Here is a 115,343-nt window from a genome sequence, read left to right as displayed (position 1 = left end):
TTATTATTAAAAATAAAAATCTAACTAATTTACTTTTAGAAACAGTTTTAAATGCTTGAAAAGTATAAATTTCTACAGCTAAAATTATGGCTGTTAAAATTAGTAAAGGAAAAAACCAACGTGGCATAAATAAATTATAAAAATGTTACCAAAGATAACACTTTAAATATCGTTTGAATTTTAACATCCTGTTAAAGTTTTGTACCTTTCTACCTTCTATTTTTATCAAAAATTAGAAATTATTTAAACAAATAAATCATTAAAATGTCAGATCAAAAAAGAGTTTTTTTAGTTGATGCTTTTGCATTAATTTTTAGAGGATATTATGCTTTTATTAAAAACCCAAGAATTAACAGTAAAGGTTTAGACACCTCTGCAATTATGGGCTTTATGAACTCTTTATTAGATGTTATAAAACGTGAAAGACCAGATCATTTAGCCGTTTGTTTTGACAAAGGTGGCAGTGTAGATAGAGTAGAAATGTTTGAAGCCTATAAAGCCAACAGAGATGAAACTCCTGAAGCCATAAAAATAGCTGTTCCTTATATTCAAGAAATCTTAAAAGCCATGCATATTCCAATTATGGTAAAAGAAGGTTTTGAAGCCGATGACGTAATAGGAACACTTGCAAAACAAGCAGAAAAAGAAGGATTTAAAACTTTTATGGTAACACCTGATAAAGATTTTGCACAACTAGTTTCTGAAAACATTTATATGTACAAACCACGTTTTGGTGGTGGTTATGATATTTGGGGAGTGCCTGAAGTACAAGAAAAATTTGGTGTAGAAACTCCAGAACAAGTTATCGATTTTTTAGGAATGATGGGAGATTCTGCTGATAATATTCCTGGCTTGCCCGGCGTTGGAGAAAAAACTGCTAAGAAATTTTTAGCAGCTTACGGGTCTATGGAAAACTTATTAGCAAACACGCATGAGCTAAAAGGAAAAATGAAGGAAAAAGTAGAAGCTGCCAAAGATTTAGGTTTGCTTTCTAAAAAATTAGCAACCATAATGTTAGATGTTCCTGTAACTTTTGATGCTGATGATTTTACTTTAGATAAACCTGATACAGATAAAGTAACTGAGCTTTTTAACGAATTAGAATTTAGAAATTTATTAACCAATTTCTTACGAACTTTTGCTGTAGAAAATGCACCAGCAACAAATTCATCAGAAAATAAAACTGAAGAAAAATCAAAAGCAGTTGCAAAAAAAGCAGCTTCAAATGTTGGAGATCAGTTTGATTTATTTGCGGCTCCAGGTACAGGTAGCGTTTCTGAAGAAGCAATAGCATCTGGTTTTAAATCTATTGAAAACACCAATCATTTTTATCAACATATAAATACACCATTATCAAGAAAAATATTAATTGAAAAGTTATTGCAACAAACCTCTGTTTGCTTTGATACTGAAACTACAGGTTTAAAGGCTTTGGAAGTTGAATTAATAGGTATTGCATTTTCTTATGAAGTTGGTAAAGGTTATTATGTTTCTTTTCCGGCAGATCAAGAAGAAACGGCAACTATTTTAGAAGAGTTTCGTCCGTTTTTTGAATCTGAAGGAATTGAAAAAATTGGTCATAATTTAAAATACGACATCAAGGTTTTATCAAATTACAACATGCCTGTAAAAGGAAAGTTATTTGATACCATGATTGCACATTATTTGATAAATCCTGATATGCGTCATGGAATGGATACTTTGGCAGAAACGTATTTGAATTATCAACCAGTTTCTATTACAGAATTAATTGGTAAAAAAGGAAAAAATCAGCTTTCTATGAGAGTTGTTCCAATTGCAGATCAAACAGAGTATGCGGTGGAAGATGCAGACATTACCCTTCAATTAAAAGAACATTTTACCAAAGAATTAGAGGCTGGAAATGTTACTAAATTGTTTAATAAAGTTGAATTGCCTTTGGTGTCTGTACTAACAGCCATGGAAATTGAAGGTATAAATGTAAACACAACTTTCTTAAAAGAACTCTCTACTGCTTTAACTGATGATATTAATAGGCTTGAAAAAAATATTTACGACCAAGCTGGAGAAGAATTTAATATTGCTTCACCAAAACAATTAGGTATTGTATTGTTCGAAAATATGAAATTGGTTGATAAACCTAAAAAAACAAAAACTGGGCAATATAAAACAGGTGAAGATATCTTATCATATTTAGCAAAAGACCATCAAATTATTAGAGATATTCAAGAATATCGTCAATATAAAAAATTACAAAGTACTTATGTAGATGCTTTGCCAAATGAAATTAACCCTAAAACAGGAAGAATTCATACAGAATATATGCAAGCTGTTGCTGCAACTGGAAGGTTGAGTTCTAACAACCCGAATTTACAAAACATTCCAATAAGAACAGAAAGAGGTCGTGAGGTTCGTAAATCATTTATCCCAAAAAACAAAGATTATGTTTTGTTAGCAGCAGATTATAGCCAAATAGAATTGCGAATTATTGCTGCTTTAAGTGAAGAAGAAAACATGATAAACGCCTTTAAAAATGGTGAAGATATTCATGCTTCTACAGCTGCAAAAGTGTTTAATGTTCCTTTGGATGAAGTTACTCGTGAACAAAGAAACAATGCTAAAACCGTGAATTTTGGTATTGTTTATGGAGTCTCTGCTTTTGGTTTAAGCAACCAAACCAACTTATCTAGAAGCGAAGCCAAAGAATTGATTGATACGTATTATGAAACCTATCCTAAATTAAAGGCATACATGTCTGCTCAAGTAGATTTTGCACGTGAACACGGATATGTAGAAACCGTTTTAAACAGGCGTAGGTATTTAAAAGATATCAATTCTAGAAATGCAATGGTTAGATCTGGAGCAGAAAGAAACGCCGTAAATGCACCAATACAAGGCTCTGCAGCAGATATTATTAAATTAGCAATGATTAATATTCATAATCGTTTTGAAAAAGAAAAATTTAAATCTAAAATGCTATTGCAAGTGCATGATGAATTGGTTTTTGATACACATAAAGACGAATTAGAAATCATTAAACCAATTATAAAACACGAAATGGAAAACGCTTTTAAAATGAATGTTCCTTTAGATGTAGAAATGGATATTGGTTCTAATTGGTTAGAGGCGCATTAAATTTTACAAATGAAAAATCACTTTTATCCTTTTGTATTAATTTTTATAATTTTTTTCCATAGTTCTTGCGGTCAAACTACAACCGTAAGCAGTGATAACGCTTGGGGAATTTTAGAAGGAAAATTAATCGCTAAAAAAAATTCTAAAGACAGCATTGCTAAAAAGTATTGGAATTATCTAAATGAGAAATTACCAGAAAAACTGTTAACAAAATATATTTCTAAATTACAATTGTTTTCTGATGGAACTCAAGAAGAACTAGGTGCAATAACACCCTTAAACACAAACAATACTACTTGGGAAATAGCACTAGATACCACTGATTTTAATTTTAAAAATAACAACCAAAAATATATTTTAGATTATACGCACACAATTATTCATGAATTTGGTCATTTACTAACCTTAAATCCGGAACAAGTTACAATTACAAAAGATGAATATCAAGATGATAAAAAAGGATATTTAACTTCAGAAGGCTATGCCAAAAAGGACAGTTATTTAGGAAAATTTGTACAAAAATTTTGGAAAACCAAGCTTTTAAATAAGTGGGATAAAATAGATACTATAGAAGATGAGAATAAAAAATTAGAGCAATTATATGATTTTTATTTAGACAATAAAAATTGCTTTTTAACAGATTATGCAGCTGAAAGCCCAGAAGAAGATATTGCAGAAGCTTGGACATTTTTTGTGTTAAATAATAAGCCAACACATAATAAAATTAAGCACAAAAAGGTTTTATTCTTTTATAATTTTCCTGAATTAGTAGCTTACAGAAATCAGATACGTAAAAATTTGAAAAGCGATATCTTATTAAATTAACAACTAAAAACAAATAGATTAATTCTTCCTAACCTCCTCATAATAACAGCACGTTTGTTATTGCAGGTTTACGAAGCAATCTCTTTAATCATAAAAAAAATGGAAATAGATTATCTTGAAGACATAAATGGGCATGAACAAAATATTGTAAGAATGTATAATTTTAATAAAGCAGAATCTATAAAATTTAGAGACTTGTTAAAAGAAACCGTTGTTGAAAAGAAACAAAAATTAGATTTATCGCAAGTAGATTTTATTGATACAGAAAACTGTAATTTAATTTTTGGTTTATTTAAATCTGATGAAGGAATTATAACAAAAGACAAAGAAACATTTTTTTGTATTTTAACTCTAGATGGTTTTATAGAAATGTTAAGACTCTTAGAACCTTTTTGTAAAAAAGAAACCAAAGGATATCAATATTTATATGATGTAGACACACCTACAGATTTGTTATTTTCTCCTTCTGCTAGTTGATAAATAATTGTAATTTTACAGCTCAAAACTTATGAGTATCATTTCTAAAGACATACAAAAAGCAATTGCACTTTTAACCAATGAAGAATTGGTTGCAATACCTACTGAAACCGTTTATGGTTTAGCGGGTAATATCTTTAGCGAAAAAGCGATTAAAAGTATTTTTGAAACCAAAAAAAGACCTTTTTTTAATCCTTTAATTGTACATATTTCTTCTGTAGACATTTTAAAAAACATTGTTTCCGAAGTACCCAAAAAAGCACAAATTTTAGCTGATAAATTTTGGCCAGGCTCAATGACTTTGGTTTTAAAAAAGGATAAAAGTATTCCTGATATTATAACTGGCGGAAAAGATACAGTTGCTGTTAGAGTTCCTAATCATGCAGTAACATTAGAATTATTGAGTAAATTACCATTTCCTTTAGCTGCACCAAGTGCAAATCCGTTTAATAATATTAGCCCAACAAAACCAGAACATGTAGAGCGTTATTTTAAGAATGATATTAAAATGGTTTTAGATGGTGGTTCTTGTAAAAACGGAATAGAATCTACAATTATTGGCTTTGAAAATGAAGAGCCTATTATTTATAGACTAGGTGCTTTAGCTGTAGAAGATATAGAAGCAGTGGTAGGTAAAGTACTTGTAAAAAACAAAAAAGAAGAAAACCCAGATGCTCCAGGAATGTTAGCAAAACATTATTCGCCACAAACATTTACGGTTTTAACAACTAATATTCTTGATGAAATTAGTAAGCATCAACATAAAAAAATAGGCGTTTTAGCTTTTAATACTTCTTATAAAAACGAAGGTATTTCAACAGAAATCATCTTATCAAAAATATCTAATTTACAAGAAGCTGCATCAAAATTATATGATGCTTTACATGAATTAGATCATTTAAATTTAGACATAATTATTGTAGAAAAATTGCCTGAAAATGGTTTAGGAAACTCTATTAATGATCGTTTAAAGCGCGCTGCTTTTCATCAATAATTATTTCTTTTCATCTTTTAAAAGTGAGAATAATATCGATCTAAAAATTGATAAAAGGACGCTAAACAATAATGCTATCCAAAAGCCGGAAACGGCAAAACCATCTACCAATTTATCTGCTAATAAGATAATAACTGCATTAATTACAAAAATAAATAAGCCAAAAGTTACTATTGTTGCGGGTAATGTAAAGAAGATTAATAAAGGTCTTACAATCATATTTAAGGCAGCAATAACAATAGCAACTATAATTGCTGAGGTGTAACCAGAAACTTCAACCCCAGTTAAAATATTAGCTAAAACAATTACTGCTAAAGCCGTTAGTAAGATTTTTAAAAATGTTTTCATGTATTGTGTTTACACTATTTAAAGCGAAAAGTGTACCAAATTTAAAAACGGAAGTTTTGGCAGTATCATTATTTCTTATTCAACTCAGCAGCTTTCAATTCTAACTCTGCTTGAAATTCTTCCATAACAGGTTTTACGGTACTTTCTGGTATATCTGCAACTTTAATATACATTAACCCATCAACTGCATTATTAAATTTTGGATCTACATTAAAAGCCACTAAACGTGCATTTTGTTTTACGTATTTTTTTATCAAAACAGGCATTCTTAAAGCACCGGGTTCTATTTCATCAATAATTTTATCAAATTTTTGCATATCTGCTTTTGTAGCATCAAACACAAAATCTTTATCACCGTCTTTTAACTTTACCTTGTATTCTTTTTTTGGTTGAATATATTGCGCAATATATGGGTCATAATAATGAGATTTCATAAACTCAATCATCAACGATTTTGAAAACTCAGAAAATTGATTACTTATAGATACGCCTCCCATTAAATATTTATGCTCAGGATAACGCAAAGTAACATGTACAATTCCTTTCCATAACAAAAATAAAGGCATTGGTTTTTGTTGATATTCTTTAATGATAAAAGCACGTCCCATTTCTATAGTGTGCTCCATCATTTTATGTAATTCTGGCTCAATCCTAAACAAGGTATGAACGTAAAAACCATGGATGCCATATTTTTTAAAAATCTCTTTTCCTAGTCCCATTCTATAGGCTCCAGCTAAACAATTTTCTTTTCTGTCCCATAAAAACATATGATAATAATATGTATCATATTTATCTAAATCAATAGCTTTGTTTGTGCCTTCACCAACACCTCTAAAAGTAATTTCTCTTAACCTACCAATTTCGTGTAATAAATTAGGTATCTGATTTGCATTGGCAAAAAACACTTCATAATTTTTACTTTCTAAAAGACGTCCATCTTTTTCTCTTAAAGCATCTACTTCTTTAATTAATAAATCAACATTTTTTTGAGTTGTAACTTTCTTAGCTGGTTTTTTAGGTATTTTTATATTTTGAGTTGATAAAATCTTATTCGATTTCTCAAAAGGATTTGCCAACATATAAGTTTTCTTTCTAATAAATTTATAAAAAGCAGGTATTTCTGTAAACTCGTTTTGGTCTTTTACAGAGATCGGTTTTCCAATTCTAACTTTTATAACTTTTCTTTTTTGAGAAATTACTTCTGATGGTAATTTTGCGGTTCTAAGTGTGTCGCTAATTTTTGATAAAAAATAAAAAAGACGACTATTTTTAGCATGAAAATAGATAGGTATTATTGGAACATTCGCCTTTTTAATAAGCCTAACGGCTCCTTCTTCCCAAGGTTTATCAACTTTTAGTTTTCCTTCTTTATAGGTTGATACCTCACCCGCAGGAAAAATACCTAAAGGTTTTCCTTCTCTTAAATGAGATAATGCACTTTTAATACCTGCAACGCTAGATTTTGCATCCTTTCTGTTTTCAAAAGGATTTACTGGCATTATATAAGGTTTTAACGGAGCTACTCTATGCAATAAAAAATTGGCAATTATTTTATAATCGGCTCTTTTTTCTATTAATAATTTTAATAATAAAACACCATCTATTCCGCCTAAAGGGTGGTTAGATATGGTAATAAAAGCACCATCTTTTGGAATTCTTTGTAAGTCTTCTTCTGGAATTTCAAACTGAATATTACAATCGTTTAAAACGCTATTTAAAAAAGTTAACTCTTTTTTATTTTTATTTTTATTGTATATTCTATTAATTGCAGAAATACGTAAAACCTTTATTAAAACCCAACCAACAAAAGTTCCTAAAAAACCAAAATTTTGTAAACCAAGTACTTGAGCAATTTCTTTAGATGTTACTAATGCCATGATTAAAAATTAGACGCAACTGCAAAAATACTAAAAATACTTACACTTAATTTTTTAAAAAGGCTTCACTACAATTTGTGAAGTTTCTTTATTAATTTGTGTTAAAAGAGAGGTTCCCTTTTGCTCTATAATAGCATTTGCTTTATCATCAAAATGACGAATTGTATATAAATCTACACCTTGCTGTACATCAATTTTAAATTGATTTTGAAGTTCATTATAAAATGCATCAAACTTATTAAACTTATTATCAATACAAACAGAAAAACTTATAGCAGAATTTTGCATCATGTTTACTTTTAACTGATAATCATGTAATTTTTGAAAAATATAACTCATATTATTTTCAACCATAAATGAAAAATCTAAAGCAGAAATTGAAATTAAAATCTGATTTTTCTTAACAATAAAACACGGAATATAAGGCTCTAAAGTAGATCCTCTTGCAATTTTTGTACCTGTTTCTTTAGGATTAATAAAAGAACGAACCAATAATGGAATTTCCTTTTTTTGCAAAGGTTGTATTGTTTTTGGATGAATTACAGAAGCTCCATAAAAAGCCATTTCAATTGCTTCTTCGTAAGAAATTTGTTGTAATAAAGTAGTATCATCAAAAACTCTTGGATCTGCATTTAATACTCCTTTTACATCTTTCCAAATTGTAACACTTTCAGCATTTAAACAATAAGCAAATATACCCGCTGTATAATCAGACCCTTCTCTACCTAAAGTGGTTGTGTTTTCTGTATCATTTGCTGCTATAAAACCTTGTGTAATATTTATTTTATTAGCATCTACTTTTGCAGTAATAATATCTTCTGTTAATTGCCAGTCAACTTTAGCATCTCTATAATTACTATCTGTTTTTATATAATTTCTAACGTCAAACCATACATTTTCTTGGCCTAGTTTTTCTAAATATGCACTTACTATTTTGGTTGATAAAAGCTCTCCAAAACAAATTATTTGATCATAAACATAATTAAATCTTTGTGATGTATTTCTTGCCAAAAACCAGCCTAACTCACCAAAAAGAATATCAATATCTTGATGAATTTTATCTTCTTTCTCAAAAAGAGAATTCATAATATCTTTATGATACTCTTCAATAAAATTTAATTTTTGAGGTAAATCTTGCTCTTTATTGTAATACGAATTTATTACATCTTCAAAAGCATTCGTCATTTTTCCCATCGCAGAAATAACAACTAAAGTGTTTTTAGCCCCTTCTTGCTTTATAATGTTTGCTACATTTTTTACACTTTCTGCATCTTTTACAGATGCTCCACCAAATTTAAAAATCTTCATTTTTAATTAATTATTTTTAATAAATTTTGATAAATTTTCTTTATTCATTTGTACTACAGACCAGTCATTTAAATAAGTAGCTCCTGTGCTTTTATAAAAATTAATGGCATTTGTGTTCCAATCAATTACCTCCCAAGCAACTCTATTAAAATTATGATCATAAGCGTATTTTAAAACAGCAGTATATAATGCTTTTCCTGCCCCAATTTTTCGCTTACTTTGTGTTACCATTAAATCTTCTAAATGAATTGTTTTTCCTTTCCATGTAGAATATCTTTCGTAAAAAAGTGCAATTCCAATTACTATAGAATTTTCTTCTGCAACAAATAATTTAAATTTTGGTTTGTCAGAAAAACCATCATTTACTAAATCTTCAACAGTAATTTCTACAGCGTCAGGCTCTTTCTCAAAAACAGCCAATTCTGTAATTAAATCTAAAACAGCTTGCGCGTCTTTTTGTTGCCCTTCTCTTATGATAAAACTCATTCTCTAAAAATTTTGTCAAAGATAGTTTATTTGCTATCTATCAAAAATATTTGAATATTTTACACAGTTATTTTCAATTTGTTTGAAAATTCTAAAAGAAAATATGCTTTTTTTATTAAAAAAACAGATAGATAAGGATTGTAAATAGTTAAAAAAATAAGATATTTGTTAAAAAATACAACATTAAGTAACTATGACTCTAAAAAAGCAAACTTTAGGTGAATTTATTATCGAAAATCAAACTTCATTTAAATATAGTTCAGGAGAATTATCGAGCTTATTAAACTCTATAAGACTAGCTGCAAAAGTTGTAAATCACGAAGTAAACAAAGCTGGTTTAGTAGATATTATTGGTGCAGTAGGTGACACAAATATTCAGGGTGAAGATCAACAAAAACTGGATGTGTATGCAAATGACAAATTTATTCAAACCTTAACCCGAAGAAATATTGTTTGTGGAATTGCAAGTGAAGAAGAAGATAGTTTTGTAGCTATTAATAGTATTGATGAAAATAATCAAAATAAATATGTTGTTCTAATTGACCCTTTAGACGGATCATCTAACATTGATGTAAACGTATCTGTAGGTACAATTTTTTCTATTTACAGAAGAGTAACACCAACAGGAACTCCTGTTCAATTAAAAGATTTTTTACAAAAAGGTAGTGAGCAAGTTGCTGCTGGTTATGTGGTTTATGGTACATCTACAATGTTAGTTTACACTACCGGAGATGGTGTAAATGGTTTTACTTTAAACCCTGCTATTGGTACTTTTTATTTATCACATGCTAATATGACTTTTCCAGAAAACGGAAATATTTATTCTGTAAATGAAGGAAATTATCAAGATTTTCCTTTAGGGATAAAAAAATATATAAAATACTGTCAGGAAGAAGAAGGTGAAAGACCTTATACAAGTAGATATATTGGTTCTTTAGTTTCTGATTTTCATAGAAATATGATTAAGGGAGGTATTTATTTATACCCAAAAGGTTCTAGAAATCCGAATGGAAAATTACGTTTATTATATGAGTGTAATCCAATTGCATTTTTGGCAGAACAAGCAAATGGTAAATCATCTGATGGTGTAACAAGAACTATGGATGTTGAACCTACCGAACTACACCAAAGAGTTCCTTTTATTTGCGGAAGCAAAAATATGGTAGAAAAAGTAGAAGAGTTTATGCGTAAGTTTGGCGAATAATTATTTTAATAGTTTTGTTTTATAAAAATAACACAACAGTTATTTTTATAAATGAAAGTAGAAATTTATTATCCTATTTTTTTTGTATATTCCTGAAAATAGTTTTTTACAAAAAAATGTATGGAAATAATAAATTATAAATGTGAGAGTAATGGATTATTACGATTCATATTGCATGCTTTTTTTAGAAAAATTACCAACAAAAGTTATCGTCTCACAAAAAAAGGTAATTACCAAAAATCCAGAAAATTAATGGACAAGTTTGGTTTTTCTAATGTTAAAAACATAACCTACAAAAAAACAACTTTATCCAATTTTAATGCTTTACTTATTACTCCCCAAAAAGAACTAAATCCAAAACGTATTATTTTATTTTTTCATGGAGGTGGTTTTGTCTTAGGTAGTTGTAAAAGTCATAAATCTTTAGTAGCAAATATTGTAAAAACCTCCAAAACAAAAGCTATTCTTTTTGATTATAGATTAGCTCCTGAACATAAGTTTCCTGCGCAAATAGATGATGCAAAAAACACTTATTTTACCTTAATAGAAGAAGGTTATCTTCCTGAAAACATCATAATTATGGGAGATTCTGCCGGTGGAAATATGACGTTAAATTTTTTACTTTATTTAAAAAACAAACAAAAACCTTTTCCAAATAAAGCAGTTTGTTTATTTCCTGTTTGTGATCCAGCTTCAACTAAAGATTCTTTAATAAGAAACAACAAAAAAGATTCTTTTTTAAGTGGAGAGTTTAAAAATCTATTTTCTGATCTTACATTTAAAAATGTAGAAGATCAAAAAAAATACAATTTACTGAACCAAAATTTAGAAAACTTACCTCCTATTTTAGTTCAAATTGGTACTTACGATGTTTTATATGATGAAAACATTGAACTTATTAATGTATTAAAAAAAGCCAAAAATACTGGTAAAGCTGAAATTTGGGATAAAATGACTCATGGTTGGCATGGGTTTAAAGGTATTTTAAAAGAATCTCAAATGGCAATAAACAACATTCATCAATTTATTAATAATTAAAAATAACATACATCTATAGTAATATAAGTTTTACCTAGACTTCTTCTTTGTGAAACCTGTTTTTTATTGCTAAATTTACACTCAATTTTTAGTACAAATAACTTTATAAAAATAAAAATTATGGCTTTTGAATTACCAGAATTAGGATACGCTTATGATGCATTGGAACCAAATATAGATGCAAGAACTATGGAAATACACCATACAAAACATCATAATGGATATACAACAAAATTAAACGCTGCAATTGCAGGAACTGAATTAGAAGGAAAATCTATTGAAGATATTCTTACTAATTTAGATATGAATAATGGAGCTGTTAGAAATAATGGAGGTGGTTTTTATAATCATTCATTATTTTGGTCAGTTTTAAACCCAAATGATAGAGGTTATTTATCTGGTGAATTAAAAGATGCTATTGAAGCTGCTTTTGGTTCTAAAGAGGCTTTTATTGAAGCTTTTTCTAAAGCTGCTGCAACTCAATTTGGTTCTGGTTGGGCTTGGTTATGTGCAGATAAAGATGGTAAAGTTTCTGTTTGTTCTACTCCAAATCAAGACAATCCTTTAATGCCAAATGGTTGTGGAGGAACACCAATTTTAGGTTTAGATGTTTGGGAACACGCCTACTATTTAAACTACCAAAATAGAAGACCAGATTATATTAGCGCTTTCTTTAACGTTGTAAACTGGAATGAAGTTGAAAAAAGATATGCTGCTACAAAATAAGTAGTTCCTTTTTTAAAATTATAAAAAAAAGCATCCATTAAAATGGATGCTTTTCTGTTATTTATAAGTGTAACATAAAATTTAAACTTTATTAATAGGCTCTATTATCATTTCCTTCATAATAATTTATGAAAGCTTGATTTACAACCCTATGTCCTCCTGGTGTTGGGTAATCTCCAGTAAAATACCAATCACCTAAATTATCAGGACAAGCCTTGTGTAAGTTCTCTACAGTTTGATACAATACATGCACTTCAGCATTAATATCATCAGTTTTTAACATCTGCGCAATTTTAACAGAAATTTCTTCATTGGTAAAAGGAGCATAAATTTCTTTTACAAAATTTACAATATCCTCATCTTTATTTGATTGCTGATCTTTAGATTTTTTATAAACCTCTTCAATAATATGAGCTTTATTAGTTTCCTTTAGCAATGCTATAGCAGCCTTAAAAGCAATAAAAGCATCAATTTTTGCCATATCTATTCCATAACAATCAGGATATCTAATTTGTGGCGCAGAAGAAACCACAACTATTTTTTTAGGCTTTAAACGGTCTAAAATTTTAATAATACTTTTCTTTAACGTTGTGCCACGTACTATACTATCATCAATAATTACCAAATTATCTGTAGGTTTTACAACACCATAAGTAATATCGTAAACGTGTTCTACTAAATCATCTCTTGAGCTATCATCAGCAATAAACGTTCTTAATTTTGCATCTTTTATGGCAATTTTTTCAAAACGTGGTCTTTCTGATAAAATTTCTGTTACTTTTTCTGAAGATAAATTTTTACCTCCTTCTAAAATTTTAGCTGTTTTTTGTTGATTTAATAAATCTTCAGCGGCTTCTGTCATTCCATAAAACGACGTTTCTGCAGTATTAGGAATATAAGAAAAAACAGAGTTTGAAATATCAGAATTTATCGATTTTAAAATCTGTGGAAACACCAATTTCCCTAAATCTTTTCTTTCTTTATATATGGATGCATCACTACCTCTAGAAAAATAAATGCGTTCAAAAGAACAAGATTTTTTTTCTTTTGGTTCTAATACTTTTTTAATTGAAGTAACTCCACTTTTTTTAATGATTAACGCATGTCCTCTTTCTAATTCTTTAACTTTATCAATTGTAACATTAAAAACAGTTTGAATAACTGGTCTTTCTGAAGCCACTACAACAACTTCATCATCTTCGTAAAAATAAGTAGGTCTAATTCCGTTTGGATCTCGTAAAACAAAAGCGTCTCCATGACCCACTAAACCTGCCATGGCATAACCACCATCCCAGTTTTTAGCAGATCTTTTTAATACATTTTGTAAATCAAGGTTTTCTTCAATAAAAGGCGATGCATTTCTTTTATTAAATCCTTTTTCTTTGGCTCTTAAATATAAATCAGACACTTCATCTTCTAAAAAATGACCAATTTTTTCCATTACAGTTACAGTATCTGTAAATTCTTTTGGATGCTGTCCTAATTCTACTAACTCTTCTAATAACTGTTTAGAATTAGTCATATTAAAATTACCCGCTACAATTAAGTTTTGGTGTTTCCAGTTACTTTGGCGTAAAAAAGGATGTACACTTTCTATACTATTTTTACCAAATGTACCATAACGCACATGACCTAAAAATAAATTTCCAATATATGGCATGTTTTGTTCTTGCCAAGCAATATCGTCTTTTTTATCAGGGTTTTCTTCTAAAACACCATTTAAACGTCCATTAATTGTAGCAAAAATATCTTGTATTGGCTGTGATTTATTTGATCGAACCCTACTAACATACCTAGTACCAGGCTCAACGTTAAACTTTACACTTGCAAAACCAGCCCCATCTTGACCACGATTATGTTGCTTTTCCATTAATAAATACATTTTGTTAATTCCGTAAAAAGCAGAACCGTATTTATCTTTATAAAACTGCAAAGGTTTTTTTAATCTAACTAATGCAATACCGCATTCGTGTTTAATTGCGTCACTCATTTAATTGTGTGTTTTGTTGTGTTTTATGTATAAAAAAATCCGCGTTTGTAGACGCGGATTTTCATTTATGATAATTCTATATCAAACTGTGTTAATTCTTTAAAAGCTTGCAAGCGTGTTTTCACTTCATCTGTTGTTAACTCTTGCATTCGTTCTGTACCAAACTTTTCTACACAAAAGGAAGCTAAATTTGATCCATATATAATGGCATTTTTCATGTTTTCAAAAGAGATATCTTTTGTTTTTGTTAAATATCCACAAAAACCACCTGCAAATGTGTCTCCTGCTCCTGTTGGATCAAAAACTTCTGCCAAAGGTAATGCTGGTGCATAAAACATTTTACCATCATTAAATAACAATGCTCCATGTTCTCCTTTTTTAATTACTACATATTTAGGCCCCATTGAGTGAATTTTCTTTGCGGCATTTACCAAAGAATATTCTCCTGATAGTTGACGAGCTTCTTCATCATTAATAGTAATTACATCTACTCTTTTTAAAACAGTATGTAAATCTGCCAAAGCAATATCCATCCAAAAATTCATAGTATCTAAAACTACTAATTTTGGTTTTTTTGTCATTTGATCTAAAACTGAAGCTTGTGTTAAAGGGTGTAAATTACCCAACATTACAATATCTGAGTCTTTAAAATCATTAGGAACAACCGGTGCAAAATTCTCTAAAACATTTAATTCAGTAATTAAGGTGTCTCTAGAATTCATATCATTATGATATTTTCCACTCCAGAAAAATGTTTTTCCTTCTTTTACAATTTCAATTCCATCAGTATTAATTCCTTTAGAATTCATCATATTTAAATACGATTCCGGAAAATCTCCACCAACAACAGAAACCACACCTGTTTTTACACCAAATTGACTTGCTGCTAAACCAACAAAAGTTCCTGAACCTCCAAGAATTTTATCCGTTTTACCAAAAGGTGTTTCAATTGCATCAAATGCTACAGTACCAACTGCTAATAATTTGCTCATTTCTTAATTTTAATCAGTAATTTTGCACAATAATTGTACAAAACAATTTGAAAGAGCAAAAATAAGTTTTAAAAATGACTATCAAAGAAATACAAGAAGAAATTATTGATGAGTTTTCTATGTTTGATGATTGGATGGAACGTTATGAATATATTATAGAACTTGGCAAATCTTTACCAATAATTAACGATCAATATAAATTAGATGAAAATTTAATTAAAGGCTGCCAATCAAAAGTTTGGTTATACTCAGAATTAGAAAACGATACTATTAAATTTACCGCAGATAGCGATGCTATTTTAACAAAAGGAATTGTAGCTTTATTATTAAGAGTTTTTTCTGAACAAAAGCCTGAAGATATTTTAGCAGCTAAAACTGATTTTATTGATCTAATTGGACTAAAAGAACACCTTTCTCCAACAAGAGCAAATGGTTTAGTTTCTATGATAAAACAAATAAAAATGTATGCAATTGCCCAACAAGCAAGATTGTAAAATTTTAAGAAATTAAGAAATGACAGATAAAGAATTAGAAGAAATTGGAGATAAAATTATAAATGTTTTAAAAACTATTTATGATCCAGAAATCCCTGTAGATATTTACGAATTAGGTTTAATTTATGATGTTTTTGTTTCTGAAGATAACAATGCAAAAATATTAATGACTTTAACATCTCCAAATTGCCCAGTTGCAGAAAGTTTACCTGTAGAAATTGAAGAAAAAGTAAAATCTTTAAAAGAATTAAATAATTGCGAGGTTGAAATTACTTTTGATCCAACTTGGACTCAAGAAATGATGAGTGATGAAGCTAAATTAGAACTTGGAATGTTATAAAATGGCTAAAGAAATTATAAATAGAGTTGCCAATAGCAAATTAAAAACTTTTGATCTTGAAGAAATTTATCCTGAAGGAAAAAGAATACAATTTGATATTAAAGATTGGTTATTTGAAGAAATCATTTTAAAAGAAAAAGATTTTAGAGAACACGTAAAAAACCACGATTGGTCTCAGTATAAAAAATCATTTGTAGCTATTTATTGCTCAGTAGACGCTATTATTCCTTCATGGGCTTTTATGTTAATAGCATCAGAAATTACACCATTTGCTAATAAAGTTGTTATTGGTAATTTAGAATTGTTAGAAACTGTTATTTATCAAGAATTAATTGGTTTTCTAGATTTTAAAGACTTTGCTGATAAACCTGTAATTATAAAAGGTTGTGCAGAAAAACCAATACCAAATTCTGCTTTTGCTTTTTTAATAGAAAAATTACAACCCATTGCAAAAAGTATTTTGTTTGGAGAAGCCTGTTCCACTGTACCTTTATATAAATCAAAAACATAATTAACATTTCTATAAGTTTTTTTTACAATCTGATTTTGTAAGTTTGGACCTTGTGGGAAGAATAATTTTTATATTAAGTATACTTTTTTCAACAACTTTTTTTGGTCAAAAAAAAGAAGAAAAACCTGAACCTAAATGGAAAATTCATGGCAGGTTTGCTTTTACATTTAATCAATCTTCATTTACTAATTGGGTCTCTGGTGGAGAAAATACTATTGCTGGAAATTTAAATGTTAACTACGATTTTAATTACAAAAAGAAAAGTATTAACTGGGATACAAGATTAATAACAGGTTATGGTTTAAGTCATTTAAGCGATAAAGGGTTTAGAAAAACTGATGACCGTTTTGAAATAAACTCTATTTTAGGTTTAAAATCTAAAGGTTATTGGTTTTTCTCATTTATATCCAACTTTAAAACTCAATATACAACTGGATATAATTATAAAGTAGAACCAAAGGTAGAAGTTTCAACTTTTTTTGCCCCTGCATATTTAAGTTTTGGGCCTGGTATGTTATGGAAAAAATCTGATAATTTAAACCTAAATATTGCTCCTGCTACTGCTAGATATACTTTTGTAAATAATACTTTTTCTGGGCAGTTTGGTGTTGATGAAGGAAAAAACACAGCGTTTAGTTTAGGATTTAATCTAGCCGGGTATTTTAAGTTTAATTTGATGGAAAATATTGAAATGGAAAATGTTTTAACAATTTATACAGATTACCTAGCAAATATTGGAAATTTTGATATTGATTATCAAACAAACATCCGTTTTAAGGTAAATAAACATATTAAAATGCAAATGACTTTTCATACTATTATAGATGATAACTCTTCAAGTAAAGTTCAATTTAGGCAACTTTTTGGTTTAGGTGTTAATTATAGTTTTCATGAAAAAGTGACTTATTAATTATAATATTGTCTAATGAGAAAAGTGTATTTTTGCACCCTTAAAAAGTTTAAAAAATAAAAAAAATGAAAAAAGTATTATTAGTATTGGTATTCGCATTTTTAGGTTTAACCGTAAATGCACAAACTGCTGATGAATTAAAAGCTGATTTAGCTTCAAAAAAAGATTCAATATCTAAATTACAAGCAAAAGCAAACGCAATACAAGGCAAAATAGATGCGCTTCCTGGTTGGAAAAAAGGTGCTTTTGGTACAATTGGTGCTAGCCTTTCTGGTTTTAAAAATTGGTTTTCTAGAACCTACCCTACAGCTGAGGCAGGAAATATAGGTATTACTGTAAACGGATTTGCAAACTTAATTGAAGAAGATTTTTTCTGGAGAAATTCTGCAACAATAAATTTAGGTTGGGTAAAATTAGACCAACAAGGTGTTTCTGGTGATGAAGGTTTTGATGCAGCTACAGATGTTTTTACAATTTCATCTTTATATGGTAAAAGACTAAATAAAAAATGGGCGTTATCTGCTTTAGGAGAATACAGAACAACTATTATAGATAATTTTAATGACCCTGGTTATTTAGATTTTGGTGCTGGTTTAACTTGGACACCAACAAGCAACTTAGTTGTTGTGATGCATCCAGGAAACTACAACTTTGTTTTTAGTAGTGGAGACACTAGCTTTGAATCTTCTTTAGGTGCAAAAATTGTTGCCGATTATACTAATAAATATGGTGGTTTAAGTGTAAAGTCTAATTTATCTATATTTCAAAGTTATAAAGATGGAGATTTATCTAACTGGAGTTGGACTAACTCTTTTGGATATACAATTTGGAAAGGAATTGGTTTAGGTTTTGAATTAGGTTTAAGAGGAAACCAACAAGAAGCTGCTAATTATCAGGGTGTTGATTTAGCTGATGCAGATAACAAATTACAATCTTATTATTTATTTGGTTTAAGTTATGCTTTCTAAATAGTTAATAAATAAAATTTAAAAAGCCTCAAGAAATTCTTGAGGTTTTTTATTTTCCTTATTTTTGTAATCTAAATTTCTATTAATGACATTATTAATAATTTTCGCTACAGTATCTATTTTCTTTTCTTTTTTGTGCTCTATTTTAGAAGCCGTTTTATTAAGTATTACACCAACCTTTATCAATCTTAAAAAAAGTGAAGGTGAAGCTTTTGCAACTGAATTAGAAATCTTAAAAAAAGATGTTGACAAACCATTAATTGCTATTTTAACCATTAATACAATTGCACACACTGTTGGTGCCATTTTAGTAGGTGTACAAGCAAAAGTTGCTTATGCAGAAATTTATGGTGCAGAAGTAAAAACTATTTTCGGATTGCAGATTACTGAAGATTTTATGGTTGGAATTGTTTCTACAATAATGACTATTTTAATATTAGTAGCGTCAGAAATTATTCCTAAAACAATTGGTGCAACCTATTGGAAACAATTAGCTAACTTTACTTCTAAAGCATTAAAAATGATGATTTTTCCATTAAAATGGACCGGTATTTTATGGTTATTACAATTAACAACAAAATTAATTGGCGGTAAGGGTCATGGCTCAGTTTTAAGTAGAGAAGGCTTTTTAGTAATGGCAGACATGGCCGAAAAAGAAGGTGTTTTTCAAGAAAATGAAAGTAAAGTAATAAAAAATTTATTAAGTTTTAAAGAGATAAAAGTAAATGCAGTAATGACACCCAGAACGGTTTTAGAAATTGCAGATGAAAACCAAACTATTGACGCTTTTTATAAAGAACATAAAAACTTACGTTTTTCTAGAATTCCGGTTTTTAAAGAAAATCCTGATGAAATTACGGGTTATTTTCTAAAAGATAATTTATTAGAAGCTATAATAAATGGTAAAGGTGATGAAACATTAGCTTCTATAAAACGTAATATTTTAATTACAAATAGAGATTTATCCATTCCTGATTTATTTGATAAACTAATTAAAGAAAAAGAACATATTGCTTTAGTTGTTGATGAATATGGTTCTGTTAGCGGAATTGTTTCTCAAGAAGATGTAATTGAAACTTTATTAGGTTTAGAAATTATGGACGAATCTGATTCTGTAGCAGATCTGCAACAATTAGCAAGAAAATCTTGGGAAAACAGAGCTAAAAGAATGGGAATTATTGAGGATAAAAAAGAGGGTTAAAATATATAAAAAAACACCCCTTAATTAATTCTTCCTTCTTTTAATTTAAAACCTTCTAGATTAAAATAAACAAGAGAACTATTATATTTATTCCTCCTTATATTCATAATACAAAAAGTCATTATAAGGAAAACGTTGAATATGAATTTTCTTTACTTCTTCATAAGCTTTCTCTTTAAAATCTTCTAAATTATCTTTATTTAATGCAGAAATAAAAATAGATTCTACATCATAATCATTCATCCAGGTTTTTTGCCAATCTTGTAAAGTATAATGTTCTTTACCTTTTTCAGTCACTAAATCGTCTTCATCAATAGTTTCGTGCTTGTAAGCATCAATCTTATTAAAAACCATAACAGTTGGTTTATCTGCACATTTTATATCATCTAAAATAGTGTTTACAGAGGCTATATGATCTTCAAAATTTGGATGAGAAATATCTACTACATGCAGTAACAAATCTGCTTCTCTAACTTCATCTAAAGTAGATTTAAACGATTCTACTAATTGTGTAGGTAATTTTCTAATAAACCCAACAGTATCTGTCATTAAAAAAGGTATGTTTTTAATGACAACTTTTCTAACAGTAGTATCTAAAGTTGCAAAAAGTTTATTTTCAGCAAAAACATCACTCTTACTTATAACGTTCATTAATGTAGATTTACCAACGTTTGTGTAACCTACCAAGGCAACTCTCACCATTTTTCCACGGTTTTTACGCTGAGTTGCCATTTGTTTATCAATGGTTTTTAATTTCTTTTTAAGAACTACAATTTTATCATTAATTATACGTCTATCTGTTTCAATTTCAGTTTCTCCGGGTCCACGCATTCCAATACCACCTTTTTGTTTATCAAGGTGAGTCCAAAGACGAGTTAAACGTGGTAAAAGATATTGGCATTGTGCCAATTCTACCTGAGTTTTAGCAGAATTTGTTTGTGCTCTTTGCGCAAAAATATCAAGTATTAAATTGGTTCTATCTAAAATTTTGCAATCTAAAATTTTCTCAACATTTCTTAATTGACCTGGTGATAATTCATCATCAAAAATAGCAGTACCTATATGATTAGACACAATATAATCTCTAACTTCTTCTAATTTACCTGTTCCTAAAAAAGTTTTAGGATGTGGTTTTTCCATCTTTTGAACAAAACGTTTTACAGCAACTCCACCCGCTGTGGTTGTTAAAAACTCTAATTCATCTAAATATTCTTGAGATTGAGATTCATCTTGCTGCTGAGTTACAACACCAATTAAAACGGCTTTTTCTGAAATGGCTTCTTTTTGATCTATCATACAACGCAAAAGTACAAACAAATCTTGTTTTATAAATAGAAAAAACCTCAATAGAAATTGAGGTTTTAATTAATTCAAATTTTACACGTTTATAATCTTATAGTTTTCTTTTTAATAGATAATTTATTTTTTTGTTATTACAAAACTAGCATACAAGTAATTTAAAAAAGATGTTTTAAAGTTAATAAAACATATATTTTAAGTTATTAAATAGTGGTATTATTTTACTTATTTTTACAATTAAAATAACATTTATGTTTCCATCAATTTCATCTTTAAAACAAAAAGAAAACATTACAACTATTGCTTTTTATAATGTTGAAAATCTGTTTGATACAGTTGATGACCCTACAACTCATGATGATGATTTTACACCAGGTGGAAAAAAAAAATGGACCTATAAACGTTATAAAATAAAAATAAAAAAATTAGGTTCAGTAATTTCTCAATTAGGATTAAATCGTTCTAAAAATTTACCTGCTATTGTTGGCTTAGTGGAAGTTGAAAATGCAAAAGTTGTTTCCGATTTAGCAAACTCTACTTATTTAAGAAAACATCATTATGGTTTTGTACATCATGATTCTCCTGATGAACGCGGAATTGATGTAGCTCTTTTATACAGTAAAATTGCTTTTGAATTCTTAGCTTCAAAAACTTATCCTGTTTTTTTAAAAGATGATGAAGGTGATAGAGATTACACCAGAGATATTTTAAAAGTTAGCGGAAATTTACATGGAGAACTGGTACATATTTTAGTAAACCATTGGTCTTCTAGAAGAGAAGGAGCAGATAAAACCGAGCATAAAAGAATTGCTGCTGCTGAAGTTGTAAGAAATATAATTGCTGAAATTAGAGCTTCTGAAATGGATCCAAAAATTATTATAATGGGCGATTTTAACGATGATCCAAGTAGTAAAAGTGTAAATGATTTTTTGGTAAAAGACGACTTTTTTAATCCACTGAAAAGTTTACATGACCCAGAAAAATCTGGAACTACTACCTATAATAAAAAGTGGAATTTATTTGATCAAATAATTTTTAGCAATAATTTTAAAGAAAAAGCCGAAGGAAAATTATATTTTAAACACGCTGAAGTTTTTAATAAAAAATGGTTAAAAATATTTAAAGGAAAATTAAAAGGAAGCCCTTTTAGAACTTATATTGGGCCTTGGTATCAAGGTGGTTTTTCGGATCATTTTCCTGTTTATGCTTTTTTAAAAAAGAAGTAACAATTACTTTCCTACATCTTTAAAAGCGTTCTTTAATTTTTCATCATTAATAATATATTTCTTGTATTTGCCATCTCTATATCTATAATAAATAAACAAAGGCATAAATAAAAAAGACAAATATAAAATACCTAAACCCATTACAACTTCAGCTTTTTCGTGTTCAGTATTTACAAGATAAGCTCCAATAATCATCCAAATAATAAAGATGACAAACATTATTTTTAACGCTAATTTCATGTTGTAAATTTACAAAAGTTATATTCTTAGAGCATAAAGAAAATCATTCTTTTAATTCTATAGTAAATAGATGGCAAACATTAAAAATCAATTTCATAATTAAATAATTTTACTACATTTGTTTTATGTGACTGTTATGTGACTAAAAGAACAAACAAACACTTAAACAACTGTAATACAGTAGTTTTTAAATTATTATTTATGTGATTATGAGTGAAAATGAATTAAAAATACTGTTAAGTGAACTCCGTTCTTTGGTGAATGAAACGGAATGGGTTGAATTTAAGGTGAGTAACGGGGCAGAAATAGGTGAATATATTTCAGCTTTATCAAATTCAGCTTGTGTACACGATAAAGAATTTGGATATATCGTATTCGGAATTGATGATAAAACCCATAGGATAACAGGAACTACTTTTTCTTCAAATCAAAAAGCAAAAGGAAATGAAGACTTAATACCTTGGCTCGCACGTTTATTAGAACCAAGAATAAATTTCAATTTTCACGAATTTGAAGTTGACGGTCAAAATGTAGTTATCGTAAAAATTAAAGCTACACAAAATACTCCTGTCAAGTTTAAAGGAACTCCATACATTAGAATTGGTTCTTCAAAGAAAAAATTAGATGATTATCCTGAGAAAGAAAGGTCTATTTGGACTAAAAGTCCCAAGGAAAGTTTTGAAAAAGAAGTTGCCGTTTATAATTTAAAACCTGACGAAGTCCTGAAACTAATAGATTATCCTTCATATTTTGAATTAACAAACTCTCCTCTTCCTGAAAACCGAGACGCTATATTTGAAAAACTTCAACAAGAAAGGTTAATTACTAAAGAAGGAAATAATTATAATATCACTAATTTATGTGCAATACTTTTTGCAAGAAAATTAGATGAATTTGAGAATCTTGAAAGAAAAGCTATTAGAGTTATTATTTATCAAGGTAAAAATAAACTACGTACAAAGAAAGAACAACTTGGACAGAAAGGATATGCTTCAGGTTTTAAGGGTTTAGTTAATTATATTAACGACCAGTTACCTTCCAATGAAGAAATAGGGAAAGTTTTCAGAAAAGAAGTTAAAATGTATCCTGAGTTAGCTATACGAGAGTTAGTTGCAAATGCTATCATTCATCAAGATTTTAATGAAAAAGGTACTGCTCCAATGATAGAAATTTTTGAAGATAGAGTAGAAATAACAAATCCAGGAAAACCTTTAATAAGCACAATGAGGTTTATTGACCATAATCCACAATCTCGGAATGAAAAATTAGCACATTTTATGAGAAGAGTGAATATCTGCGAAGAACGAGGTAGCGGTATAGATAAAGTAATTTTTGAATGTGAATACTATCAATTACCCGCACCTAAATTTATAGAAGGAGATAATTATACACGTGTAATTATTTATGCCCATAAGACATTAAGGCAAATGGACAAAGAAGATAAAATTAGAGCTTGTTATCTACATTCTTGTTTGAAATATGTTTCGGGTGAACATATGACCAATCATACATTAAGAGAAAGGTTTGGAATTGAAGAAAAAAATTATTCAATGGCTTCAAGAATAATATCTGAGGCTATAAAATCAGGTCAAATTAAAGATTACGACCCAGAAAATAAATCTAAAAAGCATTCTAAATACATACCTTTTTGGGCATAAAACTTATGTGATGGTTATGTGACTTTGTAACAAAGACCTCAATAAAAATAAGTGTTAAGAGAGTAAGCTTATGTGACAAAACGTTTGCCAACAATGTATAAAAAACATAGGGAATTTGTGCTAAACCGAAAGTTCTGCGCATATTTATTAAGTCCGCTAAATATAAAATATGGTATTTATAGAAGAAAAGATAAAAGCAAAATATTTATATTTAGCTAAGCAATAAACTGAAACAATAGTGCTTATCACCTGCCCTACGTTTCTTATACTAAACGATGTAAACAATTAATATAAAAATCAAACTATGAAGCAAAAAATAGTAATTGCACACAGGGGTGCTTCTGGATATTTGCCAGAGCATACTCTTGCAGCAAAAGCAATGGCGCACGCTATGAATGTTGATTTTATTGAGCAAGATTTGGTATTAAGTAAAGATGATATTCCTATTGTAATTCATGATATTTATTTGGATGATGTAACTGATGTTGCCCAAAAATATCCTTTAAGAAAAAGAAAAGACAACCGATTTTATGTTATCGATTTTACTTTTGATGAATTAAAAACGTTAAATATTACTGAACGTTTTAACCCAAAAACTGGCAAACAAGTTTATAAAAATCGTTTTCCTAAAAATAAAGGAAATTTTAAACTCCATTCTTTACAAGAAGAACTCCAATTGATACAAGGTTTAAACTTTTCAACAGGAAAAAACATTGGTATTTATCCAGAAATTAAAGAACCCAAATTTCATAAAAAAGAAGGAAAAAAATTAACTGAAATTGTTTTAAAAATTCTTGCTAATTATGGTTATAAAACCAAAAAAGACAATTGTATTTTACAATGTTTTGATGCTAAAGAATTAGAACGAATTAGAGTTGATTTAAAATCTGAATTATTTTTGGTTCAGTTAATAGAATTTCCAGAAGAAACAAAACAACTAAACCATTTTGCAACTTATGCAGATGGAATTGGGCCTTGGTACAAACAAATTTTAGGTAAAAAAAGTGCTGATAAATTTACCTTTACATCTTTAGTTACAGATGCTCATCAATTAAACTTAAAAGTACATCCTTACACTTTTAGAGCTGATGCTTTAGATGAGTTTACTACCTTTGAAGAAATGATGCAAACACTTTTAATTGAAGCAAATGTTGATGGTGCTTTTACTGATTTTCCAGATAAGATTGTTTCCTTTTTAAATAAAAAATAATGACAAAAAAAATATATAGAATACAACAACAAAATAACGAACTTTTTGTTTTTGAGCCAGATAAAAAAGAAACCATTTACAGCTCTTATTGGTTTATGGAGTTTGGAAAAACATGTGCAGAAGTTCAAGATTCAAGTAAAGAAAACTGCTGTTTAATTACAAAAAAGTTTGAATTTTGGAAATGGAGAATGGTGTATTATATACAAGAAAAAGGAGTTAAAAAATCTATATTAATATCACAAAACAGAAGAAATACAATTTTTAAGTTAGTAATTGATAATGATATTTATGAAATAAAAATTCACTTTAAAAAGAAAAAATCAATTTATAAAAACAATAAAAAAATTGCTGAATTTGATGAATCTTTTACTGAAAAGGATTTTGAAAGCACAATAAAATTTTTGCTTTTAAAAGATGAAAGTGCTAAAATTCCTTTTATAATCTATACTTCTTTATTAATTGGCGAAAACGAGTTAAAATCGAAAAAAATTATGAAAAGTCAAAAACAGTTAGAAAAAAATGAAGATCCTTGGAGTTAATTTTTAATTTGTAACCTCAATTAATTTATTTCTGTAGGCAGTTAATAATTTAGATTTTGAAATAAAACCAACATATTTTTCGTTGTTTAAAACTGGCAAATTCCAAGCTTCACTTTTTTTAAATTTTTCCATAACTTGCTCTACAGAATCATTATAAAAAATAATTTCTGGCGCACTTTTCATAAAAGTATCTACAGTTACACTTTCGTATAATTCTCTATCAAACATAATAGGCCTAATATCATCTAACAATACAATTCCTAAAAATTGTTGCTCTTTATTAATTACCGGAAAAATATTTCTGGTAGAATTTGAAACTGCTTTTTTAAGCATTTCTCCTAATAGCATATCCGGATAAACTACTTTAAAATTCTTTTCAATAAGTTTATCAATCTTCATCATCATCATTACATTTTTATCTTTGTTGTGCGTAATGAGTTCGCCTTTTTTAGCCAGTTCTACTGTGTAAATTGAATTAGAAATAAAGTATTTTGTAAATGCAAAACTTATGGCGGCTACTAACATTAAAGGTACAAACAAATCGTAACCACCTGTAATTTCTGCAATTAAAAAAATGGCGGTTAAAGGAGCGTGTAAAACTCCAGCCATTAAACCAGTCATGCCAATTAAAGTAAAATTAGATTCAGAAACATTACCTCCTAATTCGTTAATAATTTTTGCAAAAACATTACCTAAGGCGCTTCCCATTACCAAAGTAGGTATAAAAATACCACCAACTCCACCAGCAGCAAAAGTAGTTGTCATGGCAATTGCTTTAAAAATTGTAATTAATAATAAAAATGAAATTACAATCCAAACATTTGAAAAATCCACATCATAAGGCATCCCTTTTAAAGCCTCTAAAGCATTACCTTTTAGCAAGTTATTAATCAAACCATAACCCTCACCATATAAAGGCGGAATAATAAATAACATTAATCCAATTGCAATTCCTCCAAAAATTAATTTATGAATTGGTTTTTTTATCCGCTTAAAAAAATTAGTGATTCTAAAATAAATTTTTGAAAAATAAACAGAGGCAACACCAGTTCCTAAACCCAATAAAATATAATAAAAAATATCTTTTATTTGAAAAGCATCTACCAATTTAAAACCTAATAAGGCATCTTTTTCAAAGAAAAAATAGGAGGTTAAAACTGCAGAAACTGATGCTAATAATAAAGGTATTAATGATGCAAAAGCTAAGTCTAAACTAAAAATTTCTACCGCAAAAATAATTGCTGCAACTGGTGCTTTAAACATAGAAGACATTGCGCCAGCTGTTGCACAACCAATTAGCATCATTCTTGTTTTCGCATTCATATGAAACATTTGCGAAACATATGATCCTAATGCAGCTCCAGTACTTACCGCAGGCCCTTGCAACCCAGCCGAACCTCCAAAACCTACTGTAATTGGTGCTGTAATTAAAGAAGCGTAAATCTTATATTTTTCTATCATTCCGTTACGTTTAGATACCGCATGCAATGTTGTAGAAATTCCGTGACCTATTTCTTTTTTGATGATTTTTTTCTTGATATAATACACCAAAATCAACCCAATAATTGGAAATATAAAATATAATGAATGATGGATATCTGCAATAAACTTCCCTTCTAAAATGTTTTGAAAAAAGAACGTCATATTCTTTAATACAGCTGTTCCTAAACCTGCTAAAAGACCAACTAAAACACTTAAAACATATAAAAACTGACGTTCAGAAATATGCTTGTATCTCCAAACTAAAATCTTTTTAAATATGTTTTTTATGGTTGGCATTTTTTAATTTATGTGAATGTGAATGAAATACAGTATTTTTTTTATCAACAGATTATTTCGTCATTCTTCCTCGTAAAGACGAGTTTTATTACTCCTTTTTAGATAAAAAATCGGTTCCTAGATAACCATTATCCTTATTGTAATACCAAGCTCTATTTTTAGGGAATTTTATATCATTAATGGTTTCTATATCTGAAAGTAAAATATATTCTCCACTATCTTTTGTTTTCTTGAAAAACTGATACACTTCCATTGCATATGTTTTTTGGCCGAAATAAAAGTACCAAGTATCTTTACCAACTTCTTTAGAATAGCTAACTTTTAAGACCAAATATTCTTTTCCTTTAAAGTTCTTTTTTTCTACTTTTTGATGAATAATTGTGCCTTCATCTTTTAATTTCATTGGTAAACCATATAAATACGTGTAATAATTTTTGTACAAATTTGCCCTTTCAGAATTTAAACTATACTTCTCTTTCAATTCTAAAGAAGGATTTTTATGACCAATTAATGAAAAGCTTATTTTATTTTTATCAACTATAAATTCAGTAATAATTGTATCTCTTTTAGCAATAACAGAAAAATATTCTTCTGGTAAATTAATATTGATTTTACTTTTTCTGGGAGTTCTTTTTGGTGTTTCCATAGTTACAAAAAGTTCTCCTTTAAAAGTTTTCCAGTTTCTATTTGGATCATGAAATTCTATTGCTTTTTCTAGCAACTGGTTTCCTGTAAGTTCTTGTGATAAAGAAGTAAAAGATATTAGGATGATTAAAAGTGTGCTTAGGTTTTTCATAAATTAAAAATAACAAAAAATCCCGCAAAAGCGGGATTTAAATTTTATTCTTGAATATTTAGTTTTAAACTCAATTCTGTTAGTTGCTCATCATCAATAAACGCAGGTGCATCAATCATAACATCACGCCCTGAGTTATTTTTTGGGAAAGCAATAAAATCTCTAATGGTTTCTTGTCCGCCTAAAATAGCGACTAATCTGTCTAAACCAAAGGCCAAACCTCCATGAGGTGGTGCTCCATATTCAAACGCATCCATTAAAAAACCAAATTGTGCTTTTGCATCTTCTTCAGAAAAACCTAAATGCTTTAACATAGTTGCTTGCATTTGCTTATCGTGAATACGAATTGAACCTCCACCAATCTCATTTCCGTTTAAAACCAAATCGTACGCATTTGCTTTTACAGCTCCTGGGTCTGTATCTAACAATTCCATTTGCCCAGGTTTTGGCGATGTAAATGGGTGATGCATTGCATGGTAATGCCCTGTTTCTTCATCTAATTCTAATAAAGGAAAATCTATTACCCAAAGTGGAGCAAATACTTTTGGATCTCTCAATCCTAAACGCTCTGCTAATTCCATTCTTAAAGCAGATAATTGTGCTCTTACTTTATTGGTTTCACCAGATAAAACACAAATTAAATCTCCAGGTTTAGCACCTGTAACTTCAGCCCAATTTGCTAAGTCTTCTTGATTATAAAATTTATCAACAGAAGATTTAAACGATCCATCTTCGTTTACACGACAATAAATCATACCTAAAGCGCCAACTTGTGGGCGTTTTACCCATTTAATAATATTGTCTATTTCTTTTCTCGTGTATGAATTTCCTCCAGGAACTGCAAAACCAACCACTAATTCTGCACTGTTAAAAACACCAAAATCTTTATGTTGCGTTACCTCATTTAACTCGCCAAATTCCATTCCAAAACGGATATCTGGTTTGTCATTTCCATACAAACGCATAGCATCATCAAACAACATTCTTGGAAATTTATCTACTTCAACACCGTTTACTTCTTTTAATAAATGACGTGTTAAACCTTCAAAAATATTTAAAATATCTTCTTGTTCTACAAACGCCATTTCACAGTCTATTTGTGTAAATTCTGGTTGTCTGTCTGCACGTAAATCTTCATCTCTAAAACATTTTACAATCTGAAAATATTTATCCATTCCGCCAACCATTAATAGTTGTTTAAATGTTTGCGGAGATTGTGGTAATGCATAAAACTGACCTTCATTCATACGAGAAGGAACCACAAAATCTCTTGCTCCTTCTGGAGTAGATTTTATTAAATAAGGCGTTTCAACTTCAATAAATTCTTGATCAGAAAGATATTTTCTAACTTCCATTGATACTTTATGACGGAAAATTAAACTGTCTTTTACAGGGTTTCTTCTAATATCAAGATATCTGTATTTCATTCTAATATCTTCTCCACCATCTGTTTCATCTTCAATTGTAAAAGGCGGAGTAACAGATGCATTTAAAATCTCTAATTTAGAAACCAATACTTCTACATTTCCTGTTGGCATTTTAGAGTTCTTAGATTCTCTTTCTATAACGGTTCCTGTAACTTGAATTACAAATTCTCTTCCTAAAGATTTTGCTTTTTCCATCATTTCTTTTGGTGTACGCTCTTCATCAAACATTAATTGCGTAATTCCGTATCTATCACGTAAATCTACCCAAATCATAAAACCTTTATCGCGCGATTTTTGTACCCAACCTGCCAAGGTTACTTCTGTATTTACATGAGATGCTCTTAACTCTCCACAAGAATGACTTCTATACATTTTTCTCTTATTTAATAAGGGGCAAAATTAATCAATTTTAAAGAAAAATCGATTGTTTTTATTACAGATTTATTCCCATAAAATCTTTGTAAATTTGTTTTATGAGCGTAATTAATATTCAAGAAAAATTTAAGTTATTTTCAGACCTTTGGTCACCTAAAAAAATAGTAGAATTAAATGGGCAACAAATATTATTAGCAAAATTAAAAGGAGAATTTGTATTTCATAAACATGATAATGAAGATGAACTTTTTATGGTGATAAAAGGAAGTTTAGATATTGAATTACGAGATAAAACCATTACTTTAAACGAAGGCGAGTTTTACATTGTTCCAAAAGGTGTAGAACACAAACCGATAGCAAAAGAAGAAGTACATATTGTTTTGTTTGAACCTCTTTCTATAAAACACACTGGTGATGTTGTTGCTGATATTACTGTAGAAACCTATGAATCTATCTAAATTTTATGAGTTTTTCTATTGAAAAAGCTACATCTGTAGATCTTGAAGAAATTTTATATTTGTTTAAAAATACAATCGAAAAATCTTGTGCAAAAGATTATAATGAAGCTCAAATTTTAGCTTGGACTTCATCAATTAATGATAAAGAAAGATGGAAAACTAAAATTAAAAATCAGTATTTTATTGTTGTTAAACTACAACATAAAATTGTTGGTTTTGGGTCTTTAGAAAATAATTATATTGATTTTTTGTTTGTTCACCACAATTTTTTAAGGCAAGGAATTGCCTCTTTAATTTATGAAACTTTAAAAAATGAAGCTGATAAATTAGAATTTACATCACTTTTAACACATGCAAGTAAAACTGCTGTTCCTTTTTTTGAATCAAAAGGATTTAAAATTTTTAAAGAAAATAAAATCATTAGGAAAGGAGTAGAAATCACTAATTTTGAAATGACTCAAAACAGAAAAAAATGAGCAAATTATATTTAGTACCCACACCAATTGGTAATTTAGAAGACATGACTTTTAGGGCGATTAGAATTCTAAAAGAAGTAGATTTTATTTTAGCAGAAGACACTCGTACAAGCGGAAAACTCTTAAAACATTTTGAGATTGCTACCCAAATGCACAGTCATCATATGCATAATGAGCATAAATCTGTAAAAGGTGTTGTACAAAGAATACAAAACGGAGAAACCTGTGCTTTAATTTCTGATGCCGGTACTCCTGCCATTTCTGATCCTGGTTTTTTACTAACAAGAGCTTGTGTAGAAAATAATATAGAAGTGGATTGTTTGCCAGGTGCAACAGCATTTGTACCAGCTTTGGTAAATTCTGGTTTACCCAATGATAAATTTGTTTTTGAAGGTTTTTTACCCGTAAAAAAAGGGAGACAAACTCGTTTAAAAATTTTAGCTGAAGAAACTAGAACCATGATTCTTTATGAATCGCCACATAAATTAGTAAAAACGTTAGGTCAATTTGTTGAATATTTTGGAGCTGACAGACAAGTTTCTGTTTCTAGAGAACTCACAAAAATGTTTGAAGAAACTATTAGAGGAACTGCTACAGAAGTATTAGCACATTATACAGCAAAGCCACCAAAAGGTGAAATTGTTGTGATTGTTGAGGGAAAAAAGTAATTATTTGATAAATTTATCTTTTGATTTTTCTTCATAATTACCAATTGCATTAATCTTTAGTTTATCAATATCTTTTAAGATTGTAATTCGTTTATTCTTCCCCGCTTCTTTTATATTAGTTCTTATTATCCATCCTAATTGGGTAATTATTCCTAAAAAAGCTATTATGTAATGATTTGGTTCCATAATTTTTAATTCTATTTTGCTAAAATATTTTCTTTCATATTAATTTTAAGACTTGAATAATTTTATAACTAATATTCTTAAAACAAAGGTTCTAAATATATTCTAATTAAAATAGGACAGAAAAAACCACATGCATTTTCCTAAATTTTAAAATGAATTTTTATTATCTTTACTTTATTGTTTTACAAATATACAATCCTTATTTAGAATCATTCTAAATAATAAAAATTAGTTATCAACAAGTTGTTGATTATCAAATTTCTAATAAAATTGACTTCATGACCATACAACAATTCAAAACAAAACTAAAATCAAAACCAACAGCAATTACTTTTTCAGAAACAATGCAAGTAATTGAAAGCAATTACAACTTTACACCAACAGCATTTACTAATGGTAAAGTTAAAAATAAGGCTGGCGAAAACAATGGCTCATGCAAATTGTTTGCATTTGCAAAACAGCAACAATTAACAAAAGAAGAAACATTGTTTTGTTTTGCAGAACATTATAAAAATGTTTTAGAAGATGCAAAGGGTACTTCTCATCAAAATATTAGAAACTTTATGAAAACTGGTTTTGAAGGTTTGTCTTTTAAAGGAGAAGCTCTAACATTAAAGAATTAGTTAAAAAATAGATTTTAATAAAAACCTCATTTCTAAAAATGAGGTTTTTTGATGTTTTTAAACAAATTAATACTTAGAGCCATCATGTTTACCTACTTCAAAACCATGCTTACCTAAATATTGATTTCCACTATCAATAGCTCCTTCTTCCATAGTTGTTCCCATAGAATCGTTCCATCTATTTAAATATCCAAAGAGAGAAATAACACCTAACATTTCTACAATTTCTCCTTCATCCCAGTATTTATATAATTCTTCTTTAATTTTTGCATCCACAGCATTTGGTACCATTGAGGCTGCCAAAGAAAAATCTAAAGCTGCACGTTCTGCATCAGAAAAAGCTGCATGAGTTTTATATTCCCATATATTATCTAATTGCTCTTGTTCTGCTCCATAACGTTCAGCAGCTCTAATTGCGTGTGCTTGGCAATATCTACAACCAGTTGCATTGCTAGAAACCCAAGCAATCATTCTTTTTAAGGCAGATGTAACTCGACCTTCATTTGCCATTACAGCTTTATTTAAGTTAATAAAAGCCTTAGATATTGCTGGTCTTCTTTGCATTGTTAAAACAGAATTTGGACAAAACCCCAAAGTTTCATTAAAAAATTCTGCTAATTTTTTTGTTTCTAAATCGTGTTCTGCTGATAGTGGAGTAACTAATGCCATATTTTTTATATTTACTATAAATATATCTATTTTATTACTTTATCCTATCTTACAAACAAAAAAAATGAAAATTAAATTACATTCTTTTAATTTAGAGTTAAAATGGTAGCTTCCTTTTAAAAAATGATATTGCAAGAGGTGTAACTATAAATAATGGTATAATTTCTTCTTCTGATAAAAATGGATAAAAGCTACACTTTTATAAACTATAGATCTATAGATGTTAACTGCTTACTTATTTGTATTTTCTTCCTTTTTGTATTGATGCCCAATTATAAGACTTCAATCTCTATAATAATTAAAAAAATGCAATTTGAGGCTAACAAGACTATTCAATATTATTTTGATTAATGTGCCTTTTTATCTTTATAAAAGACATCTCTCTATAAAGTAGAAAATACTACAAATTATTTATTTTTTTGTTTATAAATCATTTTTATGTTAAAAAAAGTTAAATTTTAATATTTTTTTACTTAATTTTAACACTTAATTAACCCTATATAAGTATTCCTCTCAAAAATTTAATTTTTAATAAAATGAAAAAAACTAACATTTTTAATTACGTATTTATTTTATCTTTAATCTTTACTTCTTGTAATAAAGATATAAATGATGATTTTGAAGCAATAAATGAATCTCTAAATAAAGATCTTTTAGAAGCAACATTAAAAGCAGAACAAACAATGATTGAAGGAGATATTGTTGAAAAAAGTTTCCTTGGAAGTAAAATAAAAGTAACTTCTCTTGGTGATGGAACCTATGCTTTAGGTGATATGATTTTTGAAGAAGAAAATTTCGACACAGAAGACAATCAAAAAGGAGTTGTTAAAAATGGTGTTAACTTTTGGCCTAATAGAACCATATTATATAGACATTCATCTTCAATGTCAGCTTCTGCTGTTTCTAAAATAGAAAAGGCTGCACAATACATTAATAACAATACTAATCTTAATGTTCGTAAATGGACCACAAGTGATCCAGAAGGTTATGTTTGGATTTCTTCAATTGAATCAAGAGGCTGTAGTGCACAAGTTGGTTATCTTGCTAAACGTTATCCTGGACAAAAAATGAATATAGCGTCTGGTTGTAATGTAGGTACAACTATTCATGAATTTTTACACGTTGCTGGAGTAATGCATGAGCAAACACACTGGAATAGAGACAATTATGTAAACGTATACTATAGCCGTATAACAGACAGTTATGAACACAACTGGAATAAAATAACTTCTGGATGGGATATGAGTCTTGCAATAGATTTTAATTCTATCATGATGTATGGTTCTTATTACTTTCAAACCGCTTATGCGAGAAGTAATGGTTTACCTACAATGACGAAAAAAGATGGTAGTATAATAGTTCCTAACCGTTCTTATATGTCAACAAATGACAAAAGGTTAGTTAATCATATGTATAGATAATATTTAAAACATTACTTTCAGTGGAGTAAAAAACCCTAATATGAAAAATTGAGAGATACTACTATGGTTAATAAATCTAGTTTTACTTCACTGAAAGTTTTTATAAAAATTACATCTAATTAAATTCTTCTAACTCCACATACATTGCAAAACCTTTGTTAAAAAAGAAGGCTTTTGATTTAAAATGAAATACAAGTTGTCATAACACTTCTTTTCCTAGTCATATTTTTTTATCAATGTTTAAGGTTTTTTTAAAAATCTATAAGTCGTACTTAGATTGGAAAAAAAGTGACAGTAATATTTACAATACCTATTTGTTGTTTTCTATATTTACTTACCTTAAAAAATAGCAAAGCATTTAAAACATAATCACAATAAAATATGGTGATTTTTCGTCGTTAAAAAAAAATATAGATTTATACATTTTAACTACTTACTTATTTGTGTTTTCTTACTTTTGTATTTAGCTTAATTTAAAGCTTCAATATTTTAAAAAACAAAAAAATGGTTAAAAATATAGTAACTACAGTTTGGAAAGAAAACATGCAATTTGAGTCTGACAATCCTAGCGGTCATAACTTATTTATGGATGCAGGTGAAGAAAGTGGTGGTAAAGGCGAAGGTTACAGGCCTAAAGCACTAATGTTATCTTCATTAGCAGGTTGTTCTGGTTTAGATGTTGTTTCTCTTTTAAAGAAAATGCGTGTAAATGTTGATGATTTTAAAATTGAAATTACTGCAGAATTAACAGATGAGCACCCTAAATTTTATAACACTGTAAAAGTTGATTATCATTTTACTGGAAGTAATTTAAATCTAGAAAAAATAGAAAAAGCAGTTAATTTATCGGTAACAAAATACTGTGGTGTGATGGAAATGTTTAGAAAATTTGCAACTGTAAAAACAGAAATAATATTGCATGAAGTATAGAAAGTAAATTGTTATGAGATGGACTGAAAAACCACAACTTGAACAAGAAAAAGTAAACAATCTTGCTAAAAATTTACAAGTAGATAAAACCATTGCAAAAATTCTTTGTCAAAGAGATATTGAAACTTTTGAGGATGCAAAAAAATTTTTTAGGCCAAACTTAGAAGACATTCATGATCCTTTTTTAATGAAGGATATGAATATTGCCGTTGAAAGAATTGAAACTGCAATTTCAAATAACGAAAATATTCTAATTTATGGTGATTATGATGTGGATGGAACTACAGCTGTTTCTCTAGTTTCTTCTTATTTAAAAACAATTACTTCAAATATTGCAACCTATATTCCAGATAGGTATGCAGAAGGTTATGGTGTTTCATATACAGGAATTGATTTTGCAGAAGACAATAATTTTTCTTTAATTATTGCTTTAGATTGTGGTATAAAAGCTATTGAAAAAGTTGCTTATGCAAAAGAAAAAAATATTGATTTTATTATTTGTGATCATCATAAACCTGGAAAAGAAATACCCAAAGCTGTTGCTGTTTTAAATGCAAAACAAGAAGATTGCAACTATCCTTTTGATGAACTTTGTGGTTGTGGAGTTGGCTTTAAATTGATTCAAGCTTTAGGTGTTTCTAGAAATCAAACTATCAATGATTTTATTCCATATTTAGATTTGGTAGCTACTGCAATTGCTGCAGATATTGTACCTATGAATGGAGAAAATAGAACTTTAGCCTATTTTGGTTTGCAAGTCATCAACCAAAAACCTAGAAACGGAATTAAAGCAATTATTCATCAAGTTAAAAAAACGGAACTCACAATTACTGATGTTGTTTTTATAATTGCACCTAGAATTAATGCTGCAGGTAGACTAAAACATGGTAGTTATGCTGTTGAATTATTAACAGAAATGGACTTTGATTCTGCAGTTGAATTTGCAGCTGCCATTGAAATTTTTAACGCAGACAGAAAAGAGTTAGATAAGAAAATTACCAACGAAGCGTTAATTCAAATTATTGATAATAATGAAGAAAACAACTTTACTTCTGTTGTTTTTAAAGAAGATTGGCATAAAGGAGTTATTGGTATTGTAGCTTCTAGATTGATTGAGAAATACTACAGACCTACTTTAGTTTTTACAAAAAGTGGTGATAAATTAGCCGCTTCGGCACGCTCTGTAAAAGGTTTTGATGTGTATAATGCATTAGAAGCTTGCAGCGAATTTATAGAACAATTTGGAGGTCATAAATATGCAGCTGGTTTAACATTACTACCTGAAAACTACGAAAATTTTAAAAATAAATTTGAAGAAGTTGTAGAAGAAACGATTGATAAAAAACTACTAATTCCAGAAATTGCTATTGATGCAGAAATTAATTTATCTGAAATAACACCAAAATTTTTTAGAATTATTCAGCAAATGGCGCCTTTTGGGCCTCATAATATGAAGCCCGTTTTTAAATCTACTTGTGTCAGAGATAATGGCTATGGAAAACAAGTAGGTGCAGATAAAACACATCTAAAACTCAATGTTTTTCAAGGTGATAATAAACATACTTTTGGCGCTATTGGTTTTAATTTAGGTGATAAAATGGAGTTTGTACAAGATGATTTTGATATTGTGTATGCCTTAGATGAAAATGAGTGGAATGGATATAGATCTATTCAGCTACTTCTTAAAGACTTAAAATAGGATATAACAAAGTAAGTGTTTTAATGATGGGGATTTTATGTAAATATTAATACAAAATGAATGTAAAATAAATGAAAATTAGAGAAGTACACAGAAATGATTTTACCATTTCAACTGACAAAAATAAATTAGATATTTTAAGCATTCACAAATTTCTTACAACCGAAACTGATTGGGCTAAGGAAATCCCAATCAATACTTTGAAAACTTCAATTGAAAATTCTCTGAATTTTGGGCTCTATCACGAAAACAAACAAATTGGTTTTGCTCGAATAATTTCAGATCACTCAACTATTGTATATTTAGGAGATGTATATATTTTAAAGAAATATAGAGGAAAGGGGTTAAGTAAATGGCTTATAAATGAAATAATGGAACACCCCAATCTTCAAGGGTTAAGACGTTGGATTTTATTAACTGACACAGCTGAATGGCTTTACAAAAAATTCGGATTTACTAAATTACCTAACCCTGAATTTTATATGGAAAAACATAATCCGAATGTATATAATGGATAGCATCAACAATATGCTAAACACGCAAAACATTATTGTATCATTAAGAAAAAAATGAACTATTGATATTTTAAATTTAACTCTCAATAGAAAGTAAAACCATTCTTAATTCCATAAAAGTAAAACTTTTATCTACTTTTTCTTTAAGTTCAGTTAAGTTTTTAAATTCGGTTTCTTCAATAGCTTTAATAATTTTTTTATATTTTTTTATATCTATCAATTCTAAAATATCTACATCACCAGAAGGTATAAAACTTGCTAAATGACTTTCTATAGTACCTGTTGTTAAACTACGTTCTTTAGCAATTTCTTTTATTGACAAGCCAGATTTAAACAACTCAAAAGAAATTTGTTTGGTTGGTTTTTTATTTTCCTTTTTTTGTTCGTTAAACTTATTAATTCCGTTTTCTTTACAATAAGTTTCAATTACTTCTAAAATTTCTTCACCATATTTAGAAACCCTAGTTTTTCCCATTCCTTTTACGTTTAACAAATCTTTCTCTGATCTTGGCAAAGCATCACACAAGGCATATAAAGTTTCTTGAGTAAAAATTTGAAATGCGGGTATATTTTCAGCAATTCTTATTTCATCTCTTAATTCACGGAGTTTTAATGCTAATAAAGGATCTTTTCTGGTAGACAGTTTCTTCTTCTTTTTAGGCTCCATTTTTTGCAAAACTGCATTTGCTCTAACTTTTAAATATGCTTGAACTTTAAAACCTTCTGTCATATTTTTTAAAGCAAAAACTTTTTCAGTTAACTTTTCTTGCAAGTTATCAAACTGTTTAGAAAAGTCTTTTTTCACAGCTTTATTATCTGAAGAAAATTCAATTTTTGATAAAGGTTGTACTATGTTTTTAATGGTTTCTGATAAAAAATAATCTACTCCTTTTGTAAATCGTTCTTGAATTTTCGAACTATTTTCTGGTAGAATGTTATCTTCAGAAAGTACTTTTAATTGATTTTTAAATCCGTTGGAAACTTTCATTAAAGCTACAATTCCATCATCTTTTATGGTTTGTAAATGATCAATTACAGTACCTTTTATACTTGATCTATTTTTATAAAAAATATCAATTAGCCTTGAAATTGGATATAAAAATGACTGATAATCTAACAATTCTGAAATTAAATTGAGTTGAAACTCTTTTTCAGACTCGTTTAAAATACTTTCATCAGGATGGTTTTCTTCTACACTTTCATTAAAAACACTTACTGTTTTATCATTAATTATTGCATTGCTAGAAATTGGCGTTTTTAAAACTAATCCTTCTAAAGAAGTACACCTACTTAAAGCCACATAAGTTTGCCCATGTGCAAAAGAAGCTTCAGCATCAATTACCGCTTTTTCAAAAGTTAAACCTTGACTTTTATGAATGGTAATTGCCCATGCCAATCGTAATGGAATTTGAGAAAAAGAACCAATAACGTCTTCTTTAATTTCTTTAGTTTCTTCGTTGATGGAGTAATTTACATTGTCCCACATTTCTCTTTCTGTAACAATCTCATCAATTTCATTAGCACATTGTACGGTTACATTTTTGCTAGAAATATCTGTTACAATTCCTATTTTACCATTAAAATATCTTTTTTCTGGTGATGAATCATTTTTGATAAACATTACTTGTGCACCAATTTTTAATTCTAACTTTTCATCATTAGGAAAAGCATTTTCATTGAATTTACCAGAAACTTCAGCTTTAAAAAAATAGCTTTTGTTTTTAAGTTTATTCAACTCAGAATCGTTTATTAAATTAGCTCGTTTATTATGTGTTGTTAAAGTAATATAACCTTCTTCTTTACTTGGAGAAAAATTAGGATTGTAACGTTTATTTAAAATTTTAGCAGATTTTTCTGACAAATTATCGTTTCTGATTTCATTTAAAATAGTAATAAAATCTTCATTTTTTTGACGATAAATATGTTTTAATTCTATAGAAACCACATTGGCCTCTTGAAAAGCTTTTGAACTAAAAAAATAGACCGTATTGTAATGCTGCTGTAATAAACTCCACTCATTTGGTCTTACAACTGGTGCTAATTGTTGTAAATCTCCAATCATTAAAACTTGTGCGCCACCAAATACTTTATTTCTATTTTTATAACGACGCATTACTTGATCTATACCATCTAATAAATCGGCACGCACCATAGAAATTTCATCAATAATTACTAAATCTAACGATTTTATAATATCGATTTTAGTTTTAGAAAACTTACGTTGCTGATTTGTATTTGCAATTTGATTGGGTAAAATTGGCCCAAAAGGCATTTGAAAAAACGAATGAATAGTTACGCCTTTTGCATTAATTGCTGCAACACCTGTTGGTGCAACAATAACCATTCTTTTTAAAGATTCGTTTTTAATTTGATGTAAAAAAGTTGTTTTTCCTGTACCTGCTTTTCCAGTAATAAACAGATTTCTATCTGTTTTTTCTATAAAATTTAGCGCAAGTTCTAACTCAGGATTTATAGCCATTTTAACTTTTTGATGCAAGGTAAATAATTAAAAATTATCAATAAAAATTACTCTTCTTTTCTTTTTCCAAGTTGCGACATTAAAATAGCTCCAGTAATAAACATCCAAATAGAATATGCACCTATTGGAATACCCATTTCTACATTATTTAAAATAGTTGTTGCAATTACAAAAGCTAAGGTTCCATTTTGAATACCACTTTCAATAGTTATTGAAATGGCATTTTTAAAGTTTAATTTAAACAACTTAGCTGTAAAAAAACCAACTGTCATTGTTAGAATATTTAAGGTTAAAGTAACAAAACCTACTTCTTTCATTCCTGTATCAATCATCTTATAATTTGCTGCTAGTACTGCTATAAATACTAAAATAAAAATAATTGAAGAAGCTACTCTCATTGGTTTTTCCATTCGTTTAGCAAAATTTCTTTTGTATTTTCGAATTAACATTCCTATAGAAATGGGAATTACAGTAATAACCATTATTTGTAAAATTGTATCTACAATTGGTAATTTTATTACTACATCCGTTTCAGAACCAAAATAAGATAAAGCATAAGACAGTATTAATGGAATTGTTAGAATACTAATAATACTTGCAATAGCAGTGAGTGTAACAGATAAAGCTATGTTACCTTTACAAACTTGAACTATTAAATTACTTGTTGGTCCTCCTGGACAAGTTGCTAAAATCATTAAACCAACTGCCATTGTTGGGTTCAGATTAAATACAATTGCTAACAAAAAACCAATAATTGGTAACAAAATAAGTTGATTTACTAAACCTATAAAAGCTGCTTTTGGGTATTTTATTATTCTTTTAAAATCATTTGGAATTAGTGTCATACCCATTCCTAACATAATAATAGCGAGTGATAATGGTAAAAATATTTTACTTATAATTTCTGCTGCTGTCATAATTACTTCTAGTTTTTATAAATTATGCAGAACGTAAAATTTTTTCCATTTTTCTGCCTTTTGCCAATTCATCAATCAGTTTTTCCATTTGTCTACATTGTTTATACACTTCAAATTCGTCTTCTATTTCTTCAATTCGGTAACCACAAACAACTCCTTTAATCATGTGTGCATTCGGATGTATTTTTGCTTTCTCAAAAAAAGTTCTAAATGTTACTTTCTCTTTGATAAGTAATTGTATTTTTTTTTCGTTAAAACCTGTAAACCATTCTAATACTTGATGGTACTCTTCTTTTGTTCTACCATTTTTTTCTAATCTATTCCAATAAAGTGGATAAATAGATGCAAAAATCATATTTGCCACTTTTTCATTTTTTTCAGTCGTAACTTTCATTTTTTTGATTTTAAGTTAAAATAATTACTTACTCTTTACCATAATCGTGTACAAAAGTAATTTTAGAACTACTTGCCATTAAGTTAGGGTTTGTACCTTCAATTCCCTCTGGTATAGATTGGTTACGTAATTTGTAATACTTTACCCAACTAGACATTGGTTTACCTGATTTGTCATTAAATGTCATTGGATGTGTAAGAAAAGGAATTACATCTTTTGCTAAGTTTTGTGAAGAGAACATTTTATATACTAATTCTGAGCAATAATAAGAGCTATCATCCCATAAAAAAATCTCATCATAAGGTGTATTAATTCTTTCCACTCCATATGCAATTGCCTTAGAAATATAAGGCTTATAAACGCTATCTAATCTTGCAACTGTAGTTTGTGATTTATCATACTTATTTTTATTTCGATTTTAAAATTCTTTTATAGATGTTTTACTAATTCCTTTTTTAGGAATTGCTTCTATAACAAACCATTTATTATTTTCTTTCATTGCCATACCAACATGTGAGTAGTTTTTAGAAACGGCAGTAGCTGTTACACCTTTAATAGCATTATCAATTTCATCAGTGCCAGTATTTTGAAATAATAAATCTCCTTCTTTTAGTTTAAAGATTTTATTTTTTTGCCTATTACTACAACTAAATAATATACAAATTAGTGTAAAAATTATAAAAAATTGATTTAAGGTTTTATTCATTATTGTAATTGTTTTTTAAAGTTTACAAAATACAATTTTTTTGTTAAAAACTTATTAATGTAACTAACTACACATATAATAAGTTATTGAAAATGAGCAATTAAAATAACTTCATAAAAAATCCCAAACTTTTTAGTTTGGGATTTTTTATATCTAAAAAGTAAATATATACTTACATTTCTAATGCTTTTGCAGGATTATTATCCATTAATAATTCTATTGGATTTTCTAATGCTTCTTTAACTGCAACTAAGAAACCTACAGATTCTCTACCATCAACAATTCTATGATCGTAAGATAAGGCAACATACATTATTGGCTGAATTACAACCTCACCATTTACTGCCATTGGTCTGTTTACAATATTGTGCATTCCTAAAATTCCACTTTGTGGTGGGTTAATAATTGGTGTAGATAACATAGAACCAAATACACCACCATTTGTGATTGTAAATGTACCTCCAGTCATTTCATCTACTGTTATTTGCCCATCTCTAGCTCTTAATGCCAAACGTTTTACTTCAGATTCTACACCTCTAAAAGATAGATTTTCTGCATTTCTAATTACAGGCACCATTAATCCTTTAGGTCCAGAAACTGCTATAGAAATATCTTGAAAATCGTGCTTTATTTGAAAATCTCCATCAATCATAGAGTTTACATCTGGATATAATTTTAAAGCTCTTACAACCGCTAAAGTAAAGAAAGACATAAATCCTAAACCAACGCCATGTTTTGCTTTAAAATCTTCTTTAAATTGAGAACGTAAATCAAAAATAGGTTGCATGTTTACTTCATTAAAAGTAGTAAGCATTGCTGTTTCGCTTTTTACTGCTACTAAACGTTGAGCAACTTTTCTACGTAACATAGACATTTTTTTGCGCTCTGTTCCTCTAGACCCATTTACTGGTTGAGTTCCCATAGAAGGCACCGCTTTTACAGCGTCTTCTTTAGTAATTCTACCATCTTTTCCAGTTCCTTTTACAGTAGAAGCGCTAAGACCTTTTTCTGCCAATACTTTTTTAGCTGCTGGTGAAGCTGTACCTGTAGCATAAGTTTCTGCCTTTGGTGTTGCTGCAACTTCAACTTTCTTTTCTTCTTTAGGTGTTGCTGTTTTTGCCGGAGCATCTCCAGCTGGTTTTGCAGCACTTGTATCTATTAAACAAACAACTGCTCCTACTTCTACAGCATCACCTTCTTCTGCTTTTAAAGTAATAATTCCACTCTCTTCAGCTGGCAATTCTAAAGTAGCTTTGTCAGAATCTACTTCAGCAATTGGTTGGTCTTTTTCTACATAATCTCCATCTTCAACTAACCAAGTTGCAATTTCTACTTCTGTAATCGATTCTCCTGGAGATGGAACTTTCATTTCTAAAACACTCATGGTTTCTTATTTTACTTTGGCTGAAATCATTTCAGCATTTAATTATTTTTACTTTTTATTATTTGGGCGTTTTAACAGGCTTTCCACTATATCTTTTAATTTTTTGTCATTGCTAAGTTTACTTCTTTCTAAACTTAGGCAATCTCTTAATTATAACAGATTGCTTCGTTCCTCGCAATGACGCCTATTTATATAGACAATTAAAAGGATGTCGTTTCAATCCTTAACGCGCTTACTCATTGTTAAAAACACTATCAATAACAGCTCTGTGACGTTTTTTGAAACGTGTACTAGAACCTGCCGCTGGTACTGCATAATATTTACGAGAACGAACACTTAATTTCGCTAATTCAAAACGTTGTAACATAAAACTCCAAGCACCCATATTTTTAGGTTCTTCTTGTGCCCAAATATATTCTTCAATATTTGGATATCTATCAATTATTTTTTGAATTTTCTCTTCATGTAAAGGAAACAATTGCTCTATTCTAATTAAAGCAATGTCTTCTCTTTCTAGTTTTTCTCTTTCTTCTAATAAATCGTAATAGAATTTACCCATACAGAAAACCATTTTTTTCACATTTGTAGGGTTTAAAGTATCGTCTATAACTTCTTGGAATTCGCCATTTGCTAAATCTTGAATTGAATTGACCGCTTTTGGATGACGTAACAAACTCTTAGGTGTAAATACAATTAATGGTTTTCTATAATTACGTTTCATTTGTCTACGTAACAAATGGTAGAAATTTGCAGGAGTTGTACAGTTGGCAACTGTCATATTATCTTCTGCACATAATTGTAAATAACGCTCTATTCTTGCTGATGAATGCTCAGAACCTTGTCCTTCATAACCATGAGGTAGTAAAACAACAATTCCGTTTTGAACTTTCCATTTATCTTCTGCTGCGGAAATGTATTGGTCAAACATTATTTGAGCTCCGTTAGAAAAATCTCCAAACTGAGCTTCCCAAATAGTTAATGTATTTGGGTTTGCCATAGCATATCCATAGTCAAAACCTAACACACCATATTCAGACAGTAACGAATTATAAATCGTCATTTGTCCTTTATTATTTGAATTTGTGTTTAAAAGATTGATTCTTTCTTCTGTTAATTCATCACGTAAAATAGCATGCCTGTGAGAAAAAGTACCTCTCTCTACATCTTGCCCAGAGATTCTAATATTATAGCCTTCTTCCATTAAAGAACCATAAGCAAGGTTTTCTGCCATACCCCAATCTAATTGATTGGTTTCAAAAACCATTTTAGCTCTTCCTTTTAAAATACGTTCAGCTTTACGAACAAACTTTACATTTTCTGGAACAGTAGAAACTACTTTTGCAATACCTTTTAATTTTTCTATATCGTATTTTGTATCTTCAGAAAGTAACATGGTGTCTAATTGCTGACGCTCAAATCCTTTCCAAGTAGACTCCATAAATTCTTTTACCTTAGATGTTTTTACCTTCTTAGCCTCTTCAAATTCTTTTTCAAGCATTTGTTTAAACTCTGTGGTAATTTCTGTTAAATAAGAATCATCTATAGCACCTTCTGTAAGCAATCTTGATGCATAAATATCTTTTGGATTTTTATGTTTTGCTATTGCTTTGTATAATTTTGGTTGTGTAAAACGAGGCTCATCACCCTCATTATGTCCATATTTTCTATATCCTAATAAATCAATAAAAATATCAGATTTAAAACGCATTCTAAATTCTAAGGCCATTTCCATTGCATGGCATACCGCTTCTGTATCATCTGCATTTACATGTAATACTGGTGACAGTGTAACTTTACCAACATCAGTACAATATGTACTTGAACGAGCATCTAAATAATTGGTAGTAAAACCAATTTGGTTATTTACTACAATATGAATAGTTCCTCCAGTTTTATAGCCATTTAATTTTGCCATTTGAACAATTTCATAGGCAATACCTTGACCTGCAACTGCAGCATCTCCATGTATTACAATTGGTAATATTTTACTAGAGTCTCCATTGTATTTTCTATCAATTTTAGCTCTTGTAATTCCTTCAGCAACAGCAGCTACTGTTTCTAAATGAGATGGATTTGGAACCAAATTCATTTTGATCTCATTTCCATTTCTATAGGTTTTACTTAATGTTAAACCTAAGTGATATTTTACATCACCATCTATATTTTCATCTTCAAAATCCTTGCCTTCAAATTCGCTAAACAAATCTCTAACAGGCTTTTTAAATATATTTACTAATGTATTTAAACGTCCTCTATGTGCCATTCCTAAGACACACTCTTTAACGCCATATTTTTCTGCAGCATCTCTTAAAGCTACACTAATACCTGGTATTAAAGCCTCACCTCCTTCTAATGAAAAACGTTTTTGACCTACATACTTTGTTTGTAAAAAACTCTCAAAAGTTACTGCCTGATTTAATTTACCTAAAATATATTTTTTGGCATCTGTAGTATATTTTGGATGATTATCGTTTTCATTTAAACGATTTTGCCACCATTTTAATTTTTCAGGGTTACGCATATACATATACTCAACCCCAATAGAATCACAATAAATACGCTGTAAATTTTCTATTATTTTAGAAAGTTTAGTTTTACCAAGGCCTAAAATTTCTCCTGCAGAAAATTCTTTATCTAAATCTTCTTTAGATAAACCAAAGTTTTCAATTTTTAAAGAAGGTTCATATTGTCTTCTTTGTCTTACAGGGTTTGTTTTTGTAAATAAATGACCACGTGTTCTATAGCCATTAATTAAATCTACTACAAAAAATTCTTTACGAACTTCTTGTGGTATTTCTGTTGAAATTTCTTCTTCTTTAAAAGAATAGTTTTCATTTGCAAGATCATATCCTTGAAAAAAGCTTCTCCAACTCGGTTCAACAGAATCTGGATTAACTAAATATTGATCATATAAATCTGCTATAAAGCCTGTATGCGCTGCGTTTAAGAACGAAAATTTGTCCATATATTATTTTATGCTTTTGAAATAAGCGAATTTTAAATACAAAAATACAACATTTAAGAAAATAGTTTATTGATTTTAGATTCAATATTTTGTATTTTTTCATCAGGAAAAAAACTTTTTTAATAAAAATTTAATTTTTTTACGAAAAGTATTTGGCAATGTTTTAAAAAGATATATATTTGCACTCGCTAATCACAAATTGTGAAGCAAACTCCTCCTTAGCTCAGTTGGTTAGAGCATCTGACTGTTAATCAGAGGGTCCTTGGTTCGAGTCCAAGAGGGGGAGCAAAATAAGTGAAAGCTTAAAAAGTTCATTTACAAAAAGACTGCGAAAGTAGCTCAGGGGTAGAGCATCACCTTGCCAAGGTGGGGGTCGCGGGTTCAAATCCCGTCTTTCGCTCTATTCATTTAAAAAATTCCAATGCTGAAGTGGTGGAATTGGTAGACACGCTGGACTTAAAATCCAGTGGTCAGTAATGGCCGTGCGGGTTCAAGTCCCGCCTTCAGTACTAAAACCGTAACATTAATTTGTTACGGTTTTTTTGTTTTATTACTAATTTAAAAAAATGGAGAAACGATAAATATAAAAGTTGACACATATTTTTCTCCTAATATTTTAAAAAAAAATATTAAGTAAAAATCTGTTATTTAATACAGGAATTAAAAATATTTGCTTTTTATTTTGATTATTTACTCTAAAAATTATGTTAACGAGTTTACTTTTTTAGATAACAATAATTAAATTTATAATAAATTCAACTTTTTCATTAACTCGTTCTTTTTTGATCTACTAACAGGAATTACACTTTTTCTAATCAAAACACTATATTCTTCTATATCTATAATTTGAGAAAAATTAATAATATATGAACGATGAATTTTTATAAACATATTTGAAGGTAGTTTATCTTCAATTTTTTTTAATGTTGAGTGTACTAAATAGTTTTTTGTATCTGTTTTTATACTAATATAATCTCCTTTTGCTTCCACTAAGTAAATACTTGGTATGTCAACTTTTACTAATCTTCTATCAACATTTACATATAAAAAGTCAGACTTTATTTTATCTTCAGCACCTATTTCTACCGGATTTGAGAATGTAAATAATTTTTCAAGAGAAGAGTTAAACCTTTTTTCTGTAACAGGTTTCACAAGATAATCTACAACACTTTTAAATTCAAATGCTTCTAATGCATGATTTGTATCCGAAGTTGTTAATACAATTTTTGGTGGATTTTTTAAAGTTTTTATAAAATCAAAACCCGAAAAAGTTGGCATATGAATATCTAAAAAAACAAGATCAATTGTTTTATTATTTAAATACTTTATTGCATCTATAGCTGAAGAAAACTCTTCAATTACATTAATTAATTCAGATTTTAAACACAGCTTTTTTATAATTAATCTTGCTGTTGCATCATCATCAATTACTATACAATCCATACGATTTTTATAAATTATTTAATCGTATAAATATACATGAATTTTGTTTAAAATTTCTAAAAAATTTTGATGTAATTTATAATCGTTTTTTTTTAAACTTAACTCTAATTCTGCTGCTAATTCAAAATCTTTTGTTAAGCCTAATAAACTTATTTTATGCTTTAATTTATGAACATCATTTGAAGTTTCTAAGTAATTTTGCTTCAAAAAATTTTCTTTATATAATTTAACTTCTTCAAAAAATTCAGCTTTCATAATTTCTAAAATACTGTTTTGAAAATCTAAATCATCACCTGCAATTTCTTTTATTACACTTAAATTTGGTTGCTCCATTAAACTATTTTAAGGTTTGTAACAATGTCAAAAATGGGCAAAATTTATATTTCATTTTTTTTTTTTTGATAAAATGTATAAAATAAACCTTAGATGGTCTTATTTAATAGATAAAGTTTAATTCTTACTAAATATTAATCTGTCTATCAATCTGTTGGTCTAAAGAAATAAAAGTTTCGGTTCTTGACACTCCTTTTATACCCTGAATATCTTTGTTTAAAAGCTGCATTAAATCTTCATTATTTTTACAAAGTATTTTTATAAAAATTGCATAATCTCCTGTAGTATAATGACTTTCTGTTACTTCTGGTATTTCTTTTAATCTCTTAATTGCTGAAGAATATAAACTTGCAGAATCTAAAAATATACCTACAAAAGCTGTAGTTGAATATCCAAGTGATTTTGGATTGATAGTCATTTTATAACCATCAATTAATTTAGATTTTTCTAATTTTCTTAATCTTTGATGTATAGCCGCTCCAGATATACCTACTTCTCTAGCAATACTTAACACTGGAGTTCTAGCATCTTTAACCAGTCTCTTAATAATTATTTTATCAATTCCGTCAATTTTCATAATATAAAATATTTACTAAAATAAAATAAAAATAGAGAATACATAACGTATTCTCTATTTTATTATTAAAATAATAACTTTTTATATTAAATTGATTGGATTTCAAAATCTTCCATAAATTTAGTTGTGTAATTACCTGCAACATAATCTGGATGATCCATCAATTGTCTATGGAAAGGAATAGTAGTTTTTATTCCTTCAATTACAAACTCATCTAAAGCGCGTTTCATTTTATTAATTGCTTCTTCTCTAGTTTGAGCAGTAACAATTAATTTAGCAATCATAGAATCATAATTTGGTGGAATCATATAACCTGCATAGACATGTGTATCCATTCTAACTCCATGACCACCAGGGGCATGAAAAGTAGTTACTTTACCAGGTGCTGGTCTAAAATTATTAAACGGATCTTCAGCGTTTATTCTACATTCAATAGAGTGTAACTGCGGATAATAGTTTTTTCCAGAAATTGGTACACCAGCAGCAACTAATATTTGCTCTCTAATTAGGTCATAATTCACAACCTCTTCAGTAATTGGGTGTTCTACTTGAATACGAGTATTCATTTCCATAAAGTAGAAATTTCTATGTTTATCAACCAAAAACTCTACAGTTCCTGCACCTTCATACTTAATATATTCAGCAGCTTTTACAGCAGCATTTCCCATTGCTTCCCTCAATTCATCGGTCATGAATGGAGAAGGTGTTTCTTCTGTTAATTTTTGATGACGTCTTTGTACAGAACAATCTCTTTCTGATAAATGACATGCTTTCCCAAAAGAGTCTCCAACAACTTGAATTTCTATATGTCTTGGCTCTTCAATAAGCTTTTCCATATACATATCATCATTACCAAAGGCAGCTTTACTTTCGTGCCTTGCAGAATCCCAAGCATCTTTTAAATCTTCAGGTTTCCAAACTGCACGCATTCCTTTACCTCCACCACCTGCCGATGCTTTTAACATAACAGGATAACCTGTTTCTACAGCTAGTTTTTCACATTCTTCAAAATTTTCAATAACACCTTCTGAACCTGGCACACAAGGTACACCAGCTGCTATCATGGTAGATTTTGCATTTGCTTTATCTCCCATTTGATCAATCATTTTACCAGTTGCCCCAATAAACTTAATATTATGCTCTTCACATAAATTAGAAAATTTAGCGTTTTCAGATAAAAAACCATAACCTGGGTGAATTGCATCAGCATTTGTAATTTCTGCTGCAGATATAATATTAGACATCTTTAAGTAAGACTCAGCACTAGATGGTGGGCCAATACAAACTGCTTCATCAGCAAATCTAACATGTAAACTTTCTGCATCTGCTGTAGAGTAAACAGCTACTGTTTTTATACCCATTTCTTTACATGTTCTTATAACACGCAAAGCTATTTCGCCTCTATTTGCAATTAATATTTTTTTAAACATCTTTTTTAAAATTAGATAATTAGACAATTGGATTATTGGACTGTTAGATTATTAGATATTTACTATCTAATAATCTAGAAACCTAATAATCTAAAATTTAAGATGGATCTACTAAAAATAATGGTTGATCAAATTCTACTGGAGAAGAATCATCAACTAAAACTTTAACGATTTTACCTGAAACTTCAGATTCTATTTCGTTAAATAATTTCATTGCTTCAATAACACAAACCGTATCACCAACACTTATATCAGAACCTACTTCAACAAAATTTGGTTTGTCTGGAGATGGTTTTCTGTAAAAAGTTCCAATAATTGGAGATTTTACAGTAATGTATTTAGCATCATCATTTGCTACTTCTTTTACTGGAGCAGCAGTTTCTGCACTTTGTTGTACAATTTGAGGTGTAGCAACATGTGGTATATTTGCTACAGGAGCAGCTTGTACAATAGTAGTTTCTGTTTTACCAGAACCAGTTTTAATTGTAATTTTTACATCTTTTATTTCTAACTTAACCTCGCTAGCGCCCGATTTTGCTACAAATTTTATAAGATTTTGAATCTCTTTAATATCCATATTACTTATTGTTTAGTTGTTCTATTTATGAATTATATGCCCATTTAAGATAAATAGCTCCCCAAGTGAAACCACCTCCAAATGCTGCAAAAATTAAATTATCTCCTTTCTTTAATTGTTCTTCGTAATCTGCCAATAAAAGTGGTAAAGTAGCTGAAGTTGTATTACCATATTTGTGAATATTCATCATCACTTTATCAGAGGAAACACCAACTCTTTTTGCTGTTGCTTCTATGATTCTTTTATTTGCTTGATGTGGCACTAACCACTGAATATCTTTTTCTGTAAGCTTATTTCTTGTTAGCATTTTTTCTGATACATCTGCCATGTTAGAAACTGCATATTTAAATACAGTTTTACCTTCTTGATATACAAAATGCTTTTTTTCTTTTATTGTTTGCTCTGTTGGAGGCATTATAGATCCACCAGCTTCAATTCTTAAAAAATCTCTTCCTACACCATCACTTCTTAAATACTCATCTTGTAAACCCAAACTTTCAGTATTTGGCTCAAACAAAGATGCGCCTGCTCCATCACCAAAAATAATACAAGTTGCTCTATCCGTGTAATCTATAATAGAAGACATTTTATCTGCACCAATAAGTAAAACTTTTTTATACCTGCCAGATTCTATATAACTAGCCGCGGTAGACATACCGTATAAAAAGCTAGAACATGCTGCTTGTAAATCATAAGCAAATGCATTTACTGCTCCAATTTCTGTTGCTACGTATGTTGCGGTAGATGCTACAAGTAAATCTGGTGTTGCAGTTGCAACAATAACCAAATCTATTTCTGTTGGATTAGTGTTTGATTTTTGTAATAAATTCTCTGCGGCTTTAATTGCCATATAAGAAGTACCTAAACCGTCGCCTTTTAAAATTCTTCTTTCTTTGATACCTGTTCTTGATGTAATCCACTCATCATTTGTATCTACATAACCTTCTAACTCTTTATTTGTTAGAACATATTCAGGAACATATTTCCCTACTGCTGTAATTGCTGCAGTGATTTTAGTCATAGTTGTTGTTGATTATCCAAGTAATTATGAATTTCAAAAGTAGTGAAAATTAATTCACTTTTTTAAGTAAAAATCATCTAAAGAACTGCTTTTTATTTAAAAAACGTAAAAAACCCTCAAAATTGAGGGTTTTCGTGTGTTTTTAAAAGGATGTTTCTAAGCTTCTGCTGCTGCAGATTCTAAAACAATTTGACCTCTATAATATAGTTTTCCTTCATGCCAGTGAGCTCTGTGGTATAAGTGAGCCTCACCAGTTGTAGGATCTGTAGCTATTTGTTGATCAGCTGCTTTGTAATGTGTTCTCCTTTTATCTCTTCTTGTTTTAGAAATTTTTCTTTTAGGATGTGCCATTTTATGTCTTTTTTTCTGTTATTAAATTCTTTAATTTATCCCATCTTGGGTCTGTATTTTCTACAGTTTTTACTTTCTTTATTTGTAATTCTTTTAACTTCTCTATTACGGCAGATTCCATTGTGCCATCTAATACCTTTGGATGCACTCTTTTGTTAGGAACTGCTAAAACAATCATTTCATAAATAAATTGAGCTACATTAATTTCATATGCTTCATGAGGTAATATTAATAACTCCTCATTATCATCATTATATTCTGGACCAAATTTTACTACTAATGGTAATTCTGATATTATTTCTTGATTGTATAACTCATTTGTTATATCACAAGGAACTTCTACAGTACCATTTGCACTAAAAGTTAGCTCAAATAATGTGCTTTTTTTTAAGAAATGTAGCGAAACTTCTATTGATGAATTATTAAAATCATCAAAATTAAAAGTTTCAAAGAACTTATTGTCAATTGTATAATTATATAAATGATTACCCAATTTTAATCCTACAAACGGTATGTTGAATTCTTTCAAGCCTTTCATTATCAAACATCAATTAAGCGTGCAAAGATACAAAAAAATGTATTTCTGCAATATTTTTATCAAAAAAAGAATATCCTTTTTATTTATCTAACTTTTAAAGGGTTTTTTATTAGTTCTGTATACTCACTTCTAGCTTTAAAAACTTGAATTGCAGTAAATAAAGCTTCACTAAAAGAAGATGAGTTTGCTAAATTTTTTCCTGCAATATCATAACCAGTTCCATGATCTGGTGATGTTCTTATACCATTTAAACCCGCAGTAAAATTAACTCCTTTACCAAAAGATAATGCTTTAAAAGGCGCCAAACCTTGATCGTGATACGTTGCCAAAACACCATCAAATTGCTTATAAGTTTCTGATCCAAAAAACCCATCAGCAGCATAAGGTCCAAAAACTAATTTTCCAGTTTTTTTAATTTCTGCAATTGTTGGCTTAATTATTTCGTCATCTTCTTTACCAATAACTCCTTTATCTCCACAATGCGGATTCAATGCTAAAACTGCAATTTTAGGTTTATTAATTCCAAAATCTGAAATTAAAGAATTATACATGGTTTCTACCTTACCTTTAATCAATTCTGGAGTAATAGACTCTGCAACTTTAGAAATTGGAATATGACCTGTAATTAAACCTATTCTTAATTTATCAGTCATTAAAATCATTAAACTTTTTCCTTCCAATTCTGCTTCTAAATACTCTGTATGACCAGGAAAATTAAAAGTATCAGATTGAATATTTTCTTTATTAATTGGTGCAGTTAACAATACATCAATCTTTTTTTCTTTTAAATGTTCTACTGCAGAAGCTAAAGATTTTGCAGCATATTCGCCAGAAATTTTAGTTGCTTTACCAAGCTCTAAAGCAACTTCTTCTTTCCAAATATTTAAAACATTTATTTTAGAATGATTTACTTGATTCATAGAGGTAATGCCATGAACAGGAATTTCTATTCCTAAAGCTTTTTTGTGATAAGAAATTACTTTTGTAGACCCAAACAATACAGGCGTACAAAAATCTAACATTCTTTTGTCTTTAAATGTTTTCAAAATTACTTCAATACCAATTCCATTTAAATCTCCAATTGAAATTCCAACGATTATTTTATCAGATTTATCCATATAACTCCTGTAATATTGTATTTTTGATACATACAAAAGTAACCAAATTTTAGGGATATGTTTACAGGAATTATAGAAACACTTGGCAAAGTTGCAAATGTTGTAAAAGAACAAGAAAACCTTCACTTAACCATTAAAAGTGATATTACTAATGAGCTAAAAATAGACCAAAGCGTTGCTCATAACGGTGTTTGCCTAACAGTTGTTGCTATTAATAATGATGAATATACTGTAACTGCAATAAAAGAAACGTTAAATAAAACCAATATTGGAAGCCTTAAAAATGGTGATATTGTAAATTTAGAACGTGCCATGAAATTGGGTGATAGATTAGATGGACATATTGTACAAGGGCATGTTGATGAAACTGGAATTTGTAAAAACATAAAAGATGAAAACGGAAGTACAATATATACTTTTAGTTATAATTCTGATAAAAATAACATCACTATAGAAAAAGGTTCTATTACAGTAAATGGAGTTAGTTTAACGGTTGTGAATTCTAAAAAAGACCAATTTAGTGTTGCTATTATACCATACACAAAAGAGCATACTACTTTTAAAACGCTACAAATTGATGACAAAATAAACTTAGAATTTGATGTAATTGGAAAGTATGTGGCACGATTAACAAACTTGTAAATTGTTACTACAAAGTTGAAACAACTGAAATAATTTGTTTTGTATTTTTGTTTTAATCATGAGATTACTTTACTGCGTTCGCAATGACAAACAACATGTCATTACGGGGAAGAATAACGACGTAATCTGTTGATTGGTAAAGATAAGATTACCTCACTGCGTTCGAAATGACAAATAGATTGCTTCGTGAAAACTCGCAATGACAGAAATGAAAAACTTAAACCGTCCCTTCTTTCTTGTGTAAAAAGCGAGTCAATTTCATAGAAAGATCTAATAGAATAATTTTAGCATTCCCATTTCTTTCAATATGATATATGGCTTCATTTAACTCTTTTTCTATTTCTAAGATATTTCCTGCATGAACAAAAGGTGCAAATTTTGATAAATTAAAACCTGTTTTAGATTCCATAAAAACCAACTGATCAGATTTATAGTTCATTAAAAGTGCTTGTCTAAAAAATTGTAAACAGTATTCTAAAAAACGTTTTTGAGTTTCGCGCCCACTTTTTGCAATGGTATCTGACCAAGAAATTAATTGTTGCACAACAGCTGCATTTCCTTTAGCTCTAAAAGCCGTTCTAATCCATGCAACAAACCATTCTTCAAAAATCAAATCACTACTATCGTTTTCTAATAGATGAATTGCTTTATTAAAATTACCTTCTGCTTCATGTGCAATTTTAGAAGCATCATTTTCTGAAACTTGATAGTTAACCACTAAAGAGTTTGCAATATCTTGCTCGCTCAAAGCAGGAAAATGTAACGCTTGGCAACGTGATTTTATGGTGTTTATAATCTGTTCTTCGTTTTCTGTAATCAATAAAAAAACTGTTTTTTCTGGCGGCTCTTCAATCAATTTTAAAAGTTTATTGGCAGCAGCAATGTTCATTTTTTCTGCCATCCAAATAATCATCACCTTAAAGCCACCTTCATAACTTTTAAGACGTAATTTTTTTACAACAGCATCAGCTTCATCTACACCAATTAAACCTTGTTTTTTTTCTACACCAATATGTTGTAACCAATTAAATAAGCTGCCATAAGGTTGCGTTTCTACAAAACTTCTCCAATCTTCTAAAAACAAATCGCTTACTGCATGTTTTTTTACAGAATCGTTTGTGGTAACTGGAAAAGCAAAATGTAAATCTGGATGTTGTAATTTGTTACATTTTATATGACAAGCATCTGAATTATCAGAAAAATTACATAATAAAAATTGAGCATACGCAATTGCCATTGGCAACGTACCACAGCCTTCTTTACCTACAAATAATTGTGCATGCGGTATTCTGCCATTTTCAGCAGATTTTATTAAATGTTTTTTTATATGTTCTTGACCTATAATTTGGTTGAAAAGCATACACAAATATAAGAGATTAATTGACGAAAACGATATATTAATTTTTTAGATTTCAACTTAATTAAACCTAATTAATTCGGTATTTTTGTTAAAAATTAAACTCTATGAAAAACTTTATTTTTTACTTGTTTCTTTTAACTTCTACATCTTTTTTTTCTCAAGTAGATAACATAGATGTAAAAATAGAAAAGGGCAAAGTATTTAAGGATAAAGGTAATTGGTTTATAAACAGTGTTATAGAAGCAAAAGATAAAAGTATTTTTACTGTAAGAGGCCAATATTACGGCCTTATTATTAAAAAACTTAAATACCAATTTAATAAGTTTGATAGCAAGTATAATAAAACACTTACTTATGAATATAAGCCTGAAAAAAACACAACTCTTGCAGCAGTATCTGTTGATGATAAAAATTATTATTTTGTAGAATATAAGAAAGATAAAAAGAATAAAAAAGTAATTGCTTATTTAAACACTTCTTCTATAGACGAATTTAAATTTACTAAAAAAGAAATTTTCTCTTTAGATATAATAAAATTTCAAGGATATTTTTCGACACTTTTTTCTAGTGGAAAAATGGATATAAACTTAAATGGAAATTTAAATATATCTCCTAATCGAGAATTTTTTGTATTTAATATCGATTCTTTTGACAAAGAAAATGAACAACATACTATTATTGTTTTAGATAAAAAACTAAATGAACTTTGGCGTAAAGATTTTAAATTAGACATTGCAGATAATAAGTATGAATTAGAAAATATAGAAATTTCTGATAAAGGAGAGATTTTTGTATTAGGAAAAGCATTTCCGAAGAACAAAAAAAAGAAAAAGAAAAATCAAAGAAATTATATCTATCATTTATCAAAAATTACACAAAACTCATATAAAAATATAGGATTATCTGTAGATAATCATTTTGTTGGATCTTTAAATTTAACTTTTTCTAATAATAGAAAAATTGGTTGTTTAGGTTTTTATTCTGACAAAAAAGAAAACAGATATAAAGGTGTATGTTCTTTCTTTATTAACCCAGATAATTTAGAGTTAGAAAGTAAAAATTTTTCCCCTTTTACAGATTCTTTTTTACAGGATAAATATGGTAAAGTGAAACAAAAAGAATTACGGAATATTGTTTTAAGAGACATCCATTATTCTGAAGATAATAAAATAACTTTTACAGCAGAAGAATATTTTATGAGAGTTCATACCACTTATATGAATGGAATAGCTGTAACAACGTACTCTTATCATTTTAATGATATTATAGTTGTTAATACTGACGAAAAAGGAAAATTAAATTGGGCAAGGAATATTAATAAATCCCAAAAATCTGGAGATTATCATGACCCTCTTTTATCATTTTCTTCAATAATAAATAAAGAAGGTGAAGTTTATTTGTTTTTAAATGCAAGTAAAAATATGGGGAAATTATCTGGAGATAGAGTTAAATTTAGGCAAGGGTTTTTATTTGGTTTAACAAAAACAAACTCTAACATGTATGTAATAAAGTTTAACACAAAAGGAGACTTTAATTTTAAAAGTATCCAAGAAAATAAAAAAGCAAAAACGATTATAAATAGTAGATTTATGAAAGTTTTAAATGATAATAGTGTAGTTTTTTATGGAAACTATAAAAAAGCAAAACAATTTATAAAAGTTACCTTCTAAAAATAAACAAAATGAAAACATTACAAGATTTTAATTTCAAAAATAAAAAAGCAATTATCCGTGTAGATTTTAACGTGCCTTTAAATGACAAGTTTGAAGTAACGGATGCTACTAGAATTCAAGCTGCTAAATCAACAATTATAAAAGTTTTAGAAGATGGAGGAAGTTGTGTTTTAATGAGTCATTTAGGTCGTCCAAAAGGAAAACAAGAAGAATTTTCTTTACGTCATATTGTAAGTGAAGTTATTAATATTATTGGTTGCAATGTAAAATTTGTTGATGATTGTGTTGGTGAAAAAGCAGAAGAAGCTGTAACCAATTTAGAAGCTGGAGAAATTTTATTATTAGAAAATCTTCGTTTTTATGATGAAGAAAAAAATGGCGATGTTACTTTTGCTGAACAACTTTCTAAATTAGGAGATGTTTATGTAAATGATGCTTTTGGTACAGCACATAGAGCGCATGCATCAACCACAATTATTGCACAATTTTTTAATGATAACAAGTGTTTTGGAAACTTATTGGGTAGAGAAATTGAAAGTATTGATAAAGTTTTAAATAATTCTGAAAAACCAGTTTTAGCAATTTTAGGTGGCGCAAAAGTATCATCAAAAATTACTGTTATTGAAAATATTCTAGACAAAGTAGACCATTTAATTATTGGTGGTGGAATGAGTTTTACCTTTATAAAAGCTCAAGGCGGAAAAATTGGAAGCTCAATTTGTGAAGATGATAAAATGGAGTTAGCTTTAGATATTTTAAAGCAAGCTAAAGAAAAAGGTGTAGAAGTTCACATACCTGTTGATGTAGTTGCTGCTGATAATTTTAGCAACGATGCAAATACTCAAATTTGTGATATTGATGTAATTCCTGATGGTTGGGAAGGAGTTGATGCAGGACCAAAATCTAGAGAAAATTTTGACGTTATTGTAAATAAATGTAAAACTATTTTATGGAATGGACCTTTAGGTGTTTTTGAAATGGAATCTTTTGCTGCTGGTACAATTGCTTTAGGACACTCAATAGATAAAGCAACTAAAAACGGAGCTTTTTCTTTAGTTGGTGGTGGAGACTCTGTTGCTGCCGTTAAACAATTTGGTTTTGCTGATAAAGTAAGCTATGTTTCTACTGGTGGTGGTGCAATGCTAGAAATGTTAGAAGGAAAAGATTTACCAGGTATAGAAGCGATTTTAAAATAAAATACAAACTTTTTTATAAATAAATACAAAGAGCGTGTAATATTAATATTACACGCTCTTTGTATTATCAGAAAATTAGCTTTAATTTCGTTTATATTCAAACTTAATAACTGTTTTTTAACATCAAAATGAAATACACAACATTACCAAATACCGATTTAAAAGTTTCTAAAATTTGTTTAGGAACCATGACTTGGGGAAATCAAAACACAGAAACTGAAGGACATGAACAAATGGATTACGCTTTAGATAAAGGTGTAAACTTTTTTGATGTAGCAGAATTATATCCTGTGCCTGCAAACGCAGAAACTTATGGAGATACAGAACGAATTATTGGAAATTGGTTTAAAAAAACAGGTAATAGAGATAAAGTTGTTTTAGCTTCAAAAATTGCTGGTGCTGGAGATTATACTGCGCACATTAGAAAAGGTGGTTTAACCAAAGTTAATATTTTTGACGCAATTGATAAAAGTCTACAACGATTACAAACAGACTATATTGATTTGTATCAATTACATTGGCCAAACAGAGGTGTTAATGTTTTTGGTTTAAGAGATTATCCATATAAAACAACTTCGCAAGCAGCTGAAAATCATCAAGAAATTTTAGAAGCTTTGCAAGAATTAATCAAACAAGGAAAAATTAAACACTTTGGTTTATCTAATGAAACCCCTTGGGGAACCATGAAATATTTACAAGCTTCAGAGCAACATAACTTACCTAGACCTTTAACGGTTCAGAATTCATATTCATTAATCCATAGAGGTTATGAAGTAGGAATGAGTGAGGTTTCTATGAGAGAAAATATTGGTTTATTAGCTTACTCACCTTTGGCTCAAGGAATTTTAACAGGAAAATATTTAGATGGAAATTTACCTGAAGGCGCAAGAGGAACTTTGTTTCCTAGATTTGTTGCTAGATATAAAAATGAAGGATCAGAAGTGGCAGTTGCCAACTATTTAAAAATTGCACAAAAACACAATTTAACATTGACAGAGTTATCATTGGCATATATAAATCAGTTGCCTTTTGTAACTAGTAATATTATTGGAGCTACAAAAATAAGTCAGTTAAAAGAAAACATTAACTCTATAAATATTGTTTTATCTGATGAAATTTTGAAAGAAATTGAAGCTGTTCATGCAAAAATTCCTAATCCTGCTCCATAGTTTTTATGAGTTTTTTAGTGTTAAGTTTATTATACAAAAAATCCGAAGTAAAATAATTACTTCGGATTTTTTTTAATTGATTGATTTCAATTTAAACCTTTACTACTCTATTATCCTTCAACTCATATTCCTCACCACTTTCTTTGCAAGTAGCAAAACCATCATCATTAAATTCTAATCTTTGCCCATATTCGCTAACCCAACCAATTTGTTTTGACGGATTTCCAACAACCAAAGCATACGGTAAAATCTCTTTTGTAACTACAGCTCCAGCACCAATAAAAGCATATTTACCAATATTATTACCACAAACAATTGTTGCATTTGCACCAATACTTGCGCCTTTTTTAACAATGGTTTTTAAATATTCATTTTTTCTATTAACAGCACTTCTGGGGTTTATTACATTTGTAAAAACCATTGATGGACCTAAAAAAACGTCATCTTCACAAATAACACCAGTATAAATAGATACGTTGTTTTGCACTTTTACATTTTTGCCTAAAACTACCTCTGGAGAAATGACTACATTCTGACCCAAATTACAATTTTCTCCAATTGTACAATTGGACATAATATGGCTAAAATGCCAAATTTTAACCCCTCTTTCTATAACGCAATTATCATCTATAACAGCAGTTTCATGTGCAAAATAATCCATATATAAATTAATATCCTTGTTTGTTATTTTCTTGTTTTGTACAAATTTCTTTTGCTGATGATGTACCAATTCTATCAACTCCTAAAGAAATCATTTTAAAGCTGTTTCGTAATCTCTTACTCCACCTGCAGCTTTTATTTGTAATGGTTTTGCGTTTTCTGAAATTAACTTTATTGTTTCAAAAGTAGCTCCATTAGCTTTGTTATTTATTGTTTTAAAAAAACCTGTTGACGATTTTACAAATACGTTTTTAATTTCTTTTTTATCAAAATTTTTGAGCACAACTTCTTTTATCAATTGTGAAATTACAATAATTTCTTCTGACGTTAAAGCAGCCACTTCTATAATCCATTTTACAACTTTATTGTTTTCTAAACAAAGTTTTGTTCCTTCTAAAACTTCTTGTTTTATTAAGTCAATTTTTCCTTCTTTAAAAGCTTTGTAATTAATAACAAAATCTAATTCATCTACTCGCAAAGTAATTGCCTTTTTAGCTTCTAAAAGTTTATTTTTTATAGATGAATCTCCCTCAGGAAAATCGATAACTGTACCAATTAAAACTTCTGAATTAGATTTAGATAGCTCTTTTTTTGCTAATGAAATGTATTTTGCACGAATCATAACTAATTTATAATTGTATAAAATTGCTTCATTAATTAAATCAACTACTTTTTGCTGATTTTCTTCTTCAGGAATATCGGCTTGAGTAGCTGTTTTTAAATAAGTGGCATCTAAAAATTGATTAATTTTCATATTCTCAAAAATACAAATAATAAAAAACCCAACTTAAAAAGTTGGGTTTAAAATTTAATCTACATTAAAAGAAATAGGTAAATTATATTTGACTTTTACAAATTTATTATTTTGTCTTCCTGGTTTAAATTTCGGAAGTTTTTTAATTAATTTTTGTGTTTCACTTTTAAGTTTAACATGCGGAGCTCTAATTTTAATATCTGTAACATTACCTTTATCATCTATAATAAACTGAGTTCGAATTTTATATTTTCCAGAACTCAGACCTACTTCACTTGCTAAATCAATATCAAAATTACGTTGTACAAATTTTTTCATCTGTTTATCAAAGCAAATTTTATTTTCTTCTTTTGATAAACCTTCACAGCCCTTAAAAACTGGAGCTTCTTGTATAAAATCAAAAGGAACATCTTCAATAATTACTGGAGGTTCATAAACTTCTACAATATCATCCATATCCACTTCAACAATATTTTCTGTAGGTTCATCAATAATTAAAGTTTCAATAACATCATTTTTACCTTTTTCAATTGGTTCATCTAACAAAAGAGGTGAAGCTTTTGGAGGGTCAATTTTAGGAAGTTCTTTGGGTTTTCTTGTGAAAAAGACCTCTGTTTCAGGATCTACAAATACGTATTCGTGTTCAAAATCATTTGAAGCTACAACATGTTTTTCCTCTGTTTGATGTTCTAAAGTTAAGTACACTACAAAAAGGACTAATACAAGACCTAATTGTGTAAAAATGTTAGAAAATTTTTCTAATTGTTTTCTTGGTAATTTTTTTTTGTTACTCATAATCAAAGTTTTAAAATGTTAAAACTTTGTTAAACCAAATAACATGCCAAAAAATAAAGTCAAATAATTAAACCTAATATTGACTTTTAAACTTCAATTATTTTAAGTGTTTTTCAGCAACTTTTTCTAACTCATCATACCAATCTTCACCAAACTTTCTAACTAAAGCTTGTTTTACAAATTTATAAACTGGCACTTGTAATTCTTTTCCTAAAGTACAGGCGTCATCACAAATTTCCCATTTATGGTAGTTTACAGCGGAAAACTCACTATAATCTTTTACTCTTATTGGATATAAATGACAAGAAACTGGTTTTTTCCAGTCAATTTCCCCTTGATTATAAGCTTCTTCAATTGCACATAGCGCAGTGTTCTTTTCATCAAAAATAACATACGCACAATCTGCTCCATTTATCAATGGGGTTTCTAACTCACCCCATTCACTAGTAACCCAAGTGCCTTCTTTTTCAATAACATCAATTCCTTCTTTTCTTAAAAAAGGTTTTACTTTTGGGTAAATTTTTTCTAACATCTTGGCTTCCTCTTTTTCAAGTGGAGCACCAGCCTCTCCATCTACACAGCAGGCTCCTTTACAAGCAGATAAATTGCAAACAAAGTCTTTTTCTATAATATCTTCAGAAACAATTGTTTTTCCTAGTTGAAACATTTTACAAAAATATGATTATTTTTTTTCTATTTTTTTACATTTTCATAAAATTAGTTACTTAGTTTTGTTAAAAAATTAAACTTAATTAACTATGAACTTTCAATTTACAGAAATTCTTACTGCTTTTATGGTTTTATTTGCAGTGATAGATATAATTGGTAATATTCCAATTATCATTGACTTAAGAAAAAAAGCTGGTCATATTCAATCAGAAAAAGCCTCATTAATAGCTTTATTTATTATGATCCTATTTCTTTTTCTTGGGCAAAGTTTACTTACATTAATTGGTATTGATGTAAATTCTTTTGCAGTTGCTGGTGCTTTTATTTTATTTTTTATCGCTTTAGAAATGATTTTAGGCATTACTTTATATAAAGATGATGGAGGTTCTGCAACAATTACCGCTACTGTTTTTCCTTTAGCTTTTCCTTTAATTGCTGGTCCTGGTAGTTTAACAACCTTACTTTCTTTACGTGCAGAATTTGCAATAGAAAACATTATTGTTGCTGTACTATTAAATATATTGGTTTTATATATTGTTTTAAAAACATCATCTAAAATTGAACGACTTATAGGTCCAACTGGAATTCAAATTATCCGTAAAGTTTTTGGAGTTATTTTACTTGCAATTGCAATAAAATTATTTACTCAAAACATAAAAGAGCTTTTTATTTAAAATGAATTTTGATGTATTAATTATTGGCGGCGGTGTTGCAGGTATGCAATGTGCTTTAGTTTTAGGTTCTGCATACCAAAAACCTTTTGCTAAAGACAAAAAAATTGGTGTTATAATCCATCAAAGAAGTTCTCATTTACAAAACGCTTTATTTAATAATGTGTTAGGATTGCCTCCAAAAACTCTAGGGAGCAATATTTTAATTGATGGTAAAAAACAATTATCTACATTATATAATAATATTCTTTTGATTGAAAATGAGAAAGCTATCACTATAGATGAAATTTCTGGTGGATTTAATATTTCAACCAATAAAAACATCTATTCTTCTAAAATTGTAGTATTGGCATTAAATTATTCAAAACCTTTTACAATAGATGGTTTAAATGATTTTGTGATTCCACATCAAAAAGCAAATCCAGAAAAAGATAGAATTCAATTAAAAAACAAAGATCACTATATTAAAAACGGATTGTTTTGTTGTGGTACAATTGCTGGTCATAGAAGTCAATTTTCAATTGCTGCTGGTAGTGGAGCTGCTGTTGCTACAGATATTCTTACACTTTGGAATAAAGGTAATCCCACCAAGGTTCACGATAAAATATAAGAAAATCACCTATTGAAAAAGGTAATTTCGTTGTATATATTTGTTGTAAATATTTATTAAATTAAAAACTTAATTATATTATATTTCCCCCAAGAATATTTTAAAAAAAGCTAAACTAAAATAATAGTTTAGCTTTTTAATATTTATTAAAGACTTAACCCTTTTCTATTGCTTCATTTATTTTAAATCAAGTATCCAAAGTTGTTAATCCTTTTTTAATGGCATATTTTGTTAGTTCTGGTATGGTAAATAATTCCGTTTTTTTCATGATATTATTTCTATGAACATCAATAGTTTTAGGGCTTAAAAATAATACTTCTCCAATTTCTTTAGAAGTTTTGCCTTCAGAAATTAATTGTAATACCTCTTTTTCTCTTGAACTTAAGGGTGCTTTTTCTAAAGATTCACCTTTTTTAAGTTGTATTAAAAAATCTTGATTTAAGTCTTTAGAAAGATATTTTTTATTTTCCATTACTGTTGAAATTGCAGTAATTAATTCATCAGAATCTCCATCTTTTAATAAATATCCAAAAGCACCAGCTTTAAACATACCTTGAATAAATTGTTTTCCTGAATGCATGGAAAGACCAATTATTTTTATTTCTGGATGAGCTTTATAAATTTGTTTTGCAGCCTCAACTCCATTTAAACCTGGCATTGCAACATCCATAATAATTACATTTGGCAGTAACTTTGAAGCAATTTTAATAGCTTCTCGTCCGTCTGAAGCTTCACCAATTATATGCATATTTAATCTTTGCTCTATAATATTTCTTAAACCTTTTCTAACTAATTGATGATCATCTACTAGTACTATTTTAATTTCTTTATTATTACTCATTTATATAATGGGGATAAATATGTTAACTGAAGTTCCAATATTTATTTTTGATTTTATTGTAAATTTTCCTTGTATATTTCTAACACGTTCTTTTACTGCAAACAATCCAAAACCTGAGCCAGAATGGCCTTTATAATTTTTTAATTTGGTTGTATTAAACCCTACACCATCATCAGTTAGTACTATATTAACACCTAATTTATTTTTAGTAATATCTAACTTTATTAGCGTTGCATTAGCGTATTTTAAAATATTTTTAACCAACTCTTGTATACTTCTATACACTAAGATTGATGTTATATCACTTAACTTAATAACACTCACATTGGTATTTACCCTACATTTAATTTTATGAGTAGCTTCTACATCTTCTAACAGCCAATTTAATGCATCAATAATACCTAACTGATATAATACTGGTGGAGAAAGTTCGTAAGTTATTCTACGACTTTTTTCTAATACTTCAGAAATGTGTTTTTCTACAAAGAGTAAATCTTTATTTATGGTATCTAACTCTGGCTTTTTTTTCAGTTCATTAATTTTCATTTTAGAAATAACTAATGATTGACTTAAATGATCATGAATATTAGATGCAATTTCTTTTTTTTGCTTTTCTTCTATTAAAGTCATTTCGGTAGTCATTTTTTGAAGTGAACTTTGATATTCTTGAATTTCTTTTTGCGCCAACTTCCATTGAGTAATATCTCTTGATGAAGTAACGTAAAAGTTAATTTTATTGTCTTTATATACTGGCGATGACAAAAACTCTAGCCAAACATAACTCCCATTTTTATGACGAACTCTTAAAGTGTATTTTTTAAGTTTTTTACTATCAAACTCTTTTGCATACATTTTATCTTTAAAACTACTAATATCATCAGGATGAACTATATTAAATACTTTTTTCCCTATAAAATCATCTTGTTTATAGCCAAGAATTGTTTTTATAGAAGGGCTTATATATTTAAAAGTACTATCTACTTCTTGTAGGCAAATTAAATCATTAGAGTTATCGGTTATTAAACGATACATCTCTTCTACTTTTTCAATTTTACTCCTAATTTTTTTTTGTTCCGTTAAATCTTGATTGATTCCTTTTAAACTAATAACCTTACCATTTTTTCCAAATATAGGTTTACAAATAGATTTTATATTTTTTACTTCATTATTAGGCAAACAAATTCTAAATTCAATATCAAAAGGAATTCCATTATCGTAAATTAATTGGATAGTATTATAAAATAGTTTTTGATCATCTTTGTGAATTCTATTTAACACCTCTTCTCTTTTTGGCATTGGTTTTTCTATGTCAAAACCCCAAATTCTATAGGTTTCTTCAGACCATTCTAATTTATTAGTTGTTAAATCAAATAACCAACTACCTACGTGAGCAATCTCTTGAGATTCTTTTAATCGATTTAAAGACTTTCTTTTTTCTAATTCAGCATCTTTTATTTTTTGAATACTTTGAATACTTATTGGAACTGTTTTTTGTTCTAATTTTGTAGCAGGTATTGGTATTGAAATTATTGCTGAAAACTCATCTCCTTTTAAGGTTTTATAGTTTATTTCAGATGTAAATGATTTTTCTTTATTCCATATAGATGCAATAAGTTTTATAAATACTTTATCTGCACCTTCACCAAAAGTTTCCGTTACATTATTTAAATACTCTTCATTATTTTTTGCTTTAAATAATTTTAGAGTGGCATTATTTACTTTATTTACTTTTAAATTTTCTAGTACCTTAAATAATATTTCTGGTCTTTGTTCTACATATAATAATATATCTGATATTTTAATTTTTCTAAGTTCATCAATTTGATCAAAAATTAAACTTAAATCTACATTGCATATAGAAATTGAGGCATTATCAAATAACCTAATATAATTATCTTTAATTCTTAAATTTTCTTCCTCAATTCTTTTTCTATCGGTAATATCTTTAGTTACACCAAAAACATTTTCTTTAGAGCTCATTTCAAGCGCTATAATATATAGATGTCTAATTTCTCCTGATGGTCTTTTTATTCTAAAATCAAATGGAAAAAACACTTTACCTTCTGATAAAGAATTTACAGCATTGTTTATTTTATACAAATCTTGGGGCAATGCAAGTTTTTGTACGTTTTCATGAGAAGGATTAAAAAAATCTTTATTTACACCGTAAATATTATACATTTCATCAGACCACTCTGCGGTATCTGTTAACATATTCCACTGCCAACTACCAATATGACTTAACTTTTGAGCTTGATTTAAAGTATTATTTAATTTAAATAATTTTTGATTTTTTTGATTTAAATTAATTTCATTTAATTTTAGAGCAGTAATATCTTGTAAAACCCCTCTTCTACCAATAATTTCATTTTTATCATTATAAGTAGGTTCTCCGATATTACGAACCCAACGTTTTTCTTTTTTTAAGTTGGTTAACTCTAATTCAATATCATAAGACTCTCCTTTTTTGGCAAAAATTTCTAAAGATTCTAAAAGTATTTTTTTTGATTTTTGACTAAATACATTTAAAATATCTTCAATACTTGGCACACCAAATTTTGGATCAGATCCAAAAATTTGATAAATAGCATCCGACCAAAAAAGTGTATCTGTTAATATATCAAATTTCCAATATCCAATTTTAGCCATTCTACCAGCTTCTTTTAAAGAATATTCATTTTCTTTAACTAGTTCTAATGTAGTTTGAATTTTTTTCTTTGAAAGCTCTAACTCTTTTACTTGTAGCTCTTTTTCAATATTTTGCTCTATAATTACTTGTTCTGCAATTTTACGTTTATGAATATCTTTACATACTTTAACAAGTTCTATTACATCGCCTTTATCATTTTTTAGAGGATATATGTATTCAGAAAACCATCTTTTTTCTCCCAACCAATCTAAATACACTTCAATAGTTTCGCTATTTCCTGTTTGCTTTACTCTTTTAAAAGCATCAAAAAGTGTATTAGAAATCTCTTTAGTAAATAAATCACTAGGCATTTTACCTACAATACCTTTAGCTGTTATTGGATAGCAATTAGGTTCATTATAATAGATGTATTTGCCATTTGGCTTATGTATTGTAATCATATCTTCAGATGCTTTTAAAAGCATTTTGAAGCGATTTTCACTTTGTTTTAATCTAGAAATCTCTTGTTCTAAATCTTGGTAGGTCAATTTCTTATTTGACATTATTAGGGAATGGGGATATTTACTTTAGAGTTTTAAATCTAATCTTAAAAAAATATAGCCTAAGGTAAGAATATTTTTTCGTTTTACTTTTTTAAAAAAAGTAATTTTAAAAAATAAAAAAATCCAACCTAAAGCTGGATTTTTAAAATATTTTATATCAAAAAAATTACTTATTCTACGGTAACAGATTTTGCTAAATTTCTTGGTTGATCTACATTTTTTTCTAACATTACTGCAATATGATATGACAATAATTGAAAAGGAATAGTAGTTAATAACGGCGTTAATGCCTCTTCTGTTTCTGGTATTTCAATTACATGATCTGCAATTTCTTTAACTTGAGTATCACCTTCAGTTACAATAGCAATAATTTTACCAGATCTAGATTTTATTTCTTGAATATTACTTACTACTTTTTCATAATGACCTTTGTTTGTTGCAATTACAAAAATTGGCATATTTTCATCAATTAAAGCTATTGGTCCATGTTTCATCTCTGCTGCAGGATATCCTTCCGCGTGTATGTAAGAAATCTCTTTTAATTTTAAAGCACCTTCCAAAGCTACTGGAAAATTAAAACCTCTACCTAAATACAAACAGTTTTTAGAGTCTTTGTAAACGGAAGCTATTTCTTTTACTTGATCGTCTACTTCTAACAACTTTTCTACCTGTCTAGGTATCTTTTGCATCTTTTGTAGATAATTCTTAAACTCATGACTAGACAATGATTTATTAGCTTTACCTAATTTTAATGCAATTAAAGTTAAAACAGTAATTTGTGTTGTAAATGCTTTTGTTGATGCAACTCCAATTTCTGGGCCAGCATGTGTATAAGCCCCAGAATGAGTTTCTCTAGCAATTGATGATCCAACCACATTACAAACTCCATATACAAATGCACCTTTAGACTTTGCTAACTTTATTGCAGCTAGAGTGTCAGCAGTTTCACCAGATTGAGAGATTGCAATTACAATATCTTTATTTGTAATAATAGGGTTTCTATATCTAAATTCTGATGCATATTCAACTTCAACAGGAATTCTAGCCATGTCTTCAATTAAATATTCAGCAACTAACCCAGCATGCCAAGATGTTCCACAAGCAACAATTATTATCTTATCTGCACTTAAAAACTTTTCAATATTCTCTTCAATACTAGACATTTTAATAATACTCTGATCAACTAACATTCTACCTCTAAAAGTATCTGTTATTGCTTTAGGTTGCTCATGTATTTCTTTAATCATAAAATGATCATAACCACCTTTTTCAATCTGATCTAAACTCATTTTAAGTTTTTGAACAGTAGGTTCTACTAAAGAATCATCATTAATTTTATGAACTTTTACTTTTTTACCAATTTTAATAATTGCCATTTCTTCGTCTTCTAAATAAATAGCATCTTTTGTATACTCTACAAAAGGTGATGCATCAGAAGCAACAAAAAACTCTTTGCTATCTTTTCCTATTCCAATTGCAATAGGACTTCCTAAACGCGCAACTATAATTTCATTAGGTTTTGATTTATCAAAAACAGAAATCGCATAAGCTCCAACAACACTATTTAAGGCTAGTTGCACAGCTTTACCTAACTTACATCCTTCTACCTTTTTTACTTCCTCAATTAAATTTATTAAAACTTCTGTATCCGTATCACTTTTAAACGTGTATCCTCTTTTTATTAACTCTTTTTTAATAGTATCATAGTTTTCTATAATACCATTATGAACAATTACTAGTTCTCCCGATTCTGAAAAATGTGGATGCGAATTTACATCATTAGGTACACCATGTGTTGCCCAACGTGTATGTCCCATTCCAATTGTTCCTATTTTTCTTTGTTCATCTTCATCAGTAATCAATTCTAAATCTGAAACTTTTCCTTTAGTTTTAGAAAGCTGCATCTTTTTCCCATCATAAATCATGATTCCTGCACTATCATAACCACGATATTCTAAACGTTTAAGTCCGTTTATTACTATAGGATAGGCCTCTCTGAAGCCTATATAAGCTGAAATTCCACACATAGTTTTTCTTTTGGGGGTTTTTAAAGGTTAGTTTACTTTTTCTCTGAATATGAAATCTTTAGAGTTGCTTTTTTATCTCCATCTGAAGAAGATTCATTAAATAAAGTTACAGCTCTTGGATTCCAGTTATAATTTTGAATTATTGTATCTGTTAATGTTGTTGGTGAATCTGTCAAATTAAAAGCTTTTATTTTTAAAGTTGGAGAATAATCTGAATCACCATTTAAAATAGAAGCAATATAATCAGTAATATTAAACGTATATTTTTCTTTATTACCATCGTCATCTAAAACTAATCCTCCATTAATTCCGTTAGTATTAGTTGCCGTAATTGCATCTAATACTTGACTAGAAACTGGTGTTGATTGGCTGTCATCATATTTATACAAATATAAATTATATGGCGCAGCACTAGTTTCTTTATCTTGATTGATATAAAAAGTTAGTGTTGCATCATTTATCAACCAGTTATTTAATCTTAACTCTTCTATTTGATCTGCAATTCCATTTGCATCATTATCTGAACCGAATAGATTAATCTCTGCTTCACTTCCGGCCGTTCCTTGAATAATAATTTCATCATTTGTAGGATATACTTTGTCTTCCATATTAAAAGTATTTACTCTATATCCTCTTAATAAAAAACTATCGTTTTTTTGAATTGTATCAATTACAGTAGCTCCATCATCTTTTAAAACTGTATTGGTATAGTAAACTTCTATAGAAGGGTTTAAATTTGTTATTGAATTACTAAAATTAAAAGACACTAGAGATCCTTCATTACCTGTAGCTTCAATAATTATACCTCTAAAATAATCATTAAAAGCTTGTTGAGATTCAAATTCTGTTGATTCATATTTGTCTAAAAATAATTCTTTAAATTTAGCTTTATCTAAAGCAATTCTTGCAAATGGAAGAGGTACAGTACTTGTACCAGAAGTTACTTTAATAGTATCTTGAGTATAAACTGTATTATCATGTAAAAATCTATCAATTATTAAAATTGTATCATTTTTATTTGGAATAAATTGATAATCTATTTGTTCATTTAAAGCAGTTCCAGTTTTTTCAAAAACATCATTTGAAAAAAATGTATTTACTTTTGTTGGATCTAAAGGATTATAAAAATTAATATAAGTATCTGATCTATATACATTCAAGTTAAATGCTTTTGTTTGATCACCAATAATTGAATCTAATTGATAATCTGGACCGTAAGAATTGATACTATCAAGAGTTGATTGATAAGGTAATTTAAGATACACTGCATCAACTGTAGTAACTACGGTTGTATCTGAATCATAAGTATCATCTACAAGTTTTAAATCATCAGAGATGGTTATCTGAGAAACAATTGAAGCTTCAATTTTTTCATAATCGTCACTTGCAAAAACTCCTAATAAATATTGGCCAGGTTCAACGGTAATATTATCAGATATTACCTTTTCAACAGGGCTATTTTTTGCAGTTACTTCGGCAAAAAAAGTACTTGTATCAAATTTAGTATTACTAATAACTTTTGATCCTATATCTGTAAAATCTTTTTCACAAGATATTATTGCACTAAATAAGCATATTAATACACAGGCATATATACTTCTTCTAATATTTTTCTTCACTATAAAAATAATTAATTAGCTGCTATTAAATCAGCATAAAAATTCAAATAATATTCTTTCAGATTCTCTGGTTCATATTCTAAAACTGGCATTTCTTGTGCTTCAATAAAAGTATTTAATTCGTCAGAAATAGTTTCACTACCTTTAATTATAGCATCAGAATTTTCAATGGCACTTTTTAAAATATTATTATGATTTGGTGTGTTTATAGTAGAAATTTTATCACTTTTCTTTAAATCAAACTTTACTTTACTGGCTAAATCTTCATTTAATGAACCTTCAAAACCACTATTATACAAAGAAGTAACTATTTTACTTTCCGTAAATAAAGGCTCTTCTTTATAAAACTCTCTTAAATATAATGGTAATAAAGATGCCAACCATCCATGAACATGAATAATATCTGGCGCCCAATTTAATTTTTTAACTGTTTCAACTACACCTTTTGCAAAGAAAATTGCTCTTTCATCATTATCAGAAAATAACTCATCATCTTCATCTGTAAAAACAGCTTTTCTTTTAAAATACTCTTCATTATCAATAAAATAAACTTGCATTCTTTCTTTTGGAATAGAAGCAACTTTTATGATAAGTGGCATATCAACATCATTAACAACTAGGTTCATTCCAGATAAACGAATTACTTCATGTAACTGATGTCTTCTTTCGTTAATAACCCCAAACCTTGGCATAAAAATACGGGTTTGAACTCCTTTTGAATGCGCATTTTTTGCTGCATTAAAAGCCGTTGAAGAAAGTTCTGTTTCTGGTAAATACGGAACTACTTCAGACGATACAAATAAAATTCTTTTGTCCTTCATTAAATCAAACTCTTTTAAAAAGAAGAGCAAAAGTACAAATTATTATGCTAATATCTGTTAAAATGCTAAGTTTGCAAACAATTTACACATATTTACTATGGATATTTTTAGCAAAAAAAAACTTTTAAAATACTATTTATCCTCTTGTAAAAAGGATAATAAAACTATTGGCTTTGTGCCTACAATGGGCGCTTTGCATCAAGGACATTTGTCTTTAATTAAAAAAGCGCAACAAAAAAATGATATTGTAGTGGTTAGTATTTTTGTTAATCCTACCCAATTTAATAATGTAGAAGACTTAGAAAAATACCCAAAAACATTAGAAAACGACATCAAATTGTTAAAAAGTATAAACTGCAATGTGCTTTTTACACCCACAGTAAATGAAATTTATGCTGATAAAGTAATTTCAGAAAAATTTAATTTTGATGGATTAGAACATCAAATGGAAGGGAAATTTAGAGAGGGTCATTTTGATGGTGTTGGTACAATTGTAAAAGCATTATTTAACATTGTAAAACCAGATATTGCTTATTTTGGTCAAAAAGATTTTCAGCAATTACAGATTATTAAAAAAATGGTTGAAAAACATCAACTAAAATTAAAAATAAAAGGCTGTCCTATTTTTAGAGAAAATGATGGTTTAGCAATGAGTTCTAGAAATGCGCGTTTAACTAAAGAGCACAGAAAAGCTGCACCTTTAATTTATAAAACACTAAAAAAAGCAAAGAAAAAATTTAGGAAAAAGAAGCCTGAAAAAGTTTTAAAATGGGTGCAAAATCAGTTTAAAAAACATGATTTGCTGGAATTAGAATATTTTACAATTGCTGATGAAAAATCATTAGAAACTATAAAAAGTAAAGAATCTGATAAAAAATACCGTGCCTTTATTGCAGTTTTCGCAGGAAAAATTAGATTAATAGACAATATTAAATTAAAATAACCCTAAACAAAAAAAACGTATTTTTACAACATGTTAGTACAAGTAGTAAAATCAAAAATCCATCGTGTAAAAGTTACAGGTGCAGATTTAAATTATATTGGAAGCATTACCATTGATGAAGATTTAATGGATGCGGCAGGTATTATTGAAGGCGAACGCGTTCAAATTGTAAACAACAATAATGGTCATCGTTTAGAAACCTATGCTATACCTGGCCCACGTGGTAGTGGAGAAATCACCTTAAATGGTGCAGCTTCTAGATTAGTAGCAGTTGGCGACGTTTTAATATTAATTGTTTATGCTTTTATGGAGTTAGAGCAAGCAAAAGTGTTTAAACCATCATTGGTTTTCCCAAACGAAAAAGACAACACGCTTACATAATTTTGAATTTTAAAAAAATTATAAAAATTATAATACCTCTCATTTTGGGAGGTTTTTTAGTTTGGTATTCTTTAACAATTGTTTCACCAGAAGAATTAGCAGAATATTTTAAAAATGCTAATTATTGGTGGATTGCTTTGGGTTTATTTTTCGGAGTTTTAAGCCACCTATCGCGTGCATATCGATGGAAATATTTACTAGAACCTTTAGGCTACAAACCAAAATTTACAAATTCAGCTTTAGCTGTTTTAATTGCCTATTTGGTAAACCTGTTTTTACCAAGAGCCGGAGAAGTTTCCAGAGCTGCTTTGATGGCTAATTATGAAAAAATCCCCTTTGAAAAAGGATTTGGAACCATAGTTGCAGAACGTATTGCAGACTTAATAATGATGTTAATTATAATTAGTATCACTCTTTTTATTCAGTTCGATTTTATTTGGGAATTACTAACCAAAGACTTTAATCCCGTTAAAACTATTAGCTCTTTATTGTTTGCAATTTTAGGATTAACAGCTATTATTTTATTTATAAAAAAGAGCAAAACCAAGTTTGCTTTAAAAGTAAAATCATTTGTTTTAGGTTTAAAAGAAGGAGTAACAAGTATCTTTAAAATGAAACATAAATGGTCTTTTATTTTCCATACTGTTTTTATTTGGGCAATGTACGTGGCTATGTTTTGGGCAACAATACCTGCAGTTGATGGTTTAGAAGTTCCTATTGGTGGAATTTTAATTGGATTTATTGCTGGCGGATTTTCTATTGCCGCAACTAATGGTGGTTTTGGCTTATATCCTGTTGCTGTTGCTAGTGCATTAGCACTTTTTGGAATTGATAAAGTTACCGGAAACGCTTTTGGTTGGATTATGTGGACAGCACAAACCGCCATGATTATCATCTTTGGAGGCTTATCATTCTTATTATTACCCATCTATAATAAAAATAAGTAATTTTTGGGCGTTCCCTAAAAGGTCGCGCTTTCATTACTCGCTTTTTTTGAAAAAACAAAAAAGAGCTCAAACACGCCATTCAATCGCTAACGCAATTACTTGCCAACTTTTAGATTAATTTATTTTTTAGATTATTAAAAAGTTTCATTCATAAACTTTGTAACTTTGATACTTTCTAATTTTGCAACTAAAATCAAATGGCCAAAACCAAAACAACTTTTTTCTGTCAAAACTGTGGAACTCAACATGCAAAATGGGTTGGTCAATGTAGTGCTTGTAAAGAATGGAATACCATTGTAGAAGAAGTAATTCAGAAAGAAGAAAAACGCGTTTGGAAACAATCTACCACAGCAAAAAATACTATAAATAAACCACTAAAAATTGCAGATATTCAGTTAAACCCTGAAGAAAGAATTATTACCAATAATAATGAACTAGATACTGTTTTAGGTGGTGGTTTGGTAAAAGGTTCTATAACACTTTTAGGAGGAGAACCTGGTATAGGAAAATCGACTTTATTATTACAAATTGCGCTAAACATCAACCAAAAAGTTTTGTATGTTTCTGGAGAAGAAAGTCAATCTCAAATAAAAATGAGAGCAGAAAGATTAGCAACAAACAACCCTAATTGCTTAATTCTTACAGAAACCAATACACAACAAATATTTAAAAATATTGAAGAAACTGAACCAGAAGTTCTGGTTATAGATTCTATACAAACATTACACACAAATTCTATTGAAGCCTCGCCTGGTAGCATTTCTCAAATTAGAGAAACTGCTGCAGAGCTCATAAAATTTGCCAAAGAAACTGCAACTCCAGTTTTATTAATTGGTCATATTAACAAAGAAGGAAACATTGCTGGACCAAAAATTTTAGAACATATGGTAGATGTTGTTTTGCAATTTGAAGGCGATAGAAATCATGTATATAGAATTTTACGATCACAAAAAAACAGATTTGGTTCAACTTCAGAATTAGGAATTTATGAAATGCTTTCTAACGGATTAAGAGAAATCTCAAATCCATCAGAAATACTAATTTCAAAAAAAGATGCCGATTTAAGTGGAACCGCAATTGCATCAACCTTAGAAGGTATTCGTCCTTTAATGATAGAAATTCAAGCACTAGTTTCTACTGCAGTTTACGGAACACCACAACGTTCTACAACTGGGTATAATCTTAAAAGGCTTAATATGATTTTAGCGGTTTTAGAAAAAAGAGCTGGTTTTAAATTGGGTGCAAAAGATGTATTTTTAAATATTACTGGAGGTATAAATGTAGATGACCCAGCAATTGATTTAGCAGTGGTTGCCGCCATTTTATCATCTAATCAAGATATTGCAATTAATCCTAACGTGTGTTTTGCTGCAGAAGTTGGTTTAGCAGGAGAAATAAGACCGGTTTCTAAAATTGATCAAAGAATTGTAGAAGCAGAAAAATTAGGCTATAAAACCTTTGTTACATCAAAATATAATAAAATTTCTTCTAAAAATCATGGCATTAAATTGATTTTAGTTGGTAATATCGAAGAAGCTTTTGCTACTTTGTTTGCATAAAAAAACCGAACATTTCTGCTCGGTTTTATCAATTTTATTAAAATTCTGAAACTTTATCAGAATAAAATTATTTTTTATTTACAACTTTTATATACTTATCTAAAGCCATAGTCATAGAAGGTGTTTCTGGTGTTGGTGCCTCAATATCGCACTTTAATCCAGCTTCTGTTACAGCTCTAACAGTAGATTTACCAAAAGCAGCAATTCTAGTATTATTTTGTTTAAAGTTAGGAAAGTTTTTTAATAAAGATTCAATTCCTGATGGACTAAAAAATACTAAAACATCATAAAACACATTTTCTAAATCAGACAAATCACTTACAACAGTTCTATATAAATCTGCACGTGTCCATTTTATACCTAAAGCATCTAATTCGTTAGGAATTAATGGTTTTAACTTATCAGAAGATGGTAGTAAAAAGTTTTCTGTTTTATGCTTTTTAATCAATTTTGTTAATTCAGGAAAAGTTCTATTACCAACATAAATTTTACGTTTTCTGTACACAACATATTTTTGTAAATAATAAGCAACAGCTTCTGATTGACAAAAATACCTCATAGAATCGGGCACTTTAAAACGCATTTCTTCTGCAATTCTAAAAAAATGATCTACAGCATTTCTACTTGTTAAAATAATTGCTGTAAAGTTTTTTAATTCGATTTTGTTTGCTCTAACTTCTTTTACAGGAATTCCTTCAACATGAATAAATGATCTAAAATCAATCTTTACTTTTTGTTTATCGGACAAATCAAAATATGGAGAAGTTTCTGTCTTAGGTGCAGGTTGAGAAACTAAAATTGTTTTCACTTTCATACGCTTTAGAATAAATTTAAAACAACAATTTAAACAATAAAAATAGCGGCGCTATTTCGAAGGCGCAAATGTACAAAATAAAATAAAACAACTGATTAAAAATCAGGTTTTTATTATAAGTTAAATGTAATACAAAACGAATAGCAAATAAGAACCCTGCAAAATAGAACAAAAATGTACTGCTAATATTAGAATATTGACTTAAAATAATACCAAAAAACAAGAAAAATGAAACAGAAATTAAATAACAAGATTTTGAAATTAAAAAAAATCGAACTTGATTTTTAATTAAAAAAAGCACAGATAATAGATATTCTAGTATCCATTTTAAAGAAAAATAAATAAATAGTGTATAAAAAATATTTAAAAAATTAGCAAAACCATGTTCTGCCAAAAACATCCTTGTTTTAAAATAATATGCTGTAAATGATATTGTTATAATTGAAAATAAAAAAAGTAAAATGTAAAATGAATTAAAGAATCCATTATTTTCTTCAGTTTCTATTTCTACAAAACCTTTGTTAAATAAAGAAAAAACATATCCTTTAAGTTTGGTTTGGCTTAATCCTTTTACAACAAATATGCACAAAAACAATAACATCAAAATTATTGTAATCCAATTATTAGAATTTATTATTTTTTCTACTGCTTGCAAGTAATTTTCATTTAATAATGATTAACACAAAATTAGTAATTAATTAATGTATATTTGCTTTCTTACTGCTGAAAATTAATTTATGTCAGACACTTTAGTAATAATTCCTACTTATAACGAAAAAGAGAATATTGAGGCTATTATAAGAGCTACTTTCAATCAAAAAAAGGAATTCCATATTTTAATTGTTGATGATAATTCTCCTGATGGAACTGCTAACATTGTTAAAACACTTATTGCTGAATTTAAAAATCAACTTTTTTTAGAGATTAGAAAAGAAAAAAACGGGCTAGGAACCGCTTATATTCATGGTTTTAAATGGTCAATTGCAAAAAAGTATGACTATATCATAGAAATGGATGCTGATTTTTCTCACAATCCTAAAGATTTAGTTCGTTTGTACAAGGCTTGTCATCAAGATGGAGCACATTTTTCTATTGGTTCCAGGTATGTAAAAAATCAAGTTAATGTTGTTAATTGGGACATTAAAAGACTTTTATTATCCTATTTCGCCTCAAAATATGTTCGTTTTATAACAAGAATGCCAATTTTTGATACAACAGCTGGTTTTGTTTGTTGGAAAAGAGAAGTTTTGGAAACCATTAATTTGGATAAAATCAAATTTGTTGGTTATGCTTTTCAGATAGAAATGAAATTTAAAGCGTGGAAACACAAATTTAATGTAAAAGAAGTCTCGGTTATTTTTACGGACCGAAGTTTAGGAGCTTCTAAAATGAGTGGGAATATTGTTTCTGAAGCACTTTTTGGTGTGATAAAAATGAAGTTAAAAGGATTACCTAAATAGTTACTTATGAATCATTTATATTTCAGAACTGCTACAATTGAAGATTTAAAAATCTTATTAGAATTTGAGCAAGGTGTTATAGAAGCTGAAAAACCTTTAGATCCTTTTTTAGCTAGTGGAGAGTTATTTTATTACAACATACCAGAATTAATTTCTGCAAAGCATATACATTTAATTGTTGCTGTAGTTAATAAAGAGTTAGTAGGTTCTGGTTATCTAAGAATAGAAAACTCCAGGCAATATCATAAAAACCCAAAACACGGTTATATTGGTTTTATGTATGTAAAACCAGCTTTTAGAGGTCAAAAAATTAGTTCAAAAATTTTAGAAAACTTAAAAACCTGGGCTAAAGAGCAAGAATTAAAAGAGCTAAGGTTAGATGTGTATAACAATAATATTGGCGCATTAAAAGCTTATGAAAATTTTGGTTTTGGTAAAAGTTTAGTAAATATGAGAATGGATATTTAATACAATTATGACGAAAAGTATTTTAATAAAAAACGCAAAAATAGTAAATGAAAACACTACTTTTTTAGGTGATGTTCTCATTGAAAACGAAATAATAAAAGAAATTTCTTCTGAAATAAATGCTTCTGAAAATACAGAAGTTATTAATGCTGAAGGTAAATATTTAATTCCTGGTTTTATAGATGACCAAGTACATTTTAGAGAACCCGGTTTAACACACAAAGCAAATATTGCCACAGAAAGTAAAGCTGCAATTGCTGGCGGAATTACTACTTTTATAGAAATGCCTAACACCGTACCGCAAGCAACAACCCAAGAGTTGTTAGAAAATAAGTTTGAAATAGCGTCAAAAGATTCTTATGCAAACTATTCTTTTATGTTTGGTGGGACCAATGATAATTTAGAAGAATTATTAAAGACAGATCCTAAAAAAGTTGCAGGTATAAAGCTTTTTCTAGGCTCATCTACTGGAAATATGTTGGTTGATAATAAAAGCGTGTTAGAGAAAATTTTTTCATCAACAAAAATGATTATTTCTGTGCATTGTGAAGATGAAGAAACTATCAGAAAAAATACGCAAGAATACAAAGATAAATTTGGTGACGATATTCCTGTAAAATATCATCCAATTATTAGAAGCGAAGAAGCTTGTTATTTATCATCATCAAAAGCAATTGAATTAGCAAAGAAAACGGGTGCAAGATTACACGTTTTTCATTTGTCAACAGCTAAAGAAACTGAGCTTTTTAGAAACGATATTCCGTTAAAAGAAAAACAAATTACTGCTGAGGTTTGCATACATCATTTATGGTTTAATGATAAAGATTATGAAGAAAAAGGAACTCATATTAAATGGAACCCTGCGGTAAAAACCGAAAAAGACAGATTGGGTTTATGGGAAGCTTTATTAGATGACAGAATTGATGTTTTGGCTACAGATCATGCGCCACATACTTTAGAAGAAAAAGACAATGTTTATACAAAAGCACCAAGTGGTGGTCCATTGGTACAACACGCAGTTACTGCAATTTTAGAAAAAGTAAAAGAAGGTGTTATTTCTATTGAAAAAGCAGTTGAAAAAATGAGTCATAATCCTGCAATATTATTTCAAATTGAAAAACGCGGATTTATAAAAGAAGGATTTTATGCAGATTTAGTTTTAATTGATACCAACAAACCACAAACGGTTGCTAAAGAAAATATTTTATACAAATGCGGATGGTCTCCTTTTGAAGGAACTACCTTTTCATCAACCATAACACATACTTTTGTGAATGGAAATTTAATGTATAATAATGGTATTTTTAATGATAAAATTAAAGGAAAGAGAATTACTTTTAATAGATAAAATGAAAAAATTAATTTCCATATTTGTTCTTATTTTTTTAGGTTCTTGTACAAGTAATACAATTTTTGAAAAACCAAAAAACTTGATTCCTAAAGACAGTATGAGTCTTTTAATTCAAGAAATGATGATTGCTTCTTCATCAAAATTTATGAAAAATAAAAACAATCAAAAAAAACTAGAATACATGTCTTTAGTGTACGATCGTTTTAAAATTGATAGTGTTCGTTTTCAAAGCAGTAATTTGTATTATTTATCTAAGATTGATTTGTATCAAGAAATTTTTGAAGACGCTAAGATTTCTTTAGAAACTAAAAAAGAAAAATATTCTACGTTAAAAAAAGAGTTAGATTCTTTAAAAAAAGATTCACTTAGTAAAATTAAAAAAGGGAAAATTATAAATAAAGATAGTAGTTTCAAGAAAAAAAATTTTACAGATAATTTATTAAAAAGAGAACTTAATAATTAGTGTAATTTTTACACACATTTTCAATTGTTTTCTTAACTCTTTCAAACTCAAAATTTAATGTTTTCTTTATTTTTTCTGATGAATAATTAGAAATTGAATGCGCAGATCTTGCAGAATATTTACTTAACAAAGGTTCTTTACCAGTAATTATTGAAATTAGCCAAGAAATTTTCCAAAATAAAGACGTTTGCCAAGGTTTTATTTTTTTTGATGGTCTTTTTTTATTAAAAGCATCTGCCATTAAAAAAAAGATTTCTTTAAAAGATTTATTTTCAGAAACAAGAATAAAACGTTCGTTTTTAACATCAGAATTCATCAATAAAATCATTGGATTTACAACATCTTGTACAGAAACAAAACCCGTAATACCTTCTGTATAATAGTTAAATTCATTATAAGCCTTACTGAATAGTTTACCAGAACCTGTATTAAAAAAACAGCTTCCTAAAATTACTCCAGGGTTTACAATAATTACCTTAATACCTTCTTGACTTGCTCGCCAAACTTCCATTTCCGCACCAAATTTAGTAATAGAATATCCGCTATTATCAGATTCTTTATTCCATTCATTTTCTTCAGTAATTAGAGCATTATTTAAAGAACCTCCAACAGAAGCAATAGAACTTACAAAACACAATTTATTAACTTTTGCATCAATACAAAGATTTACAATTATTGCTGTACCATGAATATTAATTTTACGCATTTCTCTATAATCTTTATGATTAAAAGAAATAAATGCAGCACAATGATAAACTTGTTTTACATCAACAAAAACAGGAATCATAGAAGGAACATCGGTAATATCAGCTTTAATCCACTCTATTTTAGAGAAAAGTTTTTCATCATTCGTATAAAAAGAAAATACTTTTTTTACATTTTCTAAAGACGTTTTTGTTCTATAAATAGCTCTAATTTTATCATTTTGTAAACTTAAATGATACAATAAATGCGAACCAACTAAACCTGTGCCTCCAGTAACTAAAATCATACAACGAATTTAGCATATTTTGGTTGATAAACTTATATTTGCCAACTGATAAATTGAAGATAATGAAGAATTTTATTGAAGAATTACAATGGAGAGGAATGTTGCACGATAGCATGCCAGGAACAGAAGAACATTTGTTAGAAGAAATGAGAAGTGCGTATGTTGGTTTTGATCCAACGGCAGATTCTTTGCATATTGGAAACTTAGTGCCAATTATGTTACTAGCTCATTATCAAAGATGTGGGCATAGACCCATTGCTTTGGTTGGTGGTGCAACTGGTATGATTGGTGACCCTTCAGGTAAATCTGCTGAACGTAATTTATTAGATGAAAGTACTTTAAGACACAATCAAGAATGTGTAAAAGCACAATTGGGGGATTTTTTAGATTTTACTTCTAATGCAGAAAATGCTGCAATTTTAGTTAATAATTACGATTGGATGAAAGATATTTCATTCTTAGAATTTATTAGAGATATCGGTAAACATATTACTGTAAATTATATGATGGCTAAAGATTCTGTGAAAAACAGAATTAGTTCTGAATCTAAAGATGGTATGTCTTTTACAGAGTTTACATACCAAATGGTACAAGGATATGATTTTTTACATTTGTTTAGAGAAAACGCTACTACAATTCAAATGGGAGGTTCTGATCAATGGGGAAATATTACAACCGGAACTGAATTAATTAGAAGAATTGGTGGTGGTAAAGGATATGCAATTACGTGTCCTTTAATTACAAAATCTGATGGTTCTAAATTTGGAAAATCTGAAGGTGGAAACGTTTGGTTAGATGCTAAAAGAACATCTGCTTATAAATTTTACCAATATTGGTTAAATACTTCTGATGAAGATGCAGAAAAATATATTAAAATATTTACGTTTTTAGACCAAGAAACAATCAATAAATTAATTGAAGAACATAAAGAAGCACCACACGTTCGTGTTTTACAAAAACGTTTAGGAGAAGAAGTTACGGTTTTAGTACACGGAAAAGAGGAATATGAAAAAGCAATTGCAGCTTCTAATATTTTATTCGGAAAATCTACTGCTTCGGATTTAAAATCTTTAGATGAACAAACTTTTTTAGACGTGTTTGATGGGGTGCCCCAAGCCACAATTACACCTGCAGATTTTTCTGAAGGGTTGGATATGATTGGAGCTTTATCTGCTAAAACTAATTTTTTAAACTCTAATGGCGATGCTAGAAGAGCTTTAAAAGAAAATGCAATTTCTGTTAATAAAGAAAAAGTTAAAGACGATTACAGTATAACTTCAAATGATTTAATTGCTAATAAATATGTGCTTTTACAACGTGGTAAAAAAACTTATTATTTATTGGTTATTGAATAAAATTTGAAAACTTTCTAATTTAAAAAAGAGCTGTGTGATGCAGCTCTTTTTTGTTTTACTTCAAAAATAAATCAATTATAAGGTTAATTTTATTTATTATTTTTAGTCCAATTTTGATCTGCCTTTTCTTTTAATTTTTCAGCACCTTCCTTATTCCAAAGCTCTAACGTATTTGTACCCCAAGAATTATAAAATAAGTATAACTTGTTGTCTCTAATTTCAAAAGTTTCAGGATTTATTTTTACTTTTTTTCCTGTTTTACCAATTGCATAAGCACAAAAACCCCCATATTGTGGAATATATTTATGTGGATTTTTTTTAAAAATGGCTAAATTTTCCTTTGATAAAAACTTAAATTTCACATTATCAAAAGTAGTTGAAAACTCCTTTTTTCCTTTTTCAGCTTTGTTCTTAAAATACGCAACTACATCGTAACCTTCTGCAATATATCCTTTTTTGGTATTATAATTTGTTTTTTGTGAAAAAATAGAAGTAGATATGACTAAAAAAAGTATTGAAAAAAAGAATTTCATAAGTATAAGTTTTTCATTATGTCGTTAAAAAACCCTTTAAATTACAAAAAACTATAGCACCATTAAATTACAGCCTCTAATATCAGAATTATCAAAACGTCCAATAATCTCAAAAGTATTATTTTGGTGTACTTTTCCTAAATCTTGTGTGGCTATAAATGAACAAGAATTGTAGTTTGCCAAATCAATTACATTAATTCCGCCAGCTTTTTCATTGGGTAAAATAGTTAAAGCATCTTCAGTATCTCTAGTTAAAATTTTCATCCAAGGCGGCGTTTCAAAAATTCCATTTCCTTTAGAATATGCTTGACTTAATAATTCTGTCATTCCATATTCAGAATGAATTTTATTAACTCCAAAACCGTTTTCTAACAATAGATGCAACTCATTTCTTATCAATTCTTTTCTTCTACCTTTCATGCCACCAGTTTCCATAATTATGGTGTTTTTTAGATTGAATTGATGTTTTTCAATCAAATCTAACAAAGCAAAAGAAACTCCAATTAATAATATTTTTTGCCCCTTTCTATCCAAATTGATAAGTTTTTTAGCCAATTCATCTAAATTATTTAAGTAAAACCCACTTTCAGAATTGTTAGATTTACTAATTAAATCATTAACCATAAAAGTTAATGAAGAACCTTTACGTTCTAAATAATTGGGTAATAAAGCTAGCACAACATAGTCTTTGATATTTCCATAAAAATTGGAAAATCCTTTTAAATAACTTTCTTTATAAAGGTTAATATCGGTTACAAAATGTTTACTTTTTATACTTCCTGTGGTGCCAGAACTTGTAAAAATTTCTGCTGCTTTTTGGGTTGATGAAACAACTTCTCTCAATTTAAAAAACTGAATTGGTAAAAACGGAATTTGTTCTATTTTAGTAACATCAGAAGGATGTTTATTAATTAAATCGCAAAAAGAACGATATACTTTATTGTTTTTAAACTGATGTTTAAAAACTGCCAAAGAAGTTTCTAAGAAATCTTCATCATTTTTAATATTAAAAATATTTTTTTGCATATCCTTTTGCAAAAATAGCTAATAAAATAAAAGTATTTGGAAACTTAATGATTTCATTATTGTTGTTTAGAATATTATTAAACTTCTAATAAATTTCCTTCTTTATATATTAGTTTTCTAATTACAAGGTTTTTACAACTATTAAATTTATCATTTTAACGAAAAAATTATGATAAATTTAATTTTGGTATTAAATTTGTTACATTATTATTTTAAATTAAAAAAAAATGTATTAACTATTAAAAATGTGAAGAATGAATGTTCAAATCTCGACTTACAGAACAATAAGTGGAACAAAAGAAATTGTTGAAGTTCCAAGAAAAAAAACAACTCAATGGGTTATTTATCAAGACAATAAGCCTAAATTTTATGTAGACTTTTTTGACTTAAAAAATGAATCTAATTCTATGATGAATAGTTTAGTTTTATGTGGTAAAAAACCAATTAAAGAAGTTTTAGAATTGATAAACAAGAGAAATAATATTTCTTTATCGATTCCAAAAATATCTAAACTTGGTTTAAAAAAGAAAATTAAATCAGAAATTAAAGATTTAAATTTACAACCATTACCAGAACAATGGTTAGATTATTCTTTATAAATTTTTAAAACTAACTTCCCCTTTTCATTCATTGAGGCCCTATACATACCTTCGGTATTAAACTCAAAACTCATATTTCCCTTTTTATCAATTGCCACTACACCTCCAGTACCTCCAAGTTTCGTTAACTTATTTTTAATTACATCTTTTGTAGCATCTTTTAATGATTTATTTTGATATTCCATCTGTGCAGAAATATCATAAGCAACTTGACTCCTTATAAAATATTCTCCCCAACCAGTAGAAGAAACCCCACAAGTTTTATTATTAGCATAAGTTCCTGAACCAATAATAGGAGCATCACCAATTCTACCCCAACGTTTATTTGTCATTCCTCCAGTAGAAGTTCCAGCAGCAAGATTTCCATGCTTATCTAATGCAACACAACCTACAGTTCCAAATTTTGCGTTTTTAATATCTGCATCATAAAAAGCTGCTTTTTTATCATCATGATCTAATTCAATTTTTTCTCTTTCTTTTATTCTTTGTAATGATTTAAAACGCCTTTCAGTATAAAAATAACTAGGATCCACTATTTCTAATCCTTTTTCTTTTGCAAAAATTGATGCCCCTTTACCTGAAAGCATCACATGATCTGAATCAGTCATTACTTTTATAGCTAATTCTATTGGGCTTTTTACATTTGTTACCCCAGCAATTGCACCAGCATTTAATGTTTCTCCATCCATAAAAGAAGCATCTAATTCATTGGTTTCTTCATGGGTAAAAACAGCTCCTTTTCCTGCATTAAACAATGGAGATTCTTCCATCACCTGTATTGTTTTCATAACTGCTTCTTGGCTGGTTCCACCTTTTTTAAGAATTAAATACCCAACTTTTATAGCTTCTTCTAACTTATTTTTATACTCCAATTCTTTTTCATCAGACATGTTTTTTTTTAAAATTGTACCAGCACCTCCATGAATTATAATAGCAAAATCATTTACTTTTTTATCATTATTTGTTGTTATAACTGTATTATGCTTTTTTTCTGATGTTGGATTACACCCTAAAAAAAATAAAACTGAAGTAAAAAAGAAAAAATTTTTCATTATTTTATGTTTAAATTTAAACAATAATCATTGTTTTTGTTAAATATATATATGTCTGAAATTATTCGTAATTTCGGACTTCAATTTAAACAATTAAATTAGACTGCAAAATGACAGATTTTGGAATTAAAGAAACATTACAAAAACTAGGTTTAAAAGATATAAACGAAGGATCTTCAACTGGTTCTAATAATTTTTCTAATGGAAAAATTATAGAATCGTATTCTCCTGTTGATGGTAAATTAATAGGAAAAGTAAAATCGACTACGAAAGAAGATTATGAAAAAGTAATGGAATCTGCCTCTAAAGCTTTCTTAACCTTTAGAGATATTCCTGCCCCACAAAGAGGAGAAATTGTACGTCAATTTGGAAATAAATTAAGAGATTTAAAAGAACCTTTAGGAAAGTTAGTTTCTTATGAAATGGGAAAATCGTTACAAGAAGGTTATGGAGAAGTACAAGAAATGATTGATATTTGCGATTTTGCTGTTGGGTTGTCAAGACAATTAAATGGGCAAACAATACCATCTGAAAGGCCAGGTCATGTAATGAGAGAACAATGGCATCCCATTGGTGTTGTTGGTATTATTTCTGCATTTAATTTTCCAGTAGCAGTTTGGGCTTGGAACACTGCTTTAGCTTGGATTTGTGGTGATGTTTGCGTTTGGAAAGCTAGTGAAAAAGCACCTTTATGTGCTGTAGCTTGTCAAAATATTATTGCTGAAATTTTAAAAAACAACAACTTACCAGAAGGAGTTTCTTGTATTATAAATGGAGATTATAAAGTTGGTGAAATGATGACTGCTGATGCAAGAATTCCGTTAGTTTCTGCAACTGGATCTACAAGAATGGGTAGAATTGTAGGTGCAACTGTTGCACAACGTTTTGGAAAATCTTTATTAGAATTAGGAGGTAATAATGCAATAATTATTACACCAACGGCAGATTTAAAAGTAGTTGTACCAGGTGCTGTTTTTGGTGCTGTTGGAACTTGCGGACAAAGATGTACTTCAACAAGAAGATTAATTATACACGAATCTGTGTATAATAAAGTACGTGATGCCATTGTTGGAGCCTATAAACAGTTAACAATTGGAAATCCTTTAGATGAGAAAAATCATATTGGACCATTAATTGACCATGATGCTGTAAACACCTATTTAACTGCCATAGAAAAAGCAAAATCCGAAGGAGGTAATGTATTAGTTGAAGGTGGTGTTTTAAAAGGTAAAGGATATGAATCTGGTTGTTATGTTAAGCCAGCAATTATTGAAGCTGAAAATCATTTTGAAATTGTACAACATGAAACTTTTGCACCAATTTTATATTTAATGAAATATACTGGAGAAGTAGAAAATGCTATCCAAAAACAAAATGGTGTTGCACAAGGATTGTCTTCTGCAATTATGACAAATGAGATGAAAGAAGCTGAAAAATTCTTATCATATGCAGGTTCAGATTGCGGAATTGCCAATGTAAATATTGGTACTTCTGGTGCCGAAATTGGTGGTGCTTTTGGTGGTGAAAAAGAAACTGGAGGTGGAAGAGAATCTGGTTCTGATGCATGGAAAGTTTATATGCGAAGACAAACAAATACTATAAACTACTCTGATGAATTGCCTTTAGCACAAGGTATTAAATTTGATTTATAATTTAAAATATTTAATTTAGCCCACTCAAATGAGTGGGCTTTTTGTTTAAAAAGAATAATGCTTATTTTTATATAAATTAAACAAAATATTTATGAAAAAAATTATTTACTTATATATTGTTTTGATCTTCGTTTCATGCAAATCAGAAAAAAACTACAATGTTGGGCAGATTAAAACTTCTAAAGGTGAAATTTTAATTTGGTTATATGATGAAACACCAAAACACAAAGAAAGTTTTACTCAATTAGCTAATGATGGTTATTGGGATAATTATACATTTAATCGTGTAATACCAGATTTTGTTGCGCAAGGAGGATGCCCAGATACCCCTGAAGGTTTTAATGATCCAGAGTATTTATTAGAACCAGAATTTAATGAAAATTTAAGTCATGTTTACGGAGCTGTAGGCGCTGGGCGTGATGATAACCCAAAAATGCTTTCTGCAAGATGTCAATTTTATATTGTCCAAAATAAAAATGGCTTAAGCAGGTTAGATAACAAATACACCATTTTTGGCAAAGTTATCAAGGGAATGGATGTTGTAAATAACATAACAAATATAGAACGAGATTCTACAAACAAACCCCTAAAAAATATCCAATTAGATATAAACATAATTAAAATGAAAGCATCAGAATTAAAAAAAATTAACTTTACTAACTTCTGATAAAAGTCATAAAACAAACATAATATTGGTATTAATAATCTTAAAAACAACCAAAATTAAAAATACCTAAATAGACTAAAAATTGAATAAACATTTAAAAATCAGCTTAATAATATTTCTTATTATATTCGTTTTAGGTTTCATATCTATATGGAAGTTTTTAGGAAAACCTTACTATAAAATTAGTCTTTTAGGAACAGAATTTATTGAAAATGCTTCCGAATTAACTTATGTAAATGAAAAACTCTTTTTGGTTAAAAAATATAAATATTCTAAAGATGTATTACTTTTAGGATTTGGAGGCGGTAACTCTTCAACTATTGATTATTACTCTTACGGTGTTGCAGATAAGGATAAAAATATTCTGATTGATCCTAAATATCAATTTATTTCATCAAAAGTGAACTCTAAAAAAGAACCAATAATTTATGGACTTCCACATATTGAAAAAGGAAATGAAATAGAAATATTTTATAGATTTAAAAATAATTCGGTTGAACTAATTAGTAAAAAAGATAGCTGGTAACATTTTGTCTAATTCATTGTTAATGATGGTATACTTATAAAATTTTTATGCTCGTATTTTTTTGATAAATTAGATGAGGAAATATTTACCATATTAACGAAAAATAAACCTTATTTTTACTGATAACCATTTTATTATGGTTGTATATTATAGTTAGCTTTAATGCATTAGCAAGTTTTCGGAAACTGAATTCTGAACACAAAAAAAGAAAGTTAAAAAGACGAAAAAGAAAAATGGCAGAATGTATCACTTGTGGAGAATACACGAAATTTAATGGCGGACTTTGTTTTTCCTGTTATAAAAAAGAAGGAAAATCTAAAGATAAATTAACTTCAGAAAAAGAAACTGAAAAAAAAAAATAAAAACGAAAAAGACGGAATCTAAACTGAAAGAAAACCCTTGGATTTCAAGTATTCAGTCACGGAATGGAGAATTCGATTCCTGGAATAAAAGATTTATTAAAACGAATGTAAAATTCTGAAATAGGTTGACTAAAATTTTAATCACTTTTAGTTAAACTATGGAGAATTAAAAATTTAAAATAACAAAACATTTATGCTTGGAAAAATTCATTTTTATTTTGGAATTATAGCCGTTATAATTTTTCTTCTAACTGGACAATATATGCATCACAATTTTGGCCACCTAAAGGATATGGAATTAATGAATAGAGCATTGTTTAGAGCAGGTCACTTATATATTTTATTGTTTGGTTTAATAAATATTTCACTTGGAACACACTTTAAAATTTCTGAAATAATTTTTATAAAAAGAGTTCAACAATTTGGCTCTACAATTATTTTTATGGCTACTTTTTTAGTTATCTATGGTTTTTTTACAGAATTACCTACTGAACAAATTGAAAGACCTTTAACAAGAAATAGTTTATATCTAATTTTATTTGGAGTATCGGTTCACGGTCTGATTTCTTTAATAAAAAAAAATAAAATTTAGTCCATAATTTATTGTTAGTTATAGCATATCTAAAAAACTATATACAATAGCGTTGTATATATTTAAACAAATGAAAGATGAAAAATTTTACCATATTAGTGAAAAAAAATCTTACTTTTACCAATAAACATTGGTTATTTTTTAAAATTATAGCTGTTTTTATGAAACACTTGATCGATATAGTAAACACTCTATCTTAATATTATTCATAATCAAAAGGTTAAAAAATAAAAAAATTATGCTACAAAATCATATAGGTGAGCTACAAATAAAGCCTAAAAAAAGAAACCTTGGCGATATGCAAGACCTTCCTTTAAAAGGGAGATTGGCAATCACGTTTTCCATTTACGGATCTGTAATTTTTATTATTCTAGCTTGTACCATTAATCAATTACCGCTATCAGAAAACACCTTGTTAATTGTTGATATTATCTCTGGATTACTGGTTTTATTTTGTATTTACACTTTTGTATCTAAATCTAGATACTACAAATACGAGCATATTCATCAACAAAAAAATTATTACAAATGGGGTAATGTAAAACCTACTACACAAAAACAGTTAGAAGCATTACAACTCATTGCCTTTTCAAGATATAAATACAAAGGTTGGACAGACACTTTAGAATCTAGACCTGTAGAAGTTAGAGTTAAACACATACCTGATTTTAGAAAAAAACTAGATTGGTTTAAAATACGAACCCAAGAAGAAGAAATTTTAGATTGGATTGACTCTTGGGGATTAACTTCTAGAAAAAAATACGAAGAACATTATAATAACCTTATCAATGGAAGTCATACCCCAGAATTTCTTCTTAACTATAATAAATATCCCAATTGGAAAGAACGTTTAATAGAACTAACCGAATTACCAGAAGACTATTTTAATGCATGTTTTGAAAATGATGGTTCAAAACCTAAAAAATTAATTTGGGCATGGGATTTATGGAGAGCCATTATGTTGAGTACGGCCGCCTTTGAATGTGGCTTTATCGCAGAGGATGAAGCTTGGGAAAGAATTTATCGCGTTTCAGACATTTGTCATTATTTATTTGATGACCTTGATGATTTTCACAATAACATGCGATTAGGACATGCATATTGGTGCAATAATCAAAAGCAAGCATTTGAAAGAAAAAATGATGTAAACGCTTTTGTGAACGCAAAAATTGGAGAAAGAAGATTGGTTAATGATGTTGCTTGGACCAAAATAGACAAAGCCGAATTAACCGAAAACATGAAAGATGATTTTGCTTCTCATATTGATGAAATTGAAAATAAACCAACTAAAATAGGATTCAATTAAAAAATTTCTTCAGAATTTTTAAGCTCTTATTTTACTTAAAAAAATAATACAATTTTTTGTGTATTTTTAACTTAACAAGTTTAATTCTTTTAATAAATTTTGTCTAGCTTTTTCTTCAAATAAACATTGATATTTTTCCGTAAAAAAAAGATTTTTTCGATTCAAAAAATGCTTTAAAACTTTCTTTCTTCCTGGTTTATATAAAAAATCTGGATACATACTATATTCTTTTCTAATCTGCTGAATATAGTTTTTATAAACTGACCAATTTTGACCCAAAATTGATAAATCAAAATCTAAAAGAAATCCATTATCATTCCCTTCTTCAAGAATAATTTTATGAGATTTTGTTGATATTATTAATTGATAAACCTTATCAATATTTAAAATTCCTTTTGTGATTTTTTTTAAAGTCGATTTTGCAAAATCAGCACTTTTTTCTTCATTTTTTTTAGAAGTAGCTTTATAAATAATATCATGAAACCAAATAGCAAACAAAATTTCATCATAATCTACTAACTGATTCTTATTTTCAACTGCTTTTAACAACATTGATTCAATATGACTCAAATTATGATAATATCTTTTCTTTTCTGAATAATTCTTTTTGATTTTATTCCAATAAAAATTTAATAATTGATGGTCTTGGCAATGTTTTTTGCCAAGTTCAATCCAGTTTTTATATAATTTATCAGATTTCAAATTAAATTAACTTCTATTCAAAATAGTAGGAGTCGCTTGCGCTGTTGGATACACCACTAAATCTTCAATATTTACATGATAAGGCCTTGTAACAACAAAGTGAATAATATCAGCAATATCATTAGCTTGCAAAGCTTTATAACCTGTATAAACCGATTTTGCTTTTTCTTTATCGCCTTTAAAACGCACATCTGAGAATTCTGTTTCTACGGCACCTGGATGAATTCCAGAAACACGAATATTGTGTTTATTCAAATCAATTCTCATAGCCTTATTTAAGGCGTCTACAGCGTGTTTAGAGGCGCAATATACATTTCCATTAGCATATACATCTTTTGCGGCTATAGAGCCTATATTTACTATAAAACCATTGTTTCTTAGAGTCATTTGAGGAATGATAGCTTTTGAAACATATAACAACCCTTTTACATTAATATCTAACATGGCATCCCAATCATCTATACTACCTTCTTGAATGGTTGATAAACCGTGGGCATTACCTGCATTATTTATTAAAATATCTATTTCTTTAAAGTTTTCTGGTAACGATTTTATTGCTGTAAAAACTTCTTCTCTTTTAGAAACATCAAATTGTAAAGTTGTAACTTCTGTTAGTTTAGATAGTTCATCTTTAAGTTGTTTTAAACGTTCTAATCTTCTACCACAAAGAATTAATCTAATTTTATTTTTAGCAAAAAGTTGTGCTGTTGCTTTTCCTATTCCTGAAGTTGCTCCTGTTATAAATGCAGTTTTATTCATCAATTTTAATATTGTTTTTATTACTTTAAAATTATGAAAACTTGAGGTTTAATTTACTTTTTATATGTGTTTTTTTTACAAAAATGTAAACAAGAAAAATCCACCCTCCTCAGGGTGGATTCTCTTTCAATTAGCTATTTAAAAATAGCCAACCAAAAATCAACTAACCAAACTTTATTTTTAATTTCTTTTACTCTTTATTTTTCTTTTTACTTTAGTACGTTTTCGATTATTATTCCTTACTACAGGTTCTGTACTTTTAACTTTATTACCTTTTAAATACTGTATAAAACCTCTTCCAGTAAAATCGTATGTGGTTTCTGTTTCTATATGGTAAAGACGAATATTACTATCATTAATAACGCTCAATTCAAACTCCTCTATATCTCCGCCATCATAATTAAGTGTTAAAATTTTAAGATCATCATAACCTGTTACATCATACACTTCATATCCACCTACATAACTCCAATCTAATAAATCAATATCTGTGCCAAGATTATCTTGAGAGCTGTAAAAAGTTGTTAAATTTTCTGGTGTAAATGCTAAATAATTTTCATCATCAAAAGTGTTTAGAGTTCCTCCAAAAGTGTCTGTTTTTTCCCAAGCTATGTATTCTTGTAAAAAATACTCTATGTTTTCATAAAACAATTTATCATAATCAAAATTGTTTGTATTGTAACCTATAAGGTAATAATCTACATTTTCTATGTAATTATAAATTCTTATTTCATTGTTAGAAATTATGGTTACTTCAAAATCGTTTACGCCATCAATATCATGAATAGTTTCTAATACTCCGTTATATGTATTGTAATTTCCAACATCAATACCCAAACCATTACCTGTTATTCCAATATCTGTAATATTGTTATTGGCATATAAAATTCCATTTCTAAATGATAAAGTAAATGCTCTAGAAACAAACGGTACATCTCCACTACCAGTTGTTCTATGGTAATCTACATACCATAAATCATATTCAGAAACTACTTCTTCTAAAGTTGGTTGATAATCATTAAAAACTGTTGTACAAGAACTAAATAACGTTGCTGTAATAATAATTGTTATAAGTAATTTTAATGATTTCATAAGCTTTGTATTTATGGTTATACTTATGAATATTCAAATTGTGTGCCAAAAAAAAATTCACTCTAAAAAGAATGAATTAATTGTTTTTTAATTTCTTGGTCGTGCAGAAGGAAAAAATACAGGCTTTCCTTTTTTTAGGTTTTCTATTTTGAAGTATTTTACTTTATTGTCTATTTTATAACTAATTACGGCTTCATTTTCTTTTAATTCAAAAGGAAGTTTATTAATTTCAGGTATCTTATTATGAAGTTCTTTTTTAGAATCAACATCTAAAATCAAATCGTTCTTTTTTACTGAAGTATTAAAATGACCAACAATTACTTTACTATCTTTTCCAGGTTTTACTTCTAATTTTGAAATTCTTTTTGAATAATAAAGACTATCAAACTCAATTTCTTTATCTGAAGTATATCTGATTACTACATTCATACCACTACTTCCAGGTTGTCCTCCAACCCAATTTGTGTACACAGCAGATTCAACATTAAATGGCGGGTTTTCTACTAACTTTGTACTACCGCATTGAGAAAATCCAAATAGCATGGTTAAGATTGATAAAAATTTCATGATTTTCATTTTTATTGGTTTTTTATGAGTCAAATTCAAATGTTATGCCAATATATAAAAAAGAAAAGCGATTTAAGAAATTCTTAAATCGCTTTTTAATTTCAAAATAAAATATCTAATCAAATTAACTTTTGTGTGTATGACTATGCCCATTTTTATGTGTATGAGTATCTTCATGACTATGAGAGGCTTTCTCTACATTCATTTTTACTTTATAATCAAACTTCTTTGTACTTAAAGCATGATGATCTGCTAATGCATAATGTTCTAATAATGTTTTAGGACCATCTTGATTAATCATAAGAGCAAAAATACCATAATCGCCACCATTATCTGTTGCTGGATTATTTGGAATACGTGTTATTGAATGAACATGATTATAGTCTGCAATTGTACTAGCATTAGCACCAGTAGAACCTTCAGTATTAAACTCTGCCCATAAATACGGGTTGTAAATTCTATAATAAAACTCTGATGTTGCTGTAGGTGTACTTCCTGAGTCATTTATCCAAACAAAGTAAGTATCATCAATATTTGCAGAAATATCTGCCCACCAAACATCAGCAAATGTACCTGTTAAGTTATAAACGTATTCTTTCATAACTGTAATTAAGTTTGCTTGTGCTGTTGTAGACATATCAGAATATTTTAAACCAGTTTCAAAACCAGAATAATCGTAATCTCCTTTATATGGATCTTCATCTCCATTCATATCTGCAGGACCAACTTCTAAAGAGTGAGTTGTAGATTCTGTTACAGCTGCAGCAATTTCTGTAGTACTTAAACTATTATAAAGTGTTAATGCTAAATCTCTTTCATCTTTAAAAATATCAAAATCGATACCGTTATAAGTGTCAGCCGCAGGTTCTCCTCCTAAAAATGCTGGTACTATAGAAATATTATCTCCATGCACTAAGAAATTTACAACACAGTGGTGCCCATCCAATTGAAAACCCCAAGAACCACTAGTTTCAGGATCTCCAAACATATCAATAGAATAGAAACCTGGATCCCATACAGTACTCATAATTTCACTTAACCATCCTTCAGATAATTCTGTAATTTCATATACTTTTTGGTAACCGTCTGCACTTAAAAATAATTGTAAAATATCTTTAAATGCTTCTAATTGCGTATCACTTAAATCATCATAAGTAATTCCATCTCTGTTACCATTATTTGCTGGTGTATTATGCCATAAATAAAAACGCTCGTCATCTAAACAAACAGAACCTTCTTCTAATAAAGTTGATGATAAAGAAGATCTAAAAGCAACCATTGCTGTACGCATTGCTTCAATTTCTGTATTTGTTGATTGATCTACTTCACCGGTTGTTTCACATGCTGCAGAACTTCCGCTACCATCATCTGTATCGTCTGTATCGCTACTGTTAGATACATAACCATCTGGTTGTTCACAAGCTGAAAGAGTAACGCTTGCATTTCCTAATCCATCTCCATCGGCATCTTCATACCATGTAGATTCAGTACAAGAATCATCTTCTACTGCATCATCACTCCCACACGATAATAATAATGAAACCATAAAAAATATGGTTAATAATTGTATGCTTTTAAACATCTTTTTCATTATATATAAATTTTAAATTAAACTATTTGTTAATGTAAATCTATACTTAACTCCAATTATTTAAAAATAATAGAGGTCAAAGTGACGTTTAATAAGGTGAATGAATTTAAATGTTAAGGTTTTTAACTATTTCTTGTTTATATGTAGCACTAATTGGAATAACAAAATCTTCTATTTTAAGTGTATCTTTAAAAATACTTTTTATCTTTTTTAACTGAACAATAAAAGATCGATGCGTTCTTTTAAATTCTGTTGGTGGAAGTTTTGTTAAAATATTTTTCATAGTATAACGTGCAACAATTTTTGTACCATTGGATAAATTAATACCTATATAATCGTCTAGAGCTTCAATAAAAAGTATTTCTTTAAAAAGAATATTATGTAATTTATAATCTGCTTTTATAGCTAAATGTGTTTTCTCTTCTTTTAAAAAATTTGTTTCTATTTCTTTTTTTACTTTATTTACTGAAACTAAAAAACGTTCTAAAGAAAAAGGTTTTAATAAATAATCTGATGCATTAACATTAAATCCTTCTACTGCATAATGGCTATATGCCGTTGTAAAAATAACTTTGATTTCTTTTTTTAATGATTTATAGATATCAATTCCATTAACTTCGGATATTTGAATATCCAAAAAAATTAAATCAACATTATTTTTGTTTAGATATTTTATTGCTTTTGTATGCGATGTAAATGTATTGGTTAAGTTTATAAAATCTATTGCTGAACAGTGCGTTTTAATAATTTCTAACGCCAAAGGTTCATCATCTATTGCAATAGCTTTTATCATGAAAGATCTATATCTAATTTAACTTCAAAGGTGTCTTTTGTTTCATTAATTTTTAAAAGATGCTTATTTTTATATGAAATTTGAAGTCTCTTTTTTGTGTTTTTTACACCTTCTTCTGTGATAAATTTAAGTGTTTCTTTATTAAAAACAATATCATTTTTAACAAATAATGTTAACATAAAGTTTTTAATCGTTATATCAATTACAATTGAAGATACTTTTTCTTGACTAACGCCGTATTTAAAAGCATTTTCAATAAAATTAATTAATATTATTGGTGAAATATATTTTCCTGCTGTATTTCCTTTGATATTCGTTTTTAAATCTATTTGTTTGCCAATTCGTAATTTTTGCAATTCGATAAAATCTTTTATATAATTCAACTCTTTTTCTAACGATACTTTTTCTGTATCACTTTCAGAAACAATATAGCGCATCATATCAGACAATTTTAATACTGCATCAGATGCTTTATTAGATTTTGTTAATGTTAATGCATAAATGTTATTAAGAGTGTTAAATAAAAAGTGTGGATTTATTTTTGCTTTTAGATACGAAACTTCTGCTTTTAATTTTTCTTGTTGAATTTCTTTTACTCTACTTTCTAACTTTACAAATAAAGAACCTAACCAAATTAATAAAAACTGAAAAACGAGACCATTACTAAAGTTTAAAAAATTTAAAATAGTTCTGCTATTAGGCTCTTTATTTCTTGGATATTCTAAAAAATCTGGTGGTGTTAATACATCATCAAAAGAAAACAAAAATAACGGCAAGCAAATTACTAATAATAAGCTTGTACCTATAGAAATTACATAAAGCAACCATTCTTTCTTATCATAAAAAACTGGAATTAATATATAAAAATGAATGAAAAAGAAAAAAGTTAATAAAAGGTAACTAGTAAAATTTCTTAAAAAAGGTTTGACCGTAAAAAGCTCTAAACCTTTATTAAAATCTGGAGAAGTAAATATAGGAATACTTAAAATAAATAGTGCAATTAATACATTACTTAACGTAGTTCTGTTTTTCAATATATTGCTATTAGAAATTAATAATTTTATTCAATTTAAAAAAAACTCCTGTTTAATAAAAATAAATAAGGTTAATTAAAATATATCTGAGGTTAATATTACTTTTTGAAGATATAAAAAAAGAGCTTATCAAAATTGATAAGCTCTTTTCTTTGTTATATAGATTACTATTTCTAAAAAAATAGCAATATTTTTAATTATTTAAGGCTTCTGCTCCACCAACAATTTCTAAAATTTCATTTGTAATTGCTGCTTGACGTGCTTTATTATACGTTAACAATAAATCGTCTCGTAAATCTTTTGCATTGTCTGTTGCTTTATGCATTGCTGTCATACGTGCACCATGCTCAGAAGCAAAACTATCTCTAATTGCTTTATATAATTGTGTTTTTAAAGATTTTGGTATTAAAGCTTCAACTATTTCTTCTTTAGATGGCTCAAAAATATAATCAGAGTTTACTGCATTTGCATCTCCGCCTTCAATTGGTTTTATTGGTAAAAATTGTTCAACTTGAGGTAATTGTGTAGCTGCATTTTTAAATTGATTGTACACCAATTCTATTTTATCATAAGAACCATCAACAAATAACTCCATTAATTTTTCTGCAATTGCAGCAACATTGTTAAAAGTTAAATCGTCAAAAATATCATTTCTTGTAGCAACAACTTTATATTGTTTAGCTAAAGAAGCTCCTTTTTTACCAATAGCAAATAAATCTACTTGTTTATCAGCATATTTTGCATTAATTGTTTTTGTAACTTCTTTAGTTATTGATGAGTTAAAACCACCACACAAACCTCTATTAGAAGTTACAACAACTATTAAAACTTTAGAAACTTCTCTTTGAGTAGAATACTCTCCGCTAGCATCACTATCTAAAGTTGCACTTAAATTTTGCAACAATTCAGTTAGTTTAGATGAATAAGGTCTCATTGCTACAATAGCATCTTGTGCTTTTTTCAACTTTGCAGCAGATACCATTTTCATGGCAGATGTAATCTGCATTGTAGAACCAATTGAGGTTATTCTATTACGTATTTCTTTTAAGTTTGCCATAATTTGGTAACTAGTTGTTAGTTATTAGTGTTTAACGTACCGCTAAACATTAATTGCTAATTTAAAATTGTGCTGATATTTCTTTAGCTGCAGCTGTTAAAGTAGTAATTACTTCGTCTGTTAATTTACCAGACTTTAATACATCTAAAGTATCTCTGTGTTTTGCGTTTAAATAATCGATATAATTTTTCTCGAATTTCTTAACTTGCTCAACAGGTACATCTTTTAACAAGTTTTTAGAACCTGCATAAATAATTGCAATTTGATCTTCTACTGTATATGGATCGTTTTGTGCTTGTTTTAAAATTTCAACATTACGTTGTCCTTTAGAAATTACACTCATAGTAGCTGCATCTAAATCTGAACCAAACTTAGCAAATGCTTCTAACTCACGATATGCTGCTTGATCTAATTTTAAAGTACCAGATACTTTTTTCATTGATTTGATTTGCGCATTACCACCAACTCTAGATACAGAGATACCTACGTTAATTGCTGGTCTTACACCTGAGTTAAATAAATCTCCATCTAAGAAAATTTGTCCATCTGTAATAGAAATTACGTTTGTTGGTATATATGCTGATACATCTCCTGCTTGTGTTTCAATAATTGGCAATGCAGTTAAAGAACCTCCACCTTTTACAATTCCTTTTAAAGAATCTGGTAAATCGTTCATTTCGCTTGCAATCTTATCATCATTAATCACTTTTGCAGCTCTTTCTAATAATCTTGAGTGTAAGTAAAATACATCACCTGGATATGCCTCACGTCCTGGTGGTCTTCTTAATAATAAAGAAATCTCACGGTATGCAACTGCTTGTTTAGATAAATCATCAAAAACAATTAAAGCTGGTCTTCCAGAATCTCTAAAATATTCTCCAATTGCTGCTCCTGCAAATGGTGCATAAACTTGCATTGCTGCAGGATCAGATGCATTTGCTGCAACAATTGTTGTGTATGCTAATGCGCCTTTTTCTTCTAACATATTTGCAATTGCTGCAACTGTAGAAGCTTTTTGACCGATAGCAACATATATACAATATACTGGGTTACCAGCATCGTAAAATTCTTTTTGATTTAAAATAGTATCTAAAGCTACTGTAGATTTACCTGTTTGTCTATCTCCAATAATTAACTCACGTTGACCTCTACCTACTGGTATCATAGCATCAATAGATTTGATACCTGTTTGTAATGGCTCGGTAACTGGCTCTCTATAAATAACACCTGGTGCTCTACGCTCTAAAGGCATTTCATAAGTAGTTCCTTCAATTGGACCTTTACCATCAATAGGACTTCCTAAAGTATCTACAACTCTTCCTACAATTCCTTCACCTGCTCTTAAAGAAGCAATACGTTCTGTACGTTTTACGGTAGAACCTTCTCTAATTGAAGTTGAAGCTCCTAATAATACAACACCTGCATTATCTTCTTCTAAGTTTAAAACGATACCTTCTAATCCGTTATCAAATTCAACTAATTCACCATATTGTACGTTAGATAACCCGTAAACACGAGCAATACCATCTCCTACTTGTAATACAGTTCCTACTTCGCTTAATGAAGCCTGAGCTTCAAAATTAGTTAACTGTTCTTTTAAAATTGCTGATACTTCAGCTGGTTTAATACTTGCCATCTTTTATGATTTGATGTATAATTAAATTTTTGGAATGTAATGACTGTTGTCAAATTCCTTCCTTAATTCGTTTAAATGATTAGAGATACTAGCATCATACTGCACATCTCCAACACGTAAAATGAATCCGCCTAAAATAGCAGGATTAATTTCGTTTTCTAAATTTGCCTTTTTGCCTGTTAAAGCTACAATTTTAGACATTACTTTTTCTTCTACTTCTTTTGTTAAAGCTACTGCTGTAGTTACTTTAGCAACTTGCATGTGTTTTAAAAAGTCGTAAATAATAGCATATTTTCTTGCTATTGACTCTAGCATTGCAATTCTTTTATTGTCTTGTAATAAATTAAAAACACCTAAAGTAATATTGTTAACTTTACCAGTAAACATTGCTTTTAAAACCTTCATTTTATCAGAAGTTTTAATAACAGGGCTTTTTAAAACCACTTCTAACTCATTGTTTTCTGAAATTGCAGAAACAATAAATTTCATATCATCATTTACAGCAGCCTCTTCATTAGTATCTTTTGCAAGATTTAAGATTGCTTTCGCGTAACGTAATGCTGCTCTAGCGTCTTTCATATTTTTAGTTTAAAGTAACATCTTTTAAGATTCCTTCAACTAAATCTAGTTGATCTTTCTTATTAGATAATTCTTTTTTAATTACAGATTCTGCTATACCAATAGATAATTCTGCAACATTCTTTTTAATTTCAGCTAAAGCTGCTTGCTTTTCTTGCTGAATAGAAGCTTGTGCTTTTGCAATTAAACTAGCAGTAACTTCTTTAGCATCTTCTTTAGCATCTGCAATCATTTTATCTTGAATTGCTCGTGCTTCTTTCATCATGGCATCTCTCTCTTCTCTTGCTTCTTTTATAAGTTTTGCATTATCTGCTTGTAAATTTTGCATTTCTTTACGAGCATTTTCTGCTTCTGATAAAGCACTTTCAATTCCAGATTCTCTTTCTTCTAAAGAATTTAAAATTGGTTTCCATGCAAATTTTGCTAAAAGAATTAATAATACAATTAATATTACCAATTGTAAAGCAAAAAGACCTATTGAAAAATCGTTAAAAATATCCATACTCTATTTTTGTTTTTGTTTAATTTAAAAACATTTCTGTAACCAACCGTTACAGAAATGTTTTGTTCTTTTTTCGGATTATTTACCTAAAAGTAAAGCACCAAATGCTAAACCTTCTAATAATGCTCCGATGATGATCATCGCTGTTTGGATTTTACCGGCAGCTTCTGGTTGACGAGCAATACCTTCCATTGCTTTACCACCAATTTGACCTAGTCCGATTCCTCCTCCGATTACGATTAATCCTGCTCCAATTAAATTGTACATACTAATTGATTTTTAAATATATTAATTAAACAAATTCTAATTCAACTTATAAGTTTCGATTTTCATCAAAACTAATTAATTCTATAACTAGATTTTTTAAAAAAACCTAGAAACATCATTAATGATGTTCATGTTCTTCTACAGCCATTCCAATAAACAATGCAGATAACATTGTAAAAATAAATGCTTGTAAAAATGCTACTAATAATTCTATTACTGTTAAAAACAGGGTTAAAAAGAATGAAATTCCTGTTGCCCCAACAGTACCAAATTGTGATTTTAATAAAATCATTAATGCTGCAATACCCATTACAACAGAGTGTCCTGCTGTAATGTTAGCAAATAAACGCACTAATAATGAAAATGGTTTTATTAATAAAAAACCTGCTAATTCTAATACTGCTAATATTGGTCTTAATAATTTTGGCACACCTGGCATCCATAATGTGTGAGCCCAAAAATCTTTACTACCATTAGTAATATATACTACTAAAGTAATTAATGCTAAACATACTGTTACTGCTATTTGCCCAGTTACATTAAAACCTAAAGGTGTTAAGCCCATTAAATTTAATATCCAAATAAAGAAAAATACCGTTAACAGGTAAGGCATAAATTTTCTATACTTTTTTTCTCCAATATTTGGTTTAGCTATTTCGTCTCTTACATATAAAACTAAAGGTTCTAAAACTCTACCAAATCCTTTAGGAATATCTCTTGTTTTATATTGCTTAGCCAATTTAGTAAAACCAAAAAAGATTAAAAAACCAGCTATTAAAATACCTACTACACTTTTAGTTATAGAAAAATCTAATACTTTGTGTGCATTTGTTGCATGATGTGTTTCATCAAAAGAAACAGTTGATGCATTAGCGTCTAATTCGAAAATTTTAGAATGAATTTTAGCAAACTTTAAACCTTTTCTATCTACAAGAACGTGCCCATCATCATTATGATGAAATTCTGATGACATAAAAGCAACCAAACCTTTACTAGACCATAAAATTACTGGTAAAGAAAAGCCAAAATGTTTTCTCTCTCCAGCATCATTAGAATATGAAAAAAGAGTAAAATCATGAGAATCTGCTAAGTGATGTTTTATATAATCACTTATTTCTTCTTTGCTATTTACACGCCCTCCATCGTTTTGGGTATCATGTTTTTTATCAGTACTAGAAGCAAAACTTGTAGCTGAAATAAGAACTAGCAATGCTAGTGCAAGAAATTTGATCGATTTTTGTGCAATCTTCATGGTAAAAATATGCTTTCTAAATTCCGCGCAAAAATACGCAATATTTCAAAAGTACAAACTCTTTTTTAATATATTTTTATTATTGTTTCTTCTTTAAAATTTTAGCCACAGAAATAGCTTCTGTTAATAAAAAAATAATAGTTGGAATAAATAGTGATATTCTTGAAGTAAAAGACATATTTTCTTCAGAAAATATTGGGTTATAGAATATTACACAAAAAAGAACTATTTTAAGAAAAATAGTTACAAGATATATAAAACTCAATTGTTCAAAAATTTTATCAACAGTTGAAAGCAATATAAAATTAATACAAATTAGCAATGAATAACCAAAGTGAAAAAGGTATACTTTTTTTAATGAGAAAGGCAATAACACCTCTATACTTTGTAGGTAATTTTGATGTATAGAAAAGCTTAAAAAAAATAAAGAGAAAAAAACGAAAGCAAATAGCAATATACTTTTAATCATTTAATTTATTAGCTTGTTTTATTAAAGAATACATGGATAAAAAAACTGCTACCAAGGTAACTGTTTCTTTTAAAAAAGAAGTTTCAAAAGTTGTATCTAACCATTTACCCAATAAAAATCCTAAATAAATTGTTATTCCTATTTGCAAACCGGCACCAGAAAGCTGAAGCGCCTTATTTAAAGAGTTTTTTTGCTTTTGGTTTGTCATTAATATTAATAGTTGTTCCTATTTTTGGTGTTTTCATTACACAAGTAGCATTAAAAGTTGCTCCTGGTTCTATAGATAGTTTTCCAGTAGTTACATCTCCAGTAATTAAAGCAACTGCTTTTACTGTTAATGTTTTTTCTACATTCAATTGCCCAGAAATTTCCCCTTCAACATCAGCATTACCCGCAAATACATTTCCTTTAACTTTACCTTCTGCCCCTATAATAACTCTTCCTTTTGTGGTTAAATTACCTTCTAAGATTCCGTCTATTCTAAAATCTCCTTCGGATTTAATTTCACCAACTATTGATGTGTTTTTTGAAATAACATTTCGTTCCATACTTTAATTTTAATCTTTTTTAATGGAAGTTTATAATTTTGATTTATTCTTCTAATTGAGCTATAATCTCTCTTGCTTTTTTACCCTCTTCTGTATTACCATAACTAACTGCTACAAATTCTAAAGCTATTTTATAAGCTTGTTTGTCTTTATGTTTTCCGATTGCATAAGCTTTTAGCAACTCGAATTTAGGAATTAATTTAGAATTTGAAATTGTTGCTAAATAATCATCAATCATAATTACAACGTCTTTAAATTTACCTGCTTTATACAAATAATACATTGTACTATAATTTTTTTCTACTTCATCAACAGCTACATCTTCAGTAATTTTTTCATTAGGATTTAAAATAATCTTTGCAAATTGAGTATCTGGGTACTGATTAATAATTACGTTTTTATAAATTGTTGCTTTATCGGTATCTCCTAAATCAGAATAAATTTGATATAAATGCCAATTTATAGGTAAAATTAATTCTTTTTTAGGGTTTAATGAAGCTAATCTTTCTAACCTTAATTTTGCTAAATTTTTGTTGTTAAATTGTTCTTTATAAATTAATCCTAATTCGTATAAAGATTGATTTCTATCAATAAGTAAAGTATCTAAAGTTTCTTTTTTTGTAGGTATTGAACTAATATAAGAGTCTAAATCGTATTTTAAATTAACCTTATTTACTTGTATAGAATCAATATTATTGTTGGTATTAATTGTTGCGTTTTCTGACCAACGCCAATTGTCTGCCAATTTTCTAGTTCCCCAAAATTTTTCAAATTCAGTTTTCCCAAAACTTAAAGCTTGTGCATTATAAAAATACCACTTTCCTTTTCTTGCTGATTGTAAAGATACACTAGCACTACCAAAAGCAATTTGATTTAATCTTAATTGTGCTGCTTCTTCATCTGCTATTTTTATTTTTTCTATATGTTTTTCAAAAAACAGTTTTTGTTCTTCTTTTGATAAACTTGCAATTCTTAAAATACTATCATTTTTAGTAACTATATTTTCGAACTTAATTAAAGACGCTAAGTTTTTGTGTTTTCTTCTAATTCGTCTAAATCTAATATCTAAAGTATCAGTTGTTATTTGTAAAACACTATCAAAATAAGAACTAGCTAATTGGTATTCTGCATTTTTAAAATTATAATCACCTAACTTTTCATAGGTATATGTTTTTTGAATATTGCTTCCGTTTTTAGCTCTTAATGAATTGTTATAATTTTTAATGGCTAATTCTACATTATTATTATTTTCTTGTAAAACTGCGGTTTGATAATACAACTCATCTAAATAAGGTCTATTATCTCTATCTTTTATTAATTTTTGCAATCGTGCTAATATTACTGATGACAAAGAATCTTTAGTTGAGTTTTTTGCCAATTCTATATTTGCATGAATTTTATATTTATAAGGTGCTTTTTTAAAATTAATAATTTTATCAAAATAAATAACTGCGGAATCTTTTTTGTTTTCAGCGCTATACATTTGTCCTAAAACAAATAAGTTTCTTGCCGCTTGATTTCTATTATTTAATGTTTTTGTTGATAATTGCAAGTGTTTTTTGGCTAGCTGTAAACTATCAGAATTAACATAAGCCATTGCTAAAGCTGTATGTGCCTGTTCTTTAATTACATCTGGCAAGTCTGCCTCTAAAGTGTCTCTAACTACTAACAAAAGCTTCATTGCTTCAATAGCAGTTTCTTCATTATCGTTTCTAAGATTAGCTTTAGCTCTCCAAATTTTAGTTTCAGCAATTAAATCTGCTTGTGGGTAATTTGCTATAACATAATTTAAGGCTTCTATAGCAGGAATAAATCTTTGAGTATAATAACGAGCTTTACCTAACAGTAAATATGCATCATCAATTTTTCTGTTGCGCTCCATTCCATCGATATTCATTCCATGTTTTTGAATGGCTTTTACGGCTTTTTCTTCCGCTCTTTCAAAAGTTGTAGTTTGTTTTTTTTGTTTGGTTTTACTTTTTCCAAAACCTGCGCCAGGTCCATTATTAAAAACAGGAGCAACAATTTTGTCTTTTTCAAAAACAATAGGCTCTATAGGTAAAACCTTAAACCAATTATCTTTATACTCTTTGTTTATTTGATCAATTCCTTTATTAAAAGCTTCTTGACCATTAAATAAAACATTGTATTTGGTATTAATTGCGTGAAAATTTCTACTAACAACGGTGTCTTTTTTTGTACTACAGGAATATATAGCTACAAAAAGAAAAAAAATGATAATTATTTTAAAGGTATTTTTCACGCTGATAAATCTAAACTAAATATTGGTTTTATGAAACTAAAAACTCTTATTTACAACTAATTTCTTTGAGAAATAGTATAAATAAGAGTGTAAAAATAGTAATAAATTAAAGATTGCCTATTTAAACTGCAAAATAGCTCTCTAATTCTTTTAAAGTTTCTGATGATGTTTTAATGTCTTTTACTACATTTCCTTTATCTAAAACTACAATTCGCTCGCAAACCTCTGTAACATGTGTTAAATCGTGACTAGAAACCATTACTGTAACTTCTTTATTATCAGCCAATTCTTTAATTATTTTCTTAAGTCTAATTTGCGTAGTTGGATCTAAATTTGCAAAAGGTTCATCTAAAATAACCACTTTTGGGTTTCCCATCATTGCAGCAATAATTCCTGCTTTTTTCTGATTTCCCTTACTTAAATCTCTTAAAAATTTCTTTTTACCCAGCAATTCTCCGTTAAAAAATTCTTCAAACTGATTTAAAAATTTTGTAACATCGGCTTTATTCATTCCTCTTAAATCTCCAATAAATTCAAAATACTCTTCTGCGGTTAAGTAGCCAATTAAAAAAGATTCATCAATAAAAGAACCCGTAAAGTTTTTCCAATTTTCGCTAGTGTTTACTTTAATATCATGATTTGTTATTGAGCCAGTAGAAGGTCTTACCAAATCTAACAAAATATTAAAATAAGTAGTTTTTCCGGCTCCATTATTACCTACTAATCCAAAACTTTGACCTGTAGGAATTTCTAAAGAATCTATGTGTAATACTTCTGCTTTTCCGTATTTTTTTGAAAGTTGCGTAGTTTGTATCATTTTGTTTTGTATTAGTTTTCTTGATTAAATGCGTGAATCATTATATATTTATTTTTGATGTATTTATTGGTTATTGCTGTCATTAATTTTTTATGCAACGCAATACCAATAAAACCTAAAGCTGCAATTACAACAACGGCTATTTCGAAACTTACCAACCAATTTATCAGCCCAAAAATTGCCATTGGTAAGAGCATTAATGGAAAACCTATTAACCACTGTACTGCACCTGTTCCTTGAAAATTAAAGGCTGCTTTTTCATCTAAATTTATCTTTTTTCTATTAAAAGTACCTCCATATAAAATTATATGAGAGTTTACACCAATATTGTAAACCATGGCTGCAAAGTGAACTAAAAGTATTTTCCATCCGAAATAAACATACGGAATTCCAAGAACAAAAAGAATTACAACACTAATGGTCATAATTGTAAATTTAGATTTTAAATAACGTTCGTATTTAAAATTTTGTGTCATTAACATTTTATAATAACTGCTATCCCAAGCTGGAATGAATTGCCCAAAATTGATTAAGAAAGTTCCTGTGGAAAAAATTCCAACCAAAACATACATAAACTCCATTTTTAAATACATAGGTTGTGTATAGAAAAATAAACCATAACCTAAACCCATTGCCAACATCCAAATTGAAGATTTTGTTCGCTTATTTCTCCACATTAAACGTAAATCGTTTTTTATAAATGGTGCTAAATCTCCTAATCTTTCTGTAAAAGATAAATCTGACGTATTAACTTCTTTTGTTTTTTCAGAAATTAACGCATCTAAATAAATTTCTTTGCGTAATTGTTTGTAATTAATACTATATAAAAGAACTAATAATGCTAAGAAAATTAAAGAATAAATAGGGTTTTGGTATAAGTAATCAAAACCGCTACCCACAAAACCTGGTAAATTAAACCATTGATAATGTTGCACTAAATAGCCTCCAATTAAAAGAACCAATAAACCTGCAAAAATTTTATTGTTTTTGTTAATCAGAAAATTAAAAAAATTAGCAGATTGTATGAGTAAAACCATAGAAAACAACCAACCTAAAACACCAGTAATATTATAACCTTCCTTAATTAAAACAACTGAAAATGGAATGTAAAAAAACAAACTCATCATGTTAAAAAACGAGAATGACGATTTTGCCAAAATATAATGTGCAATCTTGCTTTTTTTGATAGGTAAAATTAACATGGGTTTGATATTCATAACAGGTAATTTTTGCATGAGATATCTAAAAATTAAATCGCCAATTATAGCAAATAACAAAAAGGAATTAACTAAAACTAATGGATCTTTATCTGGAAACTGTTCTTTAATAATATAATAGCCTTCAATACCTAAAATTAGAAAACTTACTGCAAAATAAAGTGCTAAAAGCACCATTAAAATGTTTATAAAAACGCTTTTTTGCCAATTTGCAGATCTAAAATATTGTTTCCATTCTAGTTTTAAAAAATGTGAAATCATAAAGTTGATAAATTAGTTTGATTAGTAATTAGTTGCTTAAAAATTGATTTTGTTACACAATTTATACAATATTATATTCTGGGTAGGTTTCTTGTAACAATTCTTCTGCTTTTTTGGGGATCACAATTAAAGAAATATAAGAGTAAATTATGACTATTGTTACAAGACCAGCAAAAATGCACTTTCCTACAACAGAAGTAAAGCTATCTGAAAAAGTTGATAATTGAAAAAAGTTTGAAAAAATAAGTATAGAATTAACAGAACCTGTTTTAAATATCATCTCCTCTAACATATATTTTCTTTCTTTTTCTTTAAATCTTTTATTGGATTTTTTAATAAGTTTTTGAGCTAAAACAACATCAATAATTGCTAAAATTAACATTATTATCAAAAAAATATTCTCATTTATTTTAAAATCTAGTAAGGCGTAAAAAAAACTAAAAATGAATAATGTTGTTATTATTTTGGGTATAGAAAACCACTCTTTCATAAATTTCCATAAAATTTTAGCATATCTTTTACTTAATTGTTTTTGTTTGGTTTCAACGACATCCATAAAACCAAAAATTCCAAATTTTTTAAACGATTTATCTCTTGCATCTTCAAAAGAAATATTAGGAGTTTCTTTTGAAATTTGCTCTATATCATTTGCTAAATGATCTACCAATTCTGTTTGAACATCATAATGCTCTACAAAATGTTTGCGTGTAAATTTATATAGTTCTTCTATGTGAAGTTGTGTGAGTTTCATTAGCTAAAAAGATTAAGTTCTATAATTTTAATTTTTTTTAGAGTTTTTAAGTGCACTAAAACACCAGCATAAGTAAAGATTGAATTCAAAACTGTAACTATATACCAAACCAAAAGTTGAGTTTCCTTAGAAACGGATATAATTCCTTCAGGTTTTACAAATTGAATTACACCATTTAACAATAAAAAAGAAAAGAAAACATAAAAACTGCTATAAGTTAGGTAACCAGATTTTTTCTGTGATAAAACTTCTTTGAAATTTAAAAAAACACCATAAATAACTGGACCAAGTAATAAAATTATAGTTGTGGTTTTGAATAAGTTTATTGTAGAAACAAAAATTGTAGAATAATATAAAATACCAAAAAGTAAAATAATAAATATAGAATCTAGATTTGTAATTAACTCTTTTACCTTGTTAAAATATTGTTTTCGAACAATCTTATTAATCCCTAAAAGTCTTCTTTTAGTTAAATCTTTGAAACTATCTTTCCACCCTAAGCTAACAAAAGACTTTTGAACCAGTTTTTTAAATTCTTCTTCTTTCTCTAATTTTATTTCAACATCAGAAACAACGTGATCTAACATTTCTATTCTGATGTCCCAAAATTTTACACCTTCAGTTTGTAAACGTTTGTCTATGTATTGTATTTGTTCTTTTGTTAATTCCATAGCTTATACAATTACATTTGGATAGTGATTTTTTATTTCTTTCTTATTTTGATAATAAACATGTTCTAAACACCAATAAGTTAAAATCAGAATAACAACTACAATAATTTGAATATAATTATGGATCGTATTTTCATAGCTGGCATTATTTCTAAAATATTTAATAGGATCTAGAATTAAAAAATAAAAAGAATAAACAAACCAAAACATATACTCTGACCTATTTAAGATTAAAAACTTATCTTCAGATAAACTTAGCTTAGTCCTTATTCCAAACTGTACTACAAGAAAAATAAAAAATACATTTATATTAGAAAAAAACTCTTTTGGGTTCTCATATAAATTCATCAAATAAACAAATCCAAAAAATAAACCAATTGATATAATAATTTTAGGAACCTTAAAAAAGGTTCTTAAATGCTTAAAAGTCAGTTTATAAAATTTCTTTTTAACAGACAGTTTTTTCTGTTCTAAAAAATCTTTAAAACCATTTCCTCCAAATTCTTTATGAATTTTAATTATTTCGTTTTTAAAATTTAGAGTTTGGTTTTTATCTAATTTTTCTTCCAATTTAGTCGCAAAATGATCTACAATCTCTGATCTTACATCATAATACTTTATTCCGCAAGACTTTAAATATCTATTTAATTTAGCTAATTGCTCTTTTGTTAATTCCATAGCTAAAACTTTACTCCAAACTAAATTTAGGGTTCACCAAATGTTGCATCGTTTTTAAAAACTCTTGCATTTCTGCTAATTTATTCGCAGTTTCTTTGGTGCCATTTTCAGTCAACTTATAATATTTACGTAAACGGTTTCCAACTTTTGCAACCTCAACATCTAATAAACCATCTGCTTCTAATTTATGTAAAGCTGGGTACAAAGCACCTTCTGTAATTTTTAATTCGCCTTTGGTAAGTTCTTTTACTTTTTGTGTAATTTCATACCCGTACATTTTATCATTACTTTCTAATAACTTTAAAATAATGGTTTGTAAAGAACCTTTGTATAGTTTTTGATTTCCCATGTTTTTTTTAAATAAATAATCGATTATATGTTTGTACGAAACGCATCAAATATACATAATTTTCTTATGTATAAAATACTTATGTATATTTTTTAGATAAAAAAATCCTGAAAAATTAATTTCAGGATTCTTTTTATTGTTCTTTAATAAGTATTAAGTACTATTTTTCTACCTTTAAAACATCTGCAATTATGCGTTCTAATTCTGCTTTTGGTAAAGCTCCATTTGCCATTTGTGGCTGACCCTCTGCAGGACAAAACAACATTGACGGAATGCTTCTAATACCAAATGCAGCAGATAATTCTTGTTCTGCTTCAGTATCAATTTTATAAATATCTATTTTACCTTCATACTCATCAGACAATTGCTCTAAAACAGGCGCTAAAGACTTACAAGGTCCGCACCAATCTGCATAAAAATCTATTAATGCTGGTTTGTTGCCTTCAAAAGACCATTCTTTGTTTTTTTCAAAATTAAAAACCTTTTCTAAAAAGGTAGCTTTAGTTAAATTTTCTGTCATTATTTAAAATTTATTTTACTGAATTTATTTCAGCATCATTATGTAAAAATAGTCGTATAATTTTTTAAAAATTACGTTTTACTTACAATTCTCAAATTCAAACGTTAAAAAATGTTAAAATACTATAAATATGTAAGATAACTGTTAATTTTGAGAGCATAACCAAAGTTCTTTTTATGATGTACAAACAAATAATTATTCCAATTCTTTTTGCAAGTTTAGTTTTCACTTCTTGTAAAGAAGAAGTAAAACAAAGAAATATTAACGTGAATTACCCAGAAACCACAAAAAAACCAGTAATAGATACTATTTTTGGAACAACAGTAACTGACAATTATAGATGGTTAGAAGATGATAAAAGTGAAGAAACTGAAACTTGGGTAAAAGCTGAAAACGAAGTTACTTTCGATTATTTGAGTAAAATTCCATACAGAGAACAATTAAAAAACAGATTAACAGAACTTTGGAATTATGAAAAAGTAGGAAGACCTTTTATAGAAGGAGATTACACATATTTTTATAAAAATGATGGTTTGCAAAATCAATATGTAGTTTATCGTAAAAAAGACAATACAGAACCTGAAGTTTTTTTAGATCCAAATACTTTTTCAGATGATGCAACTACTTCTTTGGGTTCTTTAAGTTTTTCTGAAAATGGTAAAACAGCTGCGTATTCAATTTCCGAAGGAGGTTCTGATTGGAGAAAAATTATTGTGCTAGATGCCCAATCTAAAACCGTTAAAGAAGATACTTTAGTTGATGTAAAATTCTCTGGAATTTCTTGGTACAAAAACGAAGGTTTTTATTACTCTAGTTATGATAAACCTAAAGGAAGTGAATTATCTGCAAAAACAGACCAACACAAATTATACTATCATAAATTAGGAACTTCTCAAAAAGAAGACAAAGTTATTTTTGGCGGAATTCCATCAGAAAAACACAGATATGTTGGTGGTTATTTAACAGATGACAACCGTTATTTAATTATTACAGCATCTGTTTCCACATCAGGTAATAAATTATATATCAAAGATTTATCAAAAGAAAACAGCCCTTTAATTACAATATTAGATGATGTAAAAAGCGATTCTTATGTAATTGATAATAGAGGTAGTAAATTATATTTAGTTACCAATTTAAATGCACCAAATCAAAAAATAGTAACAGTAGATGCTGCCAATCCTACAAAAGAAAACTGGAAAGATTTTATTCCAGAAACAGAAAATGTTTTAAGCCCTTCAACTGGCGCTGGTTATTTCTTTGCAGAATATATGGTTGATGCTGTTTCTAAAGTTTTACAATACGATTTTGATGGCAATTTAATTAGAGAAGTAAAATTACCAGGAGTAGGTTCTGCTAATGGTTTTGGCGGAAAAACAGACGCTACAGAATTGTATTTTTCTTTTACAAATTATAGCACTCCTGGATCTTTGTATAAATTAAACCCAAAAGACGGATCGTATATTTCTTATTGGAAACCTTCTATTGCATTTAATGCTGATGATTATGAAAGCAAACAAGTTTTTTACAATTCTAAAGATGGCACAAAAATTCCAATGATTATCACGCATAAAAAAGGTATAGAATTGAATGGAAAAAATCCAACCATTTTATATGGCTATGGTGGTTTTAATGTAAGCTTAACACCTAGTTTTAGAATTACAAATGCTGTTTGGATGGAGCAAGGTGGTGTTTACGCTGTGCCTAATTTACGTGGAGGTGGAGAGTATGGAAAAAAATGGCACGATGCAGGAACACAACTAAAAAAACAAAATGTTTTTGACGATTTTATTGCTGCAGCAGAATATTTAATTGAAAATAATTACACATCATCCAATTATTTAGCTATAAGCGGTGGCTCTAATGGAGGTTTATTAGTGGGCGCAACAATGACACAAAGACCAGATTTAATGAAGGTTGCTTTGCCGGCAGTTGGTGTTCTAGACATGTTGCGTTATCATACTTTTACTGCTGGCGCAGGATGGGCTTACGATTATGGAACTGCAGATGACAGCAAAGAAATGTTTATTTATTTAAAAGGATATTCGCCAGTACACAATGTAAAAGAAGGTGTTCAATATCCTGCAACATTGGTTACTACAGGAGATCATGATGATAGAGTTGTACCTGCACATAGTTTTAAATTTGCTGCAGAATTACAAGACAAACAATCAGGAAATAATCCTACATTAATAAGAATTGAAACCAATGCTGGTCATGGAGCAGGAACTCCAGTTTCAAAAACCATTGAGCAATATTCAGATATTTTTGGATTTACGTTATATAATATGGGGTATAATCAATTACCAAATCCGCCTAAAAGTAAAATCAAATCTTAATTTTGTAACAAATCATTACTTTCTAACACTAATCAGTCAAATCATTTTAAACTAAACAACAATGAAAACCCTTAAAAAAGTATTTTTTGTCTCTGCAATAGCCTCTTTAGGTTTGGTTGCTTGCAAACAAGAAAAAACTGAAGAAAAAGCTCCAGGAATTGCACTAGAAAACATGGATAAAACTGTAAAACCTACAGATGATTTTTTTAGACATGTAAACGGAACATGGTTAGATAAAACAGAAATTCCAGACGATCAAACTTCTTGGGGAGGTTTTAATCAACTTCGTAAAAAAACAGATGCAGATGTTTTAACTATCTTAAACAAAGCTATTGAAGAAAGGGATTTTCCAAAAGTAAAAGACGCTCAAGGAAATGAGATAGATTCAGACCAAGAAAAAGCAGTAAACTATTACGAAAGTATTATGGACACTGTTTCTAGAGATAAACAAGGCAAAACTCCAGTAATGCCTTTTCTTTCAAAAATTGATGAACTAATAACAAAAAAAGACATTGAAAATTATATTACAAACATGGCGCCTTATGGAGGCGGTGGATTGTATGGCTTTGGTGTTTTTAATGATTTAAAAAACAGTAGTGTTAATGCAGGTTATATGTTTCCTGGCGGATTAGGTTTGTCTAGAGATTATTATG

At 28.5% G+C, this 115,343-nt stretch carries 117 protein-coding genes, 3 tRNA genes and 1 pseudogene (2 of these 121 cut by a window edge); 52 read left to right on the top strand and 69 right to left on the bottom strand.

Annotation, left to right across the window (positions count from 1 at the left end; all coding sequences use genetic code 11):
- Positions 1-127, bottom strand: the 5' portion of a protein-coding gene (locus tag Q0733_RS05405; RefSeq protein WP_298779881.1) for a metallophosphoesterase. Its footprint begins 1,097 nt before the window's first position; only the first 127 of its 1,224 coding nucleotides appear in the window; the start codon lies at positions 125-127; its stop codon lies beyond the left edge, outside the window.
- 137 nt (positions 128-264) lie between these two features.
- On the opposite strand from Q0733_RS05405, the gene polA reads away from it, so the two are divergent.
- The 4 genes from polA to Q0733_RS05385 all read left to right on the top strand — a co-directional run bounded on the left by polA (position 265) and on the right by Q0733_RS05385 (position 5,410).
- Complete coding sequence (gene polA, locus Q0733_RS05400) at positions 265-3,114, top strand: DNA polymerase I (RefSeq protein ID WP_298779880.1); 2,850 nt, start codon at positions 265-267, stop codon at positions 3,112-3,114.
- A gap of 9 nt (positions 3,115-3,123) precedes the next feature.
- Entirely contained in the window at positions 3,124-3,939 is an 816-nt protein-coding gene (locus Q0733_RS05395) for a putative zinc-binding metallopeptidase (RefSeq protein ID WP_298779878.1), read from the top strand.
- 99 nt (positions 3,940-4,038) lie between these two features.
- Positions 4,039-4,416 carry a hypothetical protein gene (locus Q0733_RS05390; protein ID WP_298779877.1) on the top strand — a complete coding sequence of 126 codons (378 nt, stop codon included), beginning with the start codon at positions 4,039-4,041 and terminating at the stop codon, positions 4,414-4,416.
- Positions 4,417-4,447: 31 nt separating this feature from the next.
- The gene (locus tag Q0733_RS05385) at positions 4,448-5,410 is read left to right on the top strand and encodes an L-threonylcarbamoyladenylate synthase (RefSeq protein ID WP_298779875.1); all 963 of its coding nucleotides are present in this window, start codon (positions 4,448-4,450) and stop codon (positions 5,408-5,410) included.
- On the opposite strand, the gene Q0733_RS05380 is transcribed toward Q0733_RS05385, so the two are convergent.
- The 4 genes from Q0733_RS05380 to Q0733_RS05365 all read right to left on the bottom strand — a co-directional run bounded on the left by Q0733_RS05380 (position 5,411) and on the right by Q0733_RS05365 (position 9,429).
- Positions 5,411-5,758, bottom strand: coding sequence for a phage holin family protein (locus Q0733_RS05380; RefSeq protein WP_298779873.1), 348 nt, complete (start codon positions 5,756-5,758; stop codon positions 5,411-5,413). It abuts the gene before it with no gap.
- A gap of 68 nt (positions 5,759-5,826) precedes the next feature.
- Complete coding sequence (locus tag Q0733_RS05375) at positions 5,827-7,635, bottom strand: lysophospholipid acyltransferase family protein (RefSeq protein ID WP_298779871.1); 1,809 nt, start codon at positions 7,633-7,635, stop codon at positions 5,827-5,829.
- Positions 7,636-7,689: 54 nt separating this feature from the next.
- Entirely contained in the window at positions 7,690-8,943 is a 1,254-nt protein-coding gene (locus Q0733_RS05370; RefSeq protein ID WP_298779868.1) for an aspartate kinase, read from the bottom strand.
- A gap of 6 nt (positions 8,944-8,949) precedes the next feature.
- Positions 8,950-9,429, bottom strand: coding sequence for a GNAT family N-acetyltransferase (locus Q0733_RS05365; protein WP_298779866.1), 480 nt, complete (start codon positions 9,427-9,429; stop codon positions 8,950-8,952).
- Between the two features lie 193 nt (positions 9,430-9,622).
- On the opposite strand from Q0733_RS05365, the gene fbp reads away from it, so the two are divergent.
- The 3 genes from fbp (at position 9,623) to Q0733_RS05350 (ending at position 12,397) form a co-directional block, all read left to right on the top strand.
- The gene (gene fbp / locus Q0733_RS05360; protein WP_298779864.1) at positions 9,623-10,633 is read left to right on the top strand and encodes a class 1 fructose-bisphosphatase; all 1,011 of its coding nucleotides are present in this window, start codon (positions 9,623-9,625) and stop codon (positions 10,631-10,633) included.
- A gap of 120 nt (positions 10,634-10,753) precedes the next feature.
- Positions 10,754-11,671 carry an alpha/beta hydrolase gene (locus tag Q0733_RS05355; RefSeq protein WP_298779862.1) on the top strand — a complete coding sequence of 306 codons (918 nt, stop codon included), beginning with the start codon at positions 10,754-10,756 and terminating at the stop codon, positions 11,669-11,671.
- 120 nt (positions 11,672-11,791) lie between these two features.
- Positions 11,792-12,397 (top strand): superoxide dismutase, encoded by a 606-nt coding sequence (locus Q0733_RS05350; protein WP_298779860.1) that lies wholly within the window; start codon positions 11,792-11,794, stop codon positions 12,395-12,397.
- Positions 12,398-12,488: 91 nt separating this feature from the next.
- Here Q0733_RS05350 and Q0733_RS05345 read toward each other — a convergent pair whose 3' ends face one another.
- Entirely contained in the window at positions 12,489-14,387 is a 1,899-nt protein-coding gene (locus Q0733_RS05345) for an amidophosphoribosyltransferase (RefSeq protein WP_298779856.1), read from the bottom strand.
- A gap of 65 nt (positions 14,388-14,452) precedes the next feature.
- A complete protein-coding gene (locus Q0733_RS05340; protein ID WP_298779855.1) occupies positions 14,453-15,379 on the bottom strand; it encodes a PfkB family carbohydrate kinase in 927 nt (308 codons plus the stop codon).
- Positions 15,380-15,453: 74 nt separating this feature from the next.
- Here Q0733_RS05340 and Q0733_RS05335 point away from each other — a divergent pair, with 74 nt between their 5' ends.
- From Q0733_RS05335 to Q0733_RS05310, 6 genes are all read left to right on the top strand, one after another.
- Entirely contained in the window at positions 15,454-15,873 is a 420-nt protein-coding gene (locus Q0733_RS05335) for a SufE family protein (RefSeq protein WP_298779854.1), read from the top strand.
- 19 nt (positions 15,874-15,892) lie between these two features.
- Positions 15,893-16,213, top strand: coding sequence for a DUF59 domain-containing protein (locus Q0733_RS05330; RefSeq protein ID WP_298779852.1), 321 nt, complete (start codon positions 15,893-15,895; stop codon positions 16,211-16,213).
- Between the two features lies 1 nt (position 16,214).
- Positions 16,215-16,724, top strand: coding sequence for a DUF2480 family protein (locus tag Q0733_RS05325; RefSeq protein WP_298779851.1), 510 nt, complete (start codon positions 16,215-16,217; stop codon positions 16,722-16,724).
- Between the two features lie 52 nt (positions 16,725-16,776).
- On the top strand, positions 16,777-17,634 hold the full coding sequence (locus Q0733_RS05320; protein ID WP_298779848.1) for a DUF3078 domain-containing protein: 858 nt from the start codon (positions 16,777-16,779) through the stop codon (positions 17,632-17,634).
- A gap of 65 nt (positions 17,635-17,699) precedes the next feature.
- Entirely contained in the window at positions 17,700-18,602 is a 903-nt protein-coding gene (locus Q0733_RS05315; RefSeq protein WP_298779846.1) for a DUF3078 domain-containing protein, read from the top strand.
- Between the two features lie 85 nt (positions 18,603-18,687).
- Positions 18,688-19,803: a CNNM domain-containing protein gene (locus tag Q0733_RS05310; protein ID WP_298779844.1), complete on the top strand. Its 1,116-nt coding sequence runs from the start codon at positions 18,688-18,690 to the stop codon at positions 19,801-19,803.
- 87 nt (positions 19,804-19,890) lie between these two features.
- Here the strand turns inward: Q0733_RS05310 and hflX are convergent, their stop codons facing one another.
- Positions 19,891-21,099 (bottom strand): GTPase HflX, encoded by a 1,209-nt coding sequence (hflX, locus tag Q0733_RS05305; protein WP_298779842.1) that lies wholly within the window; start codon positions 21,097-21,099, stop codon positions 19,891-19,893.
- Positions 21,100-21,353: 254 nt separating this feature from the next.
- Here hflX and Q0733_RS05300 point away from each other — a divergent pair, with 254 nt between their 5' ends.
- Positions 21,354-22,328: an endonuclease gene (locus Q0733_RS05300; RefSeq protein WP_298779840.1), complete on the top strand. Its 975-nt coding sequence runs from the start codon at positions 21,354-21,356 to the stop codon at positions 22,326-22,328.
- Between the two features lie 3 nt (positions 22,329-22,331).
- Here Q0733_RS05300 and Q0733_RS05295 read toward each other — a convergent pair whose 3' ends face one another.
- Complete coding sequence (locus Q0733_RS05295) at positions 22,332-22,568, bottom strand: hypothetical protein (RefSeq protein ID WP_298779839.1); 237 nt, start codon at positions 22,566-22,568, stop codon at positions 22,332-22,334.
- A gap of 209 nt (positions 22,569-22,777) precedes the next feature.
- On the opposite strand from Q0733_RS05295, the gene Q0733_RS05290 reads away from it, so the two are divergent.
- The 3 genes from Q0733_RS05290 (at position 22,778) to Q0733_RS05280 (ending at position 25,975) form a co-directional block, all read left to right on the top strand.
- Positions 22,778-24,226: an ATP-binding protein gene (locus Q0733_RS05290; RefSeq protein WP_298779837.1), complete on the top strand. Its 1,449-nt coding sequence runs from the start codon at positions 22,778-22,780 to the stop codon at positions 24,224-24,226.
- A 304-nt stretch (positions 24,227-24,530) separates the two neighbouring features.
- Positions 24,531-25,436 carry a glycerophosphodiester phosphodiesterase gene (gene glpQ / locus Q0733_RS05285; RefSeq protein ID WP_298779835.1) on the top strand — a complete coding sequence of 302 codons (906 nt, stop codon included), beginning with the start codon at positions 24,531-24,533 and terminating at the stop codon, positions 25,434-25,436.
- The gene (locus Q0733_RS05280; RefSeq protein ID WP_298779833.1) at positions 25,436-25,975 is read left to right on the top strand and encodes a hypothetical protein; all 540 of its coding nucleotides are present in this window, start codon (positions 25,436-25,438) and stop codon (positions 25,973-25,975) included. Before glpQ ends, Q0733_RS05280 begins: the two co-directional genes overlap by 1 nt.
- A gap of 3 nt (positions 25,976-25,978) precedes the next feature.
- On the opposite strand, the gene Q0733_RS05275 is transcribed toward Q0733_RS05280, so the two are convergent.
- The 3 genes from Q0733_RS05275 to aspS form a co-directional block, all read right to left on the bottom strand.
- Complete coding sequence (locus tag Q0733_RS05275) at positions 25,979-27,754, bottom strand: chloride channel protein (RefSeq protein WP_298779831.1); 1,776 nt, start codon at positions 27,752-27,754, stop codon at positions 25,979-25,981.
- A gap of 88 nt (positions 27,755-27,842) precedes the next feature.
- The gene (locus Q0733_RS05270) at positions 27,843-28,550 is read right to left on the bottom strand and encodes a DUF6503 family protein (protein ID WP_298779829.1); all 708 of its coding nucleotides are present in this window, start codon (positions 28,548-28,550) and stop codon (positions 27,843-27,845) included.
- A 44-nt stretch (positions 28,551-28,594) separates the two neighbouring features.
- Positions 28,595-30,349 carry an aspartate--tRNA ligase gene (gene aspS, locus Q0733_RS05265; RefSeq protein ID WP_298779808.1) on the bottom strand — a complete coding sequence of 585 codons (1,755 nt, stop codon included), beginning with the start codon at positions 30,347-30,349 and terminating at the stop codon, positions 28,595-28,597.
- 101 nt (positions 30,350-30,450) lie between these two features.
- On the opposite strand from aspS, the gene Q0733_RS05260 reads away from it, so the two are divergent.
- Genes Q0733_RS05260 through rsmI form a run of 3 tightly spaced genes read left to right on the top strand, consistent with a single transcriptional unit; the run spans position 30,451 to position 31,954 of the window.
- On the top strand, positions 30,451-30,810 hold the full coding sequence (locus tag Q0733_RS05260; RefSeq protein ID WP_298779806.1) for a cupin domain-containing protein: 360 nt from the start codon (positions 30,451-30,453) through the stop codon (positions 30,808-30,810).
- 5 nt (positions 30,811-30,815) lie between these two features.
- Complete coding sequence (locus Q0733_RS05255; protein ID WP_298779804.1) at positions 30,816-31,286, top strand: GNAT family N-acetyltransferase; 471 nt, start codon at positions 30,816-30,818, stop codon at positions 31,284-31,286.
- Positions 31,283-31,954, top strand: a complete 672-nt coding sequence (gene rsmI / locus Q0733_RS05250; protein ID WP_298779802.1) for a 16S rRNA (cytidine(1402)-2'-O)-methyltransferase — start codon at positions 31,283-31,285, stop codon at positions 31,952-31,954. Before Q0733_RS05255 ends, rsmI begins: the two co-directional genes overlap by 4 nt.
- Here rsmI and Q0733_RS05245 read toward each other — a convergent pair whose 3' ends face one another.
- Positions 31,955-32,140, bottom strand: a complete 186-nt coding sequence (locus Q0733_RS05245; protein ID WP_298779801.1) for a hypothetical protein — start codon at positions 32,138-32,140, stop codon at positions 31,955-31,957.
- Between the two features lie 278 nt (positions 32,141-32,418).
- Between Q0733_RS05245 and Q0733_RS05240 the strand changes: the two genes are divergently transcribed.
- The gene (locus Q0733_RS05240) at positions 32,419-32,763 is read left to right on the top strand and encodes a HopJ type III effector protein (protein ID WP_298779799.1); all 345 of its coding nucleotides are present in this window, start codon (positions 32,419-32,421) and stop codon (positions 32,761-32,763) included.
- Positions 32,764-32,829: 66 nt separating this feature from the next.
- Here Q0733_RS05240 and Q0733_RS05235 read toward each other — a convergent pair whose 3' ends face one another.
- Entirely contained in the window at positions 32,830-33,432 is a 603-nt protein-coding gene (locus Q0733_RS05235; protein ID WP_298779796.1) for a carboxymuconolactone decarboxylase family protein, read from the bottom strand.
- 536 nt (positions 33,433-33,968) lie between these two features.
- Here Q0733_RS05235 and Q0733_RS05230 point away from each other — a divergent pair.
- From Q0733_RS05230 to Q0733_RS05215, 4 genes are all read left to right on the top strand, one after another.
- On the top strand, positions 33,969-34,853 hold the full coding sequence (locus tag Q0733_RS05230) for a M12 family metallopeptidase (RefSeq protein ID WP_298779792.1): 885 nt from the start codon (positions 33,969-33,971) through the stop codon (positions 34,851-34,853).
- Positions 34,854-35,357: 504 nt separating this feature from the next.
- Entirely contained in the window at positions 35,358-35,783 is a 426-nt protein-coding gene (locus tag Q0733_RS05225) for an OsmC family protein (RefSeq protein WP_298779789.1), read from the top strand.
- A gap of 13 nt (positions 35,784-35,796) precedes the next feature.
- A complete protein-coding gene (gene recJ / locus Q0733_RS05220; protein ID WP_298779786.1) occupies positions 35,797-37,482 on the top strand; it encodes a single-stranded-DNA-specific exonuclease RecJ in 1,686 nt (561 codons plus the stop codon).
- A gap of 71 nt (positions 37,483-37,553) precedes the next feature.
- On the top strand, positions 37,554-38,000 hold the full coding sequence (locus tag Q0733_RS05215) for a GNAT family N-acetyltransferase (protein ID WP_298779784.1): 447 nt from the start codon (positions 37,554-37,556) through the stop codon (positions 37,998-38,000).
- Between the two features lie 73 nt (positions 38,001-38,073).
- Here Q0733_RS05215 and Q0733_RS05210 read toward each other — a convergent pair whose 3' ends face one another.
- From Q0733_RS05210 to Q0733_RS05185, 6 genes and pseudogenes are all read right to left on the bottom strand, one after another.
- A complete protein-coding gene (locus Q0733_RS05210; RefSeq protein WP_298779782.1) occupies positions 38,074-40,476 on the bottom strand; it encodes a helix-turn-helix domain-containing protein in 2,403 nt (800 codons plus the stop codon).
- A 47-nt stretch (positions 40,477-40,523) separates the two neighbouring features.
- Positions 40,524-41,393 (bottom strand): bile acid:sodium symporter family protein, encoded by an 870-nt coding sequence (locus Q0733_RS05205; RefSeq protein WP_298779780.1) that lies wholly within the window; start codon positions 41,391-41,393, stop codon positions 40,524-40,526.
- A 22-nt stretch (positions 41,394-41,415) separates the two neighbouring features.
- Positions 41,416-41,787, bottom strand: coding sequence for a DUF2200 domain-containing protein (locus Q0733_RS05200; RefSeq protein WP_298779778.1), 372 nt, complete (start codon positions 41,785-41,787; stop codon positions 41,416-41,418).
- A gap of 28 nt (positions 41,788-41,815) precedes the next feature.
- Positions 41,816-42,493 (bottom strand): annotated as a pseudogene (locus Q0733_RS05195) (YiiX/YebB-like N1pC/P60 family cysteine hydrolase).
- 172 nt (positions 42,494-42,665) lie between these two features.
- The gene (gene odhB / locus Q0733_RS05190; RefSeq protein ID WP_298779776.1) at positions 42,666-43,877 is read right to left on the bottom strand and encodes a 2-oxoglutarate dehydrogenase complex dihydrolipoyllysine-residue succinyltransferase; all 1,212 of its coding nucleotides are present in this window, start codon (positions 43,875-43,877) and stop codon (positions 42,666-42,668) included.
- Between the two features lie 232 nt (positions 43,878-44,109).
- Positions 44,110-46,842 carry a 2-oxoglutarate dehydrogenase E1 component gene (locus tag Q0733_RS05185; protein ID WP_298779774.1) on the bottom strand — a complete coding sequence of 911 codons (2,733 nt, stop codon included), beginning with the start codon at positions 46,840-46,842 and terminating at the stop codon, positions 44,110-44,112.
- 212 nt (positions 46,843-47,054) lie between these two features.
- Between Q0733_RS05185 and Q0733_RS05180 the strand changes: the two genes are divergently transcribed.
- From Q0733_RS05180 to Q0733_RS05170, 3 genes are all read left to right on the top strand, one after another.
- Positions 47,055-47,128, top strand: a tRNA-Asn gene (locus Q0733_RS05180).
- Positions 47,129-47,170: 42 nt separating this feature from the next.
- Positions 47,171-47,242: transfer RNA gene (locus Q0733_RS05175), tRNA-Gly, on the top strand.
- A gap of 23 nt (positions 47,243-47,265) precedes the next feature.
- A tRNA-Leu gene (locus tag Q0733_RS05170) sits at positions 47,266-47,351 on the top strand.
- Positions 47,352-47,586: 235 nt separating this feature from the next.
- On the opposite strand, the gene Q0733_RS05165 is transcribed toward Q0733_RS05170, so the two are convergent.
- The 9 genes from Q0733_RS05165 to pdxA form a co-directional block, all read right to left on the bottom strand.
- A complete protein-coding gene (locus tag Q0733_RS05165; protein ID WP_298779772.1) occupies positions 47,587-48,285 on the bottom strand; it encodes a LytTR family DNA-binding domain-containing protein in 699 nt (232 codons plus the stop codon).
- Between the two features lie 18 nt (positions 48,286-48,303).
- The gene (locus tag Q0733_RS05160; RefSeq protein WP_298779770.1) at positions 48,304-48,618 is read right to left on the bottom strand and encodes an Hpt domain-containing protein; all 315 of its coding nucleotides are present in this window, start codon (positions 48,616-48,618) and stop codon (positions 48,304-48,306) included.
- A gap of 127 nt (positions 48,619-48,745) precedes the next feature.
- Complete coding sequence (locus tag Q0733_RS05155; protein ID WP_298779768.1) at positions 48,746-49,195, bottom strand: Lrp/AsnC ligand binding domain-containing protein; 450 nt, start codon at positions 49,193-49,195, stop codon at positions 48,746-48,748.
- An 86-nt stretch (positions 49,196-49,281) separates the two neighbouring features.
- On the bottom strand, positions 49,282-50,625 hold the full coding sequence (gene accC / locus Q0733_RS05150; protein WP_298779766.1) for an acetyl-CoA carboxylase biotin carboxylase subunit: 1,344 nt from the start codon (positions 50,623-50,625) through the stop codon (positions 49,282-49,284).
- A 97-nt stretch (positions 50,626-50,722) separates the two neighbouring features.
- On the bottom strand, positions 50,723-51,202 hold the full coding sequence (gene accB / locus Q0733_RS05145; RefSeq protein WP_298779764.1) for an acetyl-CoA carboxylase biotin carboxyl carrier protein: 480 nt from the start codon (positions 51,200-51,202) through the stop codon (positions 50,723-50,725).
- A gap of 25 nt (positions 51,203-51,227) precedes the next feature.
- Positions 51,228-52,223 (bottom strand): beta-ketoacyl-ACP synthase III, encoded by a 996-nt coding sequence (locus tag Q0733_RS05140; protein ID WP_298779761.1) that lies wholly within the window; start codon positions 52,221-52,223, stop codon positions 51,228-51,230.
- A 156-nt stretch (positions 52,224-52,379) separates the two neighbouring features.
- Positions 52,380-52,574: a 50S ribosomal protein L32 gene (gene rpmF / locus Q0733_RS05135; protein WP_298779758.1), complete on the bottom strand. Its 195-nt coding sequence runs from the start codon at positions 52,572-52,574 to the stop codon at positions 52,380-52,382.
- A 1-nt stretch (position 52,575) separates the two neighbouring features.
- Complete coding sequence (locus Q0733_RS05130; RefSeq protein ID WP_298779755.1) at positions 52,576-53,112, bottom strand: DUF177 domain-containing protein; 537 nt, start codon at positions 53,110-53,112, stop codon at positions 52,576-52,578.
- An 83-nt stretch (positions 53,113-53,195) separates the two neighbouring features.
- Positions 53,196-54,230 (bottom strand): 4-hydroxythreonine-4-phosphate dehydrogenase PdxA, encoded by a 1,035-nt coding sequence (gene pdxA / locus Q0733_RS05125; RefSeq protein ID WP_298779752.1) that lies wholly within the window; start codon positions 54,228-54,230, stop codon positions 53,196-53,198.
- Positions 54,231-54,287: 57 nt separating this feature from the next.
- Here pdxA and Q0733_RS05120 point away from each other — a divergent pair, with 57 nt between their 5' ends.
- Positions 54,288-54,872, top strand: a complete 585-nt coding sequence (locus Q0733_RS05120) for a riboflavin synthase (RefSeq protein ID WP_298779749.1) — start codon at positions 54,288-54,290, stop codon at positions 54,870-54,872.
- Between the two features lie 217 nt (positions 54,873-55,089).
- On the opposite strand, the gene Q0733_RS05115 is transcribed toward Q0733_RS05120, so the two are convergent.
- Positions 55,090-56,232: a DNA polymerase III subunit delta' gene (locus tag Q0733_RS05115; protein WP_298779747.1), complete on the bottom strand. Its 1,143-nt coding sequence runs from the start codon at positions 56,230-56,232 to the stop codon at positions 55,090-55,092.
- A gap of 104 nt (positions 56,233-56,336) precedes the next feature.
- Here Q0733_RS05115 and Q0733_RS05110 point away from each other — a divergent pair, with 104 nt between their 5' ends.
- The 3 genes from Q0733_RS05110 to Q0733_RS05100 all read left to right on the top strand — a co-directional run bounded on the left by Q0733_RS05110 (position 56,337) and on the right by Q0733_RS05100 (position 60,270).
- Entirely contained in the window at positions 56,337-57,902 is a 1,566-nt protein-coding gene (locus Q0733_RS05110; protein WP_298779744.1) for a hypothetical protein, read from the top strand.
- Between the two features lie 11 nt (positions 57,903-57,913).
- Complete coding sequence (gene pgk / locus Q0733_RS05105) at positions 57,914-59,101, top strand: phosphoglycerate kinase (RefSeq protein WP_298779741.1); 1,188 nt, start codon at positions 57,914-57,916, stop codon at positions 59,099-59,101.
- Positions 59,102-59,229: 128 nt separating this feature from the next.
- A complete protein-coding gene (locus tag Q0733_RS05100) occupies positions 59,230-60,270 on the top strand; it encodes an aldo/keto reductase (RefSeq protein WP_298779739.1) in 1,041 nt (346 codons plus the stop codon).
- Positions 60,271-60,361: 91 nt separating this feature from the next.
- Here Q0733_RS05100 and Q0733_RS05095 read toward each other — a convergent pair whose 3' ends face one another.
- From Q0733_RS05095 to Q0733_RS05080, 4 genes are all read right to left on the bottom strand, one after another.
- Positions 60,362-60,931 (bottom strand): acyltransferase, encoded by a 570-nt coding sequence (locus Q0733_RS05095; protein ID WP_298779736.1) that lies wholly within the window; start codon positions 60,929-60,931, stop codon positions 60,362-60,364.
- A gap of 90 nt (positions 60,932-61,021) precedes the next feature.
- Positions 61,022-61,684, bottom strand: coding sequence for a deoxyribose-phosphate aldolase (deoC, locus tag Q0733_RS05090; protein ID WP_367276290.1), 663 nt, complete (start codon positions 61,682-61,684; stop codon positions 61,022-61,024).
- 54 nt (positions 61,685-61,738) lie between these two features.
- Positions 61,739-62,479: an energy transducer TonB gene (locus tag Q0733_RS05085; RefSeq protein WP_298779733.1), complete on the bottom strand. Its 741-nt coding sequence runs from the start codon at positions 62,477-62,479 to the stop codon at positions 61,739-61,741.
- 97 nt (positions 62,480-62,576) lie between these two features.
- On the bottom strand, positions 62,577-63,146 hold the full coding sequence (locus Q0733_RS05080; RefSeq protein WP_298779731.1) for a DUF3109 family protein: 570 nt from the start codon (positions 63,144-63,146) through the stop codon (positions 62,577-62,579).
- A gap of 91 nt (positions 63,147-63,237) precedes the next feature.
- Between Q0733_RS05080 and Q0733_RS05075 the strand changes: the two genes are divergently transcribed.
- Positions 63,238-63,822 carry a MarC family protein gene (locus tag Q0733_RS05075; protein ID WP_298779727.1) on the top strand — a complete coding sequence of 195 codons (585 nt, stop codon included), beginning with the start codon at positions 63,238-63,240 and terminating at the stop codon, positions 63,820-63,822.
- A 1-nt stretch (position 63,823) separates the two neighbouring features.
- Positions 63,824-64,429: an FAD-dependent oxidoreductase gene (locus tag Q0733_RS05070; protein ID WP_298779724.1), complete on the top strand. Its 606-nt coding sequence runs from the start codon at positions 63,824-63,826 to the stop codon at positions 64,427-64,429.
- A 187-nt stretch (positions 64,430-64,616) separates the two neighbouring features.
- On the opposite strand, the gene Q0733_RS05065 is transcribed toward Q0733_RS05070, so the two are convergent.
- The 5 genes from Q0733_RS05065 to Q0733_RS05045 all read right to left on the bottom strand — a co-directional run bounded on the left by Q0733_RS05065 (position 64,617) and on the right by Q0733_RS05045 (position 72,929).
- A complete protein-coding gene (locus Q0733_RS05065) occupies positions 64,617-65,270 on the bottom strand; it encodes a response regulator transcription factor (protein ID WP_298779721.1) in 654 nt (217 codons plus the stop codon).
- Positions 65,271-68,462 carry a PAS domain-containing protein gene (locus tag Q0733_RS05060; RefSeq protein ID WP_298779718.1) on the bottom strand — a complete coding sequence of 1,064 codons (3,192 nt, stop codon included), beginning with the start codon at positions 68,460-68,462 and terminating at the stop codon, positions 65,271-65,273. It lies immediately after the preceding gene.
- 170 nt (positions 68,463-68,632) lie between these two features.
- Positions 68,633-70,489, bottom strand: coding sequence for a glutamine--fructose-6-phosphate transaminase (isomerizing) (gene glmS, locus Q0733_RS05055; RefSeq protein WP_298779716.1), 1,857 nt, complete (start codon positions 70,487-70,489; stop codon positions 68,633-68,635).
- Positions 70,490-70,521: 32 nt separating this feature from the next.
- Positions 70,522-72,108: a DUF4270 domain-containing protein gene (locus Q0733_RS05050; protein ID WP_298779715.1), complete on the bottom strand. Its 1,587-nt coding sequence runs from the start codon at positions 72,106-72,108 to the stop codon at positions 70,522-70,524.
- Between the two features lie 11 nt (positions 72,109-72,119).
- Positions 72,120-72,929 carry a glycogen/starch synthase gene (locus Q0733_RS05045; protein ID WP_298779713.1) on the bottom strand — a complete coding sequence of 270 codons (810 nt, stop codon included), beginning with the start codon at positions 72,927-72,929 and terminating at the stop codon, positions 72,120-72,122.
- Positions 72,930-73,026: 97 nt separating this feature from the next.
- Between Q0733_RS05045 and panC the strand changes: the two genes are divergently transcribed.
- The 4 genes from panC to radA all read left to right on the top strand — a co-directional run bounded on the left by panC (position 73,027) and on the right by radA (position 76,759).
- On the top strand, positions 73,027-73,872 hold the full coding sequence (gene panC, locus Q0733_RS05040) for a pantoate--beta-alanine ligase (protein WP_298779711.1): 846 nt from the start codon (positions 73,027-73,029) through the stop codon (positions 73,870-73,872).
- Between the two features lie 30 nt (positions 73,873-73,902).
- Positions 73,903-74,253 (top strand): aspartate 1-decarboxylase, encoded by a 351-nt coding sequence (panD, locus tag Q0733_RS05035; protein ID WP_298779710.1) that lies wholly within the window; start codon positions 73,903-73,905, stop codon positions 74,251-74,253.
- Between the two features lie 2 nt (positions 74,254-74,255).
- Positions 74,256-75,200, top strand: a complete 945-nt coding sequence (locus Q0733_RS05030; protein ID WP_298779708.1) for a lysylphosphatidylglycerol synthase transmembrane domain-containing protein — start codon at positions 74,256-74,258, stop codon at positions 75,198-75,200.
- Positions 75,201-75,397: 197 nt separating this feature from the next.
- Complete coding sequence (gene radA / locus Q0733_RS05025; RefSeq protein WP_298779706.1) at positions 75,398-76,759, top strand: DNA repair protein RadA; 1,362 nt, start codon at positions 75,398-75,400, stop codon at positions 76,757-76,759.
- Between the two features lie 67 nt (positions 76,760-76,826).
- Here radA and Q0733_RS05020 read toward each other — a convergent pair whose 3' ends face one another.
- Both Q0733_RS05020 and Q0733_RS05015 read right to left on the bottom strand, forming a co-directional pair.
- The gene (locus Q0733_RS05020; protein WP_298779705.1) at positions 76,827-77,573 is read right to left on the bottom strand and encodes a uroporphyrinogen-III synthase; all 747 of its coding nucleotides are present in this window, start codon (positions 77,571-77,573) and stop codon (positions 76,827-76,829) included.
- 16 nt (positions 77,574-77,589) lie between these two features.
- A complete protein-coding gene (locus Q0733_RS05015; RefSeq protein WP_298779923.1) occupies positions 77,590-78,177 on the bottom strand; it encodes a DUF4271 domain-containing protein in 588 nt (195 codons plus the stop codon).
- 133 nt (positions 78,178-78,310) lie between these two features.
- On the opposite strand from Q0733_RS05015, the gene Q0733_RS05010 reads away from it, so the two are divergent.
- From Q0733_RS05010 to Q0733_RS04995, 4 genes are read left to right on the top strand one after another with little or no spacing between them, the layout of a single operon-like run.
- Entirely contained in the window at positions 78,311-79,033 is a 723-nt protein-coding gene (locus Q0733_RS05010; protein ID WP_298779704.1) for a polyprenol monophosphomannose synthase, read from the top strand.
- Between the two features lie 6 nt (positions 79,034-79,039).
- Positions 79,040-79,501, top strand: coding sequence for a GNAT family N-acetyltransferase (locus Q0733_RS05005; RefSeq protein ID WP_298779703.1), 462 nt, complete (start codon positions 79,040-79,042; stop codon positions 79,499-79,501).
- Positions 79,502-79,508: 7 nt separating this feature from the next.
- Complete coding sequence (locus tag Q0733_RS05000; RefSeq protein WP_298779702.1) at positions 79,509-80,849, top strand: dihydroorotase; 1,341 nt, start codon at positions 79,509-79,511, stop codon at positions 80,847-80,849.
- A gap of 1 nt (position 80,850) precedes the next feature.
- Positions 80,851-81,315 (top strand): DUF4296 domain-containing protein, encoded by a 465-nt coding sequence (locus Q0733_RS04995; protein WP_298779700.1) that lies wholly within the window; start codon positions 80,851-80,853, stop codon positions 81,313-81,315.
- Here Q0733_RS04995 and Q0733_RS04990 read toward each other — a convergent pair.
- Entirely contained in the window at positions 81,305-82,306 is a 1,002-nt protein-coding gene (locus tag Q0733_RS04990; RefSeq protein ID WP_298779698.1) for an SDR family oxidoreductase, read from the bottom strand. The two genes, Q0733_RS04995 and Q0733_RS04990, sit on opposite strands and share 11 nt — an antisense overlap.
- Positions 82,307-82,368: 62 nt before the next feature.
- Here Q0733_RS04990 and tyrS point away from each other — a divergent pair, with 62 nt between their 5' ends.
- A complete protein-coding gene (tyrS, locus tag Q0733_RS04985) occupies positions 82,369-83,661 on the top strand; it encodes a tyrosine--tRNA ligase (RefSeq protein ID WP_298779695.1) in 1,293 nt (430 codons plus the stop codon).
- A gap of 89 nt (positions 83,662-83,750) precedes the next feature.
- On the opposite strand, the gene Q0733_RS04980 is transcribed toward tyrS, so the two are convergent.
- Positions 83,751-84,194: a YHS domain-containing (seleno)protein gene (locus Q0733_RS04980; protein ID WP_298779692.1), complete on the bottom strand. Its 444-nt coding sequence runs from the start codon at positions 84,192-84,194 to the stop codon at positions 83,751-83,753.
- Between the two features lie 51 nt (positions 84,195-84,245).
- The gene (locus Q0733_RS04975; RefSeq protein WP_298779689.1) at positions 84,246-85,220 is read right to left on the bottom strand and encodes an acyl transferase; all 975 of its coding nucleotides are present in this window, start codon (positions 85,218-85,220) and stop codon (positions 84,246-84,248) included.
- A gap of 254 nt (positions 85,221-85,474) precedes the next feature.
- Between Q0733_RS04975 and Q0733_RS04970 the strand changes: the two genes are divergently transcribed.
- Complete coding sequence (locus tag Q0733_RS04970; RefSeq protein ID WP_298779686.1) at positions 85,475-85,819, top strand: hypothetical protein; 345 nt, start codon at positions 85,475-85,477, stop codon at positions 85,817-85,819.
- Here the strand turns inward: Q0733_RS04970 and Q0733_RS04965 are convergent.
- The gene (locus tag Q0733_RS04965) at positions 85,807-86,871 is read right to left on the bottom strand and encodes an isoaspartyl peptidase/L-asparaginase family protein (protein ID WP_298779683.1); all 1,065 of its coding nucleotides are present in this window, start codon (positions 86,869-86,871) and stop codon (positions 85,807-85,809) included. The two genes, Q0733_RS04970 and Q0733_RS04965, sit on opposite strands and share 13 nt — an antisense overlap.
- A gap of 110 nt (positions 86,872-86,981) precedes the next feature.
- On the opposite strand from Q0733_RS04965, the gene Q0733_RS04960 reads away from it, so the two are divergent.
- The 6 genes from Q0733_RS04960 to Q0733_RS04935 all read left to right on the top strand — a co-directional run bounded on the left by Q0733_RS04960 (position 86,982) and on the right by Q0733_RS04935 (position 91,976).
- Positions 86,982-88,523, top strand: coding sequence for an aldehyde dehydrogenase family protein (locus Q0733_RS04960; RefSeq protein WP_298779681.1), 1,542 nt, complete (start codon positions 86,982-86,984; stop codon positions 88,521-88,523).
- Positions 88,524-88,614: 91 nt separating this feature from the next.
- Positions 88,615-89,190, top strand: a complete 576-nt coding sequence (locus Q0733_RS04955; protein ID WP_298779678.1) for a peptidylprolyl isomerase — start codon at positions 88,615-88,617, stop codon at positions 89,188-89,190.
- An 82-nt stretch (positions 89,191-89,272) separates the two neighbouring features.
- The gene (locus Q0733_RS04950) at positions 89,273-89,716 is read left to right on the top strand and encodes a hypothetical protein (protein WP_298779675.1); all 444 of its coding nucleotides are present in this window, start codon (positions 89,273-89,275) and stop codon (positions 89,714-89,716) included.
- A 233-nt stretch (positions 89,717-89,949) separates the two neighbouring features.
- Positions 89,950-90,078, top strand: a complete 129-nt coding sequence (locus Q0733_RS04945; RefSeq protein WP_298779673.1) for a hypothetical protein — start codon at positions 89,950-89,952, stop codon at positions 90,076-90,078.
- 193 nt (positions 90,079-90,271) lie between these two features.
- On the top strand, positions 90,272-90,670 hold the full coding sequence (locus tag Q0733_RS04940; protein WP_298779672.1) for a hypothetical protein: 399 nt from the start codon (positions 90,272-90,274) through the stop codon (positions 90,668-90,670).
- 238 nt (positions 90,671-90,908) lie between these two features.
- Positions 90,909-91,976 carry a DUF1266 domain-containing protein gene (locus tag Q0733_RS04935; protein ID WP_298779669.1) on the top strand — a complete coding sequence of 356 codons (1,068 nt, stop codon included), beginning with the start codon at positions 90,909-90,911 and terminating at the stop codon, positions 91,974-91,976.
- A 66-nt stretch (positions 91,977-92,042) separates the two neighbouring features.
- Here the strand turns inward: Q0733_RS04935 and Q0733_RS04930 are convergent, their stop codons facing one another.
- The 24 genes from Q0733_RS04930 to trxA all read right to left on the bottom strand — a co-directional run bounded on the left by Q0733_RS04930 (position 92,043) and on the right by trxA (position 112,351).
- Positions 92,043-92,678: a hypothetical protein gene (locus Q0733_RS04930; RefSeq protein WP_298779667.1), complete on the bottom strand. Its 636-nt coding sequence runs from the start codon at positions 92,676-92,678 to the stop codon at positions 92,043-92,045.
- Between the two features lie 6 nt (positions 92,679-92,684).
- Complete coding sequence (locus tag Q0733_RS04925) at positions 92,685-93,437, bottom strand: SDR family NAD(P)-dependent oxidoreductase (RefSeq protein WP_298779665.1); 753 nt, start codon at positions 93,435-93,437, stop codon at positions 92,685-92,687.
- Positions 93,438-93,617: 180 nt separating this feature from the next.
- Positions 93,618-94,529: a hypothetical protein gene (locus Q0733_RS04920; protein WP_298779662.1), complete on the bottom strand. Its 912-nt coding sequence runs from the start codon at positions 94,527-94,529 to the stop codon at positions 93,618-93,620.
- Positions 94,530-94,616: 87 nt separating this feature from the next.
- A complete protein-coding gene (locus tag Q0733_RS04915; RefSeq protein ID WP_298779660.1) occupies positions 94,617-95,096 on the bottom strand; it encodes a hypothetical protein in 480 nt (159 codons plus the stop codon).
- Positions 95,097-95,220: 124 nt separating this feature from the next.
- A complete protein-coding gene (locus Q0733_RS04910) occupies positions 95,221-96,687 on the bottom strand; it encodes a DUF3500 domain-containing protein (protein WP_298779658.1) in 1,467 nt (488 codons plus the stop codon).
- Between the two features lie 106 nt (positions 96,688-96,793).
- Positions 96,794-97,480, bottom strand: coding sequence for a LytTR family DNA-binding domain-containing protein (locus Q0733_RS04905; protein ID WP_298779655.1), 687 nt, complete (start codon positions 97,478-97,480; stop codon positions 96,794-96,796).
- Positions 97,477-98,514, bottom strand: a complete 1,038-nt coding sequence (locus Q0733_RS04900) for a sensor histidine kinase (protein WP_298779652.1) — start codon at positions 98,512-98,514, stop codon at positions 97,477-97,479. The genes Q0733_RS04905 and Q0733_RS04900 overlap by 4 nt, the downstream gene beginning before the upstream one ends.
- A 193-nt stretch (positions 98,515-98,707) precedes the next feature.
- Positions 98,708-99,571, bottom strand: a complete 864-nt coding sequence (gene atpG / locus Q0733_RS04895; RefSeq protein WP_298779650.1) for an ATP synthase F1 subunit gamma — start codon at positions 99,569-99,571, stop codon at positions 98,708-98,710.
- 61 nt (positions 99,572-99,632) lie between these two features.
- Complete coding sequence (gene atpA / locus Q0733_RS04890; protein WP_298779648.1) at positions 99,633-101,207, bottom strand: F0F1 ATP synthase subunit alpha; 1,575 nt, start codon at positions 101,205-101,207, stop codon at positions 99,633-99,635.
- Between the two features lie 21 nt (positions 101,208-101,228).
- The gene (gene atpH, locus Q0733_RS04885; protein WP_298779645.1) at positions 101,229-101,786 is read right to left on the bottom strand and encodes an ATP synthase F1 subunit delta; all 558 of its coding nucleotides are present in this window, start codon (positions 101,784-101,786) and stop codon (positions 101,229-101,231) included.
- 4 nt (positions 101,787-101,790) lie between these two features.
- The gene (locus Q0733_RS04880) at positions 101,791-102,288 is read right to left on the bottom strand and encodes a F0F1 ATP synthase subunit B (protein WP_298779643.1); all 498 of its coding nucleotides are present in this window, start codon (positions 102,286-102,288) and stop codon (positions 101,791-101,793) included.
- A gap of 78 nt (positions 102,289-102,366) precedes the next feature.
- Positions 102,367-102,555, bottom strand: a complete 189-nt coding sequence (gene atpE / locus Q0733_RS04875; protein WP_053973883.1) for an ATP synthase F0 subunit C — start codon at positions 102,553-102,555, stop codon at positions 102,367-102,369.
- Positions 102,556-102,673: 118 nt separating this feature from the next.
- On the bottom strand, positions 102,674-103,807 hold the full coding sequence (atpB, locus tag Q0733_RS04870; RefSeq protein WP_298779639.1) for a F0F1 ATP synthase subunit A: 1,134 nt from the start codon (positions 103,805-103,807) through the stop codon (positions 102,674-102,676).
- Between the two features lie 79 nt (positions 103,808-103,886).
- Complete coding sequence (locus Q0733_RS04865; protein ID WP_298779636.1) at positions 103,887-104,276, bottom strand: DUF6168 family protein; 390 nt, start codon at positions 104,274-104,276, stop codon at positions 103,887-103,889.
- The gene (locus tag Q0733_RS04860; protein WP_298779632.1) at positions 104,269-104,484 is read right to left on the bottom strand and encodes an AtpZ/AtpI family protein; all 216 of its coding nucleotides are present in this window, start codon (positions 104,482-104,484) and stop codon (positions 104,269-104,271) included. The genes Q0733_RS04865 and Q0733_RS04860 overlap by 8 nt, the downstream gene beginning before the upstream one ends.
- Entirely contained in the window at positions 104,450-104,824 is a 375-nt protein-coding gene (locus Q0733_RS04855; RefSeq protein ID WP_298779630.1) for a polymer-forming cytoskeletal protein, read from the bottom strand. Before Q0733_RS04855 ends, Q0733_RS04860 begins: the two co-directional genes overlap by 35 nt.
- A gap of 43 nt (positions 104,825-104,867) precedes the next feature.
- Complete coding sequence (locus tag Q0733_RS04850; RefSeq protein ID WP_298779627.1) at positions 104,868-107,087, bottom strand: tetratricopeptide repeat protein; 2,220 nt, start codon at positions 107,085-107,087, stop codon at positions 104,868-104,870.
- Positions 107,088-107,208: 121 nt separating this feature from the next.
- Entirely contained in the window at positions 107,209-107,904 is a 696-nt protein-coding gene (locus tag Q0733_RS04845; RefSeq protein ID WP_298779625.1) for an ABC transporter ATP-binding protein, read from the bottom strand.
- Between the two features lie 11 nt (positions 107,905-107,915).
- Positions 107,916-109,382 carry a DUF5687 family protein gene (locus tag Q0733_RS04840; RefSeq protein ID WP_298779622.1) on the bottom strand — a complete coding sequence of 489 codons (1,467 nt, stop codon included), beginning with the start codon at positions 109,380-109,382 and terminating at the stop codon, positions 107,916-107,918.
- A 61-nt stretch (positions 109,383-109,443) separates the two neighbouring features.
- Positions 109,444-110,133 carry a hypothetical protein gene (locus Q0733_RS04835; RefSeq protein ID WP_298779619.1) on the bottom strand — a complete coding sequence of 230 codons (690 nt, stop codon included), beginning with the start codon at positions 110,131-110,133 and terminating at the stop codon, positions 109,444-109,446.
- Positions 110,133-110,804, bottom strand: a complete 672-nt coding sequence (locus Q0733_RS04830) for a hypothetical protein (RefSeq protein WP_298779616.1) — start codon at positions 110,802-110,804, stop codon at positions 110,133-110,135. Before Q0733_RS04830 ends, Q0733_RS04835 begins: the two co-directional genes overlap by 1 nt.
- A gap of 3 nt (positions 110,805-110,807) precedes the next feature.
- Complete coding sequence (locus tag Q0733_RS04825) at positions 110,808-111,482, bottom strand: hypothetical protein (protein ID WP_298779613.1); 675 nt, start codon at positions 111,480-111,482, stop codon at positions 110,808-110,810.
- Between the two features lie 10 nt (positions 111,483-111,492).
- On the bottom strand, positions 111,493-111,831 hold the full coding sequence (locus Q0733_RS04820; protein ID WP_298779611.1) for a PadR family transcriptional regulator: 339 nt from the start codon (positions 111,829-111,831) through the stop codon (positions 111,493-111,495).
- A 160-nt stretch (positions 111,832-111,991) separates the two neighbouring features.
- Positions 111,992-112,351 carry a thioredoxin gene (gene trxA, locus Q0733_RS04815; protein ID WP_298779608.1) on the bottom strand — a complete coding sequence of 120 codons (360 nt, stop codon included), beginning with the start codon at positions 112,349-112,351 and terminating at the stop codon, positions 111,992-111,994.
- 179 nt (positions 112,352-112,530) lie between these two features.
- On the opposite strand from trxA, the gene Q0733_RS04810 reads away from it, so the two are divergent.
- Together Q0733_RS04810 and Q0733_RS04805 are read left to right on the top strand one after the other, a co-directional pair.
- Complete coding sequence (locus Q0733_RS04810) at positions 112,531-114,690, top strand: prolyl oligopeptidase family serine peptidase (RefSeq protein ID WP_298779920.1); 2,160 nt, start codon at positions 112,531-112,533, stop codon at positions 114,688-114,690.
- 61 nt (positions 114,691-114,751) lie between these two features.
- A protein-coding gene (locus tag Q0733_RS04805) for a M13 family metallopeptidase (protein ID WP_298779605.1) crosses the window boundary here: on the top strand, positions 114,752-115,343 show its start. 1,484 nt of this gene lie beyond the right edge of the window; 592 of the gene's 2,076 nt are visible here — the first part of the coding sequence; its start codon is at positions 114,752-114,754; its stop codon lies beyond the right edge, outside the window.

The sequence above is a fragment of the uncultured Polaribacter sp. genome, from assembly GCF_947500975.1.
Classification (GTDB): Bacteria; Bacteroidota; Bacteroidia; order Flavobacteriales; family Flavobacteriaceae; genus Polaribacter.
This window is presented reverse-complemented; position numbering and strand designations above follow the sequence as displayed.

What these genes read in the sequence shown, in the direction of transcription:
- polA (WP_298779880.1), top strand. Translation starts at nt 265, where the DNA reads ATGTCAGATCAAAAAAGAGTTTTTTTAGTTGATGCTTTTGCATTAATT.
- Q0733_RS05395 (WP_298779878.1), top strand. Translation starts at nt 3,124, where the DNA reads ATGAAAAATCACTTTTATCCTTTTGTATTAATTTTTATAATTTTTTTC.
- Q0733_RS05390 (WP_298779877.1), top strand. Translation starts at nt 4,039, where the DNA reads ATGGAAATAGATTATCTTGAAGACATAAATGGGCATGAACAAAATATT.
- Q0733_RS05385 (WP_298779875.1), top strand. Translation starts at nt 4,448, where the DNA reads ATGAGTATCATTTCTAAAGACATACAAAAAGCAATTGCACTTTTAACC.
- Q0733_RS05380 (WP_298779873.1), bottom strand. Translation starts at nt 5,758, where the DNA reads ATGAAAACATTTTTAAAAATCTTACTAACGGCTTTAGCAGTAATTGTT.
- Q0733_RS05375 (WP_298779871.1), bottom strand. Translation starts at nt 7,635, where the DNA reads ATGGCATTAGTAACATCTAAAGAAATTGCTCAAGTACTTGGTTTACAA.
- Q0733_RS05370 (WP_298779868.1), bottom strand. Translation starts at nt 8,943, where the DNA reads ATGAAGATTTTTAAATTTGGTGGAGCATCTGTAAAAGATGCAGAAAGT.
- Q0733_RS05365 (WP_298779866.1), bottom strand. Translation starts at nt 9,429, where the DNA reads ATGAGTTTTATCATAAGAGAAGGGCAACAAAAAGACGCGCAAGCTGTT.
- fbp (WP_298779864.1), top strand. Translation starts at nt 9,623, where the DNA reads ATGACTCTAAAAAAGCAAACTTTAGGTGAATTTATTATCGAAAATCAA.
- Q0733_RS05355 (WP_298779862.1), top strand. Translation starts at nt 10,754, where the DNA reads ATGGAAATAATAAATTATAAATGTGAGAGTAATGGATTATTACGATTC.
- Q0733_RS05350 (WP_298779860.1), top strand. Translation starts at nt 11,792, where the DNA reads ATGGCTTTTGAATTACCAGAATTAGGATACGCTTATGATGCATTGGAA.
- Q0733_RS05345 (WP_298779856.1), bottom strand. Translation starts at nt 14,387, where the DNA reads ATGAGTGACGCAATTAAACACGAATGCGGTATTGCATTAGTTAGATTA.
- Q0733_RS05340 (WP_298779855.1), bottom strand. Translation starts at nt 15,379, where the DNA reads ATGAGCAAATTATTAGCAGTTGGTACTGTAGCATTTGATGCAATTGAA.
- Q0733_RS05335 (WP_298779854.1), top strand. Translation starts at nt 15,454, where the DNA reads ATGACTATCAAAGAAATACAAGAAGAAATTATTGATGAGTTTTCTATG.
- Q0733_RS05330 (WP_298779852.1), top strand. Translation starts at nt 15,893, where the DNA reads ATGACAGATAAAGAATTAGAAGAAATTGGAGATAAAATTATAAATGTT.
- Q0733_RS05325 (WP_298779851.1), top strand. Translation starts at nt 16,215, where the DNA reads ATGGCTAAAGAAATTATAAATAGAGTTGCCAATAGCAAATTAAAAACT.
- Q0733_RS05315 (WP_298779846.1), top strand. Translation starts at nt 17,700, where the DNA reads ATGAAAAAAGTATTATTAGTATTGGTATTCGCATTTTTAGGTTTAACC.
- Q0733_RS05310 (WP_298779844.1), top strand. Translation starts at nt 18,688, where the DNA reads ATGACATTATTAATAATTTTCGCTACAGTATCTATTTTCTTTTCTTTT.
- hflX (WP_298779842.1), bottom strand. Translation starts at nt 21,099, where the DNA reads ATGATAGATCAAAAAGAAGCCATTTCAGAAAAAGCCGTTTTAATTGGT.
- Q0733_RS05300 (WP_298779840.1), top strand. Translation starts at nt 21,354, where the DNA reads ATGTTTCCATCAATTTCATCTTTAAAACAAAAAGAAAACATTACAACT.
- Q0733_RS05295 (WP_298779839.1), bottom strand. Translation starts at nt 22,568, where the DNA reads ATGAAATTAGCGTTAAAAATAATGTTTGTCATCTTTATTATTTGGATG.
- Q0733_RS05290 (WP_298779837.1), top strand. Translation starts at nt 22,778, where the DNA reads ATGAGTGAAAATGAATTAAAAATACTGTTAAGTGAACTCCGTTCTTTG.
- glpQ (WP_298779835.1), top strand. Translation starts at nt 24,531, where the DNA reads ATGAAGCAAAAAATAGTAATTGCACACAGGGGTGCTTCTGGATATTTG.
- Q0733_RS05280 (WP_298779833.1), top strand. Translation starts at nt 25,436, where the DNA reads ATGACAAAAAAAATATATAGAATACAACAACAAAATAACGAACTTTTT.
- Q0733_RS05275 (WP_298779831.1), bottom strand. Translation starts at nt 27,754, where the DNA reads ATGCCAACCATAAAAAACATATTTAAAAAGATTTTAGTTTGGAGATAC.
- Q0733_RS05270 (WP_298779829.1), bottom strand. Translation starts at nt 28,550, where the DNA reads ATGAAAAACCTAAGCACACTTTTAATCATCCTAATATCTTTTACTTCT.
- aspS (WP_298779808.1), bottom strand. Translation starts at nt 30,349, where the DNA reads ATGTATAGAAGTCATTCTTGTGGAGAGTTAAGAGCATCTCATGTAAAT.
- Q0733_RS05260 (WP_298779806.1), top strand. Translation starts at nt 30,451, where the DNA reads ATGAGCGTAATTAATATTCAAGAAAAATTTAAGTTATTTTCAGACCTT.
- Q0733_RS05255 (WP_298779804.1), top strand. Translation starts at nt 30,816, where the DNA reads ATGAGTTTTTCTATTGAAAAAGCTACATCTGTAGATCTTGAAGAAATT.
- rsmI (WP_298779802.1), top strand. Translation starts at nt 31,283, where the DNA reads ATGAGCAAATTATATTTAGTACCCACACCAATTGGTAATTTAGAAGAC.
- Q0733_RS05245 (WP_298779801.1), bottom strand. Translation starts at nt 32,140, where the DNA reads ATGGAACCAAATCATTACATAATAGCTTTTTTAGGAATAATTACCCAA.
- Q0733_RS05240 (WP_298779799.1), top strand. Translation starts at nt 32,419, where the DNA reads ATGACCATACAACAATTCAAAACAAAACTAAAATCAAAACCAACAGCA.
- Q0733_RS05235 (WP_298779796.1), bottom strand. Translation starts at nt 33,432, where the DNA reads ATGGCATTAGTTACTCCACTATCAGCAGAACACGATTTAGAAACAAAA.
- Q0733_RS05230 (WP_298779792.1), top strand. Translation starts at nt 33,969, where the DNA reads ATGAAAAAAACTAACATTTTTAATTACGTATTTATTTTATCTTTAATC.
- Q0733_RS05225 (WP_298779789.1), top strand. Translation starts at nt 35,358, where the DNA reads ATGGTTAAAAATATAGTAACTACAGTTTGGAAAGAAAACATGCAATTT.
- recJ (WP_298779786.1), top strand. Translation starts at nt 35,797, where the DNA reads ATGAGATGGACTGAAAAACCACAACTTGAACAAGAAAAAGTAAACAAT.
- Q0733_RS05215 (WP_298779784.1), top strand. Translation starts at nt 37,554, where the DNA reads ATGAAAATTAGAGAAGTACACAGAAATGATTTTACCATTTCAACTGAC.
- Q0733_RS05210 (WP_298779782.1), bottom strand. Translation starts at nt 40,476, where the DNA reads ATGGCTATAAATCCTGAGTTAGAACTTGCGCTAAATTTTATAGAAAAA.
- Q0733_RS05205 (WP_298779780.1), bottom strand. Translation starts at nt 41,393, where the DNA reads ATGACAGCAGCAGAAATTATAAGTAAAATATTTTTACCATTATCACTC.
- Q0733_RS05200 (WP_298779778.1), bottom strand. Translation starts at nt 41,787, where the DNA reads ATGAAAGTTACGACTGAAAAAAATGAAAAAGTGGCAAATATGATTTTT.
- odhB (WP_298779776.1), bottom strand. Translation starts at nt 43,877, where the DNA reads ATGAGTGTTTTAGAAATGAAAGTTCCATCTCCAGGAGAATCGATTACA.
- Q0733_RS05185 (WP_298779774.1), bottom strand. Translation starts at nt 46,842, where the DNA reads ATGGACAAATTTTCGTTCTTAAACGCAGCGCATACAGGCTTTATAGCA.
- Q0733_RS05165 (WP_298779772.1), bottom strand. Translation starts at nt 48,285, where the DNA reads ATGGATTGTATAGTAATTGATGATGATGCAACAGCAAGATTAATTATA.
- Q0733_RS05160 (WP_298779770.1), bottom strand. Translation starts at nt 48,618, where the DNA reads ATGGAGCAACCAAATTTAAGTGTAATAAAAGAAATTGCAGGTGATGAT.
- Q0733_RS05155 (WP_298779768.1), bottom strand. Translation starts at nt 49,195, where the DNA reads ATGAAAATTGACGGAATTGATAAAATAATTATTAAGAGACTGGTTAAA.
- accC (WP_298779766.1), bottom strand. Translation starts at nt 50,625, where the DNA reads ATGTTTAAAAAAATATTAATTGCAAATAGAGGCGAAATAGCTTTGCGT.
- accB (WP_298779764.1), bottom strand. Translation starts at nt 51,202, where the DNA reads ATGGATATTAAAGAGATTCAAAATCTTATAAAATTTGTAGCAAAATCG.
- Q0733_RS05140 (WP_298779761.1), bottom strand. Translation starts at nt 52,223, where the DNA reads ATGACTAAAATCACTGCAGCAATTACAGCAGTAGGGAAATATGTTCCT.
- rpmF (WP_298779758.1), bottom strand. Translation starts at nt 52,574, where the DNA reads ATGGCACATCCTAAAAGAAAAATTTCTAAAACAAGAAGAGATAAAAGG.
- Q0733_RS05130 (WP_298779755.1), bottom strand. Translation starts at nt 53,112, where the DNA reads ATGAAAGGCTTGAAAGAATTCAACATACCGTTTGTAGGATTAAAATTG.
- pdxA (WP_298779752.1), bottom strand. Translation starts at nt 54,230, where the DNA reads ATGGATAAATCTGATAAAATAATCGTTGGAATTTCAATTGGAGATTTA.
- Q0733_RS05120 (WP_298779749.1), top strand. Translation starts at nt 54,288, where the DNA reads ATGTTTACAGGAATTATAGAAACACTTGGCAAAGTTGCAAATGTTGTA.
- Q0733_RS05115 (WP_298779747.1), bottom strand. Translation starts at nt 56,232, where the DNA reads ATGCTTTTCAACCAAATTATAGGTCAAGAACATATAAAAAAACATTTA.
- Q0733_RS05110 (WP_298779744.1), top strand. Translation starts at nt 56,337, where the DNA reads ATGAAAAACTTTATTTTTTACTTGTTTCTTTTAACTTCTACATCTTTT.
- pgk (WP_298779741.1), top strand. Translation starts at nt 57,914, where the DNA reads ATGAAAACATTACAAGATTTTAATTTCAAAAATAAAAAAGCAATTATC.
- Q0733_RS05100 (WP_298779739.1), top strand. Translation starts at nt 59,230, where the DNA reads ATGAAATACACAACATTACCAAATACCGATTTAAAAGTTTCTAAAATT.
- Q0733_RS05095 (WP_298779736.1), bottom strand. Translation starts at nt 60,931, where the DNA reads ATGGATTATTTTGCACATGAAACTGCTGTTATAGATGATAATTGCGTT.
- deoC (WP_367276290.1), bottom strand. Translation starts at nt 61,684, where the DNA reads ATGAAAATTAATCAATTTTTAGATGCCACTTATTTAAAAACAGCTACT.
- Q0733_RS05085 (WP_298779733.1), bottom strand. Translation starts at nt 62,479, where the DNA reads ATGAGTAACAAAAAAAAATTACCAAGAAAACAATTAGAAAAATTTTCT.
- Q0733_RS05080 (WP_298779731.1), bottom strand. Translation starts at nt 63,146, where the DNA reads ATGTTTCAACTAGGAAAAACAATTGTTTCTGAAGATATTATAGAAAAA.
- Q0733_RS05075 (WP_298779727.1), top strand. Translation starts at nt 63,238, where the DNA reads ATGAACTTTCAATTTACAGAAATTCTTACTGCTTTTATGGTTTTATTT.
- Q0733_RS05070 (WP_298779724.1), top strand. Translation starts at nt 63,824, where the DNA reads ATGAATTTTGATGTATTAATTATTGGCGGCGGTGTTGCAGGTATGCAA.
- Q0733_RS05065 (WP_298779721.1), bottom strand. Translation starts at nt 65,270, where the DNA reads ATGAGTAATAATAAAGAAATTAAAATAGTACTAGTAGATGATCATCAA.
- Q0733_RS05060 (WP_298779718.1), bottom strand. Translation starts at nt 68,462, where the DNA reads ATGTCAAATAAGAAATTGACCTACCAAGATTTAGAACAAGAGATTTCT.
- glmS (WP_298779716.1), bottom strand. Translation starts at nt 70,489, where the DNA reads ATGTGTGGAATTTCAGCTTATATAGGCTTCAGAGAGGCCTATCCTATA.
- Q0733_RS05045 (WP_298779713.1), bottom strand. Translation starts at nt 72,929, where the DNA reads ATGAAGGACAAAAGAATTTTATTTGTATCGTCTGAAGTAGTTCCGTAT.
- panC (WP_298779711.1), top strand. Translation starts at nt 73,027, where the DNA reads ATGGATATTTTTAGCAAAAAAAAACTTTTAAAATACTATTTATCCTCT.
- panD (WP_298779710.1), top strand. Translation starts at nt 73,903, where the DNA reads ATGTTAGTACAAGTAGTAAAATCAAAAATCCATCGTGTAAAAGTTACA.
- radA (WP_298779706.1), top strand. Translation starts at nt 75,398, where the DNA reads ATGGCCAAAACCAAAACAACTTTTTTCTGTCAAAACTGTGGAACTCAA.
- Q0733_RS05020 (WP_298779705.1), bottom strand. Translation starts at nt 77,573, where the DNA reads ATGAAAGTGAAAACAATTTTAGTTTCTCAACCTGCACCTAAGACAGAA.
- Q0733_RS05010 (WP_298779704.1), top strand. Translation starts at nt 78,311, where the DNA reads ATGTCAGACACTTTAGTAATAATTCCTACTTATAACGAAAAAGAGAAT.
- Q0733_RS05005 (WP_298779703.1), top strand. Translation starts at nt 79,040, where the DNA reads ATGAATCATTTATATTTCAGAACTGCTACAATTGAAGATTTAAAAATC.
- Q0733_RS05000 (WP_298779702.1), top strand. Translation starts at nt 79,509, where the DNA reads ATGACGAAAAGTATTTTAATAAAAAACGCAAAAATAGTAAATGAAAAC.
- Q0733_RS04995 (WP_298779700.1), top strand. Translation starts at nt 80,851, where the DNA reads ATGAAAAAATTAATTTCCATATTTGTTCTTATTTTTTTAGGTTCTTGT.
- Q0733_RS04990 (WP_298779698.1), bottom strand. Translation starts at nt 82,306, where the DNA reads ATGATTTTAGTTACTGGAGGCACAGGTTTAGTTGGTTCGCATTTATTG.
- tyrS (WP_298779695.1), top strand. Translation starts at nt 82,369, where the DNA reads ATGAAGAATTTTATTGAAGAATTACAATGGAGAGGAATGTTGCACGAT.
- Q0733_RS04980 (WP_298779692.1), bottom strand. Translation starts at nt 84,194, where the DNA reads ATGAAATTCTTTTTTTCAATACTTTTTTTAGTCATATCTACTTCTATT.
- Q0733_RS04975 (WP_298779689.1), bottom strand. Translation starts at nt 85,220, where the DNA reads ATGCAAAAAAATATTTTTAATATTAAAAATGATGAAGATTTCTTAGAA.
- Q0733_RS04970 (WP_298779686.1), top strand. Translation starts at nt 85,475, where the DNA reads ATGAATGTTCAAATCTCGACTTACAGAACAATAAGTGGAACAAAAGAA.
- Q0733_RS04965 (WP_298779683.1), bottom strand. Translation starts at nt 86,871, where the DNA reads ATGAAAAATTTTTTCTTTTTTACTTCAGTTTTATTTTTTTTAGGGTGT.
- Q0733_RS04960 (WP_298779681.1), top strand. Translation starts at nt 86,982, where the DNA reads ATGACAGATTTTGGAATTAAAGAAACATTACAAAAACTAGGTTTAAAA.
- Q0733_RS04955 (WP_298779678.1), top strand. Translation starts at nt 88,615, where the DNA reads ATGAAAAAAATTATTTACTTATATATTGTTTTGATCTTCGTTTCATGC.
- Q0733_RS04945 (WP_298779673.1), top strand. Translation starts at nt 89,950, where the DNA reads ATGGCAGAATGTATCACTTGTGGAGAATACACGAAATTTAATGGCGGA.
- Q0733_RS04940 (WP_298779672.1), top strand. Translation starts at nt 90,272, where the DNA reads ATGCTTGGAAAAATTCATTTTTATTTTGGAATTATAGCCGTTATAATT.
- Q0733_RS04935 (WP_298779669.1), top strand. Translation starts at nt 90,909, where the DNA reads ATGCTACAAAATCATATAGGTGAGCTACAAATAAAGCCTAAAAAAAGA.
- Q0733_RS04925 (WP_298779665.1), bottom strand. Translation starts at nt 93,437, where the DNA reads ATGAATAAAACTGCATTTATAACAGGAGCAACTTCAGGAATAGGAAAA.
- Q0733_RS04920 (WP_298779662.1), bottom strand. Translation starts at nt 94,529, where the DNA reads ATGAAATCATTAAAATTACTTATAACAATTATTATTACAGCAACGTTA.
- Q0733_RS04915 (WP_298779660.1), bottom strand. Translation starts at nt 95,096, where the DNA reads ATGAAATTTTTATCAATCTTAACCATGCTATTTGGATTTTCTCAATGC.
- Q0733_RS04910 (WP_298779658.1), bottom strand. Translation starts at nt 96,687, where the DNA reads ATGAAAAAGATGTTTAAAAGCATACAATTATTAACCATATTTTTTATG.
- Q0733_RS04905 (WP_298779655.1), bottom strand. Translation starts at nt 97,480, where the DNA reads ATGATAAAAGCTATTGCAATAGATGATGAACCTTTGGCGTTAGAAATT.
- atpG (WP_298779650.1), bottom strand. Translation starts at nt 99,571, where the DNA reads ATGGCAAACTTAAAAGAAATACGTAATAGAATAACCTCAATTGGTTCT.
- atpA (WP_298779648.1), bottom strand. Translation starts at nt 101,207, where the DNA reads ATGGCAAGTATTAAACCAGCTGAAGTATCAGCAATTTTAAAAGAACAG.
- atpH (WP_298779645.1), bottom strand. Translation starts at nt 101,786, where the DNA reads ATGAAAGACGCTAGAGCAGCATTACGTTACGCGAAAGCAATCTTAAAT.
- Q0733_RS04880 (WP_298779643.1), bottom strand. Translation starts at nt 102,288, where the DNA reads ATGGATATTTTTAACGATTTTTCAATAGGTCTTTTTGCTTTACAATTG.
- atpE (WP_053973883.1), bottom strand. Translation starts at nt 102,555, where the DNA reads ATGTACAATTTAATTGGAGCAGGATTAATCGTAATCGGAGGAGGAATC.
- atpB (WP_298779639.1), bottom strand. Translation starts at nt 103,807, where the DNA reads ATGAAGATTGCACAAAAATCGATCAAATTTCTTGCACTAGCATTGCTA.
- Q0733_RS04865 (WP_298779636.1), bottom strand. Translation starts at nt 104,276, where the DNA reads ATGATTAAAAGTATATTGCTATTTGCTTTCGTTTTTTTCTCTTTATTT.
- Q0733_RS04860 (WP_298779632.1), bottom strand. Translation starts at nt 104,484, where the DNA reads ATGACAAACCAAAAGCAAAAAAACTCTTTAAATAAGGCGCTTCAGCTT.
- Q0733_RS04855 (WP_298779630.1), bottom strand. Translation starts at nt 104,824, where the DNA reads ATGGAACGAAATGTTATTTCAAAAAACACATCAATAGTTGGTGAAATT.
- Q0733_RS04845 (WP_298779625.1), bottom strand. Translation starts at nt 107,904, where the DNA reads ATGATACAAACTACGCAACTTTCAAAAAAATACGGAAAAGCAGAAGTA.
- Q0733_RS04840 (WP_298779622.1), bottom strand. Translation starts at nt 109,382, where the DNA reads ATGATTTCACATTTTTTAAAACTAGAATGGAAACAATATTTTAGATCT.
- Q0733_RS04835 (WP_298779619.1), bottom strand. Translation starts at nt 110,133, where the DNA reads ATGAAACTCACACAACTTCACATAGAAGAACTATATAAATTTACACGC.
- Q0733_RS04830 (WP_298779616.1), bottom strand. Translation starts at nt 110,804, where the DNA reads ATGGAATTAACAAAAGAACAAATACAATACATAGACAAACGTTTACAA.
- Q0733_RS04825 (WP_298779613.1), bottom strand. Translation starts at nt 111,482, where the DNA reads ATGGAATTAACAAAAGAGCAATTAGCTAAATTAAATAGATATTTAAAG.
- Q0733_RS04820 (WP_298779611.1), bottom strand. Translation starts at nt 111,831, where the DNA reads ATGGGAAATCAAAAACTATACAAAGGTTCTTTACAAACCATTATTTTA.
- trxA (WP_298779608.1), bottom strand. Translation starts at nt 112,351, where the DNA reads ATGACAGAAAATTTAACTAAAGCTACCTTTTTAGAAAAGGTTTTTAAT.
- Q0733_RS04810 (WP_298779920.1), top strand. Translation starts at nt 112,531, where the DNA reads ATGTACAAACAAATAATTATTCCAATTCTTTTTGCAAGTTTAGTTTTC.